Here is a 99,964-nt window from a genome sequence, read left to right as displayed (position 1 = left end):
GGATCAAACTCTCCAATAAAGTTAGTTTGTCTAGCATCTAAAAATAAAAATTGACGTTTCACGTTGTTTGTTTCGTTCAGTTTTCAAAGAACTACTTAGTCGCTCATTTGCGACTTCCTTATGTTAACATCTTCGTTTTTCGATGTCAACTAAGTTTTAAAATTTCTTTTTTGTCATTTTCTGCGTTTCCGCATCAGCGACGGTTATTAATATATCATGCAGTATATAAAGGGTCAATACTTTTTATAAAAAAATTTCACATCCCGTTAAAATCTAAAAACCATGTTCCAAAAACCATTATATCCTCCCTTTATTCTTCATCATACTCCATATCTCATATCTTATCGGTTTATCACATTTACGAACGAGTGAAAATTCTAAATTTTATGTTATATTATTATTATAAGGGAGTGGTGAGAATGAGCATTAAGTATTCAAATAAAATCAATAAAATCCGGACCTTTGCATTAAGTTTAGTATTTATCGGCCTCTTCATTGCATACTTAGGTGTCTTTTTTCGTGAAAACATTATTATTATGACAACATTTATGATGGTTGGCTTTTTAGCTGTTATCGCTAGTACTGTTGTTTACTTTTGGATTGGCATGTTATCTACTAAAACTGTACAAATTATTTGTCCAAGCTGCGATAAGCCAACAAAAATGCTCGGTCGTGTCGACGCATGTATGCATTGCAACCAACCTTTAACAATGGATCGAAATCTAGAAGGAAAAGAATTTGATGAGAAATATAATAAGAAGAGCTATAAATCATAGGTAAATATGGGTACAATGTAGCCTTACAAAACTAAACATTAAAAGGTGATTCCTTAACCAAGGAATCACCTTTTGTATTTACCCTTAACTAAATTAGGTTCTTCACTGAACATTTTAAATTCCTCCTGAACCCAACGTAATTCCCATATATAATAAAGAAAGAGGTTGACGTAAAGCCGTCAGCCTCTTTCTTTATTATATATTACGCCTTATGACACTCTGGACAAACGCCATAAATTTCTAAGCGATGACTATTAATAACGAAGCCTGTCGTTTTCGCAGCTTCCTCTTCAAGCTGTTCCAAACCTCCATAAGGAAAATCAACAATCTTACCACATTTTTCGCAAATCACATGATAATGTTGACTTGTAACATAATCAAATCTACTTGAAGCATCTCCATAAGTTAATTCCTTTACAAGTCCAACCTCTTTAAATACACGTAAGTTATTATAAACAGTTGCAACACTCATATTTGGGAACTTACCTTCTAATGCTTTATAAATGTCATCCGCTGTTGGGTGCGTCATAGATTCCACAAGGTACTCTAAAATAGCATGACGCTGTGGAGTAATGCGTACACCCGTATTTTTCAGCATTTCTAGCGCTTCTTTTAATTCTTCTTTGACCACCGTCATGCACCCCGATTCTATACGGATTATTATTTTATAATTCTTATAAAGAGTGTACTCCTTTTCTTATAAATCGTCAATATTTCTACTATAAGTATGTGGTTTATTTTTGTATATAGCCTTATTCTTATATACCTTGCCCCATTTTCTATACATTTACATAGAAAAAAAGTGCGACATAATCGCACTTGGAATACTATCATCTGAGGAGGTATGCCCTACACTTCACTTTATGTGAGACGATAAAATATGTATAGACACTCGCCTTACTTCTATATATTTTATCGCCACAGTGAATTTACTTTATATAAGAAAGAACATCCTCAATATGTCCTTTCACTTTCACTTTACGCCATTCTTTTACAAGCTCACCATCTTTATTAATAAGGAATGTAGAACGCTCGATTCCCATGTACTCTTTCCCAAAGTTCTTTTTCAATTTCCAAACATCGTACAATTCTGCTACCTTATGATCTTCATCTACTAAAAGTACAAATGGAAGTTCATGCTTCTCAATGAATTTCAGATGTCTGTTCGCTGAATCAGGACTTACACCAAGAATAACTGTATCTTTCTCTTGAAATAATCCATATGCATCTCGAAAATCACACGCTTCAGTTGTACACCCTGGAGTCATATCTTTCGGATAAAAATATAGAACTACATTTTTACCACGAAAATCAGCTAAGCGAACTTGTTCCCCGTTACTTCCCTCTAATGTAAATTCTGGAGCCATTTCTCCTACTGTGATCATTGTTATCACTCCTACTCTTTTCTTTACTATATCAAATACTACCTTATTTTTCATTGTCTATTACAGACCTCATGACAAAAGCAAACGGTAATGTATATCCAATTAGCGCTTCTGCAATCGCAATCCATCTCCCTATTCCAATCGGAGCTATATCACCGTACCCAACGGACAATAAAGTAACTGCGCTAAAATATAAGCAAATTTCTACAAGTTGAAAAGATTGGGCATGCAAGCTTTCTCCATCTTCTTTCAAAACTGCAAAGCCCATTTCTTCTAATACAACATAACTTAACCCAAACGCAATCAATACCGTTGTATAAATTAAAAATAAGGAGGCTAAATTATAAAGCGAAAAGAAACGCCTAGAATCTGAATATGAACTCCATAACAATTGGACACTTCTCAAAATAGCAATTGCTGCAATTAATAGAATAAATCCCCATAACATGTCCTCCACCTCATTTTATATGTATGAGATGGCCATTGGATTTATCCCTTAGAAACAAACAAGCTTCTATAATTAATTCCCAGCACCACGGTACCTTTTTACCCCTTGATTCCAAAGAGTGATTGCAATCGTAAAACAGATAACACCAACGAATGGTGTCGCAAACGCATAGCTATTCCACTCTGTTTTTCTTAAAAAGTATGCTGCTGGATATACTCCGACAAACGCAAATGGTAAAACAAACGTTAAAATGAAGCGAATTACACGGTTATAAATGTTAACAGGATAACGACCATAGTTACCTATGTTATACATTAGCGGCATAATTGAACTTTTCGCATCCGACCAAAAACCAAGGCTTGCAAGCGTAACAAATATCCCTCCGTATACAAGGGCTCCCCCTCCTACCATCAGTAAGAATAAGAAGAAATCGTACCAGTAAAAAGATAATTGCAACTCGACTGCTGCGTAGCCCATTACAATTATTCCTGTAATCGCTCCAATTAAAGATTCAAGCTCCATTCTTTCTAATATAATTTGAAACAAACTATGAATCGGTCTTGTTAATATACGATCCATTTCTCCTTTAATAATGTAACGATCATTAAAGTCCCATATGTTAAAGAAAGCCGAGAAAATAGCAAACGGCACTAAAAAGAAACCATAAATAAAGATTACTTCTTCTCTACTCCAGCCTTTTAATGCTTGTGTATGCCCAAACACAACGAGAATAAAGATTAAATTAACAGCCTGTAGTGATAAATCAGAAAGTAATCCAACGATAAAATCGCCCCGATACTCCAATTTTGTTTTTATATATTGGCTTGCATATTGCAAAAATAGGTTTATATATATCATCTCATCATCCCCCCTGTACAATTAGACGTTTCCTCGCCGTTCTCCACATGAGTACAATTGGAATGATAAGTACAATTGCCCAAATTACTTGGAATAATAATGCCTCATACAATTTACTTCCTTGTATACCTTCTGAAAAAATCATACTCGGAATATAACTAATGGCCTGAAACGGCAAAAACACCATTGCCTTTTGGGCCCATAATGGATAAAAACTAATTGGTAATAATAGACCCGAAAATAAATCAATAACAACACGTTTTGCATACATAATTCCACTATTGTTAAATAGGAAGAACGTGAGCATTCCCGTCATTAAATTAATTTGTGTATTAATAATAAAACTAAATATTAAAGATAAGAAGAAATATAACCACGTTTGAAAATTCGTTGTAATTTGCAATGAAAATAATAAGGTAACGATAACCATACCTGGAATTGAAAAGAAGGCAAAACGAAATATTCCCTCACCGAGACCTTGCATCACTTTCATCCCTAAATAGTTATATGGACGAATCAGTTCTACCGCTACACGTCCTTCTTGAATTTCCATCGCAATTTCCCTATCTATATTATTAAAATAAAAGGCACGTGCCATCCACGCAATTGCGATATACGTAGTCATTTGCGAAATAGATAAACTTTCAATATTCTCTTTTCCGCTATAAATTGCTTGCCATAAAAAATAATACGCACCGATATTAATTGTATAAATTAAAATCCCGCTATAATAGTTTGTACGATACGCAAGCATCATTAAAAAGCGAATCCGAATCATTTCAATGTACTTACCCATGTTTAATACCTTCTTCATAAATGTTACGAATGATTTCCTCTGTAGACACTTCGTTAATTTTTAAATCTTTAATTTGAAAGGCCTGTACTACTTTAGAAATAAGCATTGAAATGATAACTTCTTCATTCGGTATTTTTGCAACCCACGCGTTTTCCTCTTTCGCTTTCGACCAAACGACATGACTATCTGGCATAACCATTGATAAAGCCTGATAGGAAACTGGTGCAATAAATTGAAAATGTATTTCCTTCTCTGCTCCCCACTGCGTACGAAGATTATTTAAAGAACCGTCATACATAATATTTCCTTCATCCAGCATGATAACACGCTCACATAAAGCTTCAATATCAGTAATATCATGAGTTGTTAATAAAATTGTTGTTTTATAACGTTCATTCATTTCTTTTAAAAATTCACGTATTTTCAATTTCACAAGAACATCTAATCCAATTGTTGGTTCATCTAAAAATAATAACGGCGGATTATGAATTAATGCTGCCGCTAATTCACAACGCATTCTTTGACCAAGAGATAACTTTCGCACTGGCTTATCTAATAAAGGACCAATATCTAACGTTTCAATCACGTGCTCCATATGTTCTTTATACTGAGCATCTGATACACCGTACACTTTTTTTAATAAACGAAACGACTCTTGTACAGCAATATCCCACCAAAGTTGCGAGCGTTGGCCGAAAACAACACCAATTGTTCTTACAAATTCTTCTCTCTGCTTATGCGGATTCATCCCATTTACTAAAATCTCTCCTGATGTCGGAGTCAAAATCCCAGTAAGCATTTTAATTGTCGTTGATTTACCGGCACCATTCTCACCAATATACCCAACCATTTCACCTTGTTTCACAGTAAAAGATACATCATTTACTGCTGGTACTATTTTATAATTACGATTTAATAAATCGCGAAATGCACCCTTTAAACCCGGACGACTTGAATAGGCTGTAAACTCTTTACGTAACCCTTGTACCTCAATTACCGATTTCATAACCGGACCCCCTTCCTAAATGTCACAACGAATAGTTTACCCAACTGCCTTCTCTATCACAAACAATACGTCTTTTCGAAAAACATGTTAGAATAATACATAGATTTTTGTAAGGAGATGAATTGTAGTGAAATTCACAAAATCAGAAGCATTACATAAAGAAGCTTTAGAACATATCGTTGGCGGCGTTAATAGTCCTTCTCGTTCTTTTAAAGCAGTTGGCGGCGGCGCTCCTGTTGCTATGGAACGTGGAAAAGGTGCTTATTTCTGGGATGTAGACGGAAATAAATATATCGATTATTTAGCAGCATACGGTCCTATTATTACTGGACATGCTCACCCGCACATTACAAAAGCAATTACAACAGCCGCTGAAAACGGTGTACTTTACGGAACACCAACAGCACTAGAAGTAAAATTCGCGAAAATGTTAAAAGAAGCAATGCCTGCATTAGATAAAGTCCGCTTCGTAAACTCTGGTACTGAATCAGTAATGACAACAATTCGTGTCGCTCGTGCTTACACAGGCCGCACAAAAATTATGAAATTTGCTGGTTGTTACCACGGTCATTCTGATTTAGTACTTGTAGCAGCTGGATCTGGCCCTTCTACGCTAGGAACTCCTGACTCAGCCGGTGTACCACAAAGTATCGCTCAAGAAGTTATTACCGTTCCATTTAATAATGTAGAAACTTTAAAAGAAGCATTAGATAAATGGGGACATGAAGTAGCAGCTATCCTTGTAGAACCGATTGTTGGAAACTTCGGTATTGTAGAGCCAAAACCTGGCTTCCTTGAGAAAGTAAATGAGCTTGTCCATGAAGCTGGTGCATTAGTAATTTATGATGAAGTTATTACTGCTTTCCGCTTTATGTACGGTGGTGCTCAAGACTTACTTGGCGTAACACCAGACTTAACTGCACTTGGTAAAGTTATCGGCGGCGGACTTCCAATTGGCGCTTACGGTGGTAAGAAAGAAATTATGGAACAAGTTGCCCCGCTTGGACCTGCATACCAAGCAGGTACAATGGCAGGAAACCCTGCTTCTATGGCATCAGGTATCGCTTGCTTAGAAGTACTTCAACAAAAAGGCGTATACGAGAAATTAGATGAACTTGGCGCAATGCTTGAAAAAGGTATTTTAGAGCAAGCTACAAAACATAACATCGATATTACACTAAACCGCCTAAAGGGTGCATTAACTGTATACTTCACGACAAATACAATTGAAGATTACGATGCAGCCAAAAATACAGATGGTGAAATGTTCGGTAGATTCTTCAAACTTATGCTTCAAGAAGGTATTAATTTAGCACCATCTAAATATGAAGCATGGTTCTTAACGACAGAACATACAAAAGAAGATATCGAATATACAATTGAAGCTGTTGGAAGAGCATTTGCTGCTTTAGCAGACAATAAATAATACTGTCATTACAAGGAAAAAAGAAAGCTTACCTTTCTTTTTTCCTTTTTTCTATTTCATAAATCCCGCATTAATAGTATAATTATTCATAATTATCTGTTTTATATTCTTTTAGATCGTTATTATCTCTGTGTACAAGGTGATTTACACCTTAAATAGTAAGATTATTCAATCTTTTACAAGAGGGGGGATTGACGGATGCTCAATAAAAAAAATACATGGACACCGTCTTTATTTCGAGATTATAAAAATGCAGAACATGATGCGTGTGGAATCGTTTCCGTTATGGAGAAACGAAAAATTGCCACGAAAGAAAATATTGATCTTTGCATACAATCACTAGTCAAAATGAATCATCGAGCTGGTTTCATTAATGGTGAAGGAGATGGTATCGGAATTCACATTGATGTCCCAAAAGCACTTTGGAATGAAAAGCTGAAAAATAACGGATACAATCCAACGATTGTGGATCATCCCCACTTTATCGTTGGACATTTTTTTCTAAAGAAAAACGCAAATATAGTTAATTTAAAAAATCATATTCGTACGCAATTAAATGATGAAAGTTTTACTATTATTTTTGAAAGTGATGATGTAATAAATTCCGATGCACTCGGTCCACTTGGTAAACAGGAAGAACCTTTATTTTGGCAAGTTGCTCTTATCTCAGAAAATGAAGTTAAAAATATTGAGCAAACATTATTTTCAGTAACGATAAAAATAGAGGAAAACGAAGCGATTCATGTTGCTTCATTAAGTCGTGACCATGTTGTATATAAAGTTCTAGGTGCTGGGGATACACTTGTTGCCTATTACAACGATTTACAACATCCACTTATCGCTTCAACTATGACATTAGGACATAACCGCTATTCTACTAATACATTATCTAATTTTTTTCGTGTACAACCATTTAGCGTTCTCGGACATAATGGTGAAATTAACACAATTGCAAAATTACGTGATCAAGCTGACATGATTCATGTTCCACTTACTGCTGGGGGCAGTGACTCCCAAGATTTAAACCGCACCTTAGAAACTCTACTTGTTCAATACGACTACAGTTTATTTGAAGCAATGGATATACTATTCCCACCAATTATTAATGAAATGAAACTTTATGAGCTGCATTTACAAGATTTATATACGTATATACGTGAAGCTTGGGGCCATTTTGCGCAAGGTCCAGCTGGTATTATTTCACGTTATAAAGATGAGGCTGTTTTCAGCGTTGATTCCCTTGGACTACGACCAGTATGGAAAGTAGAGACAGCGAGTTCTTATGTTTTCTCTTCTGAACCTGGAGTTGTATCACCAACTGAATATGTAGCAGAACCAAAACCACTCGCTCCTGGAGAAAAGGTCGGTCTAAAGTGGAATGAACAAGATGAACTTGTACTCTACGAATACGATGACTACCAAACTCAAGTATATAACCGTTTTAAAAAGCGAGTTGATACGAAAGATTATCATTTAAACTTATCTATCCCTGAAACGAAAGAAATCCCTGGATTATGTAATTCTATACAAGTCGAAACGAAACAATACGTTGCCTTTGGATGGGACCGAGAACATATTCAGCTTCTTGAACAGATGGCAACAAAAGGCGTTGAGCCAATTCGCTCACTTGGGCATGACTCACCACTTGCAGCACTCGATACTGATAGACGAAATATCGCTGACTTCATTAAGGAAAGTGTAGCCGTTGTTACAAATCCAGCAATCGATCGTGATCGAGAGGTCGAACACTTCTCCACACGAACGATACTTGGAGAGCGCCCAAGTTTATTACGCGGTGCTAAACAGCCATTTGTAGTTGAGATGCTTTCCCCCATTATTTTAGAAGGAAATGTAGCACAATCTATTACAGAGGAATTACACACAATTACGTACGAACAACTTATACAGCTATTCAATACCCATAGCTCTATCGCTACAATCTCTGCTACATTCAGTCCGACAGAAACTTTACAATGCGCCTTAAATCGAATTAGTTCTGAAGCGATAAAGGCCGTGAACGATGGAGCTTCCATACTATTAATAGACGATGCCGACGCTCATCTAAATGAACGCTTATGGATTGATCCGCATTTAGTTACCGCTAAAGTACATCAAGTATTAAGCGAAAATAAATTACGCCGAAACTGCTCTCTCGTTATACGTTCTGGTGCCCTTCGCTCCTTACATGATATCGTCACACTGTATGGATTAGGAGCAGATAGTATAAATCCATATTTATTATTTGCAACCGTAAATGATGGGACAAAAACACCCATTACGAATTTATATCATGCTCTTAATAAAGGACTGGAAAAAGTCATTTCCACAATTGGAATTCATGAATTGCGTGGTTACGATCGCCTCTATTCTTCTATCGGATTACATGAGGAAATCGCAAATATACTACAAATTACGAATTTCCTCGGTTCAAATGATTTAGCTTTTTCTCTTGAGTCACTTGCTGAAGATGCACAAATGCGAGCAGATGATTATAACAATCCTAAAGTTAGAATGCGCAAATCTTTTCATATATTCCCGCGAATTTGGAAAGCAATCGGCGATGTCGCAAAAGGAAACTCTTATGATGATTACCGTGAAAAGTTAAGTGAATTAGAAGAAAATAACCCAATCGCAATTAGACACCTTGTTCAAACGAAACAAACACAACATGTAGTTCCCGCTGAAGAAGTATCCATCAGTATTCAAAACCATGATTTACCATTTATTATTAGTTCCATGTCATTCGGTTCTCAAAATGAAGTCGCCTTTCGCGCATATGCAGAAGCGGCCGATCAGCTAAATATGATTAGTTTAAACGGTGAAGGCGGAGAAATTAAAGATATGATTGGAAAGTATCCGCATACACGTGGACAACAAGTTGCATCTGGGCGATTTGGCGTAAACGCCGAACTACTAAATTCATCAAATTTAATTGAAATAAAAATCGGTCAAGGTGCAAAGCCTGGTGAAGGTGGACATTTACCAGGTTCAAAAGTAACAGCCAAAATCGCTGAAGCACGTAACGCTACAATTGGCTCAGATTTAATTTCACCTTCTAACAACCATGATATTTATTCCATTGAAGATTTGGCTCAAATGATTACAGAGATTAAAACGGCTAATCAACTTGCGAAAGTAGCTGTAAAAGTCCCTGTCGTCCCTAACATTGGAACAATTGCTGTCGGTATCGCAAAAGCTGGCGCTGATTTTATTAACATTAGCGGATTTGATGGCGGTACAGGAGCTGCACGTATTCACGCATTGCAACATGTAGGCCTTCCTGTAGAAATCGGTGTGAAAGCCGCTCACAATGCTTTATTAGAAGCAAATATGAGACATAAAGTAGAAATTTGGGCTGACGGTGGTATTCGAAGTGTGAATGATGCCTTAAAAATCATGCTTCTTGGGGCAAATCGCATTGGATTTGGCACATTATCGATGATCGCAATCGGCTGTACAACTTGCCGCGGATGTCATCTAGATACTTGTCACGTTGGAATTGCAACACAAATTGAGTCTGAAGCTCAGGCGAAAGAACACGGATTACGCCGCTTCGTCCCGCGTGAATTAGAAAGCGCCGTCGCTGGATTATTACATTTATTCACCACTTTTGGCGTAGAACTAAAACGATTAACAGGAAATCTTGGTTATACAAATTTACAAGAAATTGTCGGGCGTTCCGATTTATTAGAACAAATTCGAGGCGAAAATTTATTAGACTTATGTAATTTACTACAAACGATAGAATATCCATCTGTCACAAAAACAGAATACGTACCGGAAAAACAATTTGAAACAGTTCATTCCCCTCATTCAAAAGAATTAGTAGGCGTTGGTGTAGAGCAACGCGTTATGGGTGGTCTAGAATCTTGCTATCGCGTTCGTAGTAAATTATATGAAGACACGAAGCTTGAACCACTTACATTAAAGTATACGAATGGCTCTATTCCTGGAAATGGATTAGGCGCTTACAATAGCGAGAACTTATTTATACATGTAAATGGCGGTGCACAAGATGGCATTGGTAAAACCTCCTTTGGTGGTGGTATTTATATAACGAAAGCCAAAGGAAAAGACGGCATATATTATAACGGTTCTGTCGGAAAAGGTTTTGGATACGGTGCACAAAAAGGAGCGCTATACGTGCAAGGTAACGCCGATGCTCGTGCTGGTATCCGCCTCTCTGGAGCAGACATGATAATTGGAGGGCGTATGACAAAGCCACTCCGTGAAAAAGAACAAGGGAATATAGGTGCATACTCTAATATTAAAGGTTTCGCTTTTGAATATATGACAAATGGGCGAGCGCTTGTTTTAGGGGACCCTGGCCCATGGATCTGTGCTGGTATGACTGGCGGTGTTGTTTATTTACGTCATGATTCAAGCTTAGGTTTAACAGAACAGGCTTTAAAAAGAAGAATCGCAAAAGGAGCAAATGTTACATTACAGCCAATTAGTAAAAATGGTGTGCAAGATGTGACTGAGTTATTGCTAGATTACATTCGTGTCTTAAATGAGCATGAGCAATACGAGGAAGTTGCTTTATTAACACCGTTACTCGATGATATGCAGCAACAGTTTTTTGAAATTATCCCGAAAAAAGAGCAGGCTGACCCGTCTATCTCAACAGAGTGATATACTTAACCTTCATTTTCAAGAATGAATTGACGAAGTACACTTCTCATAGTAATCTATAGTAACAATTTGAAACCTGCTGAAATTCAGCAGGTTTTTTTACTAAAAATTGATGTTTAAAAAGAATTAGGAAAAAGTATAAAATGAATCTTAATTTCTTATTAACGTCACTAAAATATCACTTGCTAACATATTGTAATGAATGTATAGTATCATGTTGTACATTCATTATGACAAGAGAAAGGATCTTATTAAGGGTATGAAACTTGGTGCTCGCATTTTAAAAACGGGTATTGCCATCACATTAGCTTTATTTGCTTGTATTTTACTTCAATTACCGAGTCCAGTATTTGCCGGAATCTCAGCTATATTCGCTGTTCAACCGTCTGTATACCGCTCGTATTTAACAGCTCTTGAGCAAATTCAAGCAAACGTCATTGGTGCGGTATTCGCTATCGTATTTGCTACTGCTTTTGGACATAATCCTTTTATTATTGGATTAACATGTATATTAGTAATTGCGCTTACGTTACAATTACGATTAGAAAACACAATATCAATTGCTTTAGTAACAGTTATCGCCATTATGGAGTATCAAGGCGAAGATTTCTTCAGTTTTGCCTTACTTCGCTTTGCGACGATTATGATTGGAATTATTGCGGCTTCACTTGTAAATTTAGTGTTTATGCCGCCAAAATACGAAACAAAATTGTATCATCGTATCGTTGATAATACAGAAGAAATTGTAAAGTGGATTCGAATGAATAGCAGGCAAGCTTCTGATTTTACAACGCTAAAAACTGATATTGATCGTATGAAAGAAAAAATGATCAAACTAAACCATTACTATTTGCTGTATAAAGAAGAAAGAAGCTACACGAAAAAAGTACAGTTCGCCAAAATTCGGAAGCTCGTTTTATTCAGACAAATGTTAGCGACGACAAGCCGTGCTTTAAGTACTCTAAAATCATTACATCGTACTGAAAATGAACTGCGCTATATGCCAGAAGAATTTCAGGAATCTATCCAAAACGAACTTGACTCATTAACCCATTACCATGAACAAGTTTTATTAAAATTTATTGGTAAAGCAAAAAAACAACAATCCGTTGAAATGCTTGATGAAGTTGAAACAGGTAAACAAGAATTAATTGATATCTTTATGGATTATCAAAACAAAGACGATGAGGAAGCGTATAAAACATGGTTACACCTCTTCCCTCTTATTTCTGCCATTATTAACTATAGTGAAGAAGTAGAGCATTTAGATTTACTTGTGGATAGCTTCTACACATACCATAAACCAGAAGCAGAACTCCAAATCGAAGATAAAAAAGAAGACGAATAAAGAAAACAGCTCCTTTTACGCTAAAGGAGCTGTTTCTGTTATGTGTTGAAGTTGATATAAATTATAATAAAACCCTCTTTTTTTCATTAACTCTTCATGAGAACCTGTTTCTTTAATTTCACCATCTTCAATGTAAATTATCGTATCCACATGTGTAATCGTCGCCAATCGATGTGCGATTATGATCGTCGTCCGATCAGCAGCTAACGTCTGAAGCGCCTGCTGAATATACCGTTCATTTTCTAAATCTAAAGCGGAAGTTGCCTCATCTAATATAAGTAACGATGGATTCTTTAGAAACACTCTTGCAATCGCTACACGTTGCCTTTGCCCACCAGATAACTTCACACCGCGTTCCCCAACGACAGTATCATAACCATCAGGTAACTCTATAATAAAATCATGAATTTGCGCAGCTTTGGCAGCTGAAATCACTTCTTCCTCTGTAGCTTTCGGATTTCCATATAAAATATTTGCCCCGATTGTATCACTAAATAACAAATTATCTTGCAGTACAATTCCAATATGACTACGTAAATTTCTCATATCATACTTTCTAACATCTATCCCATCTATATAAACTGCACCTGAAGAAACATCATAGAAACGCGGGATTAAACTAGCAAGAGATGACTTCCCTCCTCCACTTGCCCCTACAAGCGCTACCTTCTCTCCTGGCAACATTGTTAACGAAAGGTTATGCAATATCTCTTTTTCATCTGAATTGTAACGAAAAGATACATGATCGAATATCACTTCACCATTTAATTTTGTCGTTTGTACCGCACTTGGCACATTGACAATATCGTATTTTTCATCTAACAATTCAAACACTCGATCCATCGATGCGAAAGACTGTGTTAATGTTGTAGAGGAATTAACAAGACGGCGAAGCGGACTATACAAACTATCCATATATCCAACAAACGCAACCATAGTCCCTAATGTTAATTGCCCCTGAATTACTTCATATGCTGCAAAACCGATTACAAGTAACGGGCCTAAATCGGTTAACGTATTCACTACTGAAAATGTCCTTGCAGTCCAACTCGTATGCGTTAACGCTTTCGTCAAAAATTCATTATTTCTTTTTTCAAACTGCTTACCTTCATACTCTTCTAATGCAAAGCTACGCGTCACTTGCATCCCTTGAATACGTTCATGTAAATACCCTTGCATCGTTGCTAAAGCTTGCGAACGCTCTTTCGTTAATTTTCGAAGACGCCCGAAAAAATATTTCACTGCCACTACATAAATAGGTAAAATTAATAACGCAACAAATGTTAATTTTATATTCATAGAAAACATAACAATAATAGCAATTGCAATTGTTGCCGTATCTAGCCAAACATTCATCAAACCAGTAATTACAAAATCCTTTGTTTGTTCTACGTCATGGATTACACGTGAAATAAGCTCCCCTGTTTTTGTATTCGAATAATAGCGTAAACTCAACTTTTGTAAATGACCAAAAATATGTTTTCGTAAATCATATAGTATTGTGTTTGCGATACGCTGCGCGAAATATTGACGATAATATTCAATTGGCGGTCTTACTACAGCAAAAATAAAAAAAGCAATCCCAACAGCGGTTACTAATTGGGACGTTTTATCTTGAAGTGATCCTCCACCTTGAATTACATCATCGATAATATATTTTAATAACCACGGCATAATAAGCGGGATGCCGAATTTAACTAGACCAATCATAATCGTAATAGCAATAAGCCATCGATATGGTTTAACAAATTGCAAATATCTTTTTATACCTTGCACATAATCCCCCCTCTAATAGGACAAACCTGCCGGGAAATCCCCTGCAGGTTTGTTTTAATTTCTGTACATTAAATATCTTTCATACCACATATCTACGAAATCTGGCGCGAATGGCCCTTTTCTCTGATGAATCCATTGTGTTAATTGTGCTACATTTCGTTTTAAAATAGTATCAATAACAGGTGGATATTGCATAATTTGACTATGCTTCTCATACTCATCTTCATCTAAAAGCGTATATGTCATATCTGGATACACTTTAATATCTAAATCATAATCAATGTACTTTAATGCTTCAGAATCATATGCAAAAGGTGAGCCTAAATTACAATAATAGTATACTCCCTCTTCTCTTAACATCCCAATCACATTAAACCAATAGTTTGCATGAAAATAACAAATTGCTGGTTCACGAGTAATCCATGTTCGGCCATCCGATTCTGTCACTACTGTACGATCATTTGCTCCGATCACAAGGCTCTGTGTTCCTTTTAAAATTGTTGTCTCTTCCCACATTCTATGAATGGAGCCATTATGTTTATAACTATGTATTTGTACTCTTTCTCCTTCTTTGGGAAATCCCATATATGCTCCCTTCTTTCAACTGCAAATGCCCTTTGAACTGCACCCACTTTTTTTCTATTATAACTTTTTTGTCGAAATTTTAAAACTAAAGCGACAAGACTCTATTTTTCACACTGAATACCATATCCTTAATCTTCTTAGGCGACGGGGCCTTCGCTGAATGATTTACAAACGAGGAAATAGAAAAAGCCCTTCCTTATTTCTATCTAAAGAAGGACCTTTCACCAGAGGGTAACAATATGTCTTATCCTAAACTCGAAATCATTTTTTCAGTTTCAAAAGATTGAATCACACTATTTGTTTGCTCTTCAAATTTCTCATGTAACAGTTTTAATGCTAATTCTGTTCTATATATTTCTTGGCGGATAAAATGTAATTCCTTTTTATCGCACGTATCCTTTTCGCTCATTTCAATTTGCTGATACTTCTCTAGATGAGCTTGTAACTTTAACAACTCATCCATCGTTTCTAATTGCTCTCCTACCAACTTATCAAAATCGTTCATTACTTACCCCCTTTTGGACTTATTTATCAGTTATTATTCCTCATTACATATTTCTAATCTTTAACTTCCTTCTCCTTTGACTACATTTGTTGACTTATTAGAAGTTATGTCGTTCACTTTATTTTCATTACCATGACCCAGGCACAAAGAAAACACTTCTCCCGAATTAGAGAAGTGTTTTTCTTTCATTACTGATTTGAACTAGAAGATTGTGATTGTTTTGCAGCTGATTGTGCATTTTGTTTTTTCACAGCATGCACATCTGTTTCAGTTGCAAATTCTGTACCATAACTAGTGTTTGCACTTTGTGCGCCAGAAGCTTGTGCTTTCTTTGCTTCTGATTGTGCGTTTGCTTGTTTTACTGCTTGTGCATTTGTTTCAGTCGCAAACTCTGTACCGTAACTAGCATTTGTACTTTGAATGCTAGCACCCGAAGTTGCTTTGTTATAACCTTGTTGTTTTTTACTCATCTTTCTCACCTCCACAACCAATAATGTAACCAATTCCTTTAGAAGCTATCCGTAATTTTCTTTTGAAAAAATTCCGCATATATCTCTTATCACTCATTCAAACTACAGATGATGGAGGTGGAAATATGTACACTGGACGTGATATGACTGAACTAACGATGCTTTCAAAAAATGAATGGAGAGAAGATGAATTAACTCATTTTCATCATTCATTACAACAGATTCTGCCCTATTTAAACGCAGAAGGACAAAGTATTTATAAAGAAATTGTTATAGAAATTGAATCAAGAGGCGGCTTACAGGAAGGTAAAGCTAGTTGGACTCATGGGACAAAAATTTCTTACGATTAAAAAAGTGTTCCCTAAATAGGGAACACTTTTTTATTTATTGCATTGTAATTTTCTCAACGCAATTCTCATAAATCGTACGATGCGATTTCGAGAAAGGTAACTGCTCAAATGCTTCTTTCGATACAAATTTCAATGTATCTGTTTCAACAATATCACCAGTTACTTTTCCATAAAATACGAATATATCCCAAGTGCGATGTGTAAACGTATGTTGTACATTCATTGCGTATTCTTCAATAGAAATCGAGAGCTCAAATTTTTCTTTCATATAATCTGTAAGCTGTTCCTTCTGATTTCGAATCCCTTCGCCAAGTTCGGCATTCGGAAACTCCCACATGTTAGCTAATAATCCAGTACTTGGACGTTTATTAATGACGTAACGACCATCTTCCGTTTGAAGCACCCCTGCAACAATCGGTACCATTGTAGGAGCCTTCGCTTTACTTTTTACTGGTAATTCCTTTTGAACACCTTCAGCATATCCTCGGCAATGCTCACGTACCGGACAAAGTAAGCAAGATGGATTTTTGGGAATACAAATTAGTGCACCTAATTCCATCAAACCTTGATTAAAATAAGATGGATTTTCAGCCGAAATAATTTCACGCACAATCTCTTCAAACACTTTTCTAGTTTTCGTTTTTGCAATGTCATCCCATACTGATAAAATACGAGATAATACACGCATAACATTTCCATCAACTGCCGGCTCTGGTATACCATATGCGATACTTAAAATAGCACCTTTTGTATAGGGGCCGACTCCTTTTAATTTTTCGATTTTCTTTACATCACTCGGTACTATCCCGCCGTATACTTCTTTTACCTCTTTTACTGCCGCATGTAAATTACGTGCCCTAGAATAATATCCTAAACCTTCCCATGCTTTTAATACTTCTTCATCATCAGCGTTTGCCAAAGCTTCTAGAGTAGGAAACTTCCCCATAAAATTCGCGTAATATGGTTTTACAGCTTCTACCCTCGTTTGCTGCAACATAATTTCCGAAACCCAAACGCGGTATGGATCTTTATTTTTACGCCACGGTAAGTCGCGTTGCTCTTTTTCAAACCAACCAATTAAATCATTTTGAAACTGCTCTATGTTAAAATTATTTAATATTTCAAGTGTCAAACTTGATCCCCCTCATTTTTTTGCATATAAGTACTATTATAAAGATTTTAGGAAAAAATTTAAGTAAGATGACATAGGAAATAGAAGGCAAAGGACTTGAGGTATCGAATAAAAAGAGTTACATTAATAAAAAACGGAGGTGGATTTCTATGGACACAGCCACTCACCTTGTTATGGGCGTTACTCTAGGCAGTTTGGCCACGTTAGATCCAGCCATAGCACAAAGTGATATTGGGCCACAAGCAGTTATGCTTGCTGCAATTGCCGGTTCCAATATTCCTGACATCGATACAGTTTTAAAATTGCGTAATAACGCTAAATATATAAGAAATCATCGCGGGATTACTCATTCCATTCCTGCAGTGATTCTTTGGTCATTCCTTATAAGTGGCATCTCTTTCGCCTTCTTTTCAGACGCTCCATATTTGCATCTACTACTTTGGTCATTTATTGCAGTCTTTCTTCATGTCTTTGTAGATATTTTCAACGCCTACGGTACCCAGGCATTACGTCCCTTCACAAAAAAATGGGTAGCGCTCGGCATCATTAATACATTTGATACCGTCATTTTCTTTATCCACCTACTCGCGATTGCTTGTATGCTTGTAGGTTCCCATAAAGGGTATACTGCCTTAGCGGCGTATATATTGATGATTATTTACTATATCGGACGGATTATGATGCATAGAAACATACGTAGCGTCGTATATAAACGTTTCAATCATGTGGAGAAAATAATCATTTCCCCTTCTTACAGATTTTATCATTATCATTTAGCAATCGTTACAACTGATTATTACTACGTTGCTAGATGGCATCGTGGTAACATCATGATATATGATAAGTTCGACCGGGTACCGTTCCCAGATAACGCTATTATGCGCGCAGCTAAACAAGATGAAAACATCTCAGCATTTCTATCTTTCTCCCCTGTGTATCGCTGGGACATTTTCGATTATGATCATTATTACGAAGTTCGCTTCATTGATTTGCGCTATCGCAGTAAAGATTATTATCCATTCGTTGCAATCGTTCAACTCGACCACAATTTAAATATTATTAATTCCTATACAGGATGGATTTTTAGTGAAGAAAAACTTCGAAAAAAACTGGAATTACTTCCACATTAAAAAAAGCGACTTAAGTCGCTTTTTTTAATGTTTCAAATGATCTTCTTGATTGATTAAATGGCTATATTTCGGATTATTTGTACGCATTTCATGGAGGCGACCTCCATGATTATTAATCCATGTTCGTACCACTTGTTCAGTCATTTCATCACCTTGATAACGACCTGATTTAGCATAAGTTGTTTGAAAGTCTTCCCACAATAATTCAACCCACGCACGAGCTTGTGCGTAAGAAAGTTTGTCATTTTTGTCTAATAATTCTTTTGTTAATGTTTCGTGAATATCATTCATGTTCTATTCTCCTTTTACCTATTTATTCCCTTAATTTCTAAAGGATAGTTTCTTCTATTTTGCACATTCTATAAGTGATACTTCTTAAAGAGGTATCAACTGATGATGAGGAGGGCGTTCGCAATGGGTAAACAAGCCGAATTTTGGTCTGAGTCAAAAAACAACAGCAAAATCGATGGTCAGCCGAAAGCGAAATCACGCTTCGCTTCGAAACGACCTAACGGCACAATTAACACGCACCCACAAGAACGTATGCGTGCTGCAAATCAGCAGGAAGAATAGTACAGGTACAACCTAAAAAATTAACTTCCTACACGAGGTGATAAAGATGAGCTACCGTGATCGCTTAGATAGTCGTTCTGAATTATTTAACCATACGTGGACTCGTCCGAAACATGCAAAAGCGCAAGTTAACGGACAGACGCAACAAACCCAGTCTCTCATTATACTGGCGAATGAATGTAAAAAACGCCAATTTTAGAATCTCCTATCTCCTGTAACGCCTACCAAAGATGAAAACCAGAGAGATATTCGCTCTCTGGTTTTCATTTTTCTTGCAATAAAGAAATCGGTATTCCAATCTCTTCATTATTATTTTGCTTATGTCCCCAAGCAAATACCCCGTTGAAATACGTAATTTCAAATAATATACCAGGTTCTTCTACTAATTCATATGTCTCACCAATATGAAATTTGTTTATATCAGTCATATAAGCACGAGCCATTGCCATCTTTCGCATTAATACATCGAACTCATTTACAACACCAAGTTGCTCTGCCTTTATTGCTTGCTCTTTCAAAACCCCAATTTCTTCCCTTAGCTCATGTGGTGTCATTTCACTGTAGCGCTTTGGCATATTCATCTTATTCCCTCATCCCTCTTCACGTTTCATCTGCAAAAATATCTCTATCTCATCAATAGAGAACCCTTTGCGATATAACGCTTGTTTCATCTTATTTTCGAATGTCCATCCATCATATTTCTTATATTTCTCATAATATTTATTCCCATGATAGTGTAACGCTTCTTGTTGCTGTTCGTCATCTTTTTCGTCTTTCAATTCTTCCAAACAAATTTGAATCACATCTCTAGAATATCCTTTACGAACAAGCATTTCGTCTAACTTTAGCTTCATTTGTAAAAAGGAATGCTTTTGATAAGACCTTTTCTTCTTTTCTATAAGAAGTAAAGCATTCTCAATTTGCTTTTCCTTCGGATATTCTTGTAAACTATGTGTAATGATTAGATCCTGAACACCTTTATTTAATAACTCTCTTTTAATAACAGTTGGACCCTTTCGATTCACATTACTTTGCGTTCGCGTATATAAAACAGCGTACTCTTTATCATTAATATATCGATCATGTAATAATTTCGAAACGACTTCAGAGATGACGGCCTGTCCCACTTCTTTTTTTCGTAAATAGTCTTCTACTTCTTTTTTTGTTCTCATTTGATAGGATAGATAGGAAATTGCTTGTAAATATGCTTTTTGTACCTCTTCATTGTATAAAATATTTCCTAACGCTATTTCATCAATTTCTAACCCTTTTTGTAATCCATGTTTCATTAAGATTACTTGATCCACACTAAATCCGTACTCTTCACCTTGACCTTTATCAATATAAATATTAAACCGTTCTTTTGATCGTTTTTGCACTTCTATTTTTGTAATGACAGCCATACTCTCACCTCTCTATTATTTTAACATAGTCAAGGAACGTTTTTTCTTTTCAAGAATATATATAATGAGGAGGAACTAATTATGAGAATCGCAATTTCTGGTGGTACCGGCTTTATCGGTAAATACCTTTCTACTTTTTTTATTCAAAAAGGCTATAATGTTTACATTCTTACTCGAAACAAAACTACTGAAACTTCATCGCCTAACCTTCAATATGTACAATGGACACCAGATTTACAAACCTTCCCCCTCTCTTCTATCGATGTAGTTATTAATCTAGCTGGAGAGTCTATTAATAGTAGATGGACAAAGAAACAAAAGGAATCCATTTTAAATAGTAGAATTCAAACAACAAAAGGAATCATTAAACAATTGCAAACACTTGGTACAAAGCCAAATACATTTATTAACGCAAGTGCTATTGGATACTATGGAACGTCTGAAACTGAGTCTTTTACAGAACAGCATGAGATTCCTGGAAATGACTTTTTAGCAAATACAGTATATTCATGGGAACAAGAAGCATCTAAAGCACGTTCTCTTGGAATGCGAACAATCTACGCAAGACTTGGAGTTGTATTAGGCGCAGACGGAGGAGCTCTTCCAAAAATGCTACTCCCCTATCAATTCTATATCGGAGGTACAATTGGATCTGGAAACCAATGGTTATCATGGATTCATATAGACGATGTCGTTCGCCTGATTGATTTCATCATACACAAAGAAGAAATTGATGGACCTTTTAACATCACAGCTCCCCTACCTATAAGAATGAAGGAATTTGGAGAAACCATTGCAACTATAATGAAAAAACCTCATTGGTTACCTGTCCCTTCATTTATGCTTCACACTTTATTGGGTGAGATGAGTATACTTGTACTAGAAGGACAACATGTATTACCTAGTAAAGCAATTGAACATGGATATCAATACACATTTCCGGCAATAGACCATGCATTACAAAATATACTTTCGCATACAATGTAGTACTTCTAAAACACAGTTTTACAGGGTCCCCTTTCAAAACTTTCATTTTCTAGAATCCGGAGCATTATTACACAAATAATCTTTCAGTTACTTTCCCTTAAATTCCATTAACATTGTAAAGTAACAGAAATGAGGTACCTATGAAAATATTGCTCAAACAAGCCATCGTCTACCCTATTACATCCCAAAAATTTCAAGGGGATGTACTCGTTATAGGAGAAAGAATTGCCGAGGTCAAGCCTTCCATTCAACCTACTCAAGATATGACAGTTATAGACGCTCGTGCTCTTCATCTTTTACCTGGATTTATTGATGTCCATACTCATCTTGGTCTCTATGATGAAGGTACTGGTTGGGCTGGCAATGATGCAAATGAAACATCTGAAGTTTCAACACCACATATCCGTTCTTTAGACGGAATCCACCCTTTTGATATTGCATTTCAAGATGCTGTACAAAACGGAATCACAACTGTTCACGTTATGCCAGGAAGTCAAAACATTATCGGTGGTACTACTTGTGTAATAAAAACAGCTGGAACTTGTATTGATCATATGATTATTCAAGAACCTGCCGGCTTAAAGATTGCCTTTGGAGAAAATCCTAAAAAGGTCCATAGTAATGGAACAAAAGAATCCATAACACGTATGGGAATTATGGGGTTACTTCGGGAATCATTCTATGAAGCACAGCACTACGGACATGAAGCTGATTTTCGAATGCTTCCTATCTTAAAAGCATTACGCCGCGAAATACCTGTACGTATCCACGCTCACCGAGCAGATGATATTAGTTCTGCTCTACGCTTTGCAACAGAGTTCAATCTCGATTTACGTATTGAACATTGTACAGAAGGACACTTTATTGTTGAAGAGCTTTCGAAACACAATTTGAAGGTTTCAGTTGGCCCCACTCTTACACGCCGTTCTAAAATCGAACTTAAAAACAAAACATGGGATACTTACCATATATTATCGAAAAATGGAGTGGAAGTTTCTATAACAACAGATCACCCTTATACCCCAATTCAATATTTAAATGTTTGTGCTGCTGTCGCAGTAAGAGAAGGATTAGACGAAAAAACTGCACTAGAAGGAATCACTATATTTCCAGCACGAAATTTACGTTTAGAGGATAGAATTGGAAGCATTGAGGTTGGAAAAGACGCTGATCTCGTGTTATGGACTCATCATCCTTTCCATTATTTAGCCAAGCCTGTACTAACCATGATTGATGGAAAAATAATTTACAAAAAAAATAAAAAAAACTAGTTTATTTTTTTGACTAGATAAAGTATTATACGATTATAAACTGAATGAAACCATAATCAATTTGTGTCGTGATTATCATTTTCAAATTGATGAATGGGGAAGGCAAATGGTGCGCCACCAGCGTTAGAAACTGGTTCTAGTGGGTTCGATTCCCACCCCGAAATTTTTTAAAGATTGATATAAAAATTTCGAGGGTGGGGTGTTTTTTCGTCATGCTACCCTCGTGTGAGGAGGAGTTAGTATGTTGAAAAAACGCGACTTACACGACAGCCACGTTCTATACGAGTTAATGGTGGACCCAGCTGTCTTCCCTTTTGTGCGTCAAAAGGCTTATTCTTATGAGGAGTATTTATTTTTAACGAAACAAACGATTGAAGCTGAAGAGCGTGGAGAATTAATTTCACGCACAATTTTAGATGAATGGGGTAACCCTATCGGAACAATTACTTTATTTGATGTGCAAGAAAAAGCCGGGTTTCTTGGAACATGGCTTGGCAAACCATATCATGGAAAAGGCTATAATAAATTGGCGAAAGATTCATTTTTTAGCGAACTTTTCTATGAATTAGATATTGAAACAATATTTATGCGTATTCGTAAAATAAATATTCGTTCTATTAAAGCTGCCGAAAAACTACAATATGTAAATCTAGCAAACGAAACAAGAAAAGCCGTTTATGATGAAATTAACGCAAATGAAGAAGTATATAACTTATATGAAATTCCAAAAGATCAATATACACTTGCTACAATGCGAGATACAACGTTCCAAGATGCTCACCAATTAAAAGAAGCATAATCTAAATTTTTAGAAAAAACAATTAATCATTAACATTTTGCCATATACGTATATCACCCCATGTCTTTGGAAACGATAGATAGTGACTTTAGGACACGAGGTGATTTGTAATGGATAAAAAGAAACGTGACAAAGCAAAAAATACATTATCTAGTACACAAGAGGTTCTCTACCAACGAGAATTTCGCAAAGCAGATCGCGCAGCGGGTTATCGCTCGAAAAGTATTTAAAGTGAGAATGAATAATTAGAAGCTTTCCCCCCTAATTATTCATTCTCATTACATATTTTTTCTACGTGATAGAATAGACAAAAAAGGTTCCTTATACATAAGGAACCTTTTTTGTGTGGATAACGTTATCCACACAATTTATAGAATTGTGAATAAATTAAACGAACCCTTCACAAGTTTATATGTTGTAACGCATAGTAAATGTTAGAATTGTGGATAGTTTTCTAAAAATTGTGGACAATGTGGATATAGTTGTTAATATTTTGACTTTACTGTTCAATGAAAGCGTAATCTTCATGTGGATAAGTTACTACTTTATCTTATAAAACAATAAAGAACCCTCTTTAAGCATATAAAAGAGGGTTTCATATTAAGTAAATAATTGTGCAAGAGCAGGTGATTTAATAGGTATATGATTCGGCTCTACATGATTTTCTGCCAAAATTGTATCCACAATATGACCAGCTGGCTCCGGACGATAAATGCTTTTCATCGCTTCTTTCATTTGAAGAAGCTTCATATCATCTTGTAATAACGCCTCTGTCTTTGCAAAAACCTCACTATCATCACGAATGACAACTGCAGCTCCTTTTCTTTCAAAGTACATCGCATTTTCATTTTCTTGTCCTGGAACAGGCTTATATAAAATGACAGGTACTTGCAATGCTGCCGCTTCACTTAACGTAATACCGCCCGGCTTCGTAATCATACAAGAAGTAACACGGAATAATTCATCGATATTTTCAACATAACCAAATACTTTTAATGCATCAGGATTTTTTTCCTGAACCCCTAATAAATCCTGTTTTAACGCTTCATTTTTCCCACAAACGACAACTACTTGTAAATCAGGTACTGACATAAATGATTGGCATAGTTCTTTTACACTTCCTAATACCCCATGAGCACCTGCTACAATTAGTAAAATCTTTTTATTCTTACATAACTGATATTTATTATATATAATGTCTGGATTGATCTTCAGCTCAAAACTACTACGAATCGGAATTCCAGTTTCAACAATTTGCTCCGCGGGCACACCAATATCAATCATAATTTTTTTTACGTGATCAGTTGCTACAAAATAACGATCTACTTCCCGATGAATCCATATTTTGTGCACACAAAAATCCGTTAATACGTTATACACAGGAATTGAAATACCTGTTTGCTTTTTTAACTCTGGTACAGCTATGATCGGAAAAGTATTAATAACAATATCCGGTTTCTCTGCTTGTAAAAGTAATTTCAAACGTTTTCTTCCAAAGTTCGCATACCAAGATGCTATTTTTTTATCATAAATTTTTTCTACGCCGTAATAAAACAAGCGGTATAATTCTTTTCCTATTGTATAACTTTTCAAATATAAATATTTTGTAATATCGGTTATAACTGGATGTGATTCTCCGAACAAATCACATACAATTACATCTTCAATTCCTTTTTGGCGAAATGTTTGTTCTAATGTTTTCGCTACTTGCACATGACCATTACCGTAATGTGCAGTTAATATTAAAACCTTGGGGTTTTTTATCAAACAAATCCACTCCTAGCTTATTGTTTCTCCATATTGCATATACGACAATAGGAAAAACATTTTCCTTAAAAATTACATAAACAGATTCTAATACTTCTCTTTCAGCTATGTACCTGTCGTGGATATGCAAAGCATATAAGATTGACCCCTTAATCCTATCTGTGCTCATATCTTTACATTATACTTTCCTATAAGAGCTTTCGCAATAACTTACAAATGTTCTCTATTCCATGATACTCACTCTTTTACTTCTTAATTCTTTTTACTATTTTGATTTCCCTTTACAATTATGTAAATTTCTCCACTTATTCCTTACAAAAATATGGATATTCTATTTTCAGTATACTCTTTTCTATATACATACTCTAGGTTTTATTGTAAAGAAAGCAAAAAGCCTAACCCAATATTTGGATTAGACTGCTTGTAAAATATGTCTTGCTTGTTCTACATTTTTTTCAGTAGGTGGTTCTACATTTGCAAGTGGATACTTATGTCCAAGTGCCTCCCATTTATATACACCAAGCTTATGGTACGGTAGCACTTCAACTTTTTGAACATTAGATAGGCTTTGAATAAAACTAGATAATTTTTGCAGATCCTCTTCATTATCCGTAATACCAGGAACTAATACGTGTCGTACCCAAATCGGTTTATTTTTATCCGATAAATAACGAGCAAATTGTAAAATATGTTCATTTGGTTTTCCTGTTAATTTACGATGTTTCTTTGAATCAATATGTTTCAAATCCAATAAAACTAAATCTGTGTAATCCATTAAAGTATCTAGCTTATTTTGGAATTCTGGTTCTTCAGAATAACAACCACCCGAAGAATCGATTGTTGTATGAATTCCAGCTTCCTTACATTTCTTAAATAATTCAATTAAGAAATCTAGCTGTAATAATGGTTCCCCACCACTAACTGTTATACCGCCTCCGGAAGCTTCAATAAAAGGAAGGTAACATGTCACATCCTGCATTACTTCTTCAACTGTTATTTCTTTTCCTTTACCGATCTCCCACGTATCAGCATTATGACAATATTGACAACGTAATAAACACCCTTGTGTAAATATGACATAACGAATTCCTGGGCCATCAACAGTACCACAAGACTCTACAGAATGAATTCTTCCTTTTACCATGTTACTTCCTCCTTTATTGAAGCAGCCTCCCTCTGCTATTTATATAAAGCAGAGGAACACTTTTTCACTTACATACTTTCATGCATTGTACGATTAATTACATCGATTTGTTGTTCACGAGTTAATTTAATAAAGTTTACAGCGTAACCAGATACGCGAATTGTTAATTGTGGATATTTCTCAGGATGTTCCATCGCATCCATTAATGTTTCACGATTAAATACGTTAATATTTAAGTGATGGCCTTCTTTTACTGCGTAACCATCAAGCATTGATACTAAGTTACGTACTTGTACATCATCTTCTTTACCAAGTGCTTTTGGAATAATAGAGAATGTATTAGAAATACCATCTTGTGCATCTTCATATGGTAATTTAGCTACAGATAATAATGAAGCTAACGCACCTTTTGTATCACGGCCATGCATTGGGTTCGCACCTGGTGCAAATGGTTCTCCAGTACGGCGACCATCTGGAGTGTTACCAGTTTTCTTACCATATACAACGTTAGATGTGATTGTTAAGATCGACATTGTATGAACAGAATTTCTATATGTTTTATGTTTACGAAGTTTATTCATAAATGTTTTTACAAGATTTACAGCGATTTCATCTACACGATCATCATTGTTACCGTATTTAGGGAAATCTCCTTCAATTTCAAAGTCAACTGCAATACCGTTTTCATCACGAATTGGTTTTACTTTTGCGTGTTTAATTGCACTTAAAGAGTCTGCTACTACAGATAGACCCGCAATACCTGTTGCCATTGTACGAAGGACATTTGTATCATGAAGTGCCATTTCAATACGTTCGTAGCTATATTTATCGTGCATGTAGTGAATAACATTTAATGTGTTTAAGTATAGACCAGCTAACCATTCCATTGTCATATCAAACTTATGCATAACTTCTTCATAATCTAATACTTCAGAAGTAATTGGTGCGTACTCAGGACCAACTTGTGCTTTAGATTTTTCATCTTTACCACCGTTAATCGCATATAATAATGCTTTTGCTAAGTTTGCACGTGCGCCGAAGAACTGCATTTGTTTACCAATTCTCATTGCAGATACACAACAAGCAATTCCATAGTCATCGCCGTAGTCAGCACGCATAATGTCATCATTTTCATATTGAATTGCTGATGTTTTAATAGACATTTTCGCACAGTAGTTTTTAAAGTTCTGTGGTAATTGTTTAGACCAAAGAACTGTTAAGTTTGGCTCTGGAGCTGGTCCTAAATTATCTAATGTATGCAAGAAACGGAATGAGTTCTTTGTTACTAATGGACGACCATCTAATGCCATACCACCGATAGACTCAGTTACCCAAGTTGGGTCACCAGAGAATAATTCATTATAATCAGGTGTTCTTGCAAATTTCACAAGACGTAATTTCATAATGAAGTGATCCACAATTTCTTGTACTTCTTCTTCTGTTAAAGTACCATTTGCTAAATCTCTTTCAATATAAATATCTAAGAATGTAGAAGTACGTCCAAGACTCATCGCAGCTCCGTTTTGCTCTTTAATTGCTGCAAGATATGCGAAGTATAACCATTGGAATGCTTCTTGCGCGTTTGTGGCAGGCTTAGAAATATCAAAGCCATGAGAAGCAGCCATTTGTTTTAACTCTTGAAGGGCACGCATTTGCTCAGATAACTCTTCGCGTAAACGCATTGTATCTTCGCTCATTACACCGCCAGTTAAATTCAAATCAGCTTTTTTCACTTCAATTAAATGATCAATACCATATAATGCTACGCGTCGGTAGTCACCGATAATACGTCCACGTCCGTATGCATCTGGAAGACCAGTAATTACACCTGATCTACGAGCCGCTTTCATTTCTGGTGTGTATGCATCAAATACACCTTGATTATGCGTTTTTCTCCAGTCTCTGAAAATACGACTAAGTTCTTTATCCATTTCGTACCCATAAGATTCACAAGCTTGTTCCGCCATACGAATACCACCATATGGTTGTAAAGAACGTTTAAATGGTTTTTCAGTTTGGAAACCGACTACTTTTTCAATATCTTTATTTAAATATCCTGGTTCATGTGATGTAATAGAAGAAACAATTTTTGTATCCATATCAAGAACGCCACCGTTTTCACGTTCTTTCGTTGTTAAATCCATTACTTGATCCCAAAGTTGTTTCGTTGCTTCAGTTGCTCCCGCTAAGAAAGATTCATCTCCTTCGAAAACGTTTACATTATTTAAAATGAAATCGCGAACATCAATCTCTGCTTTCCATTTTTCACCTTTAAAGTTTTCCCATGCGTTTTTAACATTTTCTAATACTTGAGTCATCCTAATCTCCTCCATTTTTGATTAGTACAGGACTAAGATTTTTTATATAACAGCTTACACACTTAGAATACTACTTTTTGGCGAAAGTGAACGAAATAGTTGTGACATGTTTGTGAAATGTTGAGCAATCTACTATATACATAGTGTTAACTTCACTTAAAAGTCTTTATAATTAACCCTTTCCTTAATTGTATTTTTTTGGTATCCTTATATACGAGTCCTATTTTGTAATACAAAAACAATACCCATTGTAGAGCTGTAATACTCTTATCTCCTAATCTGTTATAGTTTTTATAACAGAACAAAAAAGTGTACATATGTTGTACACTTTTTTTGTTACTACTCTAAAACATCTCTTTTTCTATTCCCATCATAGAATCCACCACGACTACCTTCTAATACAATTAATTGCTCTAATCCTTCTATATGATCACCTATAATCCGCAAGACAGCTGGAGGGTGACCTATTTTTGCAAAATGTTCACTGGGACGAATACGGTTCATCTTATCGACCTCTACACGACTTACACACGCAATCTCAAATCCTGACAGAATAGCTTTCACTTGGGCTACACAAGGTGAAAGTAAAGATCTATATCCGATTTCTTTCAAACACTTACGACTAAACCCATTCGGTACAGCGATAAGAGAGCCTACTCCTAGGTCTTTTCTATCACAAGCTAAATTTAATGCATATTTAAATGCAGTTACAAGATGAAGCGGTACTCTTAAATCTAAATAATGATTTAGATCATTTAAGGCGACATCCATTCCATCTGCAATAGCTTTTGCGAAAGGATATAATTCCCTAGCTGGAATAACAAAGTCACCATCTATAAATAATACAATTTCCCCTTTTGCAAAATAAGTTCCAAGTGAACGCCCCACATCATTTCCAAGTGCTTCTTTATATACAATTGTTGTTGCTCCCTTGTCTTTTGCAATCGTTTCTGTTTGATCAGACGAACCATTTACAACAACGATAATTTCAAAAGGTTCAATTTTGCGGAGCTCTTCTATAACGTTTCCAATTGTTTTCTCTTCATCTTGTACAGGAATAATGACCGATAATTGCTTTCCTTTATACAACTTAGATGTGACGCCCCATCCTTGATAAAAATTTTCGAAACTTAAAGTATGATAAACACACTCTCTTTTCCTATTTCCATCATAATATCCTCCGCGCTCATCACTGCCCGCTATTCGCTCCGCTACAGCTTCTATATGGTCACCTATCATCCGTTTTTCAGATTGAGAAAGACCCGTTCCATACGCTGCATGCTCGGTTGGCCGAAATTTATTTGGCGTAATAACATCTATTGCACAATGACGACTAATTCTCCATTTGCTTTGTACTAGGCGTAAATGAGCTACAATAGGATTCACAAAACATTCATATCCAATGCTTTGAACAACTTCTTTCGTCAACGCATGAGGTACAGATAATAAAGAATCAATTTTTAACTCTTCACGCTCTAACATTGCATTTAATATTTGGCGCCATACTGTCACGGAGTGCGGTTTTTGTTTCTTTAAAAATAGTGCGTCCAAATTATTTAAAACGATGTCGGCCTGATCATGTAAAATTGGATTCAGGAATAATTGTAATTTTGAAGTTTGAATAGCAAAATCTCCATCTATAAATAGTAGTACATCACCTATCGCGTGTTTTGCGCCGACCGCACGTCCAACATCGTTCCCGAGTAGCTCTGTATACTCGATTACTTTACACCCTAAACGACTGGCAACATCTTCTGTGCCATCGTTACAACCGTTTGCTACTACAATGATCTCTACTGGATTTAATCCTTTTACCGATTGAATAACGTCTGAAATCATATCCGCTTCATTACATACAGGTATAATAATTGATAGCGACTTAGCCATTGTTTTCTTCACGAAACCATTTAATAGTTTCTTTCAACCCTTGTTCCCACGTTACTATCGCTTCAAACTGCACAAGTTCTTTTAATTTCGTTACATCTGGTCTTCTATTTGGAATTTCTTCAAAGCCATGTGGGTATACCTCTTCGAAAGAAACTTGGACAATCTTTGAAGAAGATTTCGTTAGCTTTTTAATTACTTCTGCTACTTGTTTTATACTCTTTTCGTTCTCAGAACCTATATTAATAATCTCACCATTTACCTTCTCATCCATTGCCCGAATCGTTGCCTCTACCGCATCACTTACATACGTAAAGCAACGTGTCTGCTTTCCATCTCCATATACGAGAATGTCTTCTCCTTGCAGGGCCGCACTGATAAATCGTGGGATTACTCCTGCATACGGACCATCTTTCGCTCTTGGACCATAAATATTAAAATAACGAACAATCGTTACAGGTAAACCTTCTAAAGCGTATCCTAAACACAATGTTTCTTCTAACGTTTTACAAATTGCATAACTCCAACGTATTTTAGAAGTCGCCCCGTATAATCGATCCCCCTCTTCAGAGAAGGGTGGCTTTGCCTTACCATATACTTCTGAAGTAGATGCAAAGACTACTTTCTTCTTTCCTTTTAGCGCTGCTTGTAAAATATTTCTCGTTCCATCAAAATTCGTTTCAATCAGCTCTATACTCTTTTCCATTGTCGTTTTCACACCTAAAATTGCTGCTAAATGAAACACGACATCATGTTGATTTACTAATTCATAAATTGAGCTTTTATCTAAAACGCTTATTGGAATAACCCGAATTTCTTTCATTAACTCATCATGATATTTATTTTTTCCTTTATAGAAGTTATCAACGATTGTGACCCCATAACCTCTTTTCACCAATTCTTCAGCTAGATGCGATCCAATGAATCCTGCACCACCTGTAATTAAACATTTCTTACTCATACACTCACCTTCTTTACAATTCCACGTGTATCTATTACTCGCTTCATTCCTTTAAAAAGCTTCCAATCGATATTCGAGTGATCAGTTAAAATTAAAATACAACCAGCTTGTTTCATGACTTGTTCATTCAAAGAAACAGATTGGTACACCTTATCTCCAAATTTTGCAGAAGAAATATATGGATCATGATATTCTATCTCATATCCTTCTTCTATTAACAATTCAATAATTGGCAACGCTGGTGATTCTCTTAAGTCATTTACATCTTTCTTATACGCAATTCCTACAATTAAAACTGATGCGGGTGATTGCACCATGCCTTTTACTTTCCGAACTATTTTCTCTGGCATTTCTTCATTAATTACATGTGCCGCCTCAATTAATTGACTAATTGCTCCATTCTTTTTTATTCTCCATTGAAAATATAAAGGGTCTACCGGAATGCAGTGTCCCCCTATCCCTGGCCCTGGCCAATATGGGGTAAATCCAAACGGTTTTGTAGATGCAGCTTCAAGTGCCTCATAAAAATCAATTCCTAAACTTTCACATAGTGTGTTTAACTCATTTACTAATGAAATATTGACTAGGCGCTGAATATTTTCAAATAACTTACACATTTCCGCTACTTTCGGAGAACTAACTGGAACAACTACATCAAATGTAGTACTATACAACTCCTGTACTTTTTGTTTACACTTTTCTGTTTGTCCACTAATAACTTTTGGAATCGTTTGAACGGAATAGTGACTATTAGCCGGATCAATTCTCTCAGGGGAATATCCGATATAGAAATCTTCTCCTACCTTTTGACCTGCTTGAGAAATAATTGGAATAATAACTTCCTCAAGCGTGCCTGGATATGTGGAGCTTTCGAAAATGAAGGTTTGTCCTTTTTGAAGGTGTTGTTGTATATAATGAGAAGCTGAAATGAGGGCACTTAAGTCTGGTTCTCTTTTTTCATTAATTGGAGTCGGAACAGTGACAATAACATAATCACTATTTTGAAAATCAGCAATACCTTGATCCGGTGTATTTACTATTATTTTTTTTTTAGTCAATAAACTTTGTAACAATTTAGAAGAAACATCTGGAATGTAGCTTTCTCCTTTTATAATTGATTCTATTTTTCTAGTATCTTTATCTAATCCAAGCACCGTATGTCCTTTCTCTGCAAAATGAACTGCCAAAGGAAGGCCAACATATCCTAATCCGATAATAGCAACTGTACTACTAACATTCATCTGTATTCTCTTCTTCCTTTCTCAATTGTTGAATTATATTTCTATCCCGCTCTCCATCTGTAAAACTCCCGCGCTCGTCTGTGGATTGCAATAAATATGCAATTGCTTCAAGTTGATCACCGAAAATACGGTCAAATGCTGGAATACGCCCATTTACAAATCCGTGTTGCTCTGGGCGCACTCGATTTGTTTTTATAACATCTACAAATTCTACTGCTGTAATAGAGAACCCCTCCAAAATAGCTTTCATTTGAGCTAATGGTGGAATGATAAGAGAATCATATCCGATTTTCTCTATTACCTTTTTATGCATAGCATGTGGTACTGCCGTTAATGAGTTGTTCCATAAATCTGGTCGTTTCGCTATCAAATTCACAAAATATTTCCCCATGCTAATTGGATCTGCTGGATGAAACATATCTAATAAACACTGTAAATCATTTAATGCCACATCATGTCCATCTTCAATAGCATGTAAAAATGGAATTAGTTTTTTTCCCGGAATAACAAAATCACCATCGACAAATAAACAAATATCGGCCGTGGCATGCATAGATCCTATCGCTCGGGCCACATTATGACCGAGTGCTTCCCCGAATTCAATAACGATAATATTCTCTAGCTTTGCTTGTTTAATTGTCTCCATATCAGCGCCATTCGCAACTACTATAATTTCATCTACACCTGCTTTTTTTACTTCTTGTATAACAGATCTTATAGTCATTTTCTCTTCTGATACTGGGATAATAGCACTATATTTCGCTTTTTTCTTTTGTAATACAACTGGTTTATACTTTCCTATAAACCCTCTATCCCTACTTCCTTCCGAAAAGCCACCACGTTTACCATATATTTCGATTACGTATTGCAAAGCACGTAAATGATCTCCCATAATACGACTAGTCGCTTTCGGATAAGGAGAACCAGGTGATGTACCCGTGTGCACAGGACGCACTTTATTTGTATGAATGACATCGACCGAAGCCATATCGGCAATATCTACTCCTCTAGACATCGCCATCGCTTGAAATAGTGCTGGATCTGCTAAATTCCACCAACCAAATTTCTGGATAACTTCCTTACTCATTGCATGTGGAATTGCGATTAAAGATCCAACAACAAGCTCCTTTTTATTCAAATAGCGATTCAACATACATTTGCCAACTGTCGTATAATGCGGTCTCATCTTTAAATAAACGGACCATGTTAAATTATTCACAACAATTTGGTGGCCTTGTTGAATTCCTTTTATGAAACGTTGCAACTCTTTGTTATCAATGACGATGTCACCATCTAAAAATAAAACAATGTCACCTTTCGCTTCTCTTGCTCCGATTGCCCGTCCAACATCATTGCCAAGAGAATAGTGATAATAAATGACATGGCAATGATGTTGTAACGCTATTTCTTTTGTCCCATCTGTCGATCCATTATCAACTACGATAATTTCATAAGGTTCGAGCTTTTCCACTTCTACTAAAACTTGTGATAAAGTACTCGCTTCATTATGCGCTGGAATAACAACTGATACTCTCATATTTGTATCACTCTTACCCTTCCAAGCGAACATAAGCAATAATAGGTGTACGCACAACTACATCTTCCGGTGGTCCATAAGAAGGAGAAGTACGAACACTTACTGCCCCATCTGTCACAGATAACAGAATACCCGCAACAATTTCAACCGCCGTCACAACTTGCACTAGCTCACCAACATGGTTACGCAATTCTTCAGTAAATAACATATATAAGTCTCCTTCCTTACGCTTCTTTAATTGATATAATGCTTGTAAATGGTAATAAAATTTCTGTTCCTATCCCTTCTTGCAGTGTTAAGAAATCATCACCAACTGCTACAATTACACCCGTTAACTGTCCAACCGTCACCGTAATTTCTACGTTTTTACCCAAATACTGCTCTGCAATTTCTTTAAAAGGTGATGTATTACATTCTTTTAATATGTTACAAATAATAGATTGAAATCTACTTGATTCAATAAATTCTTCCGTAGCTTGCTTAGAGTTTCTTTGAATAAATCTCGCGAAGTTTTGTGAAAATAAAAGTCGTTCCACAGCAGGCAATAACTTATTATCTAAAAAATAATCTAATTGTCTATTAAACAATCTCGATAACTTTTTCCAATACTTACCAAACAGACACATACACTTCTCCTCCTATTATTTTTAAATTATAAAAAATACATCCATACATCTTAATGTATACAAAACAGACTTTTTTGTGATAGGTAAGACATACATTTTTTAACAAAACAATATGTTCTAATCACAAAAAAAGATAGATGGTATCCCATCTATCTTTATGTATATATTAATTTTTAATTGTAACTATCACAGAGACACTGTAATAAACTGCTCGTGGTAATTCTGCCTGTTCACTTATAGAAACTGTAACAAGAGACCCTCCGCTTGCCGAAAAATACTTAACAGCTTCTAACGGAATACCGTCTTCTTTCACATCTATGTGTGTTCCATCCCGCCAATCTATTTTCTGCATTGTTGCTGAAAGATCCCCAGTCACTTTACCAAATTCTTGACCATCCACCCCTAAAAAAATCCATTCCCACTTTGTTAAACTTAGGATTTGTTTTAACTCTCCAATTTTCTTTCCATCTACATTAGAAAAAATATAGACGTTGCGTACTCCCATCTTCTTTTGAACACGCAACAATCTTTCTCCCGAGTGATTATATAAATAAAATTGTTGCTTATGTAATCCCCTAAAAAGAACAGAAAGTACAGATTGCCATACACGTTGAATAACAAAATCATACTCTTCTTTTAAAAACCCTACTGTATTTCCGTCTAATCCAAAATATGTTATTACTTGAAATATCCCTACCTCTTTGCGAACAACAAATTTTTGTTGCTCAAATAATTCAGAAGTCTCTATATTATAATTTTCCTGTTTAAGCATTTTTGATCTTCGTTTTTCCATAAAGCTATATATTAATAATCCAAATGCCGGTAGTACAACACCTAATAATTTCAGATTTTCTTTCTCCGAAGTGAATAGCGTCCCTTTTTTATATTCCATCAACAATGCAATTGCAACGATAATCCATACAATGATAGATACCCAAAAAATTCGTTTCGCATTACGTGCGTGATGCTTATGTATACTCATATCCCTCCCCCTTTTCCATTTATCCCGCTATTCGCCGGACAGTAAGACCCCCACTTCAAAATTAAGCGAAAGCAAAGAAGTTAGGTGGGGGATCAACTGCCCTTAAAAGCCCGATTGGTTCAACTAATAATCAGTGGGGGATGAAGAAAACCCCCACTGATTAAAGTTTCACTTTATTTCATTATCTCATTGCCCCCTACACTTCCTCAATAAAAAAGACCATCCAATAGGATAGTCTCTTACACTTCAATATTTCGCAACATCGTATAAATATCGTTATTCACTTTACCAAACGATTTAATGTTATTTTGAATGTTAGATAATAAAACGACATACACACTTCCGTTTTTACTAAATCCATTTAAACAATTCCATCCTGGCATTACACCGTGATTCGAATAACTTCCCGGGTCTACATACCAACCAAATCCGTAATCCTTTTTCACAGCCGTAAACATTTGATCATAGCTTTCTTTTGAAATTAACTTCCCAGAGAAGAGCGCTTCATTAAATAAATATAAATCATGTGCACTTGTATATATATCACCACAACCATATAGTTGTGACATACTTGGAATATTAGGTGTTGTCATATTGTTATTTACTATTTTATAACCTGTCGACGGGAACCTTGTTTGCTCTAACGCTTTACCGAAACCAGAATGTTTCATACCAGCAGTAGCAAAAATATGTTGTTTAATATATTCTTCTAACGGTTGTCCACTTACCTTCTCAGCGATGTAAGCAAGTATAGAATAGTTCGAATCGGAATATTTCCATTTCTCTCCTGGACTCCCAATACGCTTTTGCTTTCCTATTCGTTTTATCAATTCTTCATGAGAAATATCCTCTGTTCCCTGCTCATACTCTGGAATTCCTGATGTATGTGTTAGTAAATGTTTTAACTGAATACCATTACCTTGAGGGAAATCTGGAATATACTTTGCAACCGTATCCTCTACGTTTAATTTATGTTGATCTTTTAATTGCATAATAGCAGTCGCTACAAATGCCTTTGAAATAGAACCAATATAAAAAGTTGTCTCTGAATTATTCGGTACTTGTTTTTCTTTGTTCGCCATACCGTACCCTTTATTCAAAAGAACTTTTCCATTCTTCACAATAACAGCTGTCCCGCTAAATCCTGCGTTTTGTAAATATTGATCTAATTGAGCGTTTTCATTAATTTCTTGAGGTGGTCCCTCAGCAGGCTTTTCCACAGCTTGTGTTTGCTTCACTTGCTCTTCCTGCTCTTTTTGTTTTTGTGCTTCTTGCTTCTTTTTTTCTTCTTTCTTTTTTAGCTCTTCTTGTTTCTTCATTTCTGCTGCTGCTTTTAAAGTTTCTTCTTTCTTATTATCCGCAACAATTTTTGTATACATGAAATATACAACTGAAAATAGTAAGACGAGAATGATTGTTCTTTTTATGTATACAATCGGCTGACGTGCTTTCCCATTCGCATTATTTTTTTCCTGATCCATAATTGCTTTTTTCCCCTTATTTACCGATAATTTAATTCCACTACACAAGATTCATTCCAGATCTTTTTCATAGATTTTCGACATTCCATTCGACGTCATCCCTACTTTATCACGCACGGTACATATAACCAACCTATATGTACAAAAAAGAAAAAGAAAATTTACAAAAGTAAGATTCCCGTTAAATTTTTAACATAAAAAAAGAGGATATCCTCTAAAAAACTGATGTTATCAATCTTTTTGGATATCCTCTTATCTAATTATTTATACGTGTTTTTTCATATCATCGGCAACAGATTCAACATTTGTACCTACGATAACTTGGACACTCGTGTTACTTAATTTCATAACACCTTTTGCACCAGCACGTTTTAATGCTGCTTCATTTACTTGACCAGCATCTTTCACTTGTAAACGTAAACGTGTTGCACAGTTATCAATAACTGTTAAGTTTTCTTTTCCACCTAAAGCTGCTACGTAAGTTTCACCAATTGAACCTGCAACTGGAGCTTCTTCACCTTCAGCTAGTTCCTCTTCATCTTCACGACCAGGAGTTTTTAAATCGAACTTCTTAATTAAGAAGTAGAATACAACGAAGTAAATTACTGCGTAAATTAAACCGACTCCTGCTAGTAATACTGGTTTTGTTGCAATACCGAAGTTTAAGAAATAATCGATTGCACCGGCACTAAATGTGAAACCATCATGAATGCCAAGAGTTGTTGTAATGAATAGAGACAGACCTGTTAATACAGCATGAATTCCATATAATACTGGTGATAAGAACATGAATGAGAATTCAATTGGTTCTGTAATACCAGTTAAGAATGAAGTTAATGCTAGACCACCTAACATACCTGTAACCATTTTACGTTTTTCTGGTTTAGCAGCCGCAATCATTGCGAAACATGCTGCTGGTAAACCGAACATCATAACTGGGAAGAAACCAGTCATAAACATACCCGCTGTTTTATCTCCTGCAAGGAAGCGAGCAATATCACCATTTACAACATTACCTGCTGCATTTGTAAAGTCACCAAGTACGAACCAGAAGTATGTGTTCATTACATGGTGCAAACCAATTGGAATTAATAGACGGTTTAATAAACCAAATAGACCTGAGCCAACTGCCCCTAAATTAACAATTCCATGAGCTAATGCATCGATAGCATTTTGAATTGCTGGCCAAATTTGTGCGAATAGAATTCCTAATAGTAGCATCACAACCGATGTAACAATCGGAACGAAACGTTTTCCAGCAAAGAACCCTAACCATTCTGGAAGTTTAATCTTATGGAATTTATTATAAAGAAGTCCTGCTATAACACCGACAAGAATACCACCTAAAACTTTCATATCCACTTTAGTCGATAATTCGGCTGCCTTAGATACTTGTGTCATTGTATCTGCAAGCTTAGATGGATCTACATTAGCGCTATTACCTATTAAATCTTGGACTTTGCCTAATTTATCTTGTAATTCTACAGTAGAATATCCCTTACTAAGTGCATCAATACTGTTTTTCATAACTAGATAACCAATTGCACCTGCAAGACCTGCTGCACCACTACCATCAACTGAAAGACCGATTGCAATACCAATTGCAAAAATAAGTGCTAAATTATCAAAAACTGCTGCACCGGCCTGTGCCATAACAGGAATATCAAATACATCTGGTTGCCCTAAACGAAGCAATAATCCTGCTGCTGGTAGTACGGCGATTGGAAGCATTAATGCTTTACCAATACGTTGTAGAAACTGCAACATTTTAATTCCCCCTATCAAATTTATGAAATCGTTATCATTATAAGTACGCCTTAGAAAACGCTTTCTATTTACATAACCATAATAACATATAGTTGTATAGATGTGTAGTTTTTATTTTTGAATTTTTTATGGATAAATCTCCTATTTCCAAACTGTTATATAAAAGGAAAATTCTCCTTTTTTAATACAGAATACTCAAACGAAAGACGAACGATATAACATGTAACTTTCGTTTTATCATTCCACTTTTTCATGTTATTATTTATTTCCGAGCATATCGGGAAAAGTAAACTTAGTTAATTCGAAATAGGAGCGTTGGTACTATGCAGTGCATTGAAACAAACAACTTACAACAGTTGTTAGAACAAGTAAAACCATATACGAAAAAAGGAAATCTTGCTACTTATATCCCCGAACTAGGAAATGCAAATCCAGATGATTTAGGGATTGCCATTTTCCATAAAGAAACAGAATACATCCATGCTGGCAACTCACAAACACTATTTACTCTTCAAAGTATTTCAAAAGTAATTACACTTGCCCTTGCACTTTTAGATCGTGGTGAAGAATATGTATTTTCTAAAGTTGGAATGGAACCGACTGGTGATCCATTTAATTCTATTATTAAGTTAGAAACGACAAGTCCTTCTAAGCCGCTTAATCCAATGATTAATGCAGGAGCACTAGCTATTACAAGTATGTTAACAGGAAAAGATAATGAAGAAAAAATGGAGCGCATCCTTCATTTTATACGTGAAATAACGGATAATCCTACTATTAATTATTCTTCTAAAGTTGCCACTTCAGAATTAGAGACAGCTTACTTAAATCGTTCACTTTGTTACTATATGAAACAAAACGGAATTATCGATTGTGACATCGAAGAACTTATGGATTTATACACTCGTCAATGTGCAGTGGAAGTAAACTGTATCGATTTAGCACGTATCGGCTTAATTTTTGCGATGGATGGATATGATCCATATAAGAAAAAACAAATTATCCCTAAACATATTACAAAAATCTGTAAAACATTTATGGTTACATGTGGTATGTATAACGAGTCTGGTGAATTTGCAATTCGTGTTGGTATCCCAGCAAAAAGTGGTGTAGCTGGTGGCATTTTCGGCTGCGTAAAAGGAGAAATGGGAATTGGTATTTTCGGACCGGCTTTAGATGCAAACGGAAATAGTATCGCTGGTTTTAAAATTCTTGAACTTCTTTCTGCTCAAGAAGGTTGGAGCATTTTTTAATTCAGAGTTATCCTGCTATACTAGCAGGATTTTTTTATTTCATAAAATCCTCAACTTTATCAGCTATCCATCCCCTTACAAAAACCGTACTGAAAGTTTCTCTATATCATGCATATTTGCTCCCCCCTCCTGAATAATATAGTACAACCTAGCGCTATATGTGGAGGTGTGAAAGATGAAACTAATATTTCAAATGGAAAAACAGCCTGTTCTTGAAAAAACAATTCTTCTTTTTATATTGAGTATTGTAGAAAGCTTGAAGTTAAAAGTTGTTTCACTCGATGAAGCTCACCGATACATATTCAATTTAGAAGTGCTTGAACTACTAATGGATCGGAACATCGATGATCAAGTACTTGAACTCATTCATTTCGGAATGGGACTTGAAGACATTCATCATGTGCTTCCTGAAGAACTTGAACATACTATCGAAGAATTAAAGTGGCTTTGCATTCAAGTGTTAAGTGAATACAGTATGCATGAAGAATCGGAACAATTAATTGAAGATATACGTTAAAAAAAGCACCTATGTAGGTGCTTTCATATTTATATAAACAGTAACGTTTCGGTAATTGCACATTCGATGTCGATATATGCCATTCATTCGAGTATTTCCGAGGAAATGCTCGAACATTGTATGTTACAATAACTGATCTATCCCAATAAGAATTAATAGCACGCCTGCAATAACAGTAGCCCATTTCCCTAAGTATGCTGCTAAAAATCGTTTTCCTACATACGCAAAACCACTAATACAAATAAAACTAAACACCCCAGAAATAGTTGCTGTAAGCCACAGATTCAAATTTGTTACCCCAGCATCAAATCCACCTGCGATATTATTAATAGACAATGCAACGCCTAACACAATTGCTTCAGAAAAACTAATTGTTTTAGATCCATCAAAATCTGCTTTTTCTGGATCTCGTAAAATTTCCATAAGTACACTATCATCTTTAGAGTCTACGGTCTCTTTTTTACTCAAGAAAGGCTGACATAAAATAAACACTCCAATTATTCCTAAAACAATTGCCCCAATCAAATTTGCCGTAAACTCTGAAATAAATAATGCAATCCAGTTCCCAAAAAATCCAGCTAATAAAGTAAATAAAAATCCAAAAAATGCAATGATAAAATTATTAAACCACGAAATTCGAATTTTACGAATGCCATATGCAATCCCAACACCTGCATTATCTAAATTAGAAGCAATTCCGATTAAAAAAATTGAAAATAGACCTGCCGTACTCATAAACAGCCACCCCTTTTTCTCACTTTTCCATGCATCTTATGAAAATGTTGAGCAACTGTGCCTGTCTGTTTCATATACATGTAATAAATGCTCAACATTCTTTCAACAATAAAAAAGGAGTGCCTTCACTATGCCTAAAGAAAATCCCAATGAGCGGCTTAGTATATTAATAAAAAAACTTTTAAAAGAACGTGCCTTATCCATGCGCCAATTAGGAATGCATACAAATATTGATCCCGCAACAATCTCAAGAATTATGAATGGTAAACAACCGCCAAAACAAAAACATCTACAAAAATTTGCAGAATGTTTGCAAGTTCCACCTCAATTGTTATTTGATGAAATGTATCCTGATTCTCCTCACATAAATAAAGAAAAGACGGATATGTACACATCTCTTGATACAATTCAGCAAACGCTGCAATCCTCTAACTTATTCGATTTCGACTATACAACAACGCGCGTAAAACAAGAACTTGAAAACTATGAACGCTATGCTCAAACAACAGAAGGTGAAAAACGTATTCATGAAAGTTTTGCAAGTAAATTAGAACAAATCGATAGCGCTGGCCCTTTTATTGAACAATTAACGGATATGTATCAACAATTTTGCAATGAGACTACTTCAAATGAGGAACGTGCGGTTCTCGGAGGCGCATTATTGTATTTCATTTTATCAACAGACATTATCCCCGATTATCTCTTTCCAATTGGCTATTTAGATGATGCAATTGCTGTTGAATTAGCGAAAGAGAAATTAATTGAACTAAAACGAAAGACATAGAAAAATAAAGAACTATTTCAGTTGTTTCTGTTCAACTCTGAAATAGTTCACTAAAAAATCGTACAAGTATACATACCTGTAGGATTTCAACATACTAATCTATTTTTTTGTATGACACCATTCATATATAAATGCTGTTATTACTTTTGTAAATTCAATTAACTGTTCTACTTCAACTTTCTCATTTATTGAATGAGCTTCTTCTAATATACCTGGTCCGTAAATAACGGCTGGAATATGAAATTCACTAAACCAACCACCATCTGTTACCGTTGCAGACATATCTACAATTGCATTTTTAGATAGAATCGATTCGTGTACTGAGCTAAGAGTTTTTACTGCTGCATGTTCACTATCTACTTCTAAAGAAGGAAAAATTTCGCCACGATCCACAATCATTGATTCTCCGCCCCACTTAAATTGTGGTGGATTTTCACTTAACCATGGATCGGCAGCCGCTACTTTCCCAATATACTCTTCAATTTCTTTTATTATTTGTTCATGTGTTTCATTTGGATAGAAGTGCACTGTTATCCATAACCGGCACTCATCCGCAATAAACGCTGCATGCCGTCCGCCTTCAATAACAGCTGGGTTAATTGTTGTTGTTCCAAATGGATAACCTTCATATGTTTTCATCACTGCCCAATGACGCTCTAATTCTTGTAAACTTTGCACAATTTTCATCATTTTTTCAATCGCACTCGCTCCGAATAAACGTCCTCCAGCATGAATCATTTGCCTGCGTGTTGCATCATGAAACGTATGGGGGCTTTTCACAGTAATCCATCCAGTAATTACGCCGCCCTGTCCTTGCATATGTAAATCACTCGTATCCACTACGACTGCAAAATCAGCATCATAACCTCTTTTGCAGCATTGAAGTGTACCTGCCTCTCCAACTTCTTCCCCAATTACTGATTGAAAGATTAAATCTCCAGGTAATTCAATGCCTGCTTCTTGTAAAATCTGAATAGCAAATAGCGCTCCAGCCAGTCCACCTTTCATATCTGCCGCACCACGTCCAACTAGCCAACCATCTTTTATAAACGGATCAAACGGATTAGTCTCCCACGCCTCATCTGCTGACACTTCAGCTACATCCATATGTCCGTTAATAATAAGACTTTTATGTGTGTCACTTTCTATTCCTTTTTTCACCCCAACAACGTTCGGGTCATTCGGATATACATCCCATTTATCAACATTAAAATTTCGTTTTCTTAGAAAATCCGCAACAAATTCTTGTGCCTCATTTGTGTTTCTCGCCGGCGGTGCCGGTGTTTCAAGACGGATTAAATTCTTTGTAAGCTCTAATAACTCATCTTTTCGTAGATCAATCTGTTCTAATAGCTGTGAAACTTCTTGATTCATCGCTAATTCCCCTTTGCATACATAGTATGTTTCCAGCTTTATTGTCACAAAAAAAGAGACTGTTTACAATTTTACAGTCTCTTTTTTCAGCATAAGTTTCTAATATATTTATAAACTTTCTGCTTCTGTTGTACTTACTTTTTCAACATGTTCTATCTTGCTTCCCTTATTTTTTGTCGCACGGTAAAACAATAAACAAACAATCATAAATGGAATTCCACAATATAACGCCATTCTTTGCTCTGGGATAAAAGCCATAGCAACTATAACTGTTACATTTAATGTTAATGCAAGGAGTGGTACGAATGGATATAGCGGGGTTTTAAATTTCAAGTCCTTCACATCCCCGCCCTGCTTAATATATGACCTTCTAGCTAATAAGTTAGATAGAGCAATAGATGCCCAAACTAATATTGCCCCAAATCCGGCAATAGAAAGTAGCCATAAATAAACTGTATCTTCCGCATAAATACCTGATAGTAATGAAAGGCACCCTACAATTGTACTTACAATCAATGCATAAATAGGAACACCATTTTTAGATAACTTACCGAAAATTGGACTAATCATTCCTTGATTAGACATAGACCATAACATACGAGAAGTTGCATATAATCCCGAATTCGCAACGGATAAAACCGCTGTAATAATAACGAAATTTATAATATCGGCTGCATAAGGAATACCAATTTTATCAAATACAACTACGAATGGACTTTCTATTACTCCCGCTTGCTGCCAAGGGAATAGTCCCGCAAGAATAAAAATAGATAATACAAAGAACACAAGTATACGCCAAACTGTATTATTAATTGCCTTCGGGATTGTTTTTTCTGGATTTTCACTCTCTCCAGCTGCAATACCAACTAGTTCCGTTCCTTGGAAAGAAAAATTAACTGCAATCATCGTAATTAAAATTGCTGATAGTCCATTTGGAAACAACCCACCATAATCAGTAAAGCTAGAGAACATCGGTGCTGGTTCATTTCCTTTCATATCTAGAAAACCAAACATCGCTGCCCCGCCCAAAATAATAAATGCAATGATTGTAATGACTTTAATACTTGCAAACCAAAATTCAACTTCTGCAAAACTTCTTGAAGATAACGCATTAATAGCAAAGAGAAGCACCGCAAACGCTACACACCAAATCCATGACGGTACATCAGGAAACCATCGTTTCATTAAAATACTAACTGCAATCAGTTCAATACCTATCGTAGCAGACCAGTTTAGCCACGACATCCATCCGACTACATAACCCGCTGCAGGGGAAATGTGCTTTGTAGCATACGTTTGATAAGATCCTGCGTCGGGCATCGCAACAGCTAACTCTCCAAGACAGAGCATCGTTAAATACATAACAAATCCTCCAACAAGATACGCTACAATCGCTCCTCCAGGCCCAGCTTCATGAATTGTATACCCAGATCCTAAAAAAAGACCGGTACCAATAACTCCTCCAAGTGCAATCATAAATATATGCCTGCTTTTCAATTCCCGTTTTAACCCTTGGTTTTGATCCATCATATAAATCCCCCCCCTTTTCACTTTGGAAGCTCATTTCATGTAAGCGTTTTTAAAATTGTTCATAATAAGAATAATTATTGAAAAGAGCAAAATACATAGTATTAATCACTACCTGTTATTAAAAGATCATCCCTCACTGTTATTAATAACTTTTGATTAGCGATGGCTTGTCCTTCTACTACTTCTAATGATTCGATATACCCACTGATTCCTACCTTAATTTCTACTTTCTGTTTATCTATTGTTTCAATTAACGCTAATTTCTCCCACTCGTATACGTAAGAATTTTCCGCAACAAATAACTTCTCTACTTTCCCGTAACAAGGACTATACACGCCTTCTATAACCGTCTTCACTTTATAAACTCCTCCTTCTTATTAATTGCTATTGAAACGTTGCATATCCCTCCTTTAGAGACTTCAACTATTATTTATGCAAAATGCGTACCAATCTCCAATTCCTATTTAAAATGAAGGTTTCTCCAAAAAAAATCTTCATAACCGCAAAATTTTTCTATCATTTGAGAAGTTTTAAAAAGAAAATAGCAAAAAAATTTTGCGATTTTATAAGAATTTTAATAAAATTATAAAAAGTCAGTCTTCGTAGGGTGAAATGAGGAGAAGATAATCTATGCGTACAGAAGAAATTAATTTTAAACAGATCATTGAAATGAATATGCTATATGAAACTTTACTCAATGAACTCGATATCGGGATTCATATTATTAACGAGGAAAGTAAAACGATTATCTATAACCGCAAAATGATGGAAATTGAATCAATGGAGCGCTCAGATGTGCTATATAAAAGTCCTTTAGAAGTATTCGCATTTGAAGAAAATAAAAATAGTACTCTTATAGAAGCATTAAAATTAGGAAAAACAAACAAAAATATAAAACAAACGTATTTTAACAATAAAGGGCAAGAAATTACGACGATTAACAATACTTTCCCTATAATAGAAAACGGAAAAATTAAAGGCGCTATTGAAATTTCAACAGAGATTAGCCACTCCAAACAAACAATGAAAACGAACCTTTCTCGAAAACCAAATAATAAGTTTACCTTTGATCACATTATCGGTGATTCTAGCGCTATTCAATCTGTCATTACAGAAGCTAAGCGAGTAATTCGTACATCCTCATCCATACTTCTCGTAGGAGAAACAGGTACCGGAAAGGAACTATTCGCACAAAGTATTCATAATGAAAGTCAGCGTTCAACAAAACCATTTATTTCACAAAATTGTGCCGCTATACCTGATACACTCATGGAAAGCTTATTATTTGGTACGAACCGAGGTGCATTTACAGGAGCCCTCGATAAAGCTGGTTTATTTGAAGAAGCAAACGGAGGAACTTTGTTATTAGATGAGATTAATTCGTTAAGTCCAGCACTTCAAGCGAAGTTACTGCGAGCTATACAAGAAAAAACAATACGAAGAATCGGAGGCACACAAGAAAAAGAAATTGATGTTCGTATTATAGCAACTATTAATGAAGATCCTCTTGAAGCTATTACACACAATCGATTACGGGAAGACTTATATTACCGATTAAGCGTCGTTACTTTATGTCTCCCGCCTTTACGTGAACGAAAAGAAGATATTCCTGATCTCGTGCAGCACTTTATCGAAAAGTACAACATTCAATTTAGACTCGGCGTAACAGATCTAGATGTACATGTAAGAGAATTTTTGTATGCATATGATTGGCCTGGAAACGTACGAGAATTGGAACATATCATTGAAGGTTCAATGAATTTAGTTGAAGATGAAAATATCATTACAGCATTTCATCTTCCCACTCGCTTTCGCGAACAAATAAAAAAAGAATTCAATATGCAACCTTCCCTGACTAATAACGATGCTGATGCACCTAAAACGTTAAAGCACACAATAGAGGCAATGGAAAAGAACTACATCAATCAAATTTTGAAAGAATATCACGGTAATATTTCACAAGCTGCAAAGTTTTTGGGATTGAGTAGGCAAAACTTACAATATCGGATTAAAAAACTTCATTTACACATATGAAATGAAACTTTAATCAAATGTAGGATGAATCCGCTTCCAAGTACAAATCATTATTTGGAAAAATATGCTACAATAAACATATAACATACTAGAAAGGAACGATATATATGAGTAATGATAAAAAATTAAAGTTATTACAATACTTAGCCTTCTTCCCTATCCTTCTATGTATGATGCTACTCATTGATATGAATGCCTATCCTTATGCAAAGCTACTAGCAACAATTAGCGGCTCTTTTGCAGCTATTATGCTGGCTGCTTTTTGGAATTTAAAGATACGTATGAAGAAAGAGAAATCTTTTTAACACCAAAACATAAAAAAATCGAGCCTACACAGCTCGATTTTTTACTGATTATTAAAACTCCACATTCTCCAAATACAAACCACTCGCATCAGCAAGGCAATTAATTTGATTACGTTGTTTAGCCTCTAAAATTTGTGGAATTGCTTCTGCATCTAATTGTCCTAATCCAACTTCAATTAATGCTCCAACAATTTTTCGTACCATGTTATGAAGGAATCCGTTACCACTTACTCTAATTTGTACAAATCCCGCCTCTTCCATCACATCAAGTGTATATACTTCTCGCACCATAGACTTTTTCTTTGATTTCGCATTTGAAAAAGCGGTAAAGTCATGTGAACCAACTAAATGTTTCGCAGCTTCTTTCATGCTTTTCACATTTAATTTTTTATTCACATGCATGCTGTATTTACGCATAAATGGATTTGTATGCTCTTCATTCCAAATCTTATAAAGATACGTTTTTGCTTTAGAGTTGTAACGAGCATGGAAGCGATCTTGAACTTCTTCTACATTCGTAATGCTAATATCATTAGGTAAATATTGATTTAAATATTTTTTCACTTTATGTTCCACTAACTTCTCATCACTTTGAAAGTTAGCAACTTGATTCAAAGCATGTACACCAGCGTCTGTTCTACTACAACCGATAATTTCAATTTCTCTTCCGACCATTTCAGATATAACACTTTCGATTTTCCCTTGAATTGTATTATCGTTATTACCGAGACGTTGCCAGCCTTTAAAACGTGCACCATCGTACTGAATCGTTAATTTATAATTATTCATTTTACTCTCCTTCATAGAAAATATTCCCTCATATCGTGAGGGAATATGAATAAACTTTACTTTCTAACAAGCTTCACTACATTTTCTACATGAGCTGTATGCGGGAACATATCCACTGGTTGTACATATTCCACTTCATAACTCTTCATTAATGCTTGTACATCACGTGCTAATGAAGAAGGATTACAAGATACGTAAACAACTTGTTTTGGTTTCACTTTTAAAATTGTTTCCAGTAATTTATCATCGCAACCTGTACGAGGTGGATCGACAACAATTACATCTGGACGCCATCCTTCTTTTACCCATTTCGGTAACCATTGTTCGGCTTTACCTGCTTCATATTTCGTATTTGTAAATCCGTGACGCTTCGCATTTTTTCTTGCATCTTCAATCGCTTCTGGAATTACATCCATACCACGTACTTCCGCTGCATCATTTGCAAGCCAAAGACCGATTGTACCAACACCACAATACGCATCTACAATTTTCTCATCGCCTGTTAAAGCAGCTGCTTTTTTCGCTTCATCGTATAAAACAACTGTTTGTTCTGGATTTAACTGGAAGAATGCACGTGCTGATAATTCAAATGATAAATCACCTAGTGTTTCTTGAATTACTTCTTTTCCAGCTAATTTAAATGTTTTATCGCCGAAAATAACAGATGTTTTACGCCAGTTTACGTTTTGCATAATTGATTTAACAGCTGGCATCTGTTTTTGTACTTCTGCGATAAATTGATCTTTATTTGGTAATTCTTCTTTTGTTGTAATAAGCGTAACTTGTACTTCCCCTGTTTGAACTGCAGTACGTGTCACAATTGTGCGTACTAAACCTTTTTGTTTTTTCTCATTGTAAATAGAAACATTTAATTTTTCTAATATACGTCTTACAACTTTTGTCGCTTCATTCGTTGCTTTATGTTGAATCATACAATGAGCAATATCGATTAACTGATGTGAGTTTTGCTTATACAGCCCTGTAATAACCTTTTCGTCTTTACGTCCCACTTGTAATTGACTCTTATTACGATAATGCCATGGATTTTCCATACCAAGTGTTGGACGAATTTTCTCTTCCAAATTGTTGTTCATATACTTCTCAAATGCTTGTACAACGATATCACGCTTTTGATTTAATTGTTCTTTATAATCTAAATGTTGCAGCTGACAACCGCCACATTCTTCATATACCGGACATGGTGCTTTCACACGATGTGGTGAAGCTTTACGAACTTTTTTCACTTTCGCTTCAGCGAAGCCACGCTGAATTTTCGTTGTTTCAGCAACAACTTCTTCTCCTGGTAATGCTCCTGGAATGAAAACAACTTGTCTCTTAAAATAACCAACGCCTTCTCCGTTAATCCCAAGACGTTTAATTGTCACAGGAAACGTTTGACCAACTTCCAACTTACTCTCATGTTGCTTTTGTATCATTATTACACCTCTACTCTATACTTTTCCATAAATATAACGCTGCATAACTGCAGTATGGTTCACACTCTTGTTTCACTTTTTCTAAAAATGCATCATCAGGTTTATCATCTAATTGAAATACACCTTGCACTGCACGCTGAATCCCAATGTCCGCTTTCGGAAACATATTTTTCCGTCCAAGCCCAAACATTAAAAAGTTTTGCACTGTCCATGTACCAATCCCCCTAATTGGTAACAATTGTGCTGAAACCTCTTCTTCCGCCCTGGTTTCTATACTCGCTAAATCTAATGTACCGCTGACAATACTTCGACCTAATCCTACTATATATTCAGCCTTTCGCTGACTAAACTTCTGCTCTCTCAATTCCTCTATTGAAATATTTGCTACTATTTCTGGAGTGGGGAAAAAGAATACACCGTTCTTCTCTGTTCCATATCGTTTCACAAACTGTTCTGTTAACACAGTAGCAAATTTCAAATTTATTTGTTGATGAATGATACAGCGAAGAAGACAAGCAAAATAATCAAATTCTAAAATAATTGGAGTATAAGCATATGTTTCAAACAGTGGGCGTAATGATGTGTTTAAAAAATGGTTTTGTATATCTTGAAACGGTTCATTCCAATGAAAAATGGCTCTCATTCGTTTCATGACTTTCTCCGGATCTCCTGTCTGACTAGAAATCCAAAACTGTGGATTTTGAACAGTACCGATCCCTTGTAAGCGAACAACAATCTGTTCCTCTTCTATACAAAGCGGGACATAAATGACTTTCTCATCTAATTGAATGACGTGAAGAGGATCAAAAGATAAACGTTTTAATACTTCTTCAAAATGATACGGATACTCTAACGTAACATGTTCGCTCCACATACGTTTCCCCATCCTTTTTACACATCATTATAGCATGAGAAAACCGCAAGCATACATGCTTACGGTTGATTGCTTTTTACTAAGTCATCTAGACTTTTAAAATGATACCCTTTCTCGCGCAAATCATCAATGATTTTCGCAAGTGCTTCTGCATTATCTTTCGAGATTGCATGAAGTAATAAAACAGATCCTGGATGGATCATCGTCATTACATTATTATGCGCATATTGCCATCCTCTTTGCTCGTCCACTTTCCAATCCAAAAATGCAAGTGACCAAAATACATTATAATAGCCCATTTCTTTCGTAAGAGCCAACGTTCTTTCGCTAAACACACCTCGCGGAGGGCGTACATATTTCACTTCTTTTTGCCCAGTTACTTTTTTAATCTCTTCTGTTACACTCGTTAATTCTTCACGAAGTTTCGCATCATTTACCGTTGTAAAATCTGGATGACTCCACGAATGGTTTCCAATAATATGTCCTTCATCCTTCATTCTTAATAACAAATCTTTTTGTGTTTTAATATAATGACCCGTTACAAAGAAAGTTGCCGGTACTTTTTTCTCTTTTAATACGTCTAAGATTTTCCCTGTGTATCCATTCTCATACCCATTATCGAATGTTAAATAAATATCTTTTTTCTTTGTATCCCCTAAATAAAACCCACCATTTTTTTGTAGTAAATCTGTATATAACTTTCCTGCATCTGGTACTGTTTCATTTTTAGGGCGTGGGATTCCCCAGTTATGTGGAGTATTTGTATAAGCTAATGTTGAAACTGGAACAAGCGCCATCATAATTGAAAAAATGAGACCGATATATAACCATTTATATTTCATAAATAGTCTCCTTTCCATATATAATCGTACTTGTAGTTTCTGTTGACGCGCATTCTTTCATGCTGAACATGTTTTTCTATATATACCAAAAAAATGCATCTCGAATGATTCGAGATGCATTTTTATTTACTTAAATACCGGCTCTTTAAAGCTCGCTAATTTTTCAAGTGATGTTTTATCAACATCTGCATGTAAGCTATTACCATGAGAATCCATCGTTACAACTGCTTTAAATCCATCTATACGTAAATGCCACATTGCCTCTGGAATACCGAATTGTAAGAAATCAACATCTTTCACTTCTTTAATACATTCAGCATAATATTGCGCTGCACCACCGATTGCATTTAAATATACACCACCATGCTCATCTAAAGCCGCTAATGTTTTCGCACCCATACCGCCTTTTCCAATGACAGCACGAATACCGAATTTTTTCATAATATCGCCTTGATATGGTTCTTCACGAATACTTGTCGTTGGACCTGCCGCTTTAATTTGCCAATTGTCATTTTCATCTTTCACGACAACTGGGCCACAGTGATAAATAATTTGTCCATTTAAATCTACTGGACAATCATTATCCATTAAATGCTTATGGATTGCGTCACGACCTGTATACATCATGCCATTAATTGTTACAACATCACCAACGCGAAGTTCACGGATTTGCTCTTCTGTAATTGGCGCTTGTAATACAATCTCACGTTGCTCTGTTTTTTCTTGTGCATCTTGCTCCAGTGTATCGTCACCTTCTTGATATAACCAATCCATAATTTCACCTGTTTCAGGGTGGATTGTTACGCCAAGGCGGCGATATGCCCAGCAATTATACGCAACAGATACGTAGAAGCTAGCTGGCAGACGGTTATACACGCCAATTTTACAGCCAAGTAAAGTTGTTTCTCCGCCAAATCCCATCGTACCAATTCCAAGCTTATTCGCATTTTCTAATACGTACTCTTCAAGTTGTTGTAACTCTGGGATTGGATTGACATCATCTAATGTACGGAATAATTGATTTTTTGCTAATTCGTAACCTGATGTACGGTCTCCCCCGATACCAACACCAATTACACCTGCACTACACCCTTGACCTTGTGCTTGATATACTGCATGAAGGAGGCATTTACGAATCCCCTCTAAATCACGGCCAGCTCGTCCAAGTCCTTCTAATTCACACGGTAAGCTATACTGAATATTTTTATTCTCACAGCCACCACCCTTTAGAATTAAACGTGCATCAATATAATCTTTTTCCCATTGTTCAAACTTAATAACCGGTGTACCTGGTCCTAAATTATTTCCACTATTGTCTCCAAAAAGAGAATCAACAGAATTTGGACGAAGCTTACCATCTTTTGTCGCCCGCTCAAGCGCATTATAGATAGCTTCCTTCAACTTTAATTGATTCACACCAACTGGTGTATAAATTTTAAACGTTGGCATCCCTGTATCTTGGCAAATTGGCGAGATGTTATCATCAGCCATTTTAATATTATTCGTAATTGTGCCAAGTGCCATCGCAGAACGAGTCCCTGCATTTTCTCGCTCTTTCGCTTGTTGAATCGCACGACGAACATCTTTCGGTAAGTTCGTTGACGTTTCAACAATTAGTTGATACATGCTTTCTTGAAGCTTTTCCATTGTTACTTCCCCCTCAATTGTGAACGCTACCAAAACGTTATGAGCTAAAAATTTCATTGTTATGCTCTTCAGCTTTTTATTTGTTTCACGCTATTAAAGCATAAATGAAATTTTTCACAACTTGATTATACCTCTTTTTCTATCGTCCTTCTATTATCCGCACAGAAAAAGGCTACCAAATTGGAGTTGGCAGCCTTTTTAATATATTATTCGTCTTTTTTAAATTGCTCACATTTTAATTCTAATTCATCTAACATCGCAAGAAGACGATCTACATCTTCTAACTCTACTTCTTCAGGTTCAATTGTATCAATTACTTCAATGAACATATTTAAACGTTCTTTTAAATATACTAATTGTGTGTCTTTATCTTGAATTGCTTTTCCCATGAAGGCACTCTCCTTTTAATTCGAGTTGCTTTTATTATACCGCAAAAATGATTGCTGTGGATATGTAATTTCATCAATTTTGTCACAGTAATCCATTCAAATGTAAGCCCTCTCTCTTTTTTCACAAAAAAGTTTCACTTTATAAAAAGCACATATTCTTCTATTATAGAGAATGGACAAATTGTTATTTCAATAGTCAAAGGAGTATTTCATATGACGATATCACAAAAAATGAAGCCGATTACTCCTTCTTACGATCCATGGGAAGCGTATATGGACCTTGAAGAGTACGGCAAACTACTATTAACAAATGTTGAGTTTACAACGACGACGTTATGCAATATGCGCTGTGAGCATTGCGCTGTTGGTTACACGTTACAGCCGAAAGACCCGAATCCGCTTCCGATGGATCTTTTATTAAAACGATTAGATGAGATTCCTCATTTACGTTCTTTAAGTATTACTGGCGGAGAACCTATGCTTTCAAAGAAATCCGTCGACAACTATGTAACACCACTCTTAAAATATGCCCATGAACGAGGCGTTCGCACTCAAATCAACTCAAACTTAACTATAGATTTAGCACGTTACGAACAAATTATTCCGTATTTAGACGTATTGCATATATCTCATAACTGGGGAACAATTGATGACTTCGTTGAAGGCGGATTTGCAATGATGGAGCGTAAACCTACGTATGAACAACGTGCGAAATTATTTGAACGAATGATTACAAATAGTAAAGCTCTATCAGATGCAGGTGTACTCGTATCAGCCGAAACGATGTTAAACAAAAGAACTCTTCCACATATGGAACATATTCACCGTCAAATTGTCGAAGAAATGGGCTGTAAACGTCATGAGGTTCACCCGATGTATCCAAGCGACTTCGCGAGCAATTTAGAAATTTTAACAAAAGCTGAAATTCGTGATGCAATTGAGCATTTACTAGATATTCGCGATGAAAATGTATGGATGTTATTTGGGACTTTACCTTTCTATGCTTGTAGCGATGACGAGCGAGACATTGCCACATTTAAAAAATTACAAGAGAGCAAAAATGTAACAGTTCGTAACGATCCAGATGGCCGTTCACGCTTAAATGTAAACATTTTTGATGGTAATATTATCGTAACTGATTTCGGTGACGTTCCCCTTCTAGGTAACGTACAAACAAACACACTACAAGAAGCATATGACAAATGGAGTGCCTCAAAAACAGCAAAATCATTAAGCTGTCACTGTCCTGCAGTAAAATGCCTTGGACCAAATGTTCTTGTAAAAAACAGCTACTATCCGACAGAAGATTTCTTATCAAAAACAGCAAACATTACATTATAAAAAAACGTCAGCTTATAAGCTGACGTTTTTTCATGTTATTGCGAGTGAGAAGAGGAAATGAATTTAAAGAATAAATGATCATGAATTGGAATTGCCGCTCCAATTCCTTGAGAGGTAATATTTTTCACAACAAGCCTTTTTTGATTTCCCTTTAACACAAGATACACTTCTCCAAATGTTACTTTTCCTTTTTCATTTACTGCTGGTGTATAAGCGTATAAATATCCAAGTTGACTCGGACTAATATTATACACACGCTCATGTCCAGTACCATAACCAATGGTCGTTTTAAATGAAAGCGGCAATTGTACTTTTTCAAGTGCTTTGAGAAGCATCATTTTTTTCACATCCGCAGTATTTTTCATATCTGCTGTCAAATCACCTTCAATCGTCTTTTGCGTTTCTTGCTTATAGCGTAGCGGATATAGACGATCTCCTCCGCGATTATCATACACATTGCGATTTACTTGTTTATATTCCCAATTAATCGATGTATCAACCGATTCATAATTTAATGCCCATTGACCTAAATAAATCTTCGCTCGGTACCCTACCGCAAGCGGCGCATTCGAAATTGTCGTTTCATTAAACATTCGAATTAAGTCCGGATTTTCAATTTTAATATTTGCTGTTTTCAATAGTTCTTGAGCAAACTTACTCGGCTGTAAACGCGGCAAATCTTGCGCATCATTTGGAAACGTATTGTCTTTGGAAATATTTAAAACAGATGAAGGCATTTTTGTTCCTACCGTTGTCTTTGCAAAACTCATGTTAGGAAATAATAGAATAAACGAGACCATAGTTGAAAGACATATGCTGTATACTCGTTTCACCTGTCTGGCTCCTTCCTATGTAAAGGTATATATACTACTTTGTTTATTGTTTTCTCTGGGCACAATTGTTATGCCTATTTTTCATAATAAATAAAAACCAATTCCCATAATGACATACGCTGCTAATAAAGTACCGCCTTCAAACCAGTTTGTATCTCCATCATTTGAAATCGCAATCGTTAAGAAAACAGCTGTAATCATAGAAACAAGTTCTGGTATTGTAAATACTAAAGGCATCCTTTGCGTGAAGAACATAGACAGAAGTACTAATACAGGTGCAACAAACATGGCGATTTGTAATGTAGAACCTATTGCAATCTCAACTGCAATATTTACTTTATTTTTATAAGCCATAATAATTGCAGATGCATGTTCCGCTGCATTTCCAACAATTGCAACGATAATAACCCCTATAAATAATTCTGACCAACCAAATGATTTGGCAACTGTCTCAAATGTATGCACGAGCGCCTCTGACACATAAGCTACCGCAATTGTCGCTATTGCTAAAATGAGTAGCGCTTTACCTTTCGACCACTCTGGTTCTTCCTCATGAGCTACTTCATCCGTTTTATGTTGATATACACCGCGATGCGTAACGAGCTTAAATAGCAGTGCAGCAAGGTACATAATAATCATAATGATAGAAACACCGATACTTAATTGATACGTCTTTCCAGCGTCCATCTTCATTGAAAAAATCTCTGGAATAACAAAAGCTACTACAACAGCAAATATTAATAAAGCTGAATTATGCCTTGCATCGTAAACGTTAAAGCTTTGCCTTTTATATTTAAGTCCACCTATAAAGAAGGATAGTCCTCCTACTAATAATAAATTTCCAAGTACAGAACCCGTTAAAGAAGCTAACACTACTTCAATTAACCCAGCTTGAAGTGCAAAAATTGAAATAATTAGTTCAACAGCATTACCGAAAGTAGCATTTAATAATCCGCCTATTCTAGGTCCAGAGACAATTGCCAAACTTTCTGTCGCTCTTCCCATAAAACCCGCTAATGCGATAATCGTAATACAATACACAGCGAACATAATTGTTTGAGGCCAATGAAGTGTTTTCCCAAGTACAGAAAGTGGTACACCTATAAGCGCTACGATAAGAAATATTTTATTAAACATGCTTTTCATCCTTCCATCGTATGTATTTCTCCTCGCTATTATTATTATTCTTCTCCTAACTTGTCCGATTTCATCACAATTACGTTTAAAAAATCATGTTGATGAAAAGAGTATGAAAGATACTTCATTTTTATTTAGACGAAGAAAATTACAAAGTATGAAGAGGGGTTAAAAGCATGCATTTAAAAGAAAAAATTGAAACTATTATTTGCGGTCAACGAACCGGTGTATTATCTACTGTACGTGAAAATAAACCTCATAGTGCCTTTATGATGTTTTTCCACGAAGATTTTGTACTATATGTTGCAACAGATCGAAAATCAAAAAAGATAACAGATATTGAAAAAAATCCAAATGTATATGTACTACTTGGGCGTGAAGGAAAAAAATTAGATGAAGACTATATTGAGGTTGAAGGCTTAGCCTCCATCGAGGAAGACTCCACATTAAAAAACAAGTTTTGGAATAATAGCTTAAAACGCTGGTTACTCGGTCCTGAAGACCCTAATTATGTACTAATTAAAATCAATCCTGACACAATTTATTACATCGATAGTGCTGGTACGACGGAGCCCGAGTTTTTACGACTATAAAATAAAACAAGCCCCCTTTACGTGGGCTTGTTTTGTCGAAAAGTTCTTCTGAAAAAAACAAGAAAATAGGTGGAACTTTCTAAAGATTCTGTTATATAATAGCAGTAACTTAAATAAACTGTATTAAAACAGATTGAGAGGAGAAATAAAATTGATGAAAAGAGAAGAACGCAAAAATATGATTGAGTTTATTGAAAAGAAAAAAGGGATTGAGCGTGACGAATTATTGTTTATGACAGACGATGAAGTAGAACATATTTATAATGTAACGTACTTTTTATATGAAGAAATTGCAGAGTAGTATAATAATCCCACCTTATTAAAAATATAAGGTGGGATTATTTCGCTAACTATCCAGCTATTTGCGAGGCGGTAGAATCCCACTGATTAAAGTTTCACTTTATACATGAGAATGATTTTCATGTATAATAATGTAAGATTGGAGGAATTTTACTATGAGTTCATGGCTCTTCTTCGCACTATTATCAGCAATTGCTGCTGCCCTTGTATCTATTTTTGGAAAGATTGGTTTAGATGGAATCGATGCCAATGTTGCGACAACGGTTCGTTCTATTATTATGGCATTATTTATGGTAGGCGTTATTATTATACAAGGTAAATTTCAAAATATTGGCGACGTACTGCTAAATAAAAAAGCACTGCTCTTTATCACATTAAGTGGGGTTGCAGGTGCTTCGTCATGGCTATTTTATTTTCTTGCCCTCAAGACAGGGAAAGTTTCACAAGTGGCTCCTGTCGATAAATTAAGCGTCGTATTTTCTATCATCCTCGCTATGATTATACTCGGTGAAAAGTTAAACTTTATGACTGGCGTTGGTGTAGTCTTTATTACAGCTGGTGTACTATTTATTGCTTTCAGCTAAAAAAACCGCTATTAGCGGTTTTTCTTTTTCTTTATGTAAAACCACACAACACCTGTAACAACTACTGAAATGAATAAAATCCATATTCCATAATGATGTAAACTATACTCAACGAAACGCCACTTCTCTCCTAACTTCCAGCCAAGTCCAATAAAAACACTTATCCAAATAAACGCACCACCGTAAGCATACAAACAAAAACGCCAAAGTGTTAAATTCGACACCCCAGCAAAATATGCTGTTAAATGACGTACTCCTGGGATAAAGTAACCAATCATTAAAAGAAATGGTCCATATTTTTCAAATAAAATATGTGTTTTTTCAATATGATGTTCTTTGATTCTAATTTTTGGCCCATATTTTTTTAAAACAGGAAGTCCCAGTTTTAAACCTAATATGTAGCTTAATGTAATACCTAACATCGCACCAGCCATCCCACTTAAAAAAGCAGCCGTTCCTGACATAACTCCTTTTGAAACGTTATAACCAACAAAGGTCAATAAAAACTCATCTGGTATCGGTAATCCGACAATCCCACCTGCCAACGCTATAATAATTCCAAAATACCCATAATGCGCGATTAACTCGCCAATATGTTGTTCCATTCGGAAGACACATCCTATGCACAATCGTTATTCCACATTGTGCCCTTTCTCTCTTTCAGACAAACATGGTATACATATTCACTATACATTGTTTTTATAATGAACTCTACTTCTATCCATTCCTTTAGCAGGAAGAAAGTGAACCATTAATCGTGTGCCCAACTCCCGCCTACTTCCCTTGGATTCACCGCTTTTTGAAGTGCTAGTCTTATAATCCGTAAATAGCAGGATTAAAAAATAAAAATTCATATGCTTGTTTTTTTGTTACAATAAAGGAAAGTTACTTTTCGCAACGGTTTAACTCTCAGGAAAAATGATATATCTAGCAAAAACGTAGTTTGGTCGATATAATGCAACTTCTACCTATAAAAAGAACATGCACCCTTTACATACAACATCATTTTTCTAAATTATACAGGGGGAACGAACATGACCATTGAAAATCAATTTATCCAAAAGGTTTACTATAAAACATTTTTAACAGAAGAAACTTCTACTCCAGTATCAGAAGTACTCGGTGAAGCATATATAAATGAATCTACAAACGAATTCTCCAACATTTCTAATATCCGCTTTGCTCAAGGTGAATTTTATTACCAAAATAAAGACTTTGAAGCCGCGATATTTAAATGGGAGAAAGTAAATAACGAACTTGCACTTTGGGCAACCAAAAATATTGCAGATTCTTATTTTGAACTAGGATTCTTGCCAAAAGCAGAAGAGATTTATCAATCTATCCAAACAGAAGATACAACTCTTACAATGGAAGTTTCCTTACAACTTCTTTCTCTTTACATCGAACAAGATCGTTTAGGTCTAGCATTTAAGACGATTAGTGAGGCTGTTGCATTTCAACCTGACTATCCAAATATTACTGCAATTGCTCGCTCATTCTATGAAAAACAAGAAGATTGGAATAACGCCATCGAACTTGCCGTTCAAGAAGGAATTCGAACAAAATCATTACACTGGTTCGATACTTTAATCAATTATGTGAATCAAGGATTCACGAAACAAATCAAACCAGAATATTTCTATGAATCTTTAAAAGCTTTATATGCAATTGATCAAGTCCAATTTAAAGAACTTGTTATTGCTCTTTGGAACAGCTATCAAAATGAAAACTTGCATCTACCTTGGATTCAAACAATAAATCATTTATTCTTACATATCGAAACAGACAACAATGACGATTGGCATGAAATTATTGAACGCTACCAAGATACATACTTTGAATTAATTACTGGTGAACATTTCATGCATGAAATGCAGGGACTTGTACCAGATTTATTAACAAATTGGTTTAGTTTAACGAAAGCAAAAGATGCCCTATTTGTCTCCGCTGCAGTGTTAGCATGGAATGAAGTTTCACCTACAACTTTAGAGTCATTACTCGTAAAAAGTGCGGGAGCCCTACTCTCTAATTCAACAGCTGAAACAACTGTAAATATGGAAACCGTTTCTCATTTATTCGAAACAATTGCTGTATGGGCTGAAAAAAATGATGTGGATTTAAGTCATCAATTTACGTTACTCGTTCATGAACTATGTGATTTAAATGTTACACAATTACTAATAGCGGGAACTAGTGACCATGATAAGTCATCATTCATCAATTCAATATTAGGAGAGAACATCTTAACTGAGACTGTAACAACTCCTATTCTATTTAAAGATGATAGCCAAACTGAAATAACAGAATTCACTGCGTTAGATGTACACAATATACCGAACTTTGATGAATTCCATCAAATAATGGCTACACCTTCCGAGTCAGAACTTGAGAAGAAGTGTATAGAAATTAAGTTACCAAGTAGATTTTTAAGAAAAAATAAGTTTGCATTTCTTGTTACGCCAGCTGTTCAAGGGCAAGTGGATAAAAGCAGCTCATATTTTGAATACTTACAAGCAGCAGATAGCCTTATTTACTTATTAAATTCTGCTTCACCATTGCATGGTGAAGAGCTTGATACATTAATTTATTTACGTGAACAAGTGCCAAACTTACAAATTCATTTCGTATTACACACAAATAGTGCGGCCAATAATGAAAAACTCATGAGTAAGATTAAAGTCCATTTCCCAAATGCAAAATTCTTCCCATACTCTCCTTCACAAGAGAGTAGCCAGCAACTTGGAGACGTGACAGAGTCTATTCTTTCTAATCTAGCAGAACGCGACATAGAACAAGAACGTATAGAAAAACTAATATGGTTTACTCAAAAAACAATCGCATACCTTGTAAATGAACGTGTGGAATTAGAAAATACATTAGTGAAATCAGTACGCTGGAATAAACATATCTCAGTAAAACTAAACGGATTTATTAACAATCTTACTGCTCTTGAAAAAGATAAAATTCGTTCTATTACAGAATCTTATCTTTTAACGAAAGAAGAAATCACACGGGATATCCATTCTCAAATTCCTGAATTATTACAGAGCTGTTCTGACCTTGTTCAAGAAGATAGTGATTTCAAATTAGTTCATGAAGAATTAAATGCTGCAATGAACGAACGAATTCAAAAACATGTACAGCAAGTGCTTCTTCCTAAATTTACTGGGTTTATTCAAGAATGGATTGAAACAGCGCATAATGAATTTATTCAAGCTCAATCTTATTTAGATGAAATGAGTGAAACGTTTAATAAATTATATAAAGAAGAACGCATGAAACTTCCTTGCGATTTCAAATTACTAGATGATTGGCATCGAGATGTTGTACGTATGACAAATCGAATTACAGTATCGAACATCAATATTTTATTACGCTTTACACCGACACAATTTTTCTTAAAGAGTGCGGGAAAACTATTTGGTAACATGCAAAAAAATCAATCTATGCTCGCAAACAAATATAAACAATACATTGAAACGGAAGATTATACGGAAATTGCTCAAACAATTTCAAAACAATTCTTCCTTCAATTTGAAGTATTTGAAGGCGCCTTAGAACGAGATATCATGATGTTCTTTAAAGATCCACTTAGCATACTGAAACAAAATGTAGAATCAGCTCAACTTGAAATACAGGAAGACGAGCAAACATTAGCAACGTTAAGAAGCAATCCAGAAACTTATCACGATCCGTTAGCATTCTTTAAACTGCAACTATTGCAGCACAAATTCATTTTAAGTACGAACAAAAACAATGAAGACGTCTATGAATTTAATGAGTCTCCTACGATTTAACATAAAGTGAAACTTTAATCAGTGGGGGGCTTCATCCCCCAGTGATTATTAGTTGAACCAATCGGACTTTTATGGGCAGTTGATCCCCCACCTAACTTCCTTGCTTTCGCTGAATTTTGAGGTGGGGGTCTTACTGCCCATTAAAGCGGGATAAAAAACCAAGCAAACGAAATTTGCTTGGTTTTTTACTTTAATTCATTATTTTCATATGTTCAAGTGGATAATAAATTGCCGCTAATTCTCCTAATACATCCGCTTTATCAATAAGTCCTAAACCATTTCTACTATCTCTGCTTATTAAACGATTATCTCCCATAACAAAAATCTTATTTTTAGGAATTGTAATTGGTCCAAAGTCCTCTGTTAAATTCATAAGTTTTTTTTCAGCTTGTTTTTTATTACTATACAAATATGCTTCCTGTATCACTTCATGATTCACATATAATTGATCATTTCTCACCTCAATGACATCACCAGGCAAACCAATAACCCTTTTCACATAAAAATTATCTGTCTTCACAACAATAATATCTTCTCGCCCATAACTTTCAAATTGCTTTGCCAACTTATTAACAATCACCTTATCCCCATCTTGTAACGTTGGCTTCATGGACGCTCCTTTTACAGTCGTAGGAAAAAACAAAAAGATTTTTGCCAAAAACACCAACAAACATGCAATTGCAATTGTTCCAAAGAATTCACGCCAACGTTTTTTCTTTTGCATCATTCCACCATCTCATCATCTTTTTACTTTTATTATAAGGACTTCCACCTCTCAATTTCCACAAAATTCTGAATTGTATAATTAGAATATTATAAACTCGAAATACCCCATAAACTTCTTAATTTTATTTACTATAATTTATATTTATCTCACTATTTTTAGGCAGTAAAACTCCCATCTCAAAAATCGGTTGAAGTAAAATAGTAAAAAAAATACTCTCAAAATAGTCTATCCACTATTTTTGAGAGTACCTTTTTATATCCCTACATATACAATACACATTTGAGCCGCTACATATGTAAACCAAATCCAAAGTGGTTCATACTTTAATTTACGCCCTCCAATATCTGTCACGCCAATAATAAAATCAGAAATCACAAATAGTAAACCACCAAAAGCTGGCATCCACCATATTCCTGTATTCTCATAGTATAAGGCGAATGCAAAGCAAGCCATTCCTCCAACCCACAGTCCGTAAATTAGAGCGCCTATCGTAAACAATTTATCTTGTTTATCATTTCGTATAAAAAAGAACCATCCTATAACGAGAAAGAGTCCGTATACGAGTAAACCAATCCAAAAACCATTCCATGAGATGCCTGTTTGCAAAAATGCTTTTACATAAAAACAATGTGCAAGAGCGAAAGTAATCATCCCTCCAATTAATCGATGACCAATTGGAATCAAACCTGCCATAAATAAATCCCCTACAGTTGATAACGTCATACCTAGTGCAACCCACGTACTATACTCTACTGATGGATCTTGTAACCAGATCCATATTGCACTTACTGTTAAAGAAAAACTAAGAATAAGACGCACCGCTAAAGGTAACGGCATATTATTTCTTGTTTTTTTTGTCTGTCCTATTGCGTACATTGCACCAATTAAAAAAAGAATTATTTGTCCAATTAACACCACGTAAAGTAGATTCATAATATGTTCTCCTCAATAAATGCTTTTTGTATCTTTTTTCGTTACACCTAGTCTATTATCCTTTTTCTATATAAAAAAAGAAGAACAGTACTGTTCTTCCATTGTAATCGTTTTCCCTCTCTCTACGCTACCTGTTTTTCTTGCTCCATTTTCTGCTTAGCTGGCGTACGATTCACCACGATAATTCCCGCGGCTACACATGCTAAACCGAATAATACAAATGAGTGAATTGCTTCTCCTAAAATCATGCTCGATAATAACACACCAAATACGGGTATAAAGAACATGTACATTGATACTTTTCCAACTTTGTTGTACTTCATAATTGTATTCCAAATGCAAAAGCCTGCTGCGGATAAGAAAGATAAGTAAATAAGCATAAATATTGCATGTGCACTAAATGTAAATGGCATGACTCCAACTTGCAAAGCCCCTATACATAATAGCCCGATAGAACCAAAGATCATTTGGTATGCTGTCATATAGCCAACATCTAATGTTTTGCTACCTTCTTTCGCCAATATGTTTCCATATGAATACAACATTGCTGCACTAAGAAGTAATAAGCTACCGATTCCGAAATGGAATGACAAACTACCATCACTCGGTACATTTACCAAAATGACACCACAAAAACCGATAGAGACCCCAATTATTTTTCTCATATTGAGAGCGTCATCTTTATATAAAAAATGCGCGAGTAAAATTTGAAAGAATGATGATGTTCCTGAAATGATAGCTCCTTCAATACCAGAGCTATAACTCATCCCAATATAAAAACATATATATTGAAGGAATGTTTGAAATAAACCAATTTGTACTAACTGCTTCCCCGTTCCTTTTTTGAAGCTCATATCTTTTCCTAACACTTTAAAGAAAAATATGAGCATTACTCCAGATAAAAAGAAACGATAACCAGCAAATAATATTTGCTCTCCAACTTCTTGTGGCTGAATTCCAAGTTCAGCATAACTTAATTTAATAAACGGGAATGCGCTCCCCCATAAAAAAGTCGCTACTATTGCAGCAATTAATACACCAATCGGATGGGTAAAAAATTTCTCTGCCTTCACTTGTGGTCTTCCTTTCCGATCTTTTTATGAACAATATTCATATATACCAAAGGAAGTGTGAAAATACAAGTTTTCAGTTTATACGCAAACAAAAACATATCATCTAGCGAAAACATATGCTATACTATAGAATAATTACAACATAATAACTATTAAAATCAGATTCAACAGAAATGCTGCTATCCATTATGGATGGCAGCTTTCGTCGTTTTATAGGGGTTTCGATTTTGATTCTTTTTCTCAATAAGAATTTGGAAGGAGCGAGTAGTAATGAACTCAGAAGTAAAAACATTACAAGTACAAAAGTCTATTTCTCATCCCTCTTTATGGGATACATTAAAGAAACATTATGAACTTATATTTGCAATCGCATCTGGTATTTTCATTTTAGCTGGTTGGTTATTCACAAAGAATGATGCAATGAATGTAGGCATTACTTGCTATATCCTTGCTTATATAGTTGGTGGATATGCAAAAGCGAAAGAAGGTATTGAAGATACCATTGAAGAGAAAGAGCTAAATGTCGAAATGCTCATGCTCTTTGCTGCTATCGGTGCTGCAATCATTGGCTACTGGGCAGAAGGCGCAATTTTAATCTTTATCTTTGCACTAAGCGGTGCGATGGAATCTTATACATTAAGTAAAAGTCAAAAAGAAATTTCAGCGCTTCTTGATTTACAACCTGAAGAAGCATTGCGTATTTCAAATGGAACCGAGGAACGTGTTCCTGTTGGACAATTACAAATTAACGACATTATTTTAATTAAGCCAGGTGAGCGCGTTCCTGCTGACGGTACAATTCATAACGGTGAAACAAATATCGATGAAGCTGCTATTACAGGGGAGCCTATTCCAAATGAGAAAAAATTCGGTGATGAAGTATTTGCCGGTACTGTAAATTTACGTGGTGCTATCGAAGTTAAAATTACAAAGCCGAGCGATCAAACATTATTCCAAAAGATTATCCGTCTCGTCCAAAGTGCACAAAGCGAAAAATCACCATCACAACTATTCATCGAAAAGTTTGAAGGAACATACGTAAAAGGGGTACTACTCGTTGTTGCGCTTATGATGTTCGTTCCTCATTTCGTACTTGACTGGAGCTGGAATGAAACGTTTTATCGCGCTATGATCTTACTTGTAGTCGCATCTCCTTGTGCACTCGTTGCTGCCATTACACCAGCAACGTTATCTGCAATTTCTAACGGGGCAAGAAATGGAATTCTCTTTAAAGGTGGCATACATTTAGAACGCCTCGCTTCAGTAAAAGCGATCGCCTTTGATAAAACAGGAACATTAACACAAGGAAAACCTACCGTAACAGATGTATATGTTCGAGAAAATATGACAGAAAAAGAAGTACTTTCTATTACAGCATCAATTGAAAGTCACTCTACACATCCTTTAGCTGAATCTATTGTTAAATATGCACAACATACGTATAACATTGCATTAAAAAAACCAGAAAATGTTGAAGATGTAACTGGTTTTGGGCTAAAAGGACTATTCGAAAACAAAGCTTATAAAATAGGTAAAGCTGATTTTATCGGTGAAGAAACAAAGACATTTCATAATGGTATTTCTGCCTCACTTGAAAAAGAGGGTAAAACTGTCGTTTATATTAGTGATAAGGATGGCATCCTTGGACTTATCGCTTTAAAAGATACGCTTCGCCAAGAAACAATAGCTGCTATCCGCGAATTACAAAGCATTGGTGTCGAAGCTATTATGATTACTGGTGATAATGAAGAAACGGCAAAAGCAATTGCCTCTGAAAGTAATATAAAGGAATATTATGCATCATGCTTACCAGAAACAAAAGTTGAAACAATTAAAGAGCTAAAAGAAAAATACGGGACAGTCGCAATGGTCGGAGATGGTATAAATGATGCCCCTGCACTCGCTACCGCTAGCATTGGTGTAGCAATGGGCGAAGGAACAGACGTAGCTTTAGAAACTGCAGACGTTGTGCTTATGAAGAACGAATTATCTCGACTTTCCCAAGCAATCCGTTTATCAAAACGAATGAACCGCATTGTAAAGCAAAACGTAATTTTTTCGCTAGCTGTAATTGCAATGCTGATTTGTTCAAACTTCTTACAATTTTTAGCTCTTCCATTTGGTGTTATTGGGCATGAAGGAAGCACGATTCTTGTCATTTTAAATGGCTTACGATTATTAAAAGGAAACAAATAAAAACGGGTCCCTCATAGAGGACCCGTTTTTTCTAATGATAGCTATTATGCCCATTCGCACTACTACTCGTTTTATGCTTTGGATGCGAACTGCTCTTTTGTTTATTGTTATTTTTGTTGTTGTGATTCTTTTTATTATTACTCATGAAATATCCCCCCTGTTCCCTTTTATTATGGAACAAGAGCTCACTTTTCATTACGGGAATTATTGTCACCCGTCCTATAATGATGGAGTAAACCATTAATTTCACCGCCAAGTAAAATTACCCACCCAGTCAAGTAAAACCATAACATTAAAATAATAATACCACCGAGACCACCATATGTATTGGCGTAATTCGCAAACTTATCTACATAATAAGCAAATGAGTACGATACCACAATCCATCCTACAGTAGCAAATGTTGCTCCTGAAATGACTTCTCTTCTTTTTAACTTTCGATCTGGTGCAAATGTATATAAAAAACTAAACAATGCAAATAGCACGAAGAAACTCGCTACTAACCGCATAATACTCCACACGTAAGAAAAACTATCCGATAAACCAATTGCTTTAAATACCGCTGCTCCAATGACTTGTCCGAACACTGGAACAATTAGCGCAAACACAATCATAAAAATGATTGCTAATGTAAACACAATTGATAAAGCTCTCGTTTTAATAAAAGAACGTGTTTCTGCTACATCATACGCACGATTAAAAGCATTCATAACCGCATTTACCCCGTTTGACGCAAACCATAACATCGATAATAAACCAAATGATAATAAACCACCATTTTGCTCATTTACAACTTTATCAACGTTTACTTCAATTAAGGACATTGCATCTTCGGGTACATACGGTTCTAATAAATTGAGCACACTTTCTGTTTGAAGGTCAATGAATCCAAGAAGCGTAATTAAGAAAACAAGCCCAGGAAAAATCGCAAGCAAGAAGAAATAAGCGAGCTGTGCTGCCAAGCCCGCTACATCATCGCGCATCGTTCGGTCATACAAGTCTTTACCAAACGAATAAGTACGATGTCTCCTCACCTTTTCTAAAATTTTTCTCATATATGTTTAAACGCTTTTCTTCTCTTCTTTATCTTGCTTTAACTCAATGTACGCTTCAGTTTTTTTTTCCTCTGCATTTGAGTCTTTCATAAATAGTTCACGCGCTTCTTTCATACCGCCATCTTCAGCTACTACTGGCTCTTCTTCTGCTTTCAGCTCATCTACCTTCGACGATACAGCTTGAATTTCAATTGTTTCTGGCTTTTCTACTTGCTCAATTTTTTTCTTACTAAAAATTTCTTTCGTTTCTTTTAACGTTTCTACAACAGACGGCGTCAATTTTTTGATTTCTGCTACTTTTGCTTTCACTACATTGAAATCAGCAAATTCGCGTCCTTTATCTGTAACAGTTTGCACTTTTTCTTTGATCTTTGCATTTTCACCAATTTCAATCATCTTTGTTTTTGCTTTTTCCGCAGTATTTTTTACTTTTTCACGGTTTTCTTTCTTCAACATAGATACAGCTACACCTGCAGCTACACCAAGTGCAATATTTCGAGCAATATTATTTTTCTTTGCCATATTCCTTCACCCTTTCATTTCTTATGTTAGAAAGTATTTCTTTCTAAGCTTCCTCATATTCCTTGTTCATTTCGAATGAAAGCTAATAGCTTTGCACACCCTTCTGTTACAAGGTCATATACTTCTTGGAAATTCCCTGTATAGTAAGGGTCGGGAACGTCTGTCCAGCCACCGTCTGGAACAAAATCGGACAGCCTACCAATATAGCCTCCAGTTTTACCTAAACTTTTTAAATCTGCTATATTCTTGTTGTCCATGGCAATAATATAATCAAACTTTGTTAAGTCTTCTTTTTCTACTTGCCTCGCTTTAATTCCTTCAAAAGTGACTGCATTTTCTTTTAAAATTTTTTGTGTTCCTTTATGTGGCGGATGACCGATATGCCAATCTCCAGTTCCTGCAGAATCAATGACAATTTTCCCTTCGAGTCCCTCTTTTACGACAAGATTTCGAAAAATCGCTTCTGCCATCGGAGAACGGCAAATGTTCCCAAGACAAACAAACAATACTTGAATCATATTTTTGTCGCTTCCCTTCTTGGTGCATTTCTTAATATATACTTATAGTATAAACAACCAATTATTAAATATAAAGGAAATCCCTACTAATTTAATAGGATTGAAAAGATTCATTAACGAAAATGATAAAAAATGTTAAGATAGCCTTATGTTATTTTAAAGGGGGACACTTCGGTGGATTTATCCGTAAAGTCAGAAGAAAACGTTGAATATATGGTCGAAGCTATTAAAGAAAAATTACGTATGGTTAATGCTGGAGCGATGAGAGCTGCTAGCTTTAATGAAGAAATGTACGAAGACTTACGTGACATTTATGATCATGTTATGAAACGTGAAACATTCAGCATCAGTGAAATGCAAGCTATTACAGAAGAATTAGGTACATTAATTAAAAAGTAAAAAAAGCCTCGCTTATGGGGCTCTTTTTTATTTCCAACAAATTCATGACAACTCTTCTGTTTCCCTCAACCAACTGTAAAATACTGTACAATAGAAGTAGAACCTCATCTTAGATTTTTTCTCCATACATACTACTCACAAATAATAGCAACACTACCATTGCTAACTGTTTTTACTGGAGGTGCTTACTTATGAGCAATTGGTACAGTAAGACGAAAAATCAAACGTTAATCGACCTAGAAACAAACGAACAACACGGTTTAACAGATGAAATCGTAAATGAACGTTTAAAGCAATACGGCTCTAATGAATTAGCTACAAAACAAAAACGCACGTTATGGCAGCGGATTTTCGCCCAAATTAATGATGTCCTCGTATATGTCCTTATTATTGCTGCTCTTATTTCTGCCTTTGTAGGTGAATGGGCTGATGCAAGTATTATTGCGCTCGTTGTAGTTTTAAATGCTGTTATCGGTGTCGTCCAAGAATCGAAAGCAGAACAAGCTTTAGAGGCATTGAAAAAGATGGCAACGCCTAAAGCTATCGTAAAACGCGGCGGTGAGCTACAAGAAATTCCATCTGAACAAGTCGTTCCAGGTGATATTGTCATGCTCGATGCAGGACGTTATATCCCATGTGATTTGCGACTAATCGAAACAGCAAATTTAAAAGTTGAAGAATCTGCTCTCACTGGTGAGTCCGTTCCTGTTGATAAGGATGCACTTTATCATCCTTCTATGCAAACGGATGAACAAGTACCGCTCGGCGATCAAAAAAATATGGCCTTTATGTCTACTCTTGTTACATACGGGCGAGGTGTCGGTGTTGCTGTTGAAACTGGAATGAATTCACAAATTGGTAAGATTGCTACCCTTTTACATGAAGCAGACGATGATATGACACCACTTCAAAAAAGCTTAGCACAAGTCGGTAAGTATTTAGGCTTTGTCGCTGTAGCTATTTGTATCGTTATGTTTCTCATCGGTTTTTTACAAGGACGAGATACGTTAGAAATGTTTATGACTGCTATTAGTTTAGCTGTTGCAGCTATTCCAGAAGGCTTACCAGCTATTGTTTCCATCGTTCTAGCAATTGGTGTGCAGCGCATGATCAAACAAAATGTTATCATTCGTAAACTACCAGCTGTTGAAGCGCTTGGGTCTGTCACAATTATTTGCTCAGATAAAACAGGTACGTTAACGCAAAATAAAATGACCGTTACTCACTTTTATAGTGATACCACATACAATCGCTTAGAAAGTTTAAATGTAAATAACGATGCGCAACGTCTATTGTTAGAAAATATGGTGCTATGTAATGATGCGTCTTATAGTAGTGAATCACAAACCGGAGATCCAACTGAAATTGCTCTTCTCGTTGCTGGAAGTACTTTTAACATGCAAAAAGATCATTTAGAAAAGATACATAAACGCGTTAACGAGATGCCTTTCGATTCAGATCGTAAAATGATGTCAACCGTGCATACATATGATGAAGGCTACTATAGCATGACGAAAGGTGCTATTGATAAACTCTTACCTCGATGTACCCACATATTTAAAAATGATAAAATCGAGGTTCTAACAGATGCTGATAAAAATCAAATATTAGAAGCTGCCGGGGCAATGTCTCGAGAAGCTTTAAGAGTACTTTCATTCGCTTTTAAACAATACACCTCAAACGTTGTGGATACAAATCACCTTGAAGAAAACCTCATCTTTATCGGTCTTGTCGGTATGATTGATCCACCTCGAACTGAAGTAAAGGATTCAATTACAGAATGTAAAAAAGCCGGTATTCGCACAGTTATGATTACTGGTGACCATAAAGACACCGCATTTGCAATTGCCAAAGAACTTGGCATTGCTGAAGAAAAGTCTGAAATTATGATAGGAACTGAATTAGATAACATTTCAGATACAGAACTAGCAAGCAAAATTAATCACTTACATGTATTTGCTAGGGTCTCTCCAGAGCATAAAGTAAAAATCGTAAAAGCATTACGTGCGAAAGGAAATATCGTTTCTATGACTGGTGATGGCGTCAATGATGCGCCGTCTTTAAAGCAAGCAGATGTTGGCGTAGCGATGGGTATTACAGGAACAGACGTTGCAAAAGGGGCTGCAGATGTCGTGTTAACAGATGATAATTTCTCATCTATCGTGAAAGCTGTTGAGGAAGGTAGAAATATTTATCGCAACATAAAAAAATCAATTCTCTTCCTACTCTCTTGTAACTTTGGAGAAATTATCGCTTTATTTTTAGCCATTTTACTCGGCTGGGCGACACCATTACGCCCAATCCACATTTTGTGGGTCAATTTAATTACCGACACACTTCCTGCACTATCACTTGGTGTTGACCCTGAAGATTCAGATGTGATGAAGGAAAAGCCACGACGTGCGAAAGAAAGCCTATTTAGCGGTAGCATCCCTTTTCTTATTTTCAATGGGGCTGTCATTGGACTTTTAACGCTAGTAGCCTTTATCGCCGGAGCAAAATTCTATACTGGAGATACAAATTTATTCCCTCTGTTCCCAGAGCGAATTGATGAAGATGCCCTATTACATGCTCAAACGATGGCATTTGTCGTTCTTAGTTTTTCTCAGCTCGTTCATTCATTTAACTTGCGTTCAAGAACAAAATCGATTTTTTCAATTGGGATCTTTACAAATAAATATTTAGTCTTCTCCCTTCTTATCGGTGTTCTTATGCAAGTTTGTATCATTTCCATCCCACCTCTTGCCAATATATTCGGTGTGCATGCATTAACGATGCGAGATTGGGGATTTGTTCTCTTATTAAGTATCATTCCGCTTGTTGTGAATGAAATCATTAAATTAGTGAAGAGAAACTAAAAGGCAAGGAGGACTATAGTCCTCCTTGCCTTTTCATTTATCCTTGTAATTCTTTTTTGATGTTCTCTGTTAATGTAGCCATACGCTTACGACTTTCTTCACGCTCACGTTTGTTTTGCTCTTCAATTTGTTGTGTTTCTTGCATACCTCTTGAAATAATGTTCCAAGTCTCTTCAAGTGTTTCCATCTTAATACTAGAAGAGCCTGATAACCTTGCCACTTCCACACTTTGCGTTGCAATATTTTGTGCATTTTTCTTAAGTAATTCATTTGTACGACGATCCAGTTCAGCCATAGAATCTGCAACCAGCTTTTGACGCTTCGCATTCACCGCTTGAATGATACCATTTTTAAAGATAGGAATCGTTGTAATAAATGCTGTATTGATCTTACCGATTAATTTATTGTTACCACGTTGAATCATACGAATTTGTGGTGCTGTAAGTAAAGCAACCATGCGTGCCTTTTCTAAATCGTCAATACGCTGTTCTAAAATTTCCACAGAGTTTTTAAGCGACTCTAATTCAATACCTGCTAATTGATCATTATTACGTACACGCTCTTCATACATCGGAACTAGCTCTGTATTTAAACGATCTAATAACATTTCTCCTGCTACTACGTATTTTTCTAAGTCTAAGTAATATTTTAAGTTTTGCTCATATAACCCGTCTAACGTACCAATTGATTTTTTCATTTCATCTTGATACTTCGTAATTTCCACGTACACTTTATCAATTTCACGGCCCATCGTTTGATACTTGCTAAAGATTTGTTCAATCATTTTATCCGCTTTTTTGAACATACGTGAGAAGAAACCACTCTTCTCTTCCGCAAAGTCTTTGCTATCGAATCGGTCCATAATTTTACCAAGCTGTTTTAATAACTCACCAGAGTCTTCTATTTTTGACAGAGACATTGTATGTAAAATTTGATCTGCAAAACGTGAAATTTCCATAGAAGGTTCTTTTCCAAGCTCAATTAATTCTAATTGGTCTTTAATATCTACCGCATTATAAATACGTTGTACATCCGCATCTTGTCTAAGTTGCAAGCGAACATCTTGTGCTGTTTGCTCATTTAATTCTGTTTTCGAATCTAGTACGACTGGGTTATTCATATGGTATTCTCCCTTTCCTTATAAAAATGGACGAAATAGTCCTTTTATTGTTTGTGATAAATTTTTATAGGCTGATGAACCATGAAACTCAAGATCGAAATTAACTTCTTCAAGCCAATGTGAATCAAATGCTGCTGCATCAATATACGGTTCAATATCATTTCGTCCCGTTGGATTGAAGTGGAATACATCTACTCCTATTTGATTTAAAAATAGGAGTAAAACAGCATCCGAACGAGTTAATTCTCCACTCTTCTCATTATTAAATATAACAATTTTCGGTACATCTTGTGAATAATCAAATTTCTCAAGCTGTTCTAAAATATTCGGTGGTATTTGAGAAAGTTGCGCGAAAACATATAACGCTACATCTTGTTTCGTCTCTTTTGCAATTGGTTTACACATTTCACTTTCACACGTATGGATAATCGCTTCTGCAATACCATGTTGTAATCCTTCTGGCAATCGTTTATGCGGCCACCAATGACTGTTCATAATTAAATCTGGATGTAATTTTCCCCCGCGGTCTAAAGCATCTCGGTAATGATATTGGAAATTTGCTTTTTGTTCTTTCGTAAACGGGAATGTATTAATTAATAAACTGTTATCAAATGATGTAACAGCCTTTAGTCGCTGAAAATATTCTTTATCATTCTTTGAAACACCTGATATTTTTGCAAATAAAGAAGGAATATAAATGTGTTTATTTTCAACAAAGAATGTCGGGCGTACAAATGCCTTTTCTTTCGTAATTAAAAAGAGTTCATCGTATGTTGTTTTGAGCGTACGAGCTACAGGCGTATACGAGCGGAACTGCCACGGCTTGTACAGCAGTGAATTATCGTGGTGAAGTACTTGCTCAATTTCTTTTGAAGCTTGATACGCTACTGTTGCAACACGTTCGCGGCGGCGATCTGGAAATGGCTCAAGAGAAATGCGACCTGAATGAGACACAACAAAACTTCTTCCTTCCTCATCAACATTCTCAAATCCATCTTTTCCTTCTGGATGATAATAAAGTACATCACAGCCGAGCATAATAAGGAAGTATAAGAAATATATACGGCTTTCTGTCGCATCACCATACCAAACGATACGCGGCATTTGTTTCTTATAATTAACCGTAGAAAACCACTTCGCTACGTAATTTTCACTTAATTTAATTATATCAATTAAGAAACGACGGAATCCCTCTGTTTTTAACGATTGGTTATGTTGTTTCTCATACAATTTCAATACAGAAATAAACGTCGTATGTATATAATGCTGTAAGTCAGGATTGTCTACTTTCGGTAAAAGTTGTTTCCCAGATAAGTGTGCCACTAGCCTATTTACTGTCAGACCGTTTGGTGCTTCTTGATGTAATCCGAACACTTCTTGAATATGACGAAGCTTTTCCGAATCAATCACTTTGTTTAAATTTTGTTCGTGTAAAACTTCGATTCCTTTCGCTTCACTATAATCAAATAGCTCATTAAAATATTCATCTACATCATTAGGAACGCCAAGGATTCGACATGCTATATAACTAAATTTCATCTCATTCTCTGTCAGTTCATATTGTGGGCGTTTTTCTAAAAGTGTTTCAAATTGCTTTAAATCTGATTCATCTTTTAATCCATATGGTTGAAGTGTAAAACGTGAAAACACAACAGTTCACCTCCAAAAACATTTACGTTTTTTCTAAGTCTTTCTTCTATTATAAACTATTTTTGGTTATAAAAAATGGGCGCTCGTAAAACGAGCAAACCCATTTCAATTATTTATTGTCTTCTTTAGTAGCTGCAACTTCTTCTTTAGCTTGTCCAGAATTCTTCATGTAGTGAAGTATAAATGTTGCTCCAAATGCTACAACTAAAATGATAAAGAATAGCATATGACTTATTTCAATATGAATAACAGACAGTAACATTTTTACTGCAATAATTAAGATTAAAATATATGCTGTCGTTTCAAGTTCTGGAATACGCTCTAACAATTTTAAGAATACACCAGCGATACCACGCATCATTAAAATACCGAGCATTCCACCTAATAATAGAATCCAAACTTCATTTGATACACCAAATGCAGCAAGTACGCTATCTACAGAGAACGCGATATCCATTAATTCAACCATCGCAACTGTTCCCCAGAAGACACCAAACATTCTGAAGAGAATACTGTTTTGGTTCATACCATGAGCTTCCTCTTCTTCTGCATTACCTTTTCTTTTATCAATGAAGTATTTAACTGAAAGCCAAGCTAAGTAAAGTGCACCTAACACTTTTACCCACGCTAATTTAATTAAGAACATTCCAATTCCAATCGCAATAAATCGGAATACATAAGCTCCAATAAGTCCATAGAATAATGCCTTTTTACGTTTTTCTTCCGGAAGGTGTTTTACCATTACTGCTAATACAAGTGCATTATCAGCAGATAACAAACCTTCAAGTACAACAAGTGTACCTATTAATCCCCAAGATACTGGATCTTGCAACACTTTAATCCACATGTCCAAGTCGAAAAACTGAGCATACGTATCAAGGATTCCTTGCAAAATACTCATCTTACCTTTATCCCCTATTCTTTGCTAGATTTATAGAAAGGTCAAAAAAAGGAAACGAATATCGTTTCCTTTCTATGCATCCAAGCCATACGCTCTTACAAGCGCGCCTAAGCCACCTTGGAAACCGCTTCCTACTGCATTAAACTTCCACTGTCCATTATGACGGTATAATTCACAAAAGACAACTGCTGTTTCGATGGAGAAATCTTCCCCTAAATCAAAGCGAAGAACTTCTTCATTCGTTTCTTCATTTGCTAAACGAACAAATGCGTTTCCGACTTGTCCAAAGTTTTGGTTACGGCCTTCTCCATCATAAATTGTAACTGTAATAGCAATTTTATGAACATCTGATGGAACCTTTTTCAAATCTACAACAAGTTGCTCATCATCCCCGTCGCCTTCACCTGTACGGTTATCTCCTGTATGTAAAACAGATCCACAAGGAGACTGTAAATTGTTATAGAAGATAAAATCAGTTTCCTTCGTACATTTTCCGTTCGCATCCAATAAAAAAGCAGATGCATCTAAATCGAAATCTGATCCACCATCATAAGATTTAAAATCCCACCCAAGACCAATTACTGCTTTTGTTAAACCAGGGCTTGTCTTACCTAAATCAATCTTCTGTCCTTTTTGCAATTGAATTACCATTTATATTCACCTCTATATTTTAATCTTAAAAATATATCCATCAGTACACATCTGTTTACTGATGGATATATAAATCTATTACTCTACATCTAAACCGAAATTATTACATAGAGACGCTAATCCACCTTGGAATCCACTTCCGATTGCATTGAACTTCCAGTCACCTGCATGACGGTATAATTCACCTACTACAACAGCTGTTTCAATAGAGAAATCTTCTCCTAAATCGTAACGAATTAACTCTGCATTCTTTTCCTCATCTAAAATACGTACGAAAGAGTTAGAAACTTGTCCGAAGTTTTGGCTACGACCTTCTCCATCGTAAATTGTGATTGTGAAACAAATACGTTCGATATGTGCAGGTACATTTTTTAAATCTATTTTAATCGATTCGTCATCGCCTTCACCTTCACCAGTTCGGTTATCTCCTAAATGCTCGACAGCACCATTCGCACCTTTTGGGTTGTTATAGAAGACGAAATCCTCTGCACCTGAAACTTTACCGTTAGCACCTACTAAGAAAATACTAACATCTAAATCGAAATCGTTTTGTCCGTCATAACGATTCGTATCCCAACCAAGTCCTACAAGAACTTTTGAAAGACCTGGATTTGTTTTTGTTAAGTCTACCTTTTGTCCTTTTTTCAATGAAATTGATGCCATATTCAATTCCTCCTCGGTTTATTCTATTGATAACGTGATACAATCTCACTTAAGTTTTTATCTTGTGTGCCTTCTCCAACAGCTGAAAACTTCCATTCACTTCCGTGGCGATACATTTCACCTGCAATTAGAGTCGTTTTGCCAGCATAATTATCCGATAAATTATAGCGTGCTAATTCTTCACCAGTTTGCGGGTTTTGAATCCGAATATATGCATTACGAATCATCCCGAAATCTTGACGACGATTTACACAGTCATAAATATTTACAACGAATACTAAACGATTAATACGGCTCGGAACTTTATGTAATTCTACGAAAATTGTTTCGTCATCACCAGCGCCTTCACCTGTTAAATTATCTCCTGAATGAATAATACTACCACAAGTAGAAAGCTTGTTTCCGAAGTAAACTAAATCGTTTTTGTTTAAAAAGCGATCTCCTTCTAACATAACAACAGATGCATCACAATCTACATTTGGTTTACTTCCAAATAATGAAGACAGAAACCCACCTGATTGCCCAATTGGATCCCAGCCTAAGCCAACCTGTAGTTTTGCTACTTTGGGTTGTCCTTTCGTTAAATCGATCTTTTGACCTTTTTCTAAAATAATAGGCATGCAGTTTCTTCCTTTCTACAAAGCATTTTCCAAGGCGGAAAATATTGTATTCTTCTTTTATATTGTAGCATTATTTACCTAGTGATAAAAAGGATAAATTCTCAGTTATATGAAAACATTCATATAACTTACTTATGATGATGTAAGAAGTGGTAAATAGCACCAATCATTCCTGCACAATTACCGTTTTGTGCAAGTTCAATCTCACAATTACTATAAATCTCTTTATTTAAATATTTTTCTACTTCCTCTTTTACTTCTTTTAAGAACTTATTTCCTCTATCAGTAATTCCTCCACCTATAACAATCATTTCTGGATTAAAAATATAAGCAAGATTACTAATTCCAATCGCTAAATGTTTAAAGAAAACCTCAACCGCTTGCGTAACTTCTCTATCTCCTTTATCATACAGTTCGAAAATCGTTTTTCCATTCCAATCACGTTCACCTTTATATTTTCGCACAAGACGAATTACCCCTGAAATGGAAGCGACCTCTTCAAACTGCTTTCCTTCTATTAACATATTTCCCCATTCACCAGCACTAAAAGAATGTCCCCTGTATAACTCTCCATCTATAAAAATTGCTCCTCCAATACCAGTTCCAAGAGTAAGCATAATAAAATTTCTTTTTCCGTTTCCAATACCTTTCCACTGCTCACCCAAAGCTGCACAATTCACATCATTTTCAACGGACACAGGTACTTGCAATACCCCTTGCAATCTATCAATAATAGGAATAGTCGCGTAGTTCGGAATATGCTCCACCCCTCCCGTTACAACTCCTTTATGAATATTAACAATTCCCGCTGTACTAATGCCAATTCCTGAAATCGTATGTTCATTCATTAATTGTTTGGATAGCAGAATAAGTTTTTGAATGATTTGTTCCCCACCCAAATGAATTTCTGTTGAAACTGTTTTATGCTTTCGTACTGTTCCTGTTTCTGAAACAATTCCATATTTGATTTGTGTACCACCAATATCAAATGCAATATATTCTTTCATCCGCTGTCACTTCCTCTATTGTAATGCGTGTAAAATTCTCACCACTCTACTATTATAAAGAATTTACACTAACTCTTTTCTCTCTTCAGAAATACACCACCTTTTTCTATATATAGTTTTTTTTGCATAAAACTCTTTTTCCTAAGAAATATTACAAAGGGATGTATTTTAGATGGAATATTAATTTCTTAGGAGGAAAACAATGACGAAAATCTTCATTTTAGCATCAACACTCTCTTTATCTTTTTTTAGCGGTTTAAATATCGGTAATGCAGCAACTGAAAACTTCTCTCCAGCAACAAACGCAATTGTACAAAATAACGATCATTTAGCAGAAGGCAACTCAAAAGATAATAATAAGCCACCAGAAAACAATGGTTCTCAGAACGATAGTGGTTCCGGTGGCAACAGTTCTGGCGGCAACGGTTCTGGTGGCAACGGTTCTGGTGGCAGTGGTTCTGGCGGCAACGGCTCTGGTGGCAACGGCTCTGGTGGCAACGGTTCTGGTGGCAACGGTTCTGGTGGCAACGGCTCTGATGGCAGTGGTTCTGGTGGCAACGGTTCTGGCGGCAACGGTTCTGGCGGCAACGGCTCTGATGGCAGTGGTTCTGGTGGCAACGGTTCTGGCGGCAACGGCTCTGGTGGCAACGGCTCTGGTGGCAACGGCTCTGGTGGCAACGGCTCTGGTGGCAGTGGTTCTGGCGGCAACGGCTCTGGTGGCAACGGCTCTGGTGGCAGTGGTTCTGGCGGCAACGGCTCTGGTGGCAGTGGTTCTGATGGCAGTGGTTCTGGCGGCAATGGCTCTGGTGGCAACGGTTCTGATGGCAGTGGCTCTGGTGGCAGTGGTTCTGGCGGCAATGGCTCTGGTGGCAGTGGTTCTGGCGGCAATGGCTCTGGTGGCAACGGTTCTGGCGGCAATGGCTCTGGTGGCAACGGTTCTGGCGGCAACGGCTCTGGTGGCAACGGTTCTGGTGGCAGTGGCTCTCAAGGTGGAAACCGTGTTAAAGGCGATAGCAGTTCTCAAGGTGGTAATGGCTCTCAAGGCGGCAACCGCGTTAAAGGCGATGGCAGTTCTCAGGGGGGCAACGGCTCTCAAGGTAGTAATGTAAAAGATAATGCGACAGAACAAGGCGATAAGTTACCTAATACGGCAACACATTATCCTGCATCTATTTTAATGGGACTTTCAACATTCCTAATCGGTATGTTACTATTTATTCGCCGTAAAAATGCAAAATAAAACACATCCCTCCATCTAAAACATACATGAAACAAATTGTAAAACTAAAAAGGACTTTGGATTGCATTTTATTATGCAACCCAAAGTCCTTTTCATCCTCTATCAAAAAGAGCATTAATACGCTTTTCCCCAATACACCATTTGCTTAGCTTCTTTGCCACAACAAATACATTCGTCAGCTAATTGCTCTTGCTCAAAAGGCATACAGCGTGAAGATACTCCAATTTCTTCTTTTAGTTTCTCTTCACAAGCTAACTCTCCGCACCACATTGCCTTAATAAATCCTTGCTTTTCATCCACTACTTTTTTCATCTCTTCGAAATTCGTCGCACTATACGTATTCTCATCGCGAAATACTTTTGCCTTATTAAATAAAGAATTATGAATTTCCTCAAGTAGTGCTGGAATACGTTTTTCTAATTGATCCATTGATATAAATTCTTTTTCTTTCGTATCTCTTCTTACAAGTACGACTTGATTCTTTTCAATATCTTTAGGACCAACTTCTAATCGAATTGGAATGCCCTTCATTTCATACTCATTAAATTTCCAGCCTGGTGTTTTATTACTAGCATCTATTTTTACTCGTGCAACCTTTTGAATATGTTCTTGTAACTCTGTTGCTTTCGCTAAAACTCCTTCTTTATGCTGCGCAATCGGTACGATAACAACTTGCACTGGAGCAACTTTTGGTGGCATTACAAGCCCATTATTATCACTATGGACCATAATAAGTCCACCTATCATTCTTGTTGATACACCCCAAGATGTTTGGTGTACATATTTCCACTTACCGTTACGATCTAAAAACTTAATATCAAATGCTTCTGAGAAATTCGTTCCAAAGTTATGAGATGTTCCTGTTTGAAGTGCTTTCCCATCATGCATTAAGCTTTCAATCGTATAAGTAGCCTTTGCACCCGCAAACTTTTCTTTTTCTGTCTTTTGTCCTTTAATTACTGGTATCGCTAAGTAGTCTTCACAGAAAGAAGCATATAGATTTAAAATATGTAACGTTTCAGCTTGAGATTCCTCTGCCGTTTCATGGATCGTATGACCTTCTTGCCATAAGAATTCCGTTGTACGAAGGAATGGTCTCGTTGTCTTTTCCCAACGAACTACTGAACACCACTGATTATATAGCTTTGGCAAATCATTATAGGATTGCACAATTTTTGAAAAATGTTCACAGAATAAAGTTTCAGATGTAGGGCGTACACAAAGTCTCTCCGCTAATTTTTCATCCCCGCCATGTGTCACCCATGCTACTTCAGGAGCAAACCCTTCTACATGGTCCTTCTCTTTTTGCAATAAACTCTCTGGGATAAACATTGGCATATACACATTTTCATGACCAGTTGCTTTTAACTTCTCATCCATAACTTTCTGCATATTTTCCCATAAGGCATAACCGTACGGACGTAGAATCATACATCCTTTTACACTTGAATAATCAACAAGTTCTGCTTTTTTTACAATATCTGTGTACCACTGTGCAAAATCCTCTTCCATCTTCGTAATCGCTTGTACTTGTTCTTTTGCCATAGTCAGTCTTCCTCCTTCTAGAAAATACAAAAAAGCCCGCATCCCTAAATAGGGACCGAGCTTTGCCGGCGTTACCACCCTGATTCATGCACAAAAATTGCGCATGCTCTCTTTTTGATAACGGGAAATTCCCGCTGCATATGCAGAACGCAAAGGTAGGTTCCATATCGCCTTTTTAAGAATCTTTCAGCCGGGCGGATTCTCTCTCTGCTAAAAAGGTTGAACATGTACTAGTCCTTTTTCATCGTTATAACGAAATAAATTTGTTGATTATCATAATACAAATTCTTTTTTTAAACAATAGCTAATTTTCTAATTTCTATATATTCTTTTCGTTTTTTGCAGTTTTATACGTAGCTTTTTCTCGTGATTTTTAAAAGTTGATGTGCAATCATACCGATAAGTGTACCAAGTAGAACGAAGAAACCAATAAATCCATATCCCATTCCTTCCCATCCGCCAATCACCATCATTGTAACCGGAAAGGATGCTAAGCAAAGAAGTATTAAACTAAGTGCAAATATAATATCGAACTGTTTATTTGGAAACCGTTTCTTTAGTAAATACGAAATAGCAAATACAAGGATAATCGTAATTCCGCCAATGATATAAAAGATACTAAATCCATCTAACCACTCCATAGTGTTTCCTCCTTCCATAGATTCCCTTATACTTAATTATATGTTTAATTTTTCTGAAAATAAATAATAAATTTTCACCTAAAAATATATTTTTATTACTAGGTATTAATAGTAATATATAATAATAGGTTTTATATAATCAGGAGGGAACTTTATGGATAAAGCATTAACAAACCACGTCATTATTTTATCTTTCGATTGCTTATCAGCTTTAGATTTTCCTATATTACAAAAACTTCCTAATTTCCAAACATTAATAAACAAGGGCGCGATTGCGAAAAAAGTGGAACCTATTTATCCTTCTGTAACATATCCAAGTCACTCAACAATCGTTACTGGAAACTATCCTAATAAACATGGCGTAGTTAGCAATACATTACTTCAACCTGGACGCGAGTCACCAGATTGGCATTGGTACCGAAAATCCATTAAAGGAACAACATTATACGATGAAGCACGTAAAGCAAATTTAACGACAGCTGCCCTTCTATGGCCTGTTACCGGCAGAGCAAATATTGATTATAATTTACCTGAAATTTTTCCAAATAGACCGTGGCAAAATCAAGTTTTAGTTTCATTATTTAGCGGTAGCCCTCTATATCAATTAGATTTGAATCAGCGTTTTGGCCATATAAGAAATGGCTTATCACAGCCTGAACTCGATAATTTCGTACTGGCTTCTGCTGTGCATACAATCCAGACAAAAAAGCCTAATGTCATGTTTGTACATTTCACCGATTTAGATACCCAAAGACACTATCACGGCTTTGAATCCAAAGAAACAATAGCCGCGATTCATAGACATGATGAACGGCTAGGGAAAATTATTCAAGCTTTAAAAGACAGTGACCTATACGAAGAGAGTACAATTATCGCTCTTGGTGACCATAGCGCTTTAAGTGAAAACAAAGCCATCCAATTAAATGTACTATTTCATCAAAAAGGGCTTATATCTATAAATTCCAAAGGAAAATTAGTAGACTGGAAGGCCTATTGCCAAAGTTGTGACGGATCTGCCTACGTATATGTGAAAGACAAGAACGATACCGATACAATTCGAGACGTACAACTACTACTTGAAGAACTGCTTCAAAATAAACAAAACGGTATTGAATTTATGCTTCATGATGAAGCTGCAAAAGACTGCGGTGCAGATGGTAATTGTTTATTTATGTTAGAAGCGCGTGAAGGATATTATTTCACTGAAAACTATACAGGAGATTTTATAAAAGAAATTACTGAAAAAGATGTTACGCCTAGTAAAAAATATACATTTGGTACACATGGATACTCTCCAACAAAACCTAACTATGAAACAATTTTTATCGCTGCTGGGAAAGGGATAAAAAGCGGTGTCATCATCCCGTATATGAGACTTATTGATGAAGGCCCAACTATCGCTAGACTACTCGGTTTACACTTAGGTGAAACAGACGGATCAATTGTAGAGGATTTACTCCAATTGTAAAGAACTGTGTATACATGTAAAAGTTATGTAAAAATCATCACAGTTTCTCTTTTTATAATTTTTATTTTTGTACACTGTTAGTAGAACAAATTTAAGGGGGAACACTATATGAAAAAAATGTCCAGACAAGAAAAAAGCTGGATATTATACGATTGGGCGAACTCCGTATATTCGCTCGTCATTACAACTGCATTATTCCCAATTTACTTTAAGGCAGCTGCAAAAGAAGCTGGGCTATCTGGTGCAACTTCAACAGCATATTGGGGATACGCAAACTCATTCGCTACACTTTTAATTTCTATACTTGCCCCTATTCTCGGCACAGTTGCTGATTATAAAGGATTTAAAAAACGATTTTTCACATTCTTCTTTGGACTCGGTATCGTATTTACAAGTATGCTAGCAGTCGTCCCAACATCTCAGTGGTACTTATTACTAGGATGCTACATGCTCGCATTAGTCGGTTTTGCTGGAGCAAACATTTTTTATGATGCATTTTTAGTAGATGTTACCTCTAAAGATAGAATGGACCGAATTTCTACAAGAGGCTTTGCATTAGGCTATATTGGGAGCACAATTCCTTTTATCGGCTGTATCGCCCTTATTATTCTTGCTCAAAAAGGCACTATCCCTTTATCGGTCGGCATTGCTAGTCAAATTTCATTCGCAATAACAGCTCTTTGGTGGGGATTATTTACAATTCCAATGCTAAAAAATGTGGAGCAAACACATTATATTGAACGTCATCCGAGACCAATTGCAATGAGCTTCAAGCGCCTTGCTGATACTTTTAAAAATATTAAAGAATATAAAACTGTATTTATGTTCCTAATAGCTTACTTTTTCTACATTGACGGGGTCGATACAATTATTACTATGTCTACTGCTTACGGAACAGATCTCGGTATTAGTGCAACTAATCTATTAATCATCTTATTTGTAACACAAATTGTCGCTTGTCCGTTCGCTTTATTATACGGAAAACTATCAGAAACATTTACCGGTAAAAAAATGCTATATGTCGGTATTATCATTTATATCATTATTTGCACATATGCTTATTTCTTAAAAACGACACTTGATTTCTGGATTTTAGCAATGTTGGTTGCTACTTCTCAGGGCGGGATTCAAGCACTTAGCCGTTCTTATTTCGCAAAACTAGTACCGAAAGAATCTGCAAATGAATTCTTCGGATTTTATAATATCTTTGGTAAATTCGCGGCAATTATGGGTCCAGTATTAGTAGGTGTCACAACACAATTAACAGGAAAAACAAACGCTGGTGTCCTTAGTATTATTGTCCTATTTATTATCGGTGGATTCTTATTAACTAGAGTTCCTGAAAATGGTACGTCCGTTACACCACCTAATCCAAAGACAAAAACGCTATAAGAAAAAGATCCTCTTCTCATGAGAAGAGGATCTTTTCTCTATTTTTAGCGATAACGTCTTACAATTAAAAATTCTACAGCCGGCTTTACAACTATCGCAGCGCATAACGCAAACAAAAGCGGTATGTTATGAAAATCAATCCATTTATTAAAACCTACCGATGCGAAAAACAAACCAAAAATTAATACAACAAGTACATAATACGTAACATTTGCACTTGTTTTTAATACATGTTTTTCTACATCTTCTTTCTCCTCCGTTGTCCCTTCCACATTATGCGATGCCAAACTTTTAAACATATAATGTAATGCGATGCTACAAATAAATAGTGCATACCAGTTTACTTGAAGTTCAGTTAACCAATAATAAAGTGCAAACACTAACGTACTTATAGCTACTAATGCCGTAACTACAAAGGTTATTTTCTCTTTCCCCAACAACTACTCCCCCTACAGCTTGTACAAAAATAGTTTATCAACAGTTGTTCCTAATACTTCAGCTAAACGGAATGCTAACGCTAAGCTTGGATCATATTTATTATTCTCAATTGCATTTATCGTCTGTCTAGAAACTTTACACTTATCAGCCAATGCACCTTGTGAAATATTGTTTTCAGTGCGTAATTCATAGATTTGATTTTTCACACCATTGCTCCTAACCTGTAAAATCGTTTTTACATCATCAGTATATAGTTGGGGCATGTCGTTGTCAAAAGATTGCCACAAGAAAAGGGAGCAATTCAGCCCCCTTACAATAGCTATTCCGAAACGAATCAATTCGTCATTTCCTCTCGATTCACAATATCTTCTTTCTTTATTTGCATACGCAAAACCGGACCTATCGCAAATAAAATAAGTGACATTGCTATACAAAATACAGTAACTAGTGAGGTCATCTCCTTCAATCCTCCAGCTAGTGAAGTTCCGATTAACATTGCCCCCATAAACAGTGGTAAAATTGTTCCATTTACTCTTCCAATCATATTTTCTGGTACAAGTTGAATCATAAGCGTACCGACAACGATATTAACACAAGCTAAACAAATACCTGTTCCAAACCTCATGAAACTAGTAATCCAAAATGATGTAGATAACCCTTCTACTAAAAATGACATTGCTAATATGCTCATACCGAATACAAACATCTTTTTCGGATTCACTTTTGAAGCAAAAACTGCAGCAACAATACCACCGATTAACATACCGATTCCATCAGCTGCGGCTAAATATTGAACAGCTTCCTTTTCCATTCCAAGGCGCTCTATTACAAGAAATACCTCTAATGGATTCGTTAATCCAACAGCTAAGCCCATAACGGTGAAAGTGATCGTAATCATACGTAAATTTTTCGTATGAAGAACGTATTTCCATCCTTCTTTTATATCATTTTTTAATGAACCTCTCGCCACTTGCTCTTGTTCCACCCATTTTGGTAAAAATGAAAGGGCTATAGCAGATAACAAAAATAAAATGATTAAGCTATATAGTGACGTAAATAAACCAAGTTGTGTATACACAAGCGACCCTACCACTGGTCCAAAAATCATAAATAATGACTGTAACGTTTGGTTAAATGCAATTGCATTTGCTACCTGTTCTTCTTTTACGTAGCGCTTAAATATACGCGAAGATGATGGCTGAGAAAACTGGCCTACAATCGCGGAAATGAGTGTTGCAAAAAATATAGCCTGCCAATAATCCAGCTTTAACAACAAGACAATTCCTACAATGGACAGTACGCTTAATACATCTCCAGCAACCATTGTTCTTTTCGGATTCCAGCGATCAGCTAGCGCACCACCGATAAACGAGAAAATAAAAATAGGTGCATATTCCATAACCGATAACAATGAAACGGAAACTGGATCATTATTCGTTCGCTCCATTATGAAATACAAAAGAGCCATATTTCTAATCCAAATTGCAAATTGTTGTAAAATATCAGATACCATAACGAGCATAAATGCTCGATTTTTAAATAAAGCGTTCATTTTCATTCTCCTTTCATAAACCGACCGTTCGGTCTAATTTATTTTGTAAGAAAAGCAACTGACCTATTATTCAGCTGCCATTCCTTTTAACAATACATCTATTGCCTTTTTATAAATACGTTGCAGCTCTTTATAATCTAACTCGTAGTAAAGTACTCCAAGCCCCGATAATAATCCATTCACAATATACATAAGATCACGCGTATTATCTTCACGAAACTCTCCAGACTGTATGCCTGCTTCAATTAGTTTCTCAAACATAACATATGATTCTCTAGTTAAAGCCAATAGTTCATCCAAAATCTCTTTACTTACAACTTGGCTCATAGAAAATTCCTCTATTGCATTTGAAATGGGCTGCTGTATGTCCTCGACATGATATTCCGCGAGACCATATAGTTTTTCAGTATTCGTACTATACAACTTCTCTTTTTCATTCCATTTTTCAAGCCAATCATACGTATGCTGTTTCACTACAAATAAAAATAATTCTTCTTTACTTTTAAAGTGATAATAAATGCTTCCTTTACTTCTCTCTGTAATTTCACAAATCTCTTCCATAGATGTAGCTGCATAGCCCTTCTGTGAAAACAGACTTTCTGCTTTATAGGCAATTTCTTTCTTTATCTCTTCTGCGCTTCTTCTCATATTCACACCTCTTTAAACCGACCGTTCAGTCTAATAATAACAAATAAAAAACCTCTATCGCAAGAGGCTATATTCCTTATTTAAGAAAACGTACTTTCAAACCACGTTCGAACCATATGTATAATTCCAATTTTAAATCCTAATTTAACAAGAACTACGCCTCCCGCAGCTAATAAAAATAACACTACTTTCCCCTTGTTTTTCACTTTCAGTTCCCTTTTCATTTCTATTCCCCTTAGTACGTTAAAAATATTAATCAAACGTTTGTTTAACTGTTGTTATGCATATGTAAGCCAACTAATCAAACGTTTGTTTAAAAAGAAATACGCCCCCTATAAGGCGTATTCTCATCAATCACCACCGCCTCCACCACCGCAGCTACCTCCACTATCTCCACCAAAAGAACCTCCGCAATCATGTGAACCTCCATCGTGCGAGCTATCATTATCCGATCCAGCAAAGAAAAATAATGGTGATGAGCTGTTGGATGAATTATGAATGTTATTTTGTTTCGTAAGATTTACCTTCTTTTTGTTCGATCGAACTGCTGTTATGATCGTTCCAACTACAACAAATAATAGTATGACAATAATAAATTCCATATAAAAGCCTCCCTTAGTCTTCGAATAATTGAATGGTTCTTTCTAGATTTTCAAGTGAAATGAAGCGCGATTCACGAAGGATCTCTTTTCCATTATAAAATAATAAAACTGTTGGCCCTGTAAATACTGCATATCGCCCCGCAATTTCTTGCATGTCTTGTAGTAATATTTCTACTTTCTCTACGTATTTATAATTCTCTAGTACGCCATTTACTTTTCTTAGCATAACATCACAAACACCACAATTTTCCGTTTTAATAAACAGTAGTACTAATTGTTGTCCTTCAATATATGTCGCTAATTCTTCTATCGTTTCAAATGTATTCATCTTATCCGATACGATAAACTTAAATAAATCTATACAATTCAATCAAATTTATACAAGTTAGTGCTTCATCGTGTTCTCGCAACCCCGAAGGGACGAGGGGTATAACACTCCACACGAGGCAGTATCGTTACCTCCTATTATCAAGCATTTATTTTACCCATCTTGATAAATTTATCGCAGCATTTACATCCCTATCATGATGGCTATTGCATGAAGCACAACACCACTCACGTATTTTTAAACTCCACTGTCCTTCTGGTTGAACTGAATGGTCGTATTGAACTCTACAACATGAGCAAATCTTGCTTGAAGCGAACCATTTATCAGCTTTTACATACGCAATGCCATACTTCTCGCACTTGTATGATAAACATTGAAAGAAGAAGTTTAATTTTTGAAATGAAAATGCTTTCGATAGTTTTTTGTTTTTTAACAGGTTTGAGATAGATAAGTCTTCCACAACAATTCTCATTGGTTTGGTTTTCACCAATTTAGCTGTTGCTTGATGGATATGGTTATTTCGGATATTCATAATTTTCCTAGATAACCGCAGGTGCTCGATTTTTGCTTTTTCATATCCGGCAGATTGAATTTTCACACCTTTTTTAAATCTCCTAGACATATCTCTTTGCGCTGACTTTTTCCTTTTCAAAAGTTTTTTAACCTTGGCGTCTTTGTTTATATTTCGTTCTTTCGTACCATTAGAAGCTACAAACAGCTCTTTTAAACCAACATCCACACCGATTGACTTATTGGTTAGTTCTTGTGATTCAAAGTCTTCTTGGAACCCCACACTAATCCACCAGTGACGACCATCAAATGTAACTCTTGGATTGGATGGTTTTTTATTTCTTGGTAGTTGTTGGCTTGTTTTCACTTCTCCAATAGACTGAATATGAACTACTTTCTTTCCTATAATCAGCCTTTCATAATTGGCATAAAATCCTTGGATTACATCTTTTTTAGATTTATAAGAAGTGTGATAACCATTTTTGTACTTTTTGAACGAATGCTTCCTTGCCTTATCAAAATCTTTTGAAGCCTGTTTGGAAACTTGTGCGTTGATGTCTTTTAACCACTCATAATTCTTTCGCTTCTTGATCTTTGTAAATCGTTTCTGTAAAGCTAACTGTGAAACAGATTTTCCAAATAGCTTATAGTATCTATCACTCATTCTTTTACAATAGTTATAAGCGAATCTTGCAGCACCAGCATGGTTTCTAAGCACTTTTTCTTGTTCAGGCGTTGGAATCAGTCTGACTTTCTTCGCCAATATCATCAGAATGTAACTCCTTTAATGAAAGATTTGTTCTTCTGAATCGTAGCGTGTTCCACCAGCATTCTCCTAAGACTACTCGAATACAAACCTGTTAATTCTGATACTTAACTAACTCGTAAAAATTTCATTAATATTCTCACTTCATTGAATCCACCATAACACATACGTTCGATAGATTCATTAAAGTTTGATAGATTTAATTAAATTTATCTCGTTCAACTAAGGGCGCAATTCCTTAGCCAGTTCTCTTATGAACTTCTCATGTTTTCACATGAGCGCAGACTATATGTTTATCTCTTTAGAGATAGAGGATTTTTCCACCACCATAGGCTTGTGATGTACTCTCGTCAGTTATACGAGATAGTCGTTGAACGTTCATCTTATCACTTTTGACTTAGATGATTCGAGGCGGAAGACCCATTGTTCTAGTGTTTAGGATTTAACCTTGCACGATCTGATTGATTTTTTCTGCTTTCGCGACATTCACGCTCGCCATTTCTAGCCAAGTTGTAGTTCAATCAGCTTTAGGGATTGCCCGCAGTTAACCCTCACTACTAGCCAATCACTTGACTAGCAGGGCTGACTGATATATTTAATTAACTTTCGTTATAATTGGTTAAATAAATCGTAACAGTTAGTTACCCTCTTAGCGTAATTTACTAAATACTTTACCTTGATACATACGAAAAGCTGAACTATCTTTAATCTTTCTCTTTTCCATTACCTGCTGAAAACGAAGCATTTTTGCTGTTAACTCTTCTTGTAATTCTTTTCTCTCTGCTTCATCATAACAGCACGCAATTAAGTCTTCTATTTTTAATATATCTTTTTGTAGTTCCATTTCTGGTGGAATCATACCCGCATTTTTTAAAATTTTATAACTCATTCTAAGTTCTGGAGGTACCATTGAAAGGTCTTCTAATTGTAGTGGTTTTCCTTTTCCCGGAATATGATCAAGGTCTCCATTCCGTATTGCTTGTCGAATTTTTTCTTCAGCAATGTTCAAAAAGACATCCACACCACTCGCTCCTTTACATATTTTTACTATTATTTTACATGATATTTTCTCATCTCGCTACGCTATTACAAATTGACTTCATACAATTTTTTCTCAAATTTAATTACAAGAAGCCTTTTCCCCCCTAATCAATATTTTATTTTCATGTGTAATCCGTATTAGAGCCACTTCATATTGAGAAAGTCTTTTCGAGTCCAATAAAGCGTTTACACCAAATCTTACATTTGCTACGATTTAATCACCCCCAGCTCCCTTGTATAGACTTCGTGATGTCTGATCATTTTTTATCTAGACGTTTCATACGTCTAGATTCATTTTGGTTTATTGGCGCATGCCTTTAAATATATTTTTTATTTTGAAAGGAGAAATGACTATGAGATCAAAAAAATTCACGTTGCTATTACTATCCCTACTACTCTTCTTACCTCTTTTTCTCACAAACTTTATTACTCCAAATTTCGCATTAGCAGATTCACCAAAGCAAGGTCAAAAAATTGTTGGGTATTTTCCTTCGTGGGGCATTTACGGACGTAATTATCAAGTTGCAGACATTGATGCATCAAAGCTAACTCATTTAAACTATGCTTTCGCTGATATTTGCTGGAATGGAAAACATGGAAACCCTTCTACTCACCCCGATAATCCAAATAAACAAACATGGAACTGTAAAGAATCTAGTGTACCACTGCAAAATAAAGAGGTCCCTAATGGCACTCTCGTACTCGGTGAACCATGGGCTGATGTCACAAAATCTTATCCGGGATCGGGTACAACTTGGGAAGATTGTGATAAATATGCCCGCTGCGGAAATTTCGGAGAACTGAAACGATTAAAAGCTAAGTACCCTCACTTAAAAACAATTATTTCAGTTGGTGGCTGGACTTGGTCTAACCGTTTTTCTGATATGGCCGCTGATGAAAAAACAAGAAAAGTATTCGCTGAATCTACAGTAGCTTTTCTTCGCGAATATGGATTTGACGGCGTGGATTTAGACTGGGAATACCCGGGTGTTGAAACGATTCCTGGTGGTAGTTATCGTCCTGAAGATAAACAAAACTTCACCCTACTCCTTCAAGATGTTCGAAATGCACTAACGAAAGCTGGTGCAGAAGATGGGAAACAATATTTACTAACAATCGCGTCAGGTGCAAGCCAACGTTATGCGGATCATACAGAGCTAAAGAAGATCTCTCAAATACTGGATTGGATTAATATTATGACATATGATTTCCACGGTGGATGGGAAGCTACTTCTAACCATAATGCAGCACTATACAAAGATCCAAATGACCCAGCAGCAGATACGAAATTTTACGTAGATGGTGCGATAGATATTTATACAAATGAAGGGGTTCCAGCGGATAAACTCGTATTAGGTGTACCTTTTTACGGACGTGGATGGAAAAGTTGCGGAAAAGAAAATAATGGGCAATACCAACCTTGTAAACCAGGTAGTGACGGAAAGCTAGCTTCTAAAGGTACTTGGGATGATTATTCTACCGGTGACACAGGTGTGTACGATTATGGTGATTTAGCAGCTAATTATGTGAATAAAAATGGTTTTGTTCGCGGATGGAACGATGTAGCGAAAGTACCTTATTTATATAATGCGACTACAGGAACGTTTATTAGTTATGATGACAATGAATCTATGAAATATAAAACAGACTATATAAAGACAAAGGGTTTAAGTGGTGCAATGTTTTGGGAACTAAGCGGGGATTGCCGTACAAGTCCAAAATATAGTTGTAGTGGACCAAAATTACTTGATACGTTAGTAAAAGAATTACTTGGTGGACCTATTACTCAAAAAGATACTGAGCCCCCAACAAACGTAAAAAATATTGCTGTTACAAATAAAAATTCAAACTCAGTTCAATTAAACTGGACTGCATCTACTGATAACGTAGGCGTTACTGAATATGAAATTACTGCCGGAGAAGAAAAATGGAGTACAACAACAAATAGTATTACAATTAAAAACTTAAAACCTAATACAGAATATACATTTTCAATATTAGCTAAGGATGCTGCTGGGAATAAATCACAGCCTACTTCCATTCTTGTAAAAACAGATGATGCTAACACAACACCTCCTGGTGGAAATGGAAATGCTACCTTTTCAGTCACTTCAAATTGGGGAAGTGGTTACAACTTCTCGATTGTTATTAAAAATAGCGGAACGACCCCTATTAAAAACTGGAAATTAGAATTTGATTATAACGGCAATTTAACACAAGTTTGGGATTCTAAAATTAGTAGTAAAATAAATAATCATTACGTAATTACGAATGCAGGATGGAATGGTGAAATTCTTCCTGGTGGGTCTGTTACAATCGGAGGAGCTGGAACAGGCAATCCTACTGAACTTTTGAATGCATCCATTAGCGAAAACTAAACATAGCCTCCATTAATCATTTCACTAAAGTTTGAATTTCATGAAAAATTACAAATATATATTACGATAACCTATTATAATTATATTTAGTTTCTAATATGAAGTTCATGTGAAGTTCATCTGAATTTTACATGAATTTCCTTTAAGTTCTATTGTCTTCTTATACTAATCACTTTATCCTTTACATATAGGAATTATTTTTCATTCCATTTCAAACTATCTATATATACAAAGAAAGATAGTCGCCTATTAGGGAAAGGCATCTAAATATAAACATAACAAAAGAAAAAGCACGCTTATAAGCGCACCATAAGAGTGCTTCTTCATACAATTCTCATGTAAGAGTTCTCGAAAATCATGTTAATCACAAAGAAAAGGCATTAGCTTATACAAGCTAATGCCTTTTCTTTATTCATATTGTTCAGCGTTCCATTCTTCTATATTCCATACTTTTGTGATCCATGCTTCATAGAAAGAAGGCTCATGTGAGACAAGTAAAACTGTTCCTGTATATTGTTGTAACGCTTCCTGCAAAGACTTCTTTGTTTCTATATCCAAATGATTAGTCGGTTCATCTAAAATTAAAACATTGCTTTTCGTTACGATAAGTTCACATAAACGCACTTTCGTTTGTTCTCCGCCGCTTAATAAACGAATAGGTTTTAATACGTGCTCTTCTTTCAAGCCACACTTTGCTAGTGCTTGGCGTACTTCTTTCCTGGTCATATCTGGTCGTTCTGCCCAAACTTTCTCTAATGGTGTTGTTTCTGAAGCAAACTCTTCCTGTGCAAAATAGGCAGGATTTACTCGCTCGCCAACAGAAATCGAACCACTTAGCGGCTTTATTTGGCCTAATAACGTTTTTAACATCGTCGTTTTTCCAATTCCATTATGACCAACAATCGCTATCTTTTCTCCCTTTTTCACTTGTAAATTCAACTCTGGACATAACGGATCACTATAACCTATCCTTAGTTTCTCAGCTTGCAATATACGACTTACTGGCTCCTCATAAACAGTAAAATCAAAACGGGATCGAGTTACATGATTAACCTTTTCAATCCTTTGCATTTTCTCTAATACTTTCTCTCTACTTTTAGCTTGTTTCGCTTTTCGAACTTTATTTTTTTGAATAAATGTTTCTAACTGCGCAATTTCTTTTTGTTGTTTCGCATGCGCCGATTGTAATTGTTTCCTTTGCAATTGATAACTTTGCACAAATTTTTCATAATTTCCTACGTACCGCTTCACTTTCCGTTCTTCTAGATGATAAATAACATTCGTAATACTGTTCAAAAATACTTCGTCATGTGAAATGATTACATAAGCTTTTTCATACAGTCTCAAATACGATTGCAACCATTCTATATGAGCTGTATCTAAATAATTTGTTGGCTCATCTAGCAATAAAACATCAGCTTTTTCTAAAAGGAGCTTCCCAAGTAATAACTTTGTTCGCTGTCCTCCACTTAACTGTGAAACATCCTTTTTCAAACCTATTTCAAGTAAGCCTAAGCCGATTGCTACTTCTTCAATTTCAGTATGAATTTGATAGAAATTAGAACTTTCTAATATAGTTTGTAATTCTCCATACTTTACTAACAGTTTTTCTATTTCTCCTGCTCCATTCATTTCTTCAGCAATTTTTAACATTTCACACTCAATCGCATACAGATTAGAAAATGCACTTTGTAAGTATCCCTCAATTGTTATTCCTTCTTGTAAATCCATATGCTGCTGTAAAAAACCTATCTTCACATGTGGAAACCATTCAATGTTTCCGTCATCATGTATAAGTTCTCCTGTTAAAATCCTTAACAATGTTGATTTTCCAATTCCATTTTTCCCAACTAACCCAACATGCTCGCCCTTTAATAGTCGAAAACATGCATTATATAAAATGGTTTTCTCACCATACGAATGACTTAAATTTTCTACTGTTAATATACTCATTTTTTTCTCTCCTCTACTTATAGTTCATACGCTAAATAGAGAGAGCAACAGTATAAAGCCTTATTTAATTGTATATATAAAAAATGGGTAAGGTGAATACACCTTACCCATTACATATTATCGTAAAAAAGGATTAAGGTTCTTTACCTGCTGTCTTCAATTTAGCTTAATCTTTAAAAATGGGCAGACTTCTCCCGTATCAAGCTAAAACCATTTGAAGAACAGTTGATAAAGTCATTTTATCCTTTCACTCCTTTAACATTTGTTATATTAAGAGTATAAACTACTCTGTTATATTCTATTCTCTATTTTTTCTTTTGTTCCTTCTCCGTTTTTTCATTTTCTTCGTAAATTTCTTTATACATCTTTTCTAATGCATATGGACTTGTAAAGATGAGTGTTAACGAATCAACTATTTGCTCTATAGATTTCATCTTTCTCCCCCTATATAAAAAAGCCTCTTAACAGTAATCATACCAAAAACTGTTAAAAGACTTTTTCTATTTTCTCATATACGGGGCTAATACTCTCAGAATTTCTTCCTTATCCTTCTTTAACTCAAGTGATGTTAACATATCCATCGTTCTCGGCCTAGGTAATTTCACTTGTACCTCACCAACTATTGAGGCTGGTCTTTGAGATAAAATAAATACGCGATCTGAAAGCAAGATTGCCTCATCTAAGTCATGTGTGACCATAACGATTGTTTGCTTCTCTTGGTGCCAAGAGTTTAAAAGCCAGCTATGTACTTCCATTTTTGTAAAGGCATCTAATTTTCCAAAAGGCTCATCAAGTAGCATAATTGGCTTTTCACATAAATATGTGCGCAGAAAACTAATTCTTTGACGCATCCCACCAGACAATTCATCTGGATAATGGTCTGCATATTCATCTAGTTCAAACTGCTTTAATGCTTCCATTCCCTCTGTCAGCCTTTGTTTTTTCGGTTTCCCTTCGATTTCCAATGGAAGAACTATATTTTGCAAAGCTGATCGCCACGGCAGTAATAAATCCTGTTGCGGCATATAACTTACAACATCTTGCTCTTGCATTTGCTTATCGTTATACGTTACATTCCCACTTGTTGGATTTTCAACATTTGCAATCATATTTAATAATGTGCTTTTCCCGCAACCACTTGGGCCTACAAAAGAAACGAACTCTCCCTCTCGTATAGAAGCACTAATATTTGCTAATACATTCTTTCCATCGAAAGATTTCACAATATCTTTTATTTGTAATCCGCTCATTTTTCGCTTGGAAGGAACTCATTTGTAAAGGCATCTTTTACATCAATTTTCTTCTTAATTACTTTGTTATCATATAAGAAATTCATGTAATTCGTCCAAACATCTTCCTTCTGTACTCCCCAAGCTTTTGCATCATCTTGATACTTCGTGCTTAACCACTTTTGACTTTCTTGTACTAAGTCTTTATTTACATCTGGAACAGCTTTAATTAAAATATCAGCAGCTTCTTTCGGCTCTTTAATTGCAAAATTATACCCTTCTGTCGTTGCACTCATAAACTTTTTCACAAAGTCTTTATCTTGCTTCGTATGTTTTTCACTCGTAATAATAACAGGACTATAGAAATCAAGCGCTGGGTCTAAGTCTTTCACCATAATCGTATTTAACTCTTTTCCTTGGCGCTTCGCTTCAATTCCATCCCATCCGTAATAAATCCATTCAAAGTCTGCATCACGGCCGATTGATTTAAAGAAATCGGTTTGTCCTAAGATGATTTTTTCAACTTTATTAAAATCAGCTTGATGTTTCTCCATAATGGTCTTCAGCGTTGCTTCTTCTGCTGGTCCTCCCCATCCTCCGTAACGTTTACCTTCAAAATCTTTCGGTGAAGTCATGTTATCTTTCTTAAGCGATGCAAATGCCGAAGTGTTATGCTGAATAATCGCTCCGACAGATACAACAGGAATACCTTCTACACGAGCCAATGTTACATTTTCTTGTGCGCTTATTGCGAAGTCAGCTTTTCCTGAAGCTATCATTTGCTCCGCTGTCACATTATCACCAGGCTGAATAATTTCTACATCTAAGCCTTGCTTTTTATAATAATCTTTCGCTTGCGCTACATATAAGCCAGTATGGTTCGTATTTGGAAACCAATCTAAAACTACTTTTACTTTTTGATCTTTACTTGCACTATCTTCTTTCTTCGCCGGATTACATCCAGCCACACCTACTGCTAATAAGGCAGCCAACATAACTTTTAAACCTTTTTTCATTTTCTGCCGTCCTTTCTATATATCCATGGTGCTGTTATTCTTGCCATAAACTCCACGATAAAATACAGACATAATGTCACCATAACAATAATTGCTGCCACACCAAATACTCGGGCTGTTAAAAAGGATTTTGTAGCTCTCGTAAGCATAACCCCTAATCCTTCACTGGCACCGAGCCATTCCCCAATGATCGCTCCCATTACGCTATATGTAACTGCAATTTTTAAACCTGAGAAAAAGTATGGAAGCACTGCTGGAAACTTTACTTTCTGGTAAACTTGCCATTTCGTTGCCTTCATCGTTTGCAACAACTTCAACATATTTTTATCTACCGTTTGAAAACCTTCTAAAATGCTAAGCGCAATCGGGAAGAAACAAACGAGTATGACTACCATTACTTTCGGTAGCATTCCATATCCAAACCAAATAATAAATAACGGTGCAAGTACAACGATTGGAATCGTTTGCGAAATAACAAGCAATGGATTTATTAAAATACGAAATAAAGGGATAACGTCCATAATAATTGCAATACTTGTCCCAATTAAAATCGCAAAAAATAGTCCGATTATAACCTCTTGTAACGTTTGCATCGTATTCGGTAATAGTAAATCTTTCATTCCAATTAATTCTTGAACAATGGCAGAAGGCTTCGGTAAAATCCACGGTTCAATTTTAAATAATGAAACAGATCCTTCCCATATCGCAATGAGAAGGATAAGCCAAATTGTTGTAATTATTTTAGATTGCTTCTGGTTTTGCATATTCATCACGGTACTTCCAAACCTTTTCATCTATCGTTACACCAGTGCTTGGACGATAATGGATTTTAATAGAAGTAATCACTTCCTCTGCTCCAGCATCCACACAAGCTTGTTGCGCACGTTTAATGACATCAAGAAGTACATCTAATTCTCCTTCCAACGTTGTTTCCATTGCCCCTACTTCATAACGAACTCCCGATTGTTGTACAACCTCAATTGCTTTATCAACAACAGAATACACATCTTTGTGCTTCGCTTGTGGTACTACTGAAAATGAAATCGTAACTTGTTGTGACATAGTAAAATCCCCCTTATGAAATTAAATTTTAAAACAAGAAAAGGCTTTCCTACTACGTAGGAAAGCCTTGTATGCAAGTTATTATAGAATAACATATGCTACATCACTTTAAGTAACTCCCTACGCTGGCATTATCCAGATCAGGTTGAGGGTCGATGTTTGTTTACATCCTCTCAGCCAATTGGCTCCCCGGTCCTTAATTCGTTTTCATTGTAGCATGATTTATTTTATTGAACAAACAAAAGCGCGTATAATCATTTCATTTAACTTTTGAATTCTCCTATTAACTCTTGTAACTCCTGCGAAAGCCAGCTTAAAGAACTAGCTAATTCCGCAATATCTTGTACAGACATTTCCTGCTCTTTCATACTTTCTTCAACATTACTACTACTATTCGCATACGTATTTGCAATAAGTGATAGTTCATCTACAATCCGCACAATATTTTGGCTATTTTGCAATATATCACTTGAATTGTCAGAAACAACTCTAACCTGATTTGTAACAGATTGTGCTGAGTTTGAAATTCCACCAAAGAAAGCACCACTACTTTCAACAAGTTTCATACCCGATTCTACTTCTTTTAAAGCATTTTCCATTGAAACAATAGCTTCTTCCGTACCAGCTCGCGTTTCCCCTATTAATTTTGCTATATCTTTTGCTGATGCTTCCGTCTGCTCTGCTAATTTACGCACTTCATCAGCAACAACAGCAAATCCTCGTCCGGTTTCCTCAGCACGTGAAGCTTCAATAGAAGAATTTAAAGCTAGCGAATTCGTTTGATTTGAAATACCGGTAATT

General features: G+C 35.8%; 99 protein-coding genes, 1 pseudogene, 1 riboswitch and 1 other annotated feature (1 of these 102 only partly in view). Of the genes and pseudogenes, 29 read left to right on the top strand and 71 right to left on the bottom strand.

Features of this window, described 5'->3' with window-relative positions; genetic code table 11:
* Window positions 1-419 precede the first annotated feature (419 nt).
* A complete protein-coding gene (locus tag KVT31_RS22445; protein ID WP_000025063.1) occupies window positions 420-776 on the top strand; it encodes a YgzB family protein in 357 nt (118 codons plus the stop codon).
* Window positions 777-978: 202 nt separating this feature from the next.
* Here the strand turns inward: KVT31_RS22445 and perR are convergent, their stop codons facing one another.
* From perR to KVT31_RS22415, 6 genes are all read right to left on the bottom strand, one after another.
* Entirely contained in the window at window positions 979-1,407 is a 429-nt protein-coding gene (gene perR / locus KVT31_RS22440; protein ID WP_000237831.1) for a peroxide-responsive transcriptional repressor PerR, read from the bottom strand.
* 298 nt (window positions 1,408-1,705) lie between these two features.
* Window positions 1,706-2,161: a thioredoxin-dependent thiol peroxidase gene (bcp, locus tag KVT31_RS22435; RefSeq protein WP_000633720.1), complete on the bottom strand. Its 456-nt coding sequence runs from the start codon at window positions 2,159-2,161 to the stop codon at window positions 1,706-1,708.
* Between the two features lie 43 nt (window positions 2,162-2,204).
* Window positions 2,205-2,609, bottom strand: coding sequence for a potassium channel family protein (locus KVT31_RS22430; RefSeq protein ID WP_000964347.1), 405 nt, complete (start codon window positions 2,607-2,609; stop codon window positions 2,205-2,207).
* Between the two features lie 72 nt (window positions 2,610-2,681).
* Window positions 2,682-3,467, bottom strand: coding sequence for an ABC transporter permease (locus tag KVT31_RS22425; protein ID WP_061676757.1), 786 nt, complete (start codon window positions 3,465-3,467; stop codon window positions 2,682-2,684).
* Between the two features lie 4 nt (window positions 3,468-3,471).
* Window positions 3,472-4,263, bottom strand: a complete 792-nt coding sequence (locus tag KVT31_RS22420) for an ABC transporter permease (RefSeq protein ID WP_000521523.1) — start codon at window positions 4,261-4,263, stop codon at window positions 3,472-3,474.
* Window positions 4,256-5,269 carry an ABC transporter ATP-binding protein gene (locus KVT31_RS22415; RefSeq protein WP_000843649.1) on the bottom strand — a complete coding sequence of 338 codons (1,014 nt, stop codon included), beginning with the start codon at window positions 5,267-5,269 and terminating at the stop codon, window positions 4,256-4,258. The genes KVT31_RS22420 and KVT31_RS22415 overlap by 8 nt, the downstream gene beginning before the upstream one ends.
* A gap of 127 nt (window positions 5,270-5,396) precedes the next feature.
* On the opposite strand from KVT31_RS22415, the gene hemL reads away from it, so the two are divergent.
* From hemL to KVT31_RS22400, 3 genes are all read left to right on the top strand, one after another.
* A complete protein-coding gene (gene hemL, locus KVT31_RS22410) occupies window positions 5,397-6,695 on the top strand; it encodes a glutamate-1-semialdehyde-2,1-aminomutase (protein ID WP_140392332.1) in 1,299 nt (432 codons plus the stop codon).
* Between the two features lie 198 nt (window positions 6,696-6,893).
* Entirely contained in the window at window positions 6,894-11,330 is a 4,437-nt protein-coding gene (locus KVT31_RS22405; protein ID WP_088095049.1) for a glutamate synthase-related protein, read from the top strand.
* 259 nt (window positions 11,331-11,589) lie between these two features.
* Window positions 11,590-12,678, top strand: a complete 1,089-nt coding sequence (locus KVT31_RS22400) for an aromatic acid exporter family protein (RefSeq protein ID WP_061676753.1) — start codon at window positions 11,590-11,592, stop codon at window positions 12,676-12,678.
* A gap of 15 nt (window positions 12,679-12,693) precedes the next feature.
* On the opposite strand, the gene KVT31_RS22395 is transcribed toward KVT31_RS22400, so the two are convergent.
* The 4 genes from KVT31_RS22395 to KVT31_RS22380 form a co-directional block, all read right to left on the bottom strand.
* Complete coding sequence (locus KVT31_RS22395; protein ID WP_088095048.1) at window positions 12,694-14,454, bottom strand: ABC transporter ATP-binding protein; 1,761 nt, start codon at window positions 14,452-14,454, stop codon at window positions 12,694-12,696.
* Window positions 14,455-14,508: 54 nt separating this feature from the next.
* Window positions 14,509-15,039, bottom strand: a complete 531-nt coding sequence (gene ntdP, locus KVT31_RS22390; RefSeq protein ID WP_061676751.1) for a nucleoside tri-diphosphate phosphatase — start codon at window positions 15,037-15,039, stop codon at window positions 14,509-14,511.
* A 244-nt stretch (window positions 15,040-15,283) separates the two neighbouring features.
* Window positions 15,284-15,544, bottom strand: coding sequence for a YgaB family protein (locus KVT31_RS22385; protein ID WP_000997583.1), 261 nt, complete (start codon window positions 15,542-15,544; stop codon window positions 15,284-15,286).
* A gap of 188 nt (window positions 15,545-15,732) precedes the next feature.
* A complete protein-coding gene (locus KVT31_RS22380) occupies window positions 15,733-16,014 on the bottom strand; it encodes a gamma-type small acid-soluble spore protein (RefSeq protein ID WP_088095047.1) in 282 nt (93 codons plus the stop codon).
* 125 nt (window positions 16,015-16,139) lie between these two features.
* On the opposite strand from KVT31_RS22380, the gene KVT31_RS22375 reads away from it, so the two are divergent.
* Window positions 16,140-16,364 (top strand): hypothetical protein, encoded by a 225-nt coding sequence (locus KVT31_RS22375; protein ID WP_140392331.1) that lies wholly within the window; start codon window positions 16,140-16,142, stop codon window positions 16,362-16,364.
* A 34-nt stretch (window positions 16,365-16,398) separates the two neighbouring features.
* Here the strand turns inward: KVT31_RS22375 and mutY are convergent, their stop codons facing one another.
* Window positions 16,399-17,496 (bottom strand): A/G-specific adenine glycosylase, encoded by a 1,098-nt coding sequence (gene mutY, locus KVT31_RS22370; protein ID WP_088095045.1) that lies wholly within the window; start codon window positions 17,494-17,496, stop codon window positions 16,399-16,401.
* 149 nt (window positions 17,497-17,645) lie between these two features.
* Between mutY and KVT31_RS22365 the strand changes: the two genes are divergently transcribed.
* On the top strand, window positions 17,646-18,626 hold the full coding sequence (locus tag KVT31_RS22365; RefSeq protein WP_088095044.1) for a metal-dependent hydrolase: 981 nt from the start codon (window positions 17,646-17,648) through the stop codon (window positions 18,624-18,626).
* 24 nt (window positions 18,627-18,650) lie between these two features.
* Here KVT31_RS22365 and KVT31_RS22360 read toward each other — a convergent pair whose 3' ends face one another.
* Window positions 18,651-18,917, bottom strand: coding sequence for a YfhJ family protein (locus tag KVT31_RS22360; RefSeq protein ID WP_000997857.1), 267 nt, complete (start codon window positions 18,915-18,917; stop codon window positions 18,651-18,653).
* 123 nt (window positions 18,918-19,040) lie between these two features.
* Between KVT31_RS22360 and KVT31_RS22355 the strand changes: the two genes are divergently transcribed.
* On the top strand, window positions 19,041-19,199 hold the full coding sequence (locus KVT31_RS22355) for a small, acid-soluble spore protein K (protein ID WP_000517891.1): 159 nt from the start codon (window positions 19,041-19,043) through the stop codon (window positions 19,197-19,199).
* Between the two features lie 46 nt (window positions 19,200-19,245).
* Entirely contained in the window at window positions 19,246-19,398 is a 153-nt protein-coding gene (locus KVT31_RS22350; protein WP_000122093.1) for a YpzG family protein, read from the top strand.
* Window positions 19,399-19,462: 64 nt separating this feature from the next.
* Here KVT31_RS22350 and KVT31_RS22345 read toward each other — a convergent pair whose 3' ends face one another.
* Together KVT31_RS22345 and recX are read right to left on the bottom strand one after the other, a co-directional pair.
* The gene (locus KVT31_RS22345; RefSeq protein WP_088095043.1) at window positions 19,463-19,780 is read right to left on the bottom strand and encodes a YfhH family protein; all 318 of its coding nucleotides are present in this window, start codon (window positions 19,778-19,780) and stop codon (window positions 19,463-19,465) included.
* A gap of 9 nt (window positions 19,781-19,789) precedes the next feature.
* A complete protein-coding gene (gene recX, locus KVT31_RS22340) occupies window positions 19,790-20,602 on the bottom strand; it encodes a recombination regulator RecX (protein WP_000268506.1) in 813 nt (270 codons plus the stop codon).
* An 81-nt stretch (window positions 20,603-20,683) separates the two neighbouring features.
* Between recX and KVT31_RS22335 the strand changes: the two genes are divergently transcribed.
* From KVT31_RS22335 to KVT31_RS22320, 4 genes are all read left to right on the top strand, one after another.
* Window positions 20,684-21,589 carry a TIGR01777 family oxidoreductase gene (locus tag KVT31_RS22335; protein WP_088095042.1) on the top strand — a complete coding sequence of 302 codons (906 nt, stop codon included), beginning with the start codon at window positions 20,684-20,686 and terminating at the stop codon, window positions 21,587-21,589.
* A 140-nt stretch (window positions 21,590-21,729) separates the two neighbouring features.
* Window positions 21,730-22,860 carry an amidohydrolase gene (locus KVT31_RS22330; RefSeq protein ID WP_000698308.1) on the top strand — a complete coding sequence of 377 codons (1,131 nt, stop codon included), beginning with the start codon at window positions 21,730-21,732 and terminating at the stop codon, window positions 22,858-22,860.
* A 241-nt stretch (window positions 22,861-23,101) separates the two neighbouring features.
* On the top strand, window positions 23,102-23,659 hold the full coding sequence (locus KVT31_RS22325) for a GNAT family N-acetyltransferase (RefSeq protein WP_000914737.1): 558 nt from the start codon (window positions 23,102-23,104) through the stop codon (window positions 23,657-23,659).
* Window positions 23,660-23,769: 110 nt separating this feature from the next.
* The gene (locus tag KVT31_RS22320) at window positions 23,770-23,889 is read left to right on the top strand and encodes a YfhE family protein (RefSeq protein ID WP_000358484.1); all 120 of its coding nucleotides are present in this window, start codon (window positions 23,770-23,772) and stop codon (window positions 23,887-23,889) included.
* 370 nt (window positions 23,890-24,259) lie between these two features.
* Here the strand turns inward: KVT31_RS22320 and KVT31_RS22315 are convergent, their stop codons facing one another.
* From KVT31_RS22315 to nagE, 12 genes are all read right to left on the bottom strand, one after another.
* A complete protein-coding gene (locus tag KVT31_RS22315) occupies window positions 24,260-25,426 on the bottom strand; it encodes a diglucosyl diacylglycerol synthase (protein WP_088095041.1) in 1,167 nt (388 codons plus the stop codon).
* 412 nt (window positions 25,427-25,838) lie between these two features.
* Window positions 25,839-26,570, bottom strand: a complete 732-nt coding sequence (pflA, locus tag KVT31_RS22310; RefSeq protein WP_073518173.1) for a pyruvate formate-lyase-activating protein — start codon at window positions 26,568-26,570, stop codon at window positions 25,839-25,841.
* Between the two features lie 68 nt (window positions 26,571-26,638).
* Complete coding sequence (gene pflB / locus KVT31_RS22305) at window positions 26,639-28,888, bottom strand: formate C-acetyltransferase (protein WP_063263176.1); 2,250 nt, start codon at window positions 28,886-28,888, stop codon at window positions 26,639-26,641.
* Window positions 28,889-29,227: 339 nt separating this feature from the next.
* Window positions 29,228-30,775, bottom strand: a complete 1,548-nt coding sequence (locus KVT31_RS22300; RefSeq protein WP_140392330.1) for a glycosyltransferase family 2 protein — start codon at window positions 30,773-30,775, stop codon at window positions 29,228-29,230.
* Window positions 30,768-31,733: an NAD-dependent epimerase/dehydratase family protein gene (locus KVT31_RS22295; protein ID WP_088095039.1), complete on the bottom strand. Its 966-nt coding sequence runs from the start codon at window positions 31,731-31,733 to the stop codon at window positions 30,768-30,770. Before KVT31_RS22295 ends, KVT31_RS22300 begins: the two co-directional genes overlap by 8 nt.
* Window positions 31,730-32,974, bottom strand: coding sequence for a nucleotide sugar dehydrogenase (locus tag KVT31_RS22290; protein WP_088095038.1), 1,245 nt, complete (start codon window positions 32,972-32,974; stop codon window positions 31,730-31,732). Before KVT31_RS22290 ends, KVT31_RS22295 begins: the two co-directional genes overlap by 4 nt.
* Window positions 32,964-34,511: a glycosyltransferase family 2 protein gene (locus KVT31_RS22285; protein WP_088095037.1), complete on the bottom strand. Its 1,548-nt coding sequence runs from the start codon at window positions 34,509-34,511 to the stop codon at window positions 32,964-32,966. Before KVT31_RS22285 ends, KVT31_RS22290 begins: the two co-directional genes overlap by 11 nt.
* Window positions 34,512-34,524: 13 nt before the next feature.
* Window positions 34,525-34,719: a hypothetical protein gene (locus KVT31_RS22280; protein WP_000899482.1), complete on the bottom strand. Its 195-nt coding sequence runs from the start codon at window positions 34,717-34,719 to the stop codon at window positions 34,525-34,527.
* Window positions 34,720-34,735: 16 nt separating this feature from the next.
* Window positions 34,736-35,137: an LSm family protein gene (locus tag KVT31_RS22275; protein ID WP_000335519.1), complete on the bottom strand. Its 402-nt coding sequence runs from the start codon at window positions 35,135-35,137 to the stop codon at window positions 34,736-34,738.
* A gap of 166 nt (window positions 35,138-35,303) precedes the next feature.
* Entirely contained in the window at window positions 35,304-36,119 is an 816-nt protein-coding gene (locus KVT31_RS22270; RefSeq protein ID WP_088095036.1) for a sugar ABC transporter ATP-binding protein, read from the bottom strand.
* A 239-nt stretch (window positions 36,120-36,358) separates the two neighbouring features.
* The gene (locus KVT31_RS22265; protein WP_088095035.1) at window positions 36,359-37,600 is read right to left on the bottom strand and encodes a serine hydrolase domain-containing protein; all 1,242 of its coding nucleotides are present in this window, start codon (window positions 37,598-37,600) and stop codon (window positions 36,359-36,361) included.
* A 264-nt stretch (window positions 37,601-37,864) separates the two neighbouring features.
* The gene (gene nagE, locus KVT31_RS22260; RefSeq protein WP_088095034.1) at window positions 37,865-39,367 is read right to left on the bottom strand and encodes an N-acetylglucosamine-specific PTS transporter subunit IIBC; all 1,503 of its coding nucleotides are present in this window, start codon (window positions 39,365-39,367) and stop codon (window positions 37,865-37,867) included.
* Between the two features lie 323 nt (window positions 39,368-39,690).
* On the opposite strand from nagE, the gene glsA reads away from it, so the two are divergent.
* Window positions 39,691-40,620 carry a glutaminase A gene (gene glsA / locus KVT31_RS22255; protein WP_088095033.1) on the top strand — a complete coding sequence of 310 codons (930 nt, stop codon included), beginning with the start codon at window positions 39,691-39,693 and terminating at the stop codon, window positions 40,618-40,620.
* Between the two features lie 175 nt (window positions 40,621-40,795).
* Window positions 40,796-41,137 (top strand): DUF3969 family protein, encoded by a 342-nt coding sequence (locus KVT31_RS22250; RefSeq protein WP_000766602.1) that lies wholly within the window; start codon window positions 40,796-40,798, stop codon window positions 41,135-41,137.
* Between the two features lie 123 nt (window positions 41,138-41,260).
* Here the strand turns inward: KVT31_RS22250 and ytaF are convergent, their stop codons facing one another.
* Entirely contained in the window at window positions 41,261-41,872 is a 612-nt protein-coding gene (ytaF, locus tag KVT31_RS22245) for a sporulation membrane protein YtaF (RefSeq protein ID WP_088095031.1), read from the bottom strand.
* Between the two features lie 130 nt (window positions 41,873-42,002).
* Here ytaF and KVT31_RS22240 point away from each other — a divergent pair, with 130 nt between their 5' ends.
* Entirely contained in the window at window positions 42,003-42,656 is a 654-nt protein-coding gene (locus KVT31_RS22240; RefSeq protein WP_088095030.1) for a DUF1232 domain-containing protein, read from the top strand.
* A gap of 99 nt (window positions 42,657-42,755) precedes the next feature.
* On the opposite strand, the gene KVT31_RS22235 is transcribed toward KVT31_RS22240, so the two are convergent.
* The 3 genes from KVT31_RS22235 to KVT31_RS22225 all read right to left on the bottom strand — a co-directional run bounded on the left by KVT31_RS22235 (window position 42,756) and on the right by KVT31_RS22225 (window position 45,916).
* Window positions 42,756-44,030 carry an acetylornithine deacetylase gene (locus KVT31_RS22235; RefSeq protein WP_088095029.1) on the bottom strand — a complete coding sequence of 425 codons (1,275 nt, stop codon included), beginning with the start codon at window positions 44,028-44,030 and terminating at the stop codon, window positions 42,756-42,758.
* Window positions 44,031-44,138: 108 nt separating this feature from the next.
* Window positions 44,139-45,560, bottom strand: a complete 1,422-nt coding sequence (locus KVT31_RS22230; protein WP_088095028.1) for an amino acid permease — start codon at window positions 45,558-45,560, stop codon at window positions 44,139-44,141.
* A gap of 101 nt (window positions 45,561-45,661) precedes the next feature.
* Complete coding sequence (locus KVT31_RS22225; RefSeq protein ID WP_088095027.1) at window positions 45,662-45,916, bottom strand: biotin/lipoyl attachment domain-containing protein; 255 nt, start codon at window positions 45,914-45,916, stop codon at window positions 45,662-45,664.
* Window positions 45,917-46,190: 274 nt separating this feature from the next.
* Here KVT31_RS22225 and KVT31_RS22220 point away from each other — a divergent pair, with 274 nt between their 5' ends.
* Window positions 46,191-47,594, top strand: a complete 1,404-nt coding sequence (locus KVT31_RS22220; RefSeq protein ID WP_088095026.1) for a sigma-54 interaction domain-containing protein — start codon at window positions 46,191-46,193, stop codon at window positions 47,592-47,594.
* 107 nt (window positions 47,595-47,701) lie between these two features.
* Window positions 47,702-47,899: a hypothetical protein gene (locus KVT31_RS22215; protein ID WP_088095025.1), complete on the top strand. Its 198-nt coding sequence runs from the start codon at window positions 47,702-47,704 to the stop codon at window positions 47,897-47,899.
* A 51-nt stretch (window positions 47,900-47,950) separates the two neighbouring features.
* On the opposite strand, the gene truA is transcribed toward KVT31_RS22215, so the two are convergent.
* The 6 genes from truA to KVT31_RS22185 all read right to left on the bottom strand — a co-directional run bounded on the left by truA (window position 47,951) and on the right by KVT31_RS22185 (window position 53,876).
* Entirely contained in the window at window positions 47,951-48,688 is a 738-nt protein-coding gene (gene truA / locus KVT31_RS22210; RefSeq protein WP_088095024.1) for a tRNA pseudouridine(38-40) synthase TruA, read from the bottom strand.
* 56 nt (window positions 48,689-48,744) lie between these two features.
* Window positions 48,745-50,124 carry a 23S rRNA (uracil(1939)-C(5))-methyltransferase RlmD gene (gene rlmD / locus KVT31_RS22205; RefSeq protein ID WP_076542174.1) on the bottom strand — a complete coding sequence of 460 codons (1,380 nt, stop codon included), beginning with the start codon at window positions 50,122-50,124 and terminating at the stop codon, window positions 48,745-48,747.
* A 10-nt stretch (window positions 50,125-50,134) separates the two neighbouring features.
* Window positions 50,135-50,998 (bottom strand): DNA-3-methyladenine glycosylase family protein, encoded by an 864-nt coding sequence (locus KVT31_RS22200; protein ID WP_088095023.1) that lies wholly within the window; start codon window positions 50,996-50,998, stop codon window positions 50,135-50,137.
* Between the two features lie 59 nt (window positions 50,999-51,057).
* Window positions 51,058-51,840, bottom strand: a complete 783-nt coding sequence (gene pdaA, locus KVT31_RS22195; protein WP_061676720.1) for a delta-lactam-biosynthetic de-N-acetylase — start codon at window positions 51,838-51,840, stop codon at window positions 51,058-51,060.
* A 126-nt stretch (window positions 51,841-51,966) separates the two neighbouring features.
* Complete coding sequence (gene fumA / locus KVT31_RS22190) at window positions 51,967-53,487, bottom strand: class I fumarate hydratase (RefSeq protein ID WP_088095022.1); 1,521 nt, start codon at window positions 53,485-53,487, stop codon at window positions 51,967-51,969.
* 206 nt (window positions 53,488-53,693) lie between these two features.
* A complete protein-coding gene (locus KVT31_RS22185; protein WP_000513558.1) occupies window positions 53,694-53,876 on the bottom strand; it encodes an SE1561 family protein in 183 nt (60 codons plus the stop codon).
* 213 nt (window positions 53,877-54,089) lie between these two features.
* On the opposite strand from KVT31_RS22185, the gene yfkAB reads away from it, so the two are divergent.
* Window positions 54,090-55,217: a radical SAM/CxCxxxxC motif protein YfkAB gene (yfkAB, locus tag KVT31_RS22180; RefSeq protein WP_088095021.1), complete on the top strand. Its 1,128-nt coding sequence runs from the start codon at window positions 54,090-54,092 to the stop codon at window positions 55,215-55,217.
* 35 nt (window positions 55,218-55,252) lie between these two features.
* Here yfkAB and KVT31_RS22175 read toward each other — a convergent pair whose 3' ends face one another.
* Both KVT31_RS22175 and cax read right to left on the bottom strand, forming a co-directional pair.
* On the bottom strand, window positions 55,253-56,050 hold the full coding sequence (locus KVT31_RS22175; protein WP_088095020.1) for a YfkD famly protein: 798 nt from the start codon (window positions 56,048-56,050) through the stop codon (window positions 55,253-55,255).
* An 81-nt stretch (window positions 56,051-56,131) separates the two neighbouring features.
* Entirely contained in the window at window positions 56,132-57,187 is a 1,056-nt protein-coding gene (cax, locus tag KVT31_RS22170; RefSeq protein ID WP_140392328.1) for a calcium/proton exchanger, read from the bottom strand.
* Between the two features lie 176 nt (window positions 57,188-57,363).
* Between cax and KVT31_RS22165 the strand changes: the two genes are divergently transcribed.
* From KVT31_RS22165 to KVT31_RS22155, 3 genes are all read left to right on the top strand, one after another.
* The gene (locus KVT31_RS22165; RefSeq protein WP_088095018.1) at window positions 57,364-57,780 is read left to right on the top strand and encodes a pyridoxamine 5'-phosphate oxidase family protein; all 417 of its coding nucleotides are present in this window, start codon (window positions 57,364-57,366) and stop codon (window positions 57,778-57,780) included.
* Between the two features lie 154 nt (window positions 57,781-57,934).
* A complete protein-coding gene (locus tag KVT31_RS22160) occupies window positions 57,935-58,081 on the top strand; it encodes a BH0509 family protein (protein WP_000817786.1) in 147 nt (48 codons plus the stop codon).
* A 154-nt stretch (window positions 58,082-58,235) separates the two neighbouring features.
* Window positions 58,236-58,664, top strand: a complete 429-nt coding sequence (locus tag KVT31_RS22155; RefSeq protein WP_088095017.1) for an EamA family transporter — start codon at window positions 58,236-58,238, stop codon at window positions 58,662-58,664.
* An 11-nt stretch (window positions 58,665-58,675) separates the two neighbouring features.
* Here the strand turns inward: KVT31_RS22155 and KVT31_RS22150 are convergent, their stop codons facing one another.
* Window positions 58,676-59,269, bottom strand: coding sequence for a DedA family protein (locus KVT31_RS22150; protein WP_061685943.1), 594 nt, complete (start codon window positions 59,267-59,269; stop codon window positions 58,676-58,678).
* Window positions 59,270-59,698: 429 nt separating this feature from the next.
* On the opposite strand from KVT31_RS22150, the gene KVT31_RS22145 reads away from it, so the two are divergent.
* On the top strand, window positions 59,699-62,461 hold the full coding sequence (locus KVT31_RS22145; RefSeq protein ID WP_088095016.1) for a tetratricopeptide repeat protein: 2,763 nt from the start codon (window positions 59,699-59,701) through the stop codon (window positions 62,459-62,461).
* Window positions 62,462-62,651: 190 nt separating this feature from the next.
* On the opposite strand, the gene lepB is transcribed toward KVT31_RS22145, so the two are convergent.
* The 3 genes from lepB to KVT31_RS22130 form a co-directional block, all read right to left on the bottom strand.
* On the bottom strand, window positions 62,652-63,188 hold the full coding sequence (gene lepB, locus KVT31_RS22140; RefSeq protein ID WP_088095015.1) for a signal peptidase I: 537 nt from the start codon (window positions 63,186-63,188) through the stop codon (window positions 62,652-62,654).
* A 252-nt stretch (window positions 63,189-63,440) separates the two neighbouring features.
* On the bottom strand, window positions 63,441-64,121 hold the full coding sequence (locus tag KVT31_RS22135) for a lysoplasmalogenase (RefSeq protein ID WP_088095014.1): 681 nt from the start codon (window positions 64,119-64,121) through the stop codon (window positions 63,441-63,443).
* A 122-nt stretch (window positions 64,122-64,243) separates the two neighbouring features.
* A complete protein-coding gene (locus KVT31_RS22130) occupies window positions 64,244-65,194 on the bottom strand; it encodes a DMT family transporter (protein ID WP_217613652.1) in 951 nt (316 codons plus the stop codon).
* Window positions 65,195-65,464: 270 nt separating this feature from the next.
* Between KVT31_RS22130 and KVT31_RS22125 the strand changes: the two genes are divergently transcribed.
* Window positions 65,465-67,390, top strand: coding sequence for a heavy metal translocating P-type ATPase (locus KVT31_RS22125; RefSeq protein WP_088095012.1), 1,926 nt, complete (start codon window positions 65,465-65,467; stop codon window positions 67,388-67,390).
* A 185-nt stretch (window positions 67,391-67,575) separates the two neighbouring features.
* Here KVT31_RS22125 and KVT31_RS22120 read toward each other — a convergent pair whose 3' ends face one another.
* From KVT31_RS22120 to KVT31_RS22110, 3 genes are read right to left on the bottom strand one after another with little or no spacing between them, the layout of a single operon-like run.
* Window positions 67,576-68,445 carry a YihY/virulence factor BrkB family protein gene (locus KVT31_RS22120; protein ID WP_088095010.1) on the bottom strand — a complete coding sequence of 290 codons (870 nt, stop codon included), beginning with the start codon at window positions 68,443-68,445 and terminating at the stop codon, window positions 67,576-67,578.
* Window positions 68,446-68,451: 6 nt separating this feature from the next.
* Entirely contained in the window at window positions 68,452-68,967 is a 516-nt protein-coding gene (locus KVT31_RS22115) for a DUF4075 domain-containing protein (protein WP_088095009.1), read from the bottom strand.
* Between the two features lie 53 nt (window positions 68,968-69,020).
* Window positions 69,021-69,485: a low molecular weight protein-tyrosine-phosphatase gene (locus KVT31_RS22110; RefSeq protein WP_088095008.1), complete on the bottom strand. Its 465-nt coding sequence runs from the start codon at window positions 69,483-69,485 to the stop codon at window positions 69,021-69,023.
* A gap of 174 nt (window positions 69,486-69,659) precedes the next feature.
* Here KVT31_RS22110 and KVT31_RS22105 point away from each other — a divergent pair, with 174 nt between their 5' ends.
* Entirely contained in the window at window positions 69,660-69,884 is a 225-nt protein-coding gene (locus KVT31_RS22105) for a DUF1128 domain-containing protein (protein WP_000366196.1), read from the top strand.
* 191 nt (window positions 69,885-70,075) lie between these two features.
* Window positions 70,076-72,742, top strand: a complete 2,667-nt coding sequence (locus tag KVT31_RS22100; RefSeq protein ID WP_088095007.1) for a cation-translocating P-type ATPase — start codon at window positions 70,076-70,078, stop codon at window positions 72,740-72,742.
* A gap of 37 nt (window positions 72,743-72,779) precedes the next feature.
* Here the strand turns inward: KVT31_RS22100 and KVT31_RS22095 are convergent, their stop codons facing one another.
* The 7 genes from KVT31_RS22095 to KVT31_RS22065 form a co-directional block, all read right to left on the bottom strand.
* The gene (locus tag KVT31_RS22095) at window positions 72,780-73,862 is read right to left on the bottom strand and encodes a toxic anion resistance protein (protein ID WP_001064411.1); all 1,083 of its coding nucleotides are present in this window, start codon (window positions 73,860-73,862) and stop codon (window positions 72,780-72,782) included.
* An 18-nt stretch (window positions 73,863-73,880) separates the two neighbouring features.
* Window positions 73,881-75,512, bottom strand: coding sequence for a YceG family protein (locus KVT31_RS22090; RefSeq protein ID WP_088095006.1), 1,632 nt, complete (start codon window positions 75,510-75,512; stop codon window positions 73,881-73,883).
* Window positions 75,513-75,621: 109 nt separating this feature from the next.
* Window positions 75,622-76,413, bottom strand: coding sequence for a TerC family protein (locus KVT31_RS22085; RefSeq protein ID WP_088095005.1), 792 nt, complete (start codon window positions 76,411-76,413; stop codon window positions 75,622-75,624).
* Window positions 76,414-76,485: 72 nt separating this feature from the next.
* Window positions 76,486-77,064, bottom strand: a complete 579-nt coding sequence (locus KVT31_RS22080; protein ID WP_088095004.1) for a TerD family protein — start codon at window positions 77,062-77,064, stop codon at window positions 76,486-76,488.
* Between the two features lie 78 nt (window positions 77,065-77,142).
* A complete protein-coding gene (locus KVT31_RS22075; protein WP_061676703.1) occupies window positions 77,143-77,727 on the bottom strand; it encodes a TerD family protein in 585 nt (194 codons plus the stop codon).
* Window positions 77,728-77,750: 23 nt separating this feature from the next.
* Complete coding sequence (locus KVT31_RS22070; protein ID WP_001121586.1) at window positions 77,751-78,347, bottom strand: TerD family protein; 597 nt, start codon at window positions 78,345-78,347, stop codon at window positions 77,751-77,753.
* A 128-nt stretch (window positions 78,348-78,475) separates the two neighbouring features.
* Window positions 78,476-79,354, bottom strand: coding sequence for an ROK family protein (locus KVT31_RS22065; RefSeq protein WP_088095003.1), 879 nt, complete (start codon window positions 79,352-79,354; stop codon window positions 78,476-78,478).
* Window positions 79,355-79,556: 202 nt separating this feature from the next.
* On the opposite strand from KVT31_RS22065, the gene KVT31_RS30410 reads away from it, so the two are divergent.
* Window positions 79,557-80,594 (top strand): cell wall anchor protein, encoded by a 1,038-nt coding sequence (locus KVT31_RS30410; protein ID WP_253601383.1) that lies wholly within the window; start codon window positions 79,557-79,559, stop codon window positions 80,592-80,594.
* A gap of 114 nt (window positions 80,595-80,708) precedes the next feature.
* Here KVT31_RS30410 and proS read toward each other — a convergent pair whose 3' ends face one another.
* Together proS and KVT31_RS22045 are read right to left on the bottom strand one after the other, a co-directional pair.
* Window positions 80,709-82,139, bottom strand: coding sequence for a proline--tRNA ligase (gene proS, locus KVT31_RS22050; protein WP_088095002.1), 1,431 nt, complete (start codon window positions 82,137-82,139; stop codon window positions 80,709-80,711).
* Window positions 82,140-82,186: 47 nt separating this feature from the next.
* Window positions 82,187-82,393, bottom strand: a binding site (T-box leader).
* Window positions 82,394-82,486: 93 nt separating this feature from the next.
* Window positions 82,487-82,780, bottom strand: coding sequence for a YesK-like family protein (locus KVT31_RS22045; protein ID WP_140392327.1), 294 nt, complete (start codon window positions 82,778-82,780; stop codon window positions 82,487-82,489).
* Window positions 82,781-82,934: 154 nt separating this feature from the next.
* On the opposite strand from KVT31_RS22045, the gene KVT31_RS22040 reads away from it, so the two are divergent.
* Together KVT31_RS22040 and KVT31_RS22035 are read left to right on the top strand one after the other, a co-directional pair.
* Window positions 82,935-84,248, top strand: coding sequence for an alkaline phosphatase family protein (locus tag KVT31_RS22040; protein ID WP_088095000.1), 1,314 nt, complete (start codon window positions 82,935-82,937; stop codon window positions 84,246-84,248).
* Window positions 84,249-84,356: 108 nt separating this feature from the next.
* Complete coding sequence (locus KVT31_RS22035; RefSeq protein ID WP_088094999.1) at window positions 84,357-85,640, top strand: MFS transporter; 1,284 nt, start codon at window positions 84,357-84,359, stop codon at window positions 85,638-85,640.
* 44 nt (window positions 85,641-85,684) lie between these two features.
* On the opposite strand, the gene KVT31_RS22030 is transcribed toward KVT31_RS22035, so the two are convergent.
* The 10 genes and pseudogenes from KVT31_RS22030 to KVT31_RS21990 all read right to left on the bottom strand — a co-directional run bounded on the left by KVT31_RS22030 (window position 85,685) and on the right by KVT31_RS21990 (window position 91,505).
* Window positions 85,685-86,077 carry a hypothetical protein gene (locus KVT31_RS22030; RefSeq protein ID WP_088094998.1) on the bottom strand — a complete coding sequence of 131 codons (393 nt, stop codon included), beginning with the start codon at window positions 86,075-86,077 and terminating at the stop codon, window positions 85,685-85,687.
* 12 nt (window positions 86,078-86,089) lie between these two features.
* Window positions 86,090-86,341, bottom strand: a complete 252-nt coding sequence (locus KVT31_RS22025; protein WP_088095051.1) for a helix-turn-helix transcriptional regulator — start codon at window positions 86,339-86,341, stop codon at window positions 86,090-86,092.
* A gap of 71 nt (window positions 86,342-86,412) precedes the next feature.
* Entirely contained in the window at window positions 86,413-87,630 is a 1,218-nt protein-coding gene (locus KVT31_RS22020) for an MFS transporter (protein ID WP_088094997.1), read from the bottom strand.
* A gap of 66 nt (window positions 87,631-87,696) precedes the next feature.
* Window positions 87,697-88,278 carry a TetR/AcrR family transcriptional regulator gene (locus KVT31_RS22015; RefSeq protein WP_001254436.1) on the bottom strand — a complete coding sequence of 194 codons (582 nt, stop codon included), beginning with the start codon at window positions 88,276-88,278 and terminating at the stop codon, window positions 87,697-87,699.
* 80 nt (window positions 88,279-88,358) lie between these two features.
* Window positions 88,359-88,502: a histidine kinase gene (locus KVT31_RS22010; RefSeq protein WP_088094996.1), complete on the bottom strand. Its 144-nt coding sequence runs from the start codon at window positions 88,500-88,502 to the stop codon at window positions 88,359-88,361.
* A 126-nt stretch (window positions 88,503-88,628) separates the two neighbouring features.
* Complete coding sequence (locus tag KVT31_RS22005; protein ID WP_088094995.1) at window positions 88,629-88,880, bottom strand: hypothetical protein; 252 nt, start codon at window positions 88,878-88,880, stop codon at window positions 88,629-88,631.
* 13 nt (window positions 88,881-88,893) lie between these two features.
* Window positions 88,894-89,208 (bottom strand): thioredoxin family protein, encoded by a 315-nt coding sequence (locus tag KVT31_RS22000; RefSeq protein WP_088094994.1) that lies wholly within the window; start codon window positions 89,206-89,208, stop codon window positions 88,894-88,896.
* A gap of 148 nt (window positions 89,209-89,356) precedes the next feature.
* Window positions 89,357-90,487 carry an RNA-guided endonuclease InsQ/TnpB family protein gene (locus KVT31_RS21995; protein WP_088094993.1) on the bottom strand — a complete coding sequence of 377 codons (1,131 nt, stop codon included), beginning with the start codon at window positions 90,485-90,487 and terminating at the stop codon, window positions 89,357-89,359.
* Window positions 90,488-90,505: 18 nt separating this feature from the next.
* Window positions 90,506-90,615 (bottom strand): annotated as a pseudogene (locus KVT31_RS31025) (IS607 family transposase); the annotation flags it as partial.
* Window positions 90,616-91,133: 518 nt separating this feature from the next.
* Complete coding sequence (locus tag KVT31_RS21990) at window positions 91,134-91,505, bottom strand: DnaJ family domain-containing protein (protein ID WP_088094992.1); 372 nt, start codon at window positions 91,503-91,505, stop codon at window positions 91,134-91,136.
* A gap of 373 nt (window positions 91,506-91,878) precedes the next feature.
* On the opposite strand from KVT31_RS21990, the gene KVT31_RS21985 reads away from it, so the two are divergent.
* Window positions 91,879-93,903 carry a glycosyl hydrolase family 18 protein gene (locus tag KVT31_RS21985; protein ID WP_088094991.1) on the top strand — a complete coding sequence of 675 codons (2,025 nt, stop codon included), beginning with the start codon at window positions 91,879-91,881 and terminating at the stop codon, window positions 93,901-93,903.
* A gap of 408 nt (window positions 93,904-94,311) precedes the next feature.
* On the opposite strand, the gene KVT31_RS21980 is transcribed toward KVT31_RS21985, so the two are convergent.
* The 7 genes from KVT31_RS21980 to KVT31_RS21955 all read right to left on the bottom strand — a co-directional run.
* Entirely contained in the window at window positions 94,312-95,856 is a 1,545-nt protein-coding gene (locus KVT31_RS21980; RefSeq protein ID WP_088094990.1) for an ABC-F family ATP-binding cassette domain-containing protein, read from the bottom strand.
* 305 nt (window positions 95,857-96,161) lie between these two features.
* Window positions 96,162-96,290: a hypothetical protein gene (locus KVT31_RS30620; RefSeq protein WP_255260242.1), complete on the bottom strand. Its 129-nt coding sequence runs from the start codon at window positions 96,288-96,290 to the stop codon at window positions 96,162-96,164.
* Between the two features lie 66 nt (window positions 96,291-96,356).
* Complete coding sequence (locus KVT31_RS21975; protein ID WP_088094989.1) at window positions 96,357-97,106, bottom strand: ABC transporter ATP-binding protein; 750 nt, start codon at window positions 97,104-97,106, stop codon at window positions 96,357-96,359.
* A complete protein-coding gene (locus KVT31_RS21970) occupies window positions 97,103-98,101 on the bottom strand; it encodes an ABC transporter substrate-binding protein (RefSeq protein WP_088094988.1) in 999 nt (332 codons plus the stop codon). Before KVT31_RS21970 ends, KVT31_RS21975 begins: the two co-directional genes overlap by 4 nt.
* Window positions 98,098-98,871 (bottom strand): ABC transporter permease, encoded by a 774-nt coding sequence (locus KVT31_RS21965; protein ID WP_001057155.1) that lies wholly within the window; start codon window positions 98,869-98,871, stop codon window positions 98,098-98,100. The genes KVT31_RS21970 and KVT31_RS21965 overlap by 4 nt, the downstream gene beginning before the upstream one ends.
* Window positions 98,843-99,163 (bottom strand): MTH1187 family thiamine-binding protein, encoded by a 321-nt coding sequence (locus KVT31_RS21960; RefSeq protein WP_061676686.1) that lies wholly within the window; start codon window positions 99,161-99,163, stop codon window positions 98,843-98,845. The genes KVT31_RS21965 and KVT31_RS21960 overlap by 29 nt, the downstream gene beginning before the upstream one ends.
* A 100-nt stretch (window positions 99,164-99,263) precedes the next feature.
* Window positions 99,264-99,365: riboswitch (TPP riboswitch) on the bottom strand.
* Between the two features lie 61 nt (window positions 99,366-99,426).
* A protein-coding gene (locus tag KVT31_RS21955; protein WP_088094986.1) for a methyl-accepting chemotaxis protein crosses the window boundary here: on the bottom strand, window positions 99,427-99,964 show its final stretch. 1,202 nt of this gene lie beyond the right edge of the window; only the last 538 of its 1,740 coding nucleotides appear in the window; the start codon falls outside the window, past its right edge; it ends in the stop codon at window positions 99,427-99,429.

Source organism: Bacillus sp. GbtcB14 (genome assembly GCF_019091205.1).
GTDB classification, from domain to species: Bacteria; Bacillota; Bacilli; order Bacillales; family Bacillaceae_G; genus Bacillus_A; species Bacillus_A cereus_AG.
This window is presented reverse-complemented; position numbering and strand designations above follow the sequence as displayed.

Bases quoted from the DNA above. Each gene is read 5' to 3' on its own strand.
- KVT31_RS22445 (WP_000025063.1), top strand. From the start codon at position 420: ATGAGCATTAAGTATTCAAATAAAATCAATAAAATCCGGACCTTTGCA.
- bcp (WP_000633720.1), bottom strand. From the start codon at position 2,161: ATGATCACAGTAGGAGAAATGGCTCCAGAATTTACATTAGAGGGAAGT.
- KVT31_RS22430 (WP_000964347.1), bottom strand. From the start codon at position 2,609: ATGTTATGGGGATTTATTCTATTAATTGCAGCAATTGCTATTTTGAGA.
- KVT31_RS22425 (WP_061676757.1), bottom strand. From the start codon at position 3,467: ATGATATATATAAACCTATTTTTGCAATATGCAAGCCAATATATAAAA.
- KVT31_RS22420 (WP_000521523.1), bottom strand. From the start codon at position 4,263: ATGGGTAAGTACATTGAAATGATTCGGATTCGCTTTTTAATGATGCTT.
- KVT31_RS22415 (WP_000843649.1), bottom strand. From the start codon at position 5,269: ATGAAATCGGTAATTGAGGTACAAGGGTTACGTAAAGAGTTTACAGCC.
- KVT31_RS22405 (WP_088095049.1), top strand. From the start codon at position 6,894: ATGCTCAATAAAAAAAATACATGGACACCGTCTTTATTTCGAGATTAT.
- KVT31_RS22400 (WP_061676753.1), top strand. From the start codon at position 11,590: ATGAAACTTGGTGCTCGCATTTTAAAAACGGGTATTGCCATCACATTA.
- ntdP (WP_061676751.1), bottom strand. From the start codon at position 15,039: ATGGGATTTCCCAAAGAAGGAGAAAGAGTACAAATACATAGTTATAAA.
- KVT31_RS22385 (WP_000997583.1), bottom strand. From the start codon at position 15,544: ATGAACGATTTTGATAAGTTGGTAGGAGAGCAATTAGAAACGATGGAT.
- KVT31_RS22380 (WP_088095047.1), bottom strand. From the start codon at position 16,014: ATGAGTAAAAAACAACAAGGTTATAACAAAGCAACTTCGGGTGCTAGC.
- KVT31_RS22375 (WP_140392331.1), top strand. From the start codon at position 16,140: ATGTACACTGGACGTGATATGACTGAACTAACGATGCTTTCAAAAAAT.
- KVT31_RS22365 (WP_088095044.1), top strand. From the start codon at position 17,646: ATGGACACAGCCACTCACCTTGTTATGGGCGTTACTCTAGGCAGTTTG.
- KVT31_RS22360 (WP_000997857.1), bottom strand. From the start codon at position 18,917: ATGAATGATATTCACGAAACATTAACAAAAGAATTATTAGACAAAAAT.
- KVT31_RS22355 (WP_000517891.1), top strand. From the start codon at position 19,041: ATGGGTAAACAAGCCGAATTTTGGTCTGAGTCAAAAAACAACAGCAAA.
- KVT31_RS22350 (WP_000122093.1), top strand. From the start codon at position 19,246: ATGAGCTACCGTGATCGCTTAGATAGTCGTTCTGAATTATTTAACCAT.
- KVT31_RS22345 (WP_088095043.1), bottom strand. From the start codon at position 19,780: ATGAATATGCCAAAGCGCTACAGTGAAATGACACCACATGAGCTAAGG.
- recX (WP_000268506.1), bottom strand. From the start codon at position 20,602: ATGGCTGTCATTACAAAAATAGAAGTGCAAAAACGATCAAAAGAACGG.
- KVT31_RS22335 (WP_088095042.1), top strand. From the start codon at position 20,684: ATGAGAATCGCAATTTCTGGTGGTACCGGCTTTATCGGTAAATACCTT.
- KVT31_RS22330 (WP_000698308.1), top strand. From the start codon at position 21,730: ATGAAAATATTGCTCAAACAAGCCATCGTCTACCCTATTACATCCCAA.
- KVT31_RS22325 (WP_000914737.1), top strand. From the start codon at position 23,102: ATGTTGAAAAAACGCGACTTACACGACAGCCACGTTCTATACGAGTTA.
- KVT31_RS22320 (WP_000358484.1), top strand. From the start codon at position 23,770: ATGGATAAAAAGAAACGTGACAAAGCAAAAAATACATTATCTAGTACA.
- pflA (WP_073518173.1), bottom strand. From the start codon at position 26,570: ATGGTAAAAGGAAGAATTCATTCTGTAGAGTCTTGTGGTACTGTTGAT.
- pflB (WP_063263176.1), bottom strand. From the start codon at position 28,888: ATGACTCAAGTATTAGAAAATGTTAAAAACGCATGGGAAAACTTTAAA.
- KVT31_RS22300 (WP_140392330.1), bottom strand. From the start codon at position 30,775: ATGGCTAAGTCGCTATCAATTATTATACCTGTATGTAATGAAGCGGAT.
- KVT31_RS22295 (WP_088095039.1), bottom strand. From the start codon at position 31,733: ATGAGTAAGAAATGTTTAATTACAGGTGGTGCAGGATTCATTGGATCG.
- KVT31_RS22290 (WP_088095038.1), bottom strand. From the start codon at position 32,974: ATGAATGTTAGTAGTACAGTTGCTATTATCGGATTAGGATATGTTGGC.
- KVT31_RS22285 (WP_088095037.1), bottom strand. From the start codon at position 34,511: ATGAGAGTATCAGTTGTTATTCCAGCGCATAATGAAGCGAGTACTTTA.
- KVT31_RS22280 (WP_000899482.1), bottom strand. From the start codon at position 34,719: ATGTTATTTACTGAAGAATTGCGTAACCATGTTGGTGAGCTAGTGCAA.
- KVT31_RS22275 (WP_000335519.1), bottom strand. From the start codon at position 35,137: ATGTGTCTGTTTGGTAAGTATTGGAAAAAGTTATCGAGATTGTTTAAT.
- KVT31_RS22270 (WP_088095036.1), bottom strand. From the start codon at position 36,119: ATGAGTATACATAAGCATCACGCACGTAATGCGAAACGAATTTTTTGG.
- KVT31_RS22265 (WP_088095035.1), bottom strand. From the start codon at position 37,600: ATGGATCAGGAAAAAAATAATGCGAATGGGAAAGCACGTCAGCCGATT.
- nagE (WP_088095034.1), bottom strand. From the start codon at position 39,367: ATGTTGCAGTTTCTACAACGTATTGGTAAAGCATTAATGCTTCCAATC.
- glsA (WP_088095033.1), top strand. From the start codon at position 39,691: ATGCAGTGCATTGAAACAAACAACTTACAACAGTTGTTAGAACAAGTA.
- KVT31_RS22250 (WP_000766602.1), top strand. From the start codon at position 40,796: ATGAAACTAATATTTCAAATGGAAAAACAGCCTGTTCTTGAAAAAACA.
- ytaF (WP_088095031.1), bottom strand. From the start codon at position 41,872: ATGAGTACGGCAGGTCTATTTTCAATTTTTTTAATCGGAATTGCTTCT.
- KVT31_RS22240 (WP_088095030.1), top strand. From the start codon at position 42,003: ATGCCTAAAGAAAATCCCAATGAGCGGCTTAGTATATTAATAAAAAAA.
- KVT31_RS22235 (WP_088095029.1), bottom strand. From the start codon at position 44,030: ATGAATCAAGAAGTTTCACAGCTATTAGAACAGATTGATCTACGAAAA.
- KVT31_RS22230 (WP_088095028.1), bottom strand. From the start codon at position 45,560: ATGATGGATCAAAACCAAGGGTTAAAACGGGAATTGAAAAGCAGGCAT.
- KVT31_RS22220 (WP_088095026.1), top strand. From the start codon at position 46,191: ATGCGTACAGAAGAAATTAATTTTAAACAGATCATTGAAATGAATATG.
- KVT31_RS22215 (WP_088095025.1), top strand. From the start codon at position 47,702: ATGAGTAATGATAAAAAATTAAAGTTATTACAATACTTAGCCTTCTTC.
- truA (WP_088095024.1), bottom strand. From the start codon at position 48,688: ATGAATAATTATAAATTAACGATTCAGTACGATGGTGCACGTTTTAAA.
- rlmD (WP_076542174.1), bottom strand. From the start codon at position 50,124: ATGATACAAAAGCAACATGAGAGTAAGTTGGAAGTTGGTCAAACGTTT.
- KVT31_RS22200 (WP_088095023.1), bottom strand. From the start codon at position 50,998: ATGTGGAGCGAACATGTTACGTTAGAGTATCCGTATCATTTTGAAGAA.
- pdaA (WP_061676720.1), bottom strand. From the start codon at position 51,840: ATGAAATATAAATGGTTATATATCGGTCTCATTTTTTCAATTATGATG.
- fumA (WP_088095022.1), bottom strand. From the start codon at position 53,487: ATGGAAAAGCTTCAAGAAAGCATGTATCAACTAATTGTTGAAACGTCA.
- KVT31_RS22185 (WP_000513558.1), bottom strand. From the start codon at position 53,876: ATGGGAAAAGCAATTCAAGATAAAGACACACAATTAGTATATTTAAAA.
- yfkAB (WP_088095021.1), top strand. From the start codon at position 54,090: ATGACGATATCACAAAAAATGAAGCCGATTACTCCTTCTTACGATCCA.
- cax (WP_140392328.1), bottom strand. From the start codon at position 57,187: ATGTTTAATAAAATATTTCTTATCGTAGCGCTTATAGGTGTACCACTT.
- KVT31_RS22165 (WP_088095018.1), top strand. From the start codon at position 57,364: ATGCATTTAAAAGAAAAAATTGAAACTATTATTTGCGGTCAACGAACC.
- KVT31_RS22160 (WP_000817786.1), top strand. From the start codon at position 57,935: ATGAAAAGAGAAGAACGCAAAAATATGATTGAGTTTATTGAAAAGAAA.
- KVT31_RS22155 (WP_088095017.1), top strand. From the start codon at position 58,236: ATGAGTTCATGGCTCTTCTTCGCACTATTATCAGCAATTGCTGCTGCC.
- KVT31_RS22150 (WP_061685943.1), bottom strand. From the start codon at position 59,269: ATGGAACAACATATTGGCGAGTTAATCGCGCATTATGGGTATTTTGGA.
- KVT31_RS22145 (WP_088095016.1), top strand. From the start codon at position 59,699: ATGACCATTGAAAATCAATTTATCCAAAAGGTTTACTATAAAACATTT.
- lepB (WP_088095015.1), bottom strand. From the start codon at position 63,188: ATGATGCAAAAGAAAAAACGTTGGCGTGAATTCTTTGGAACAATTGCA.
- KVT31_RS22135 (WP_088095014.1), bottom strand. From the start codon at position 64,121: ATGAATCTACTTTACGTGGTGTTAATTGGACAAATAATTCTTTTTTTA.
- KVT31_RS22125 (WP_088095012.1), top strand. From the start codon at position 65,465: ATGAACTCAGAAGTAAAAACATTACAAGTACAAAAGTCTATTTCTCAT.
- KVT31_RS22120 (WP_088095010.1), bottom strand. From the start codon at position 68,445: ATGAGAAAAATTTTAGAAAAGGTGAGGAGACATCGTACTTATTCGTTT.
- KVT31_RS22115 (WP_088095009.1), bottom strand. From the start codon at position 68,967: ATGGCAAAGAAAAATAATATTGCTCGAAATATTGCACTTGGTGTAGCT.
- KVT31_RS22110 (WP_088095008.1), bottom strand. From the start codon at position 69,485: ATGATTCAAGTATTGTTTGTTTGTCTTGGGAACATTTGCCGTTCTCCG.
- KVT31_RS22100 (WP_088095007.1), top strand. From the start codon at position 70,076: ATGAGCAATTGGTACAGTAAGACGAAAAATCAAACGTTAATCGACCTA.
- KVT31_RS22095 (WP_001064411.1), bottom strand. From the start codon at position 73,862: ATGAATAACCCAGTCGTACTAGATTCGAAAACAGAATTAAATGAGCAA.
- KVT31_RS22085 (WP_088095005.1), bottom strand. From the start codon at position 76,413: ATGAGTATTTTGCAAGGAATCCTTGATACGTATGCTCAGTTTTTCGAC.
- KVT31_RS22080 (WP_088095004.1), bottom strand. From the start codon at position 77,064: ATGGTAATTCAATTGCAAAAAGGACAGAAGATTGATTTAGGTAAGACA.
- KVT31_RS22075 (WP_061676703.1), bottom strand. From the start codon at position 77,727: ATGGCATCAATTTCATTGAAAAAAGGACAAAAGGTAGACTTAACAAAA.
- KVT31_RS22070 (WP_001121586.1), bottom strand. From the start codon at position 78,347: ATGCCTATTATTTTAGAAAAAGGTCAAAAGATCGATTTAACGAAAGGA.
- KVT31_RS22065 (WP_088095003.1), bottom strand. From the start codon at position 79,354: ATGAAAGAATATATTGCATTTGATATTGGTGGTACACAAATCAAATAT.
- KVT31_RS30410 (WP_253601383.1), top strand. From the start codon at position 79,557: ATGACGAAAATCTTCATTTTAGCATCAACACTCTCTTTATCTTTTTTT.
- proS (WP_088095002.1), bottom strand. From the start codon at position 82,139: ATGGCAAAAGAACAAGTACAAGCGATTACGAAGATGGAAGAGGATTTT.
- KVT31_RS22045 (WP_140392327.1), bottom strand. From the start codon at position 82,780: ATGGAGTGGTTAGATGGATTTAGTATCTTTTATATCATTGGCGGAATT.
- KVT31_RS22040 (WP_088095000.1), top strand. From the start codon at position 82,935: ATGGATAAAGCATTAACAAACCACGTCATTATTTTATCTTTCGATTGC.
- KVT31_RS22035 (WP_088094999.1), top strand. From the start codon at position 84,357: ATGAAAAAAATGTCCAGACAAGAAAAAAGCTGGATATTATACGATTGG.
- KVT31_RS22025 (WP_088095051.1), bottom strand. From the start codon at position 86,341: ATGCCCCAACTATATACTGATGATGTAAAAACGATTTTACAGGTTAGG.
- KVT31_RS22020 (WP_088094997.1), bottom strand. From the start codon at position 87,630: ATGAACGCTTTATTTAAAAATCGAGCATTTATGCTCGTTATGGTATCT.
- KVT31_RS22015 (WP_001254436.1), bottom strand. From the start codon at position 88,278: ATGAGAAGAAGCGCAGAAGAGATAAAGAAAGAAATTGCCTATAAAGCA.
- KVT31_RS22010 (WP_088094996.1), bottom strand. From the start codon at position 88,502: ATGAAAAGGGAACTGAAAGTGAAAAACAAGGGGAAAGTAGTGTTATTT.
- KVT31_RS22005 (WP_088094995.1), bottom strand. From the start codon at position 88,880: ATGGAATTTATTATTGTCATACTATTATTTGTTGTAGTTGGAACGATC.
- KVT31_RS22000 (WP_088094994.1), bottom strand. From the start codon at position 89,208: ATGAATACATTTGAAACGATAGAAGAATTAGCGACATATATTGAAGGA.
- KVT31_RS21995 (WP_088094993.1), bottom strand. From the start codon at position 90,487: ATGATATTGGCGAAGAAAGTCAGACTGATTCCAACGCCTGAACAAGAA.
- KVT31_RS21985 (WP_088094991.1), top strand. From the start codon at position 91,879: ATGAGATCAAAAAAATTCACGTTGCTATTACTATCCCTACTACTCTTC.
- KVT31_RS21980 (WP_088094990.1), bottom strand. From the start codon at position 95,856: ATGAGTATATTAACAGTAGAAAATTTAAGTCATTCGTATGGTGAGAAA.
- KVT31_RS30620 (WP_255260242.1), bottom strand. From the start codon at position 96,290: ATGAAATCTATAGAGCAAATAGTTGATTCGTTAACACTCATCTTTACA.
- KVT31_RS21975 (WP_088094989.1), bottom strand. From the start codon at position 97,106: ATGAGCGGATTACAAATAAAAGATATTGTGAAATCTTTCGATGGAAAG.
- KVT31_RS21970 (WP_088094988.1), bottom strand. From the start codon at position 98,101: ATGAAAAAAGGTTTAAAAGTTATGTTGGCTGCCTTATTAGCAGTAGGT.
- KVT31_RS21965 (WP_001057155.1), bottom strand. From the start codon at position 98,871: ATGAATATGCAAAACCAGAAGCAATCTAAAATAATTACAACAATTTGG.
- KVT31_RS21960 (WP_061676686.1), bottom strand. From the start codon at position 99,163: ATGTCACAACAAGTTACGATTTCATTTTCAGTAGTACCACAAGCGAAG.